The sequence below is a fragment of the Pseudomonadota bacterium genome (assembly GCA_037200975.1).
In the GTDB taxonomy this organism is placed as follows: domain Bacteria; phylum Pseudomonadota; class Gammaproteobacteria; order Steroidobacterales; family Steroidobacteraceae; genus CADEED01.
The window spans coordinates 572,377-687,719 of sequence record JBBCGI010000001.1 but is presented as its reverse complement, the minus strand read 5'-3'; the positions used below and the strand labels follow the sequence as shown (position 1 = coordinate 687,719).

Annotated in this window: 88 protein-coding genes, 3 tRNA genes and 1 riboswitch (2 of these 92 only partly in view); of the genes, 50 read left to right on the top strand and 41 right to left on the bottom strand. The window is 65.1% G+C overall.

Translation table 11 applies throughout. The annotated features are described in order from the left end of the window. Both WDO72_03020 and WDO72_03015 read left to right on the top strand, forming a co-directional pair. Positions 1–1,194 carry the 3' portion of a response regulator gene (locus WDO72_03020; GenBank protein MEJ0084630.1) on the top strand. The gene continues 204 nt to the left of window position 1, outside the view, so only the last 1,194 of its 1,398 coding nucleotides appear in the window; the start codon falls outside the window, past its left edge; it ends in the stop codon at positions 1,192–1,194. Then, on the top strand, positions 1,191–1,547 hold the full coding sequence (locus WDO72_03015; GenBank protein MEJ0084629.1) for an Hpt domain-containing protein: 357 nt from the start codon (positions 1,191–1,193) through the stop codon (positions 1,545–1,547). Before WDO72_03020 ends, WDO72_03015 begins: the two co-directional genes overlap by 4 nt. A gap of 32 nt (positions 1,548–1,579) precedes the next feature. Here the strand turns inward: WDO72_03015 and WDO72_03010 are convergent, their stop codons facing one another. Together WDO72_03010 and WDO72_03005 are read right to left on the bottom strand one after the other, a co-directional pair. Further along, positions 1,580–2,032, bottom strand: a complete 453-nt coding sequence (locus WDO72_03010; protein ID MEJ0084628.1) for a hypothetical protein — start codon at positions 2,030–2,032, stop codon at positions 1,580–1,582. Between the two features lie 9 nt (positions 2,033–2,041). Beyond that, a tRNA-Val gene (locus WDO72_03005) sits at positions 2,042–2,116 on the bottom strand. Positions 2,117–2,220: 104 nt separating this feature from the next. Between WDO72_03005 and gltX the strand changes: the two genes are divergently transcribed. Continuing rightward, positions 2,221–3,621 carry a glutamate--tRNA ligase gene (gene gltX, locus WDO72_03000; GenBank protein MEJ0084627.1) on the top strand — a complete coding sequence of 467 codons (1,401 nt, stop codon included), beginning with the start codon at positions 2,221–2,223 and terminating at the stop codon, positions 3,619–3,621. Positions 3,622–3,635: 14 nt separating this feature from the next. On the opposite strand, the gene WDO72_02995 is transcribed toward gltX, so the two are convergent. After that, the gene (locus tag WDO72_02995; protein MEJ0084626.1) at positions 3,636–5,144 is read right to left on the bottom strand and encodes a putative Ig domain-containing protein; all 1,509 of its coding nucleotides are present in this window, start codon (positions 5,142–5,144) and stop codon (positions 3,636–3,638) included. Between the two features lie 96 nt (positions 5,145–5,240). Beyond that, positions 5,241–5,328, bottom strand: a riboswitch (cyclic di-GMP riboswitch). Between the two features lie 181 nt (positions 5,329–5,509). Between WDO72_02995 and WDO72_02990 the strand changes: the two genes are divergently transcribed. From WDO72_02990 to WDO72_02935, 12 genes are all read left to right on the top strand, one after another. After that, positions 5,510–5,585: transfer RNA gene (locus WDO72_02990), tRNA-Ala, on the top strand. A gap of 9 nt (positions 5,586–5,594) precedes the next feature. Beyond that, positions 5,595–5,670: transfer RNA gene (locus WDO72_02985), tRNA-Glu, on the top strand. 128 nt (positions 5,671–5,798) lie between these two features. Then, positions 5,799–7,142, top strand: coding sequence for a TIGR03013 family XrtA/PEP-CTERM system glycosyltransferase (locus tag WDO72_02980; GenBank protein ID MEJ0084625.1), 1,344 nt, complete (start codon positions 5,799–5,801; stop codon positions 7,140–7,142). 31 nt (positions 7,143–7,173) lie between these two features. Further along, entirely contained in the window at positions 7,174–9,213 is a 2,040-nt protein-coding gene (prsK, locus tag WDO72_02975; GenBank protein ID MEJ0084624.1) for an XrtA/PEP-CTERM system histidine kinase PrsK, read from the top strand. Continuing rightward, the gene (gene prsR, locus WDO72_02970) at positions 9,186–10,547 is read left to right on the top strand and encodes a PEP-CTERM-box response regulator transcription factor (protein ID MEJ0084623.1); all 1,362 of its coding nucleotides are present in this window, start codon (positions 9,186–9,188) and stop codon (positions 10,545–10,547) included. The genes prsK and prsR overlap by 28 nt, the downstream gene beginning before the upstream one ends. Next, entirely contained in the window at positions 10,544–12,112 is a 1,569-nt protein-coding gene (locus tag WDO72_02965; GenBank protein ID MEJ0084622.1) for an exosortase C-terminal domain/associated protein EpsI, read from the top strand. The genes prsR and WDO72_02965 overlap by 4 nt, the downstream gene beginning before the upstream one ends. Before the next feature lie 23 nt (positions 12,113–12,135). After that, positions 12,136–14,898, top strand: a complete 2,763-nt coding sequence (gene prsT, locus WDO72_02960; GenBank protein ID MEJ0084621.1) for an XrtA/PEP-CTERM system TPR-repeat protein PrsT — start codon at positions 12,136–12,138, stop codon at positions 14,896–14,898. Between the two features lie 168 nt (positions 14,899–15,066). Continuing rightward, complete coding sequence (locus WDO72_02955) at positions 15,067–15,732, top strand: XrtA/PEP-CTERM system exopolysaccharide export protein (GenBank protein MEJ0084620.1); 666 nt, start codon at positions 15,067–15,069, stop codon at positions 15,730–15,732. A 9-nt stretch (positions 15,733–15,741) separates the two neighbouring features. Next, positions 15,742–17,295 (top strand): XrtA system polysaccharide chain length determinant, encoded by a 1,554-nt coding sequence (locus tag WDO72_02950; protein MEJ0084619.1) that lies wholly within the window; start codon positions 15,742–15,744, stop codon positions 17,293–17,295. 22 nt (positions 17,296–17,317) lie between these two features. After that, on the top strand, positions 17,318–18,229 hold the full coding sequence (locus WDO72_02945; GenBank protein MEJ0084618.1) for an AAA family ATPase: 912 nt from the start codon (positions 17,318–17,320) through the stop codon (positions 18,227–18,229). A gap of 47 nt (positions 18,230–18,276) precedes the next feature. Next, entirely contained in the window at positions 18,277–19,572 is a 1,296-nt protein-coding gene (locus WDO72_02940) for an outer membrane beta-barrel protein (GenBank protein ID MEJ0084617.1), read from the top strand. Positions 19,573–19,578: 6 nt separating this feature from the next. Then, the gene (locus tag WDO72_02935) at positions 19,579–20,610 is read left to right on the top strand and encodes a FemAB family XrtA/PEP-CTERM system-associated protein (GenBank protein MEJ0084616.1); all 1,032 of its coding nucleotides are present in this window, start codon (positions 19,579–19,581) and stop codon (positions 20,608–20,610) included. A gap of 2 nt (positions 20,611–20,612) precedes the next feature. Here the strand turns inward: WDO72_02935 and WDO72_02930 are convergent, their stop codons facing one another. Beyond that, positions 20,613–21,686, bottom strand: coding sequence for a polysaccharide deacetylase family protein (locus WDO72_02930; protein MEJ0084615.1), 1,074 nt, complete (start codon positions 21,684–21,686; stop codon positions 20,613–20,615). Positions 21,687–21,792: 106 nt separating this feature from the next. Here WDO72_02930 and WDO72_02925 point away from each other — a divergent pair, with 106 nt between their 5' ends. The 11 genes from WDO72_02925 (at position 21,793) to asnB (ending at position 36,836) form a co-directional block, all read left to right on the top strand. After that, on the top strand, positions 21,793–23,253 hold the full coding sequence (locus WDO72_02925; GenBank protein ID MEJ0084614.1) for an oligosaccharide flippase family protein: 1,461 nt from the start codon (positions 21,793–21,795) through the stop codon (positions 23,251–23,253). An 11-nt stretch (positions 23,254–23,264) separates the two neighbouring features. After that, on the top strand, positions 23,265–24,377 hold the full coding sequence (locus tag WDO72_02920) for a GNAT family N-acetyltransferase (GenBank protein MEJ0084613.1): 1,113 nt from the start codon (positions 23,265–23,267) through the stop codon (positions 24,375–24,377). A gap of 93 nt (positions 24,378–24,470) precedes the next feature. After that, on the top strand, positions 24,471–25,709 hold the full coding sequence (locus WDO72_02915) for a TIGR03087 family PEP-CTERM/XrtA system glycosyltransferase (protein MEJ0084612.1): 1,239 nt from the start codon (positions 24,471–24,473) through the stop codon (positions 25,707–25,709). After that, on the top strand, positions 25,706–28,297 hold the full coding sequence (locus tag WDO72_02910; GenBank protein MEJ0084611.1) for a hypothetical protein: 2,592 nt from the start codon (positions 25,706–25,708) through the stop codon (positions 28,295–28,297). The genes WDO72_02915 and WDO72_02910 overlap by 4 nt, the downstream gene beginning before the upstream one ends. A 16-nt stretch (positions 28,298–28,313) precedes the next feature. After that, a complete protein-coding gene (locus WDO72_02905) occupies positions 28,314–28,955 on the top strand; it encodes an acyltransferase (GenBank protein ID MEJ0084610.1) in 642 nt (213 codons plus the stop codon). Positions 28,956–29,227: 272 nt separating this feature from the next. Then, complete coding sequence (locus WDO72_02900) at positions 29,228–30,397, top strand: glycosyltransferase (GenBank protein MEJ0084609.1); 1,170 nt, start codon at positions 29,228–29,230, stop codon at positions 30,395–30,397. 4 nt (positions 30,398–30,401) lie between these two features. After that, positions 30,402–31,484 (top strand): Gfo/Idh/MocA family oxidoreductase, encoded by a 1,083-nt coding sequence (locus WDO72_02895; GenBank protein MEJ0084608.1) that lies wholly within the window; start codon positions 30,402–30,404, stop codon positions 31,482–31,484. Next, positions 31,481–32,605 carry an NAD(P)-dependent oxidoreductase gene (locus tag WDO72_02890; protein ID MEJ0084607.1) on the top strand — a complete coding sequence of 375 codons (1,125 nt, stop codon included), beginning with the start codon at positions 31,481–31,483 and terminating at the stop codon, positions 32,603–32,605. Before WDO72_02895 ends, WDO72_02890 begins: the two co-directional genes overlap by 4 nt. After that, the gene (locus WDO72_02885) at positions 32,602–33,771 is read left to right on the top strand and encodes a glycosyltransferase (GenBank protein MEJ0084606.1); all 1,170 of its coding nucleotides are present in this window, start codon (positions 32,602–32,604) and stop codon (positions 33,769–33,771) included. The genes WDO72_02890 and WDO72_02885 overlap by 4 nt, the downstream gene beginning before the upstream one ends. A gap of 5 nt (positions 33,772–33,776) precedes the next feature. Then, the gene (locus WDO72_02880) at positions 33,777–34,898 is read left to right on the top strand and encodes a glycosyltransferase (protein MEJ0084605.1); all 1,122 of its coding nucleotides are present in this window, start codon (positions 33,777–33,779) and stop codon (positions 34,896–34,898) included. A 15-nt stretch (positions 34,899–34,913) separates the two neighbouring features. Then, positions 34,914–36,836, top strand: a complete 1,923-nt coding sequence (gene asnB, locus WDO72_02875) for an asparagine synthase (glutamine-hydrolyzing) (protein ID MEJ0084604.1) — start codon at positions 34,914–34,916, stop codon at positions 36,834–36,836. Here the strand turns inward: asnB and WDO72_02870 are convergent. The 15 genes from WDO72_02870 to WDO72_02800 form a co-directional block, all read right to left on the bottom strand. Further along, positions 36,823–37,908: an acyltransferase gene (locus WDO72_02870; GenBank protein MEJ0084603.1), complete on the bottom strand. Its 1,086-nt coding sequence runs from the start codon at positions 37,906–37,908 to the stop codon at positions 36,823–36,825. The two genes, asnB and WDO72_02870, sit on opposite strands and share 14 nt — an antisense overlap. Beyond that, a complete protein-coding gene (locus WDO72_02865) occupies positions 37,905–39,272 on the bottom strand; it encodes a putative O-glycosylation ligase, exosortase A system-associated (GenBank protein MEJ0084602.1) in 1,368 nt (455 codons plus the stop codon). The genes WDO72_02870 and WDO72_02865 overlap by 4 nt, the downstream gene beginning before the upstream one ends. Before the next feature lie 490 nt (positions 39,273–39,762). Further along, the gene (locus WDO72_02860) at positions 39,763–41,061 is read right to left on the bottom strand and encodes a hypothetical protein (protein MEJ0084601.1); all 1,299 of its coding nucleotides are present in this window, start codon (positions 41,059–41,061) and stop codon (positions 39,763–39,765) included. Between the two features lie 266 nt (positions 41,062–41,327). Further along, complete coding sequence (locus WDO72_02855; GenBank protein MEJ0084600.1) at positions 41,328–42,629, bottom strand: glycosyltransferase; 1,302 nt, start codon at positions 42,627–42,629, stop codon at positions 41,328–41,330. A 150-nt stretch (positions 42,630–42,779) separates the two neighbouring features. Then, on the bottom strand, positions 42,780–44,018 hold the full coding sequence (locus tag WDO72_02850) for a right-handed parallel beta-helix repeat-containing protein (GenBank protein ID MEJ0084599.1): 1,239 nt from the start codon (positions 44,016–44,018) through the stop codon (positions 42,780–42,782). A gap of 252 nt (positions 44,019–44,270) precedes the next feature. After that, the gene (locus WDO72_02845) at positions 44,271–45,314 is read right to left on the bottom strand and encodes a glycosyltransferase family 4 protein (protein ID MEJ0084598.1); all 1,044 of its coding nucleotides are present in this window, start codon (positions 45,312–45,314) and stop codon (positions 44,271–44,273) included. A 2-nt stretch (positions 45,315–45,316) separates the two neighbouring features. Continuing rightward, complete coding sequence (locus tag WDO72_02840) at positions 45,317–46,207, bottom strand: glycosyltransferase (GenBank protein ID MEJ0084597.1); 891 nt, start codon at positions 46,205–46,207, stop codon at positions 45,317–45,319. After that, positions 46,204–47,904 carry a hypothetical protein gene (locus WDO72_02835; GenBank protein MEJ0084596.1) on the bottom strand — a complete coding sequence of 567 codons (1,701 nt, stop codon included), beginning with the start codon at positions 47,902–47,904 and terminating at the stop codon, positions 46,204–46,206. The genes WDO72_02840 and WDO72_02835 overlap by 4 nt, the downstream gene beginning before the upstream one ends. Continuing rightward, the gene (locus WDO72_02830) at positions 47,901–49,436 is read right to left on the bottom strand and encodes an oligosaccharide flippase family protein (GenBank protein MEJ0084595.1); all 1,536 of its coding nucleotides are present in this window, start codon (positions 49,434–49,436) and stop codon (positions 47,901–47,903) included. Before WDO72_02830 ends, WDO72_02835 begins: the two co-directional genes overlap by 4 nt. A 45-nt stretch (positions 49,437–49,481) precedes the next feature. Beyond that, positions 49,482–50,651, bottom strand: a complete 1,170-nt coding sequence (locus WDO72_02825; GenBank protein ID MEJ0084594.1) for a DegT/DnrJ/EryC1/StrS family aminotransferase — start codon at positions 50,649–50,651, stop codon at positions 49,482–49,484. Continuing rightward, complete coding sequence (locus WDO72_02820; GenBank protein MEJ0084593.1) at positions 50,651–51,625, bottom strand: NAD-dependent epimerase/dehydratase family protein; 975 nt, start codon at positions 51,623–51,625, stop codon at positions 50,651–50,653. The genes WDO72_02825 and WDO72_02820 overlap by 1 nt, the downstream gene beginning before the upstream one ends. Before the next feature lie 25 nt (positions 51,626–51,650). Continuing rightward, on the bottom strand, positions 51,651–52,289 hold the full coding sequence (locus tag WDO72_02815) for a NeuD/PglB/VioB family sugar acetyltransferase (GenBank protein ID MEJ0084592.1): 639 nt from the start codon (positions 52,287–52,289) through the stop codon (positions 51,651–51,653). A 25-nt stretch (positions 52,290–52,314) separates the two neighbouring features. Further along, positions 52,315–53,430, bottom strand: coding sequence for a DegT/DnrJ/EryC1/StrS family aminotransferase (locus WDO72_02810; GenBank protein ID MEJ0084591.1), 1,116 nt, complete (start codon positions 53,428–53,430; stop codon positions 52,315–52,317). Then, complete coding sequence (locus WDO72_02805) at positions 53,427–54,467, bottom strand: Gfo/Idh/MocA family oxidoreductase (GenBank protein MEJ0084590.1); 1,041 nt, start codon at positions 54,465–54,467, stop codon at positions 53,427–53,429. The genes WDO72_02810 and WDO72_02805 overlap by 4 nt, the downstream gene beginning before the upstream one ends. Before the next feature lie 46 nt (positions 54,468–54,513). Further along, positions 54,514–54,990, bottom strand: coding sequence for an acyltransferase (locus WDO72_02800; protein MEJ0084589.1), 477 nt, complete (start codon positions 54,988–54,990; stop codon positions 54,514–54,516). 398 nt (positions 54,991–55,388) lie between these two features. Between WDO72_02800 and WDO72_02795 the strand changes: the two genes are divergently transcribed. After that, on the top strand, positions 55,389–63,836 hold the full coding sequence (locus WDO72_02795; protein ID MEJ0084588.1) for a DUF4082 domain-containing protein: 8,448 nt from the start codon (positions 55,389–55,391) through the stop codon (positions 63,834–63,836). A 54-nt stretch (positions 63,837–63,890) separates the two neighbouring features. Here WDO72_02795 and WDO72_02790 read toward each other — a convergent pair whose 3' ends face one another. Beyond that, positions 63,891–65,030, bottom strand: a complete 1,140-nt coding sequence (locus WDO72_02790) for a hypothetical protein (protein ID MEJ0084587.1) — start codon at positions 65,028–65,030, stop codon at positions 63,891–63,893. Beyond that, complete coding sequence (locus WDO72_02785) at positions 65,020–66,279, bottom strand: MFS transporter (protein MEJ0084586.1); 1,260 nt, start codon at positions 66,277–66,279, stop codon at positions 65,020–65,022. The genes WDO72_02790 and WDO72_02785 overlap by 11 nt, the downstream gene beginning before the upstream one ends. Positions 66,280–66,558: 279 nt before the next feature. Between WDO72_02785 and WDO72_02780 the strand changes: the two genes are divergently transcribed. Together WDO72_02780 and WDO72_02775 are read left to right on the top strand one after the other, a co-directional pair. Beyond that, the gene (locus tag WDO72_02780; GenBank protein MEJ0084585.1) at positions 66,559–67,509 is read left to right on the top strand and encodes an XrtA system polysaccharide deacetylase; all 951 of its coding nucleotides are present in this window, start codon (positions 66,559–66,561) and stop codon (positions 67,507–67,509) included. A 154-nt stretch (positions 67,510–67,663) separates the two neighbouring features. Continuing rightward, complete coding sequence (locus WDO72_02775) at positions 67,664–68,332, top strand: PEP-CTERM sorting domain-containing protein (GenBank protein ID MEJ0084584.1); 669 nt, start codon at positions 67,664–67,666, stop codon at positions 68,330–68,332. A gap of 109 nt (positions 68,333–68,441) precedes the next feature. Here the strand turns inward: WDO72_02775 and WDO72_02770 are convergent, their stop codons facing one another. The 4 genes from WDO72_02770 to galE are packed head-to-tail and all read right to left on the bottom strand — an operon-like array spanning position 68,442 to position 72,925. Beyond that, positions 68,442–69,800, bottom strand: a complete 1,359-nt coding sequence (locus WDO72_02770; GenBank protein ID MEJ0084583.1) for a sigma 54-interacting transcriptional regulator — start codon at positions 69,798–69,800, stop codon at positions 68,442–68,444. A 21-nt stretch (positions 69,801–69,821) separates the two neighbouring features. Next, positions 69,822–70,457: a hypothetical protein gene (locus WDO72_02765; protein ID MEJ0084582.1), complete on the bottom strand. Its 636-nt coding sequence runs from the start codon at positions 70,455–70,457 to the stop codon at positions 69,822–69,824. After that, on the bottom strand, positions 70,447–71,913 hold the full coding sequence (locus tag WDO72_02760) for a HAMP domain-containing sensor histidine kinase (GenBank protein MEJ0084581.1): 1,467 nt from the start codon (positions 71,911–71,913) through the stop codon (positions 70,447–70,449). Before WDO72_02760 ends, WDO72_02765 begins: the two co-directional genes overlap by 11 nt. A gap of 16 nt (positions 71,914–71,929) precedes the next feature. Next, positions 71,930–72,925, bottom strand: a complete 996-nt coding sequence (gene galE, locus WDO72_02755) for a UDP-glucose 4-epimerase GalE (protein MEJ0084580.1) — start codon at positions 72,923–72,925, stop codon at positions 71,930–71,932. Between the two features lie 57 nt (positions 72,926–72,982). Here galE and WDO72_02750 point away from each other — a divergent pair, with 57 nt between their 5' ends. The 4 genes from WDO72_02750 to WDO72_02735 all read left to right on the top strand — a co-directional run bounded on the left by WDO72_02750 (position 72,983) and on the right by WDO72_02735 (position 79,572). After that, complete coding sequence (locus WDO72_02750) at positions 72,983–73,978, top strand: serine/threonine protein kinase (protein ID MEJ0084579.1); 996 nt, start codon at positions 72,983–72,985, stop codon at positions 73,976–73,978. 62 nt (positions 73,979–74,040) lie between these two features. Continuing rightward, the gene (locus tag WDO72_02745; protein MEJ0084578.1) at positions 74,041–74,619 is read left to right on the top strand and encodes a hypothetical protein; all 579 of its coding nucleotides are present in this window, start codon (positions 74,041–74,043) and stop codon (positions 74,617–74,619) included. Positions 74,620–74,702: 83 nt separating this feature from the next. After that, a complete protein-coding gene (locus tag WDO72_02740) occupies positions 74,703–78,350 on the top strand; it encodes a PAS domain S-box protein (GenBank protein ID MEJ0084577.1) in 3,648 nt (1,215 codons plus the stop codon). Between the two features lie 34 nt (positions 78,351–78,384). Next, a complete protein-coding gene (locus WDO72_02735; protein MEJ0084576.1) occupies positions 78,385–79,572 on the top strand; it encodes a carboxylate-amine ligase in 1,188 nt (395 codons plus the stop codon). Between the two features lies 1 nt (position 79,573). Here the strand turns inward: WDO72_02735 and WDO72_02730 are convergent, their stop codons facing one another. The 4 genes from WDO72_02730 to WDO72_02715 are packed head-to-tail and all read right to left on the bottom strand — an operon-like array spanning position 79,574 to position 82,958. After that, a complete protein-coding gene (locus WDO72_02730; protein ID MEJ0084575.1) occupies positions 79,574–80,908 on the bottom strand; it encodes a S8 family serine peptidase in 1,335 nt (444 codons plus the stop codon). Next, positions 80,877–81,560, bottom strand: a complete 684-nt coding sequence (locus WDO72_02725) for a zf-HC2 domain-containing protein (GenBank protein MEJ0084574.1) — start codon at positions 81,558–81,560, stop codon at positions 80,877–80,879. Before WDO72_02725 ends, WDO72_02730 begins: the two co-directional genes overlap by 32 nt. After that, positions 81,557–82,192 (bottom strand): RNA polymerase sigma factor, encoded by a 636-nt coding sequence (locus tag WDO72_02720; GenBank protein ID MEJ0084573.1) that lies wholly within the window; start codon positions 82,190–82,192, stop codon positions 81,557–81,559. The genes WDO72_02725 and WDO72_02720 overlap by 4 nt, the downstream gene beginning before the upstream one ends. Positions 82,193–82,226: 34 nt before the next feature. Beyond that, complete coding sequence (locus WDO72_02715; GenBank protein ID MEJ0084572.1) at positions 82,227–82,958, bottom strand: TorF family putative porin; 732 nt, start codon at positions 82,956–82,958, stop codon at positions 82,227–82,229. 125 nt (positions 82,959–83,083) lie between these two features. On the opposite strand from WDO72_02715, the gene WDO72_02710 reads away from it, so the two are divergent. The 3 genes from WDO72_02710 (at position 83,084) to WDO72_02700 (ending at position 89,283) form a co-directional block, all read left to right on the top strand. Further along, positions 83,084–85,897, top strand: coding sequence for an EAL domain-containing protein (locus WDO72_02710; protein ID MEJ0084571.1), 2,814 nt, complete (start codon positions 83,084–83,086; stop codon positions 85,895–85,897). A gap of 179 nt (positions 85,898–86,076) precedes the next feature. Continuing rightward, the gene (locus WDO72_02705) at positions 86,077–87,879 is read left to right on the top strand and encodes an EAL domain-containing protein (GenBank protein ID MEJ0084570.1); all 1,803 of its coding nucleotides are present in this window, start codon (positions 86,077–86,079) and stop codon (positions 87,877–87,879) included. A 93-nt stretch (positions 87,880–87,972) separates the two neighbouring features. Further along, entirely contained in the window at positions 87,973–89,283 is a 1,311-nt protein-coding gene (locus tag WDO72_02700) for an MFS transporter (GenBank protein ID MEJ0084569.1), read from the top strand. Positions 89,284–89,337: 54 nt separating this feature from the next. On the opposite strand, the gene WDO72_02695 is transcribed toward WDO72_02700, so the two are convergent. The 4 genes from WDO72_02695 to WDO72_02680 form a co-directional block, all read right to left on the bottom strand. Next, positions 89,338–91,989, bottom strand: coding sequence for a TonB-dependent receptor (locus tag WDO72_02695; protein ID MEJ0084568.1), 2,652 nt, complete (start codon positions 91,987–91,989; stop codon positions 89,338–89,340). 87 nt (positions 91,990–92,076) lie between these two features. Continuing rightward, positions 92,077–92,433: a hypothetical protein gene (locus tag WDO72_02690; GenBank protein MEJ0084567.1), complete on the bottom strand. Its 357-nt coding sequence runs from the start codon at positions 92,431–92,433 to the stop codon at positions 92,077–92,079. Between the two features lie 10 nt (positions 92,434–92,443). After that, positions 92,444–93,862 carry a deoxyribodipyrimidine photo-lyase gene (locus WDO72_02685; GenBank protein ID MEJ0084566.1) on the bottom strand — a complete coding sequence of 473 codons (1,419 nt, stop codon included), beginning with the start codon at positions 93,860–93,862 and terminating at the stop codon, positions 92,444–92,446. Between the two features lie 21 nt (positions 93,863–93,883). Beyond that, positions 93,884–94,747 (bottom strand): MotA/TolQ/ExbB proton channel family protein, encoded by an 864-nt coding sequence (locus WDO72_02680; GenBank protein MEJ0084565.1) that lies wholly within the window; start codon positions 94,745–94,747, stop codon positions 93,884–93,886. A 176-nt stretch (positions 94,748–94,923) separates the two neighbouring features. Between WDO72_02680 and WDO72_02675 the strand changes: the two genes are divergently transcribed. The 5 genes from WDO72_02675 to WDO72_02655 all read left to right on the top strand — a co-directional run bounded on the left by WDO72_02675 (position 94,924) and on the right by WDO72_02655 (position 101,179). Beyond that, positions 94,924–96,690 carry an ABC transporter ATP-binding protein gene (locus tag WDO72_02675; protein MEJ0084564.1) on the top strand — a complete coding sequence of 589 codons (1,767 nt, stop codon included), beginning with the start codon at positions 94,924–94,926 and terminating at the stop codon, positions 96,688–96,690. Further along, positions 96,687–97,529 (top strand): sulfate ABC transporter permease subunit CysT, encoded by an 843-nt coding sequence (gene cysT / locus WDO72_02670; GenBank protein ID MEJ0084563.1) that lies wholly within the window; start codon positions 96,687–96,689, stop codon positions 97,527–97,529. Before WDO72_02675 ends, cysT begins: the two co-directional genes overlap by 4 nt. A gap of 118 nt (positions 97,530–97,647) precedes the next feature. Next, the gene (gene cysW, locus WDO72_02665; GenBank protein MEJ0084562.1) at positions 97,648–98,430 is read left to right on the top strand and encodes a sulfate ABC transporter permease subunit CysW; all 783 of its coding nucleotides are present in this window, start codon (positions 97,648–97,650) and stop codon (positions 98,428–98,430) included. After that, entirely contained in the window at positions 98,427–100,505 is a 2,079-nt protein-coding gene (locus tag WDO72_02660; GenBank protein MEJ0084561.1) for an ATP-binding protein, read from the top strand. Before cysW ends, WDO72_02660 begins: the two co-directional genes overlap by 4 nt. After that, positions 100,502–101,179, top strand: a complete 678-nt coding sequence (locus tag WDO72_02655) for a response regulator transcription factor (protein MEJ0084560.1) — start codon at positions 100,502–100,504, stop codon at positions 101,177–101,179. The genes WDO72_02660 and WDO72_02655 overlap by 4 nt, the downstream gene beginning before the upstream one ends. Before the next feature lie 16 nt (positions 101,180–101,195). Here the strand turns inward: WDO72_02655 and WDO72_02650 are convergent, their stop codons facing one another. Both WDO72_02650 and WDO72_02645 read right to left on the bottom strand, forming a co-directional pair. Beyond that, positions 101,196–102,227, bottom strand: a complete 1,032-nt coding sequence (locus WDO72_02650) for a sulfate ABC transporter substrate-binding protein (protein ID MEJ0084559.1) — start codon at positions 102,225–102,227, stop codon at positions 101,196–101,198. Between the two features lie 42 nt (positions 102,228–102,269). After that, complete coding sequence (locus WDO72_02645) at positions 102,270–103,727, bottom strand: FAD/NAD(P)-binding protein (protein MEJ0084558.1); 1,458 nt, start codon at positions 103,725–103,727, stop codon at positions 102,270–102,272. Between the two features lie 267 nt (positions 103,728–103,994). Between WDO72_02645 and WDO72_02640 the strand changes: the two genes are divergently transcribed. Further along, positions 103,995–105,437: an MBL fold metallo-hydrolase gene (locus WDO72_02640; GenBank protein MEJ0084557.1), complete on the top strand. Its 1,443-nt coding sequence runs from the start codon at positions 103,995–103,997 to the stop codon at positions 105,435–105,437. Here WDO72_02640 and WDO72_02635 read toward each other — a convergent pair. After that, a complete protein-coding gene (locus WDO72_02635) occupies positions 105,434–105,580 on the bottom strand; it encodes a hypothetical protein (protein MEJ0084556.1) in 147 nt (48 codons plus the stop codon). The genes WDO72_02640 and WDO72_02635 overlap by 4 nt on opposite strands. 325 nt (positions 105,581–105,905) lie before the next feature. On the opposite strand from WDO72_02635, the gene WDO72_02630 reads away from it, so the two are divergent. Together WDO72_02630 and WDO72_02625 are read left to right on the top strand one after the other, a co-directional pair. Next, entirely contained in the window at positions 105,906–106,391 is a 486-nt protein-coding gene (locus tag WDO72_02630; protein MEJ0084555.1) for a cytochrome c, read from the top strand. A gap of 35 nt (positions 106,392–106,426) precedes the next feature. Then, entirely contained in the window at positions 106,427–107,128 is a 702-nt protein-coding gene (locus WDO72_02625) for a cytochrome b/b6 domain-containing protein (GenBank protein MEJ0084554.1), read from the top strand. A 74-nt stretch (positions 107,129–107,202) separates the two neighbouring features. Here the strand turns inward: WDO72_02625 and WDO72_02620 are convergent, their stop codons facing one another. The 5 genes from WDO72_02620 to WDO72_02600 form a co-directional block, all read right to left on the bottom strand. Then, positions 107,203–108,537: a TlpA disulfide reductase family protein gene (locus WDO72_02620; GenBank protein MEJ0084553.1), complete on the bottom strand. Its 1,335-nt coding sequence runs from the start codon at positions 108,535–108,537 to the stop codon at positions 107,203–107,205. A 189-nt stretch (positions 108,538–108,726) separates the two neighbouring features. Next, positions 108,727–110,076 carry a TlpA disulfide reductase family protein gene (locus WDO72_02615; GenBank protein ID MEJ0084552.1) on the bottom strand — a complete coding sequence of 450 codons (1,350 nt, stop codon included), beginning with the start codon at positions 110,074–110,076 and terminating at the stop codon, positions 108,727–108,729. Further along, the gene (locus tag WDO72_02610; protein ID MEJ0084551.1) at positions 110,073–111,473 is read right to left on the bottom strand and encodes a hypothetical protein; all 1,401 of its coding nucleotides are present in this window, start codon (positions 111,471–111,473) and stop codon (positions 110,073–110,075) included. The genes WDO72_02615 and WDO72_02610 overlap by 4 nt, the downstream gene beginning before the upstream one ends. A 26-nt stretch (positions 111,474–111,499) precedes the next feature. Further along, positions 111,500–111,940, bottom strand: a complete 441-nt coding sequence (locus WDO72_02605) for a c-type cytochrome (protein MEJ0084550.1) — start codon at positions 111,938–111,940, stop codon at positions 111,500–111,502. Between the two features lie 160 nt (positions 111,941–112,100). Then, entirely contained in the window at positions 112,101–112,547 is a 447-nt protein-coding gene (locus tag WDO72_02600; GenBank protein MEJ0084549.1) for a disulfide bond formation protein DsbD, read from the bottom strand. Between the two features lie 57 nt (positions 112,548–112,604). Between WDO72_02600 and WDO72_02595 the strand changes: the two genes are divergently transcribed. The 6 genes from WDO72_02595 to WDO72_02570 form a co-directional block, all read left to right on the top strand. Beyond that, on the top strand, positions 112,605–112,928 hold the full coding sequence (locus WDO72_02595) for a hypothetical protein (protein MEJ0084548.1): 324 nt from the start codon (positions 112,605–112,607) through the stop codon (positions 112,926–112,928). Positions 112,929–112,984: 56 nt separating this feature from the next. Next, positions 112,985–113,179 (top strand): hypothetical protein, encoded by a 195-nt coding sequence (locus WDO72_02590; protein MEJ0084547.1) that lies wholly within the window; start codon positions 112,985–112,987, stop codon positions 113,177–113,179. A 10-nt stretch (positions 113,180–113,189) separates the two neighbouring features. Further along, the gene (locus WDO72_02585) at positions 113,190–113,396 is read left to right on the top strand and encodes a hypothetical protein (protein MEJ0084546.1); all 207 of its coding nucleotides are present in this window, start codon (positions 113,190–113,192) and stop codon (positions 113,394–113,396) included. 12 nt (positions 113,397–113,408) lie between these two features. Further along, entirely contained in the window at positions 113,409–113,543 is a 135-nt protein-coding gene (locus tag WDO72_02580) for a hypothetical protein (protein ID MEJ0084545.1), read from the top strand. 466 nt (positions 113,544–114,009) lie between these two features. After that, positions 114,010–115,272 (top strand): membrane dipeptidase, encoded by a 1,263-nt coding sequence (locus tag WDO72_02575; GenBank protein MEJ0084544.1) that lies wholly within the window; start codon positions 114,010–114,012, stop codon positions 115,270–115,272. Positions 115,273–115,296: 24 nt separating this feature from the next. Beyond that, positions 115,297–115,343: the 5' end (the start) of a 2-oxoglutarate and iron-dependent oxygenase domain-containing protein gene (locus tag WDO72_02570; GenBank protein MEJ0084543.1), read on the top strand. It continues 979 nt past the right edge of the window; only the first 47 of its 1,026 coding nucleotides appear in the window; the start codon lies at positions 115,297–115,299; the stop codon falls past the right edge of the window.

The following is a 115,343-nucleotide window of genomic DNA, read 5'->3' as shown; positions in this document are numbered from 1 at the left end:
CGCCGCCAGTTCGCGCCGATCGTGATCCTCGACCGCAACATGCCGGGCATGGACGGGCTCGAGTTGACGCGGGCGATCCGCGCCGGGACTCACTACCCGGGTTACGTCTACATCATGTTGTGCACGGCGCACGATTCCGAGGACGAGATCCTCACCGGCCTCAAAGCCGGCGCCGACGACTACCTGAGCAAACGCGCCAGCGGCACGCAGCTGATCGCGCGGCTGGCCACCGCGCGCCGCATCCTCACGCTCGAGCATTCGCTCAAGCAGGCGATCGAAGAGCGGCGCCGCCTGGCGATGACGGACGCGCTCACCGGCGCGCACAACCGCCGCTACTTCATGAACCACTTGCGCCGCGAGCTCAAACGCACGCGGCGTTTTGGCGGCGAGTTGTCGCTGCTGGTATTCGACATCGACCATTTCAAGCACATCAACGACCGCCACGGGCACGCGGCCGGCGATGGCGTGCTGATGGAGTTCGTGCGGCGCATTCAGAACGCGCTGCCGCGCGAATTCGACTGGTGCGCGCGGCTCGGTGGCGAGGAGTTCGCGGTGGTGCTGCCGCAGACCGATCTGCCCGGTGCCGGCGTGGTGGCGGATAAGATCCGCCGCGCCGTCGCGGCCGGGCCCATCGCGACCGTCGGCGGAAGCATCGAGATCACCGTCAGCGTCGGCGTCACGGGCGTCTCGGTGTTTGCGGATCGAAATGCCGCGACCGTCGAACAACTGCTGCGCCGCGCCGACGACTGTCTCTATTCCAGCAAACGTCATGGACGCGATCGCGTTACCGTCGATGGTGAAGTGACGACCAGCGACAAGGCGCTCAAAACACTTCTCTATGTCGACGACGACGCCGACATCCGCGAAATAGTGCAGATGTCGCTCAGCCTCGACGGCGACATCAACGTGATCGTCAGCGACGGCGGCGAACGCGCGCTGCTCAAGATGCAGGTCGAGCAGCCGGACCTCGTGGTGCTCGACGTGATGATGCCCGGCATGGATGGCCCGTCGCTGCTCAAGCGCATGCGCGCCGAACCCGCGCTGGCGCACATCCCCGTGATCTTTCTGACGGCCAAGGCCAACCAGGACGAAGTCGCGCGTTTCCGCGCCCTGTCGGTGATCGGCGTGATCGCCAAGCCGTTCGATCCCATGACGCTGGGTGGGCAGGTCAAGGCGCTGTGGCGATCGCAGTGAGCGGGACGCGCGACGAAAAGATCGCCGCCGCCAGGGCTCGCATGGCCGAACTCGCGGCGAAGTTCGTCGACCGCAGCGGGCGCGAATTCGAATCGTTGCGCGCCGGTCTTGCGAGGTTCGCCGCCGGCGACGCCACTGCGCTCGACGATATTCGCCACCTCGCCCACCGCATGTGCGGCACGGGGGCGACGCTCGGATTTGGCGTACTGAGCGACTGCGCGGCGCGCATCGAACATCTCGCCGACGCGCAGACGCCGGGCAAGAAGCCCGATGAATCCGCGCTGACGCGGTTCGCCGCCGGCCTCGAAGCGCTGGGCGCGGAATTGATGCGCCTGCGAGCCGATCCATCCTGACCCGAACAGGGCCGCGCGAACCGTGGCCCTAGCTACTCAGCATCGTCCGGCAGCAGCGCTGCAACTTCGTCGTAAGAAAGGTTGCCGCCGGCTTCGAGTGCATCGGCGATCTTTTCGATGAGGGCCCAGTCGCGCTCTACGAGGTCGAGCGCATCGCGGCTCGCGCTGACAAACTGCGCTTCGGTCAGGCCGAGCTGCGCCACCGATTCGCGATCGTCGAGGGCGGCCACACCCGAGAACACCCGATCCGGGCGCAACCGGCGCAGCCGGGCTTCGGCGCACGGCCCCGCCAGCGACACCAGGGCCAGCGCCTCGACGGGCATCTCGAGGCCGACTTCATCGTGCAGCAGGGTCCAGTTCAGCGCGCCGTCGAGCTCGAGTTCCTCGTCGGGCACGGCGGTGACGTTCTCGAATACGAGTCCGCAACGGATGGCTGCGACGGCGTGCGCCGCTTCGTGGATGGCCGTGATTCGCGAGATGTTCATGAATTGGAGTGGTGGACGGTACAGGGCTTGAACCTGTGACCCCTGCCGTGTGAAAGCAGTGCTCTACCGCTGAGCTAACCGTCCGCCGGGGACACGCGGTCCCGAGAGGGTGCGCAGTCTAAAGAGCGGCCGAAGCCGAATCAAATGCTACGATTCGCGCCCTCAAAACGGCCGGAATCGCACGCTCCATGACCTCTCCCGTCATCACCCGCTTCGCCCCCAGCCCCACCGGCATGCTGCACATCGGCGGGGTACGCACGGCGCTGTTCAGCTGGCTGTACGCGCGCCGCATGGGCGGCCAGTTCATCCTGCGCGTCGAGGACACCGACCTCGAGCGTTCGAAGCCGGAGCACGTGCAGGTCATCCTGGAAGGGATGAAATGGCTGGGTCTCGAGCACGATCTCGGGCCTTACTACCAGACGCAGCGTTTCGACCGCTACAAGCAGGTCATCGCGGAGATGGTCGCCGCCGGCACGGCTTATCACTGCTACTGCAGCAAGGAAGAGCTCGACGCCATGCGCGCCGCGCAGCAGCTCGCGAAGGAGAAGCCGCGGTACGACGGCCGCTGCCGGCACGGCAAGGGCCCGGGGCCGCAGTCGGGCCGCTCTCCGGTGGTGCGTTTCGCGAATCCGGAGGAGGGCGCGACGGTCGTGGACGACGTGGTGCACGGCCAGGTGACCTTTCAGAACAAGGAGCTGGACGACCTCATCATCGCGCGCTCGGACGGCACGCCGACTTACAACTTCTGCGTGGTCGTGGACGACGCCGACATGGGCGTCACCCACGTGATCCGCGGCGACGACCATCTGAACAACACCCCGCGGCAGCTCAACATGCTGCTCGCGCTCGGCAGGAAGCCACCGGTGTACGCGCACGTGCCGATGATCCTCGGGCCGGACGGCGCGAAGCTCTCCAAGCGTCACGGCGCGGTCAGCGTGCTGCAGTACCAGGAGGAGGGCTATCTACCGGATGCGTTGTTGAACTACCTGGTGCGGCTCGGCTGGTCGCACGGTGACCAGGAATTCTTCACGCGCGCGGAGATGATCGCGGTCTTCGACGTGCGCGACATCAACAAGGCCGCCTCGGCGATGAACCTGGAGAAGCTGCTGTGGCTGAACCAGCAGCACCTGGTGCGCACGGATCCGAAAGAGATCGTGCCGTACCTGCAGTGGCACCTGGCGCGGCTCGGCATCCAGTCGGATGACCAGGCATTGCTCGAGGGAATCATCGTGGCGCAACGCGAGCGTGCGAAGACGCTCAAGGAGATGGCCGAGAACAGCCGCTTCTTCTTCGGCGACCACGTGTTGCTCGATCCGAAGGCCGCCGAAAAACATCTGACGGCCGAGGCGCGTGTGTTGCTGGCCGAGCTGCGGATGCGATTGGAGATTGTGACGGACTGGCGGGCGCCGGCGATTCACGCCGTGCTCGAGGGGCTCGCCACGGAAAAATCGCTCGGTCTCGGCAAGATCGCGCAGCCGCTGCGCGTGGCCGTGTCGGGCGGGACAGTCTCGCCGCCCATCGACGCCACGCTCGTGCTGCTGACGAAAAAGCGCGCGCTCGAGCGGATCGAGCGCGCGCTGGCGGGTTGAAGCGGCCTTGCGGGCTACTGGATCGTCTTGGTCGCGACGTTCGAGGTCTCGCTCTCGGTCCCGGCGGTGTTGACGGCATAGACCGCGAAGAACCACTGGCCCGTGGAGAGGCTTTCGACCGTGTAGCTACTCAGGCTGGCGTTGGTTACCGAGGCCGACAGGTCGAGATTCGTTGAACTGCGCCCATAGGCGATGCGATACCCGGCCAGATCCGTCAGCGGGCTGCCGTCGGTGTTCTGGGTCGGCGCCGTCCAGCTCACCACGGCGGACCCGGTCGCGATCTGATTTACCGCGATCGAGAACGATGCCAATGAGGTCTGGGCCGTGCCATCGCTCACCGTGATGACAATGCCCGCATAGCTGGCAACGTCGGCGGCCGTCGGTGTTCCCGACAGGCGGCCGGTGGTGGTGCTGAACGTAGCCCAGGAAGGCCGGTTCGCGATGCTGAAGCTCAAGCTATTGCCGTCGGGATCCGCGGCGCTCGGCTGGAAGCTGTAGGCCTGCCCGGCGGTCACGGAGGTCGGTGGGACGCCGGTGATCGTAGGTGCCCGATTGGCAACGGCGGTGACCTGAATCGTGAACGAAGGCAGCGAAACCGTGGCGACGCTGTCGCTCACGGAGATGGTGATTCGCGCCGACGTGCCCACATTCGCCGCCGTCGGCGTACCGGTGAGTCGGCCGGTCGTCGTGCTGAAGGTCGCCCACGCCGGCAGGTTCTGGATCGACCAGATGAGCGTATTGCCATCCGGATCGTTGCCCACCGGACGGAAGCTGTAGGCCGCGCCAGCGGTCACGGTCGCGGCGGGGGCGCCGGAGATCGTCGGCGGGCGATTTGCCGGTGCGCTCGCGTTCACCGTGAGATTGAAGGCCGGCAGGGAAGCGTTGGCGCCGCGCACATCGGTCACGGTTATGACGATGTTGGTGGTGGTGCCGACGTTTGCGCTGATGGGTGTGCCAGTCAGTTGCCCGGTCGCGGGCGTAAAGGTGGCCCAGGCCGGCTTGTTCTGGATCGAGAAGAACAGCGTGTCGTCGTCTTCGTCGTCACCAACTGGCGTGAACGAGTAGACGCTGCCGACCGTGGCGGTGGTCGCGGGCGCTCCGGCGATGGTCGGGTCGTGATTGACGATGGGTGGCGGCACGTTGACAGCGCTGCTCACCTGGATTCGGAACTCCGGCAGCTCCGAAATCGCCTTCGAGTCGCTGACCATTACCGTGATCATTCCCGACATGCCGACATCGGCTTCGGCGGGCGTTCCGGAGACCACACCGGTCTTGGAATTGATGCTGGCCCAATGCGGCAGGTTGTCGGCCGAGAATGACAGCGGATCGCCGTCCGGATCGGAGGCCTGCGGCTGGAAGCTGTAAGGCGAGCCGGCGTTCAACGTCGTGATGGGAGTACCCGAGATGAGCGGGGGCAGATTGCCGGCGCCTCCCGAAGCGCCCGACTCCTCGCCGCCGCCGCAACCGGCTAGCGCGAGCGTGGTCATGGCTGCCAACACCCATTGTTTGCCGCAAATTCGCATTTTCAGATCCTTCAGATTCCAGATTGTCTGCAAGACCGAAGCGATGCGGCTGACAACGAAATGGCGGTATGTGAGACCCACGAGGCGTCTCCCGATACCGGCAACCCCGCTGTCTGAATCCGCTGTGCGCTTCAGACCGGAAGCTTTGCGTCCCCGCCTCGCGACGGGTATGCCTTTGCTCTGGGAATGAGTAGAACGTGGAAAAACACTTATTACAACGTGTCACCACTGGCAGACACGGGGGGACTCGGAACCGGAAAATACGGTGAACGAGTGCCATACCACTGAAACATCGCGATGTGATGCAGTCGCTTTTGTTTACTTGACATACCTGAGGCTGAACCGTAACTTGCCGCGCCTCGCGTGGGGCCATAGCTCAGCTGGGAGAGCGCTTGCATGGCATGCAAGAGGTCGACGGTTCGATCCCGTCTGGCTCCACCAAACATCTGCGTCCCCATCGTCTAGAGGCCCAGGACATCGCCCTTTCACGGCGGTAACGGGGGTTCGAATCCCCCTGGGGACGCCACCTTTGCGACAGAGCCCACAGTTGCGAACGCCGATCGGCGTTCGCACGCTCTGACCTCCTAGGTTCTTGCCTAGACTCGCGGCCACATGCGAGTAGGACTATTTGGCATAACTTGGCACCCGGCCCTGGTGCTCCTGTGGTTGGCGGAATCAGCGGTGGTGCTGATCGCGAGCCAGTTCGCGTGCCGCCTGGTTGGCGGCCCTTCCTTCAACTCGGCGATCGATTGGACGCAGGCCGCCGTGTTCGGTGGCAGCGTCATCCTCGCCATGGTTGCGATGGGATTGTTCACCCGCCGCATGCGCGACCGCATGGCGGGAGTCATTCTGCGGATCACGTTGAGCGTGGTGGCTGGTGGCGTGCTGAGCGGCTTGATCCTCGGTTTCTGGCCCGAATACAAATACACGTGGCCGGAACTCGTGTCCTCGATGGTGTGTTCGTGGCTGCTGCTGGTACTGGTGCGTGCCATCGCGCAACGCCTCATCGACGAAGACATTTTCAAGCGGCGCGTGCTCGTGTACGGCGCCGGCAACAATGCCATGAGGATTGCGAAGCTGCGTCGGCGCGCGGATCAACGCGGTTTCAAACTGCTCGGCTTCATCCCGGCCGAGGGCGAGGCCGTCGAGGTCTCCGAAGACCGGCTGGTGCGGGTCGACATTCCGCTGCATGAATACGCTCGTGAGAACGCCATCGAAGAAATCGTGGTGGCGATGGACGACCGGCGCCGCAGCTTTCCGCTCAAGGAACTGCTCGAGTGCCGCCTGGCAGGCATCGTGATCTCCGAACAGGTCGGCTTTCTCGAGCGCGAAACCGGCAAGGTGCATCTCGAACTGCTGACGCCGAGCTGGATCATTTTTGGCGGCGGCTTTCGCCGCAACGGAATGCGGGTTCGTTCCGAACGGATCTTCGATCTGCTCGCCAGCTCCGGCCTGCTGTTGCTCGCATCTCCGATCATGTTGCTGACCGCGCTCGCCATCAAACTGGAGGACGGTTTCTCGGCGCCGGTGTTCTACGGTCAGGATCGGGTGGGCTTCGCCGGGCGCATCTTCCGCGTGCTCAAGTTCCGCAGCATGCGCGTCGACGCCGAGCGCGACGGCAAGGCGCAGTGGGCCACCACCAACGACAACCGCGTGACCTTCCTCGGCAAATACCTGCGCAAGCTGCGCATCGACGAACTGCCGCAGCTGCTCAATGTGTTGCGCGGCGAGATGAGCTTCGTGGGACCGAGACCGGAACGTCCGCAGTTCGTCGACAAGCTGGCCGATACGATTCCGTATTACCGCGAACGTCACAGCGTGAAACCGGGTATCACCGGCTGGGCGCAGCTCTGTTATCCGTACGGCGCATCCGAACAGGATGCAGTCGAGAAGCTTCAGTACGACCTGTTCTACGTGAAAAATCACGACCTGGTGTTCGACATGCTCATACTGCTGCAGACCGTGGAAGTGATCCTGCTGGGCAAGGGTGCGCGTTAGCGCCTGACAACCTGCGCGGGCGCGAGGCGACATGATCGGGCTCATTTACTTCTTGACCGCAATCCTGTTGCTGGTCGTAGGCGCGGTGCTGCTGATCCGCCGCGGCCAGAGCGAGCCTGCGCGCAACGTGGCGGTGGCGGCCATCGTCGGCGCGGGTTGGGCCGCGCTCATGTGGAGCCAGACTCCCGCGCACGCCTGGCCGACCTGGAACGCGATGATGGCCGACGGCTTTCGTTTCGGTGCCTGGCTGATCGCCCTGCAGGCGCTGGCCGCCAGCGAAATCCCCGCCTGGCTGCGCCGCATGAGTCTCGGCTCCTGCGCGGCACTGATCGTCTACACCGCCTTCGGTGCGATCGCGCAAGGCGCCACGCCGCTCCATCTCTATCCACTGGCGGGCTTCATCACGGCGCTGGCCGCGCTCGCGGCGACGCTGCACGTATGGCGGCAGGCTTTTCACGGCGCCGCGCGCAAGGTGAAGTGGTGTGCGGCGGCCGTTGCCGGTCAATTCTCGATCGACGTGCTCACGTATGCGCAGGCCCAATGGCAGGGCGACGTGGAGCCATCACTCAGCATGTTGCGGGTCGCCGCCGTCGCTGCGTCGCTGCTGCCGCTGGTGTATGGCGCGTGGCGCGTGCCGGTCGCCGAACCGCGCGTGTTCGTGTCGCGGCAGGTGATGTTCTACACCTCGAGCTTCGTTTTTCTCGGTTTGTATTTTTGCGCCACTGCCGCGGCCGCGTACTTCGTGCGCGCGCTGAGCGCCGAGTGGGGCGGTCTGCTGCAGACACTGGTGATCGCGGCGGCGGCCACGGTGCTCCTCGTCTTCCTGCTGGCCGACTGGCCGACGCGGCGCCTGCGCGTCTTCATCTCGACGCATTTCTATCGCAACAAGTACGACTACCGCATTGCGTGGCTGCGATTCGTGCAGACGCTGTCGGCCGGCGAGGAGCCCGACATCCGGCGTAACGCCATCCGCGCGGTGGCCGAGATCTTCGACAGCGCGAGCGGGCTGCTGCTGCTGCGCGACCGGGATGCCGGCCGCTTCTATCTACAGGCGGCGTGGCCGCAGAAGAGCAGCGATTTCCCCCAAGTTCTCTCGATCGCGGAAGACGACGATCTGCCGCGCTTTCTCATGGATCGCCAATGGGTCGTGGACCTGCGCGAATACCAGCGCGACCCGCAGCGTTACGGTGGCCTCAAGCTGCCGGCCTGGCTCGATCCAGCCGGTCCATGGCGCCTCGTGACGCCGCTGCTGGTGGGCAATCACCTGCTCGGATTCCTGGTACTGCGCGCGCCGCCCGAGCCGTTCAACATCACCTTCGAAGATCTCGATCTGCTCAAGACCGTGGGCCGCAATGTCGCCGTGCAGCTCGCGCAGCGGCGGGCGGACGAACAACTGGCCGAGGGCCGGCAGTTCGATGCGTACAATCGCTTCGCTGCGTTCGTCATGCACGATCTCAAGAATTCCGTCGCGCAGCTGCAGCTGCTGGTCGCGAACGCGGCGCGCCACCGGCACAACCCGGTGTTCGTCGACGACGCGATCGACACGATCCGCAACACCTCGGAGCGCATGACGCGGCTCATCGAGCAGCTGCAGGGGCGGGACATGCAGGGCACCGCGCGCATGGTGGAGTTCGGGCAAATCGTGGGTGCGGCCGTGGCGCGCAGCCAGTCCCGCCAGCCCGCGATCACCGTGCAGGGTGAGTTCGCGAAGGCGGCAGTGAAGGCTGATCCCGACCGGCTGACCGCGGTGCTCGAGCACGTGATGCGTAATGCGCAGGAGGCGACCAGCGCGGCCGGCCGGGTGGATGTAGAGCTCGCCGTCGATGCGCGGGAAGCGCGCCTGACCGTAACCGACGATGGCGCAGGCATGGACGAGGACTTTCTGCGCCAGCGCCTGTTCCGCCCGTTCGACAGCACCAAGGGCTCGAAGGGCATGGGGATCGGCGCATACCAGGTGCGAGAATACGCGCGTTCCGTGGGAGGGGATGTCGAGGTGTGGAGTGCGCCCGGGCGGGGCACAAGGTTCTGTATTAGGCTGCCGTTATGTCCGACGAAAAACCCAGACTCCTGATCGTCGAGGACGATCTGGGCCTGCAAAGGCAATTGAAGTGGTGCTTCGAAGAGTACGAAGTGCTCATGGCCGCGTCGCGTGAAGAAGCGCTGACGATGGCGCGCCGCTTCGAGCCGCCCGTCGTGCTGCAGGATCTCGGGCTGCCGCCGGACGCGGAAGGCGTCACCGAAGGCATGCAGACGCTGCGCGACATCCTGAGCCTTGCGCCGCAGACCAAGGTCATCGTCGTCACGGGCAACGCCGACCGCGACAATGCCGTGCGCGCGGTTTCACTCGGTGCCTACGATTTCTACCAGAAGCCGGTCGACACCGACGTGCTGCGCCTGCTGGTCGGGCGTGCGTTTCACATCCACAGGCTCGAGGAGCAGAACCGCCAGCTGCGCGAGTCGCAACTGACCTCGCCGATGGAGGGCTTCATCGCCACCGACGATGCGATGTTCAAAGTCTGCCGCATGGTGGAGAAAGTCGCGCCCACCGATGCCTCGGTGCTGATCCTCGGCGAGAGCGGCACCGGCAAGGAACTGGTCGCGCGTTCGTTGCATGCGCAAAGCGGGCGTCAGGGCGGCCGCTTCATCGCCATCAATTGCGCGGCGATTCCGGAGCAGCTGCTCGAGAGCGAGCTATTCGGTTACGAGAAGGGCGCCTTCACCGGCGCCGTGAAGACCACCCTCGGCAAGATCGAGACCGCGAGCGGCGGCACCCTGTTCCTCGACGAGATCGGCGACATGCCGCTGGCGCTGCAGGCCAAACTACTGCGCTTCCTGCAGGATCGTGTCATCGAGCGGGTCGGCGGCCGCCAGGAGATCGCGGTCGACGTGCGTATCGTGTGCGCGACCAATCGCGATCTGCAGCAGTTCATCGTCGAGCAGAAATTCCGCCAGGATCTGTACTTCCGCATCGGCGAGGTCACGATCAATGTGCCGCCGCTGCGTGATCGGCTCGGCGGCGCCACCGTGCTCGCGCACGCGATGCTGCGCAAGTTCAGCAACGTGGGCGGGCGGCCCAGACGCGGTTTCACCGAAGAGGCGACTGCGGCGCTGGAGGCCTACGCGTGGCCGGGCAACGTGCGCGAGCTCGAGAACCGCGTGAAGACCGCGATGATCATGGCGGAGACCCCGATGCTCACGGCCGAGGATCTCGGCTTGAAGGAAAGCACCGACAGCGCGTTGCTGTTCAACCTCAAGGAAGTCCGTACCCGCGCGGAACGCCAGGCGATCAGGCAGGCGATGTCGATCACCGAAGGCAACGTGTCGAAATCCGCCGAGTTGTTAGGCGTCAGCCGTCCGACGCTTTACGACCTCATGGAAAAGTACGGAATCCGGGCGCCGGCGTGAACTCGCCGGGGATTCCCGAAGCCGCCTCGCCGCGGGCGGGGATCGCGGCGCGGCTGGAGTGGCGCGCGTGGGTCATGCCGGCGGCATTGGTCGCAGTGGTGCTTGCGACCGGCGTCCTCTACTTCCCTTCCACGCAGTCGCTGCTCACCGAGTGGTTCGACGTACCGTCCAGCGCCTATCGGCACGGCTCGCTCATCGTGCTCGGCGCCTTGTGGCTGCTGGTGCGGGGCGCGCGGGAAGGCGACGGTGCGGCGGCGGCGAGTTCGGCGTCGTTGCCGCGGGTCGCTGCCTTTCTTCCTCTCATGGCATTGGCCGCAACGAGCCTGGCATGGCTGATAGCGCTGCGGGCGGGTGTGCAGGTGGCGCACCAGGCGCTGTTGCCCATCCTCTTCTGGCTCAACATCCGCGTGGTCTTCGGGCCGCGTATCGCGTTGCGCGCGCTGGTGCCGGTTGGGCTGCTGTATTCCGCGGTGCCGGTCTGGCACGTATTCGTACCCGCGTTGCAGTCGCTGACCGTCTCGGTAGTTAGCTTGCTTTTGCGGGTCATCGCGGTCCCGGCATACGTCGCGGGCGATTTCGTCTACATCCGCAGCGGCGTGTTTCACGTCGAGGATGGATGCGCCGGACTGCATTATTTCATCGTCGCTGCGACCATCGCGATCCTGCAGGGCGAACTGCGCGGCGACCGCCTGGTGACGCGCTGCAAGCTGCTGGCACTGGCGGTGGGGCTGGCACTGCTCGGGAACTGGCTGCGCGTGTTGATCATCATCGTCGCCGGCGATCTGACCGACATGCAGAGTTACCTGGTGCGCGTCGATCACTCGGTGTTCGGCTGGGTCGTCTTCGCGGTGGCGATGGTCGTGTTTCTGCTGATCAGCCGCCGGATGCCGCTCGAGCTCGAGGCCGGTCGCGGTAGTGAGACCGCATCGCCAACGGCGGCGGCCTTTCCGGCGCCGCGCCGCGCGCTGCGAGCCGCCGGATACGCATTGCTTGCTTCGGGTCTCGGACCTGGCTGGTCGTGGCTGCTGCCGGTGGAGGCCGCAGTGGCGCCAAATGTTTCCGTTCCCTCTGTGATCGCCGGCTGGGATGGTCCCGTCGAGCCCTGTCATGGCCGCTGGCGGCCCCAGTACCGCACGGCGGACCTCCACTCACAGCGCGAATTCTCGCGCGCGGGCGCGGCGGTGTGTGTCTACACCGCAACCTACCTGTCGCAGCAACAGGACAAGGAGCTGATCGGCTTCTCGACGTCGGCGTATGGTCCCGAAGCCAATCTGGTTTCGGCGGCGACGCGGGAAGTCGGCGGTAGAAACCTCAATGAAGTGCAGCTCGGCAATGAAGCCGGCTCGGACAGGATCGTGTGGTATGCGTACGTCGTAGGGGAACGCGAGGTGCGGCGCGGCTCCGCGGCGCAGTTGCGTTACGCGCTCGGCACCCTGCGGGGTGCGCCCGCAGCCAGCGTCTTCGCCATCAGCGCCTCGTGCCTGCCGGATTGCGCGTCCGCACGCCAGTTGCTGACCGATTTCCTGCCGCATGTCACAGTGGGCGCGGAAGCACGGGCAAACTAGAAAGGTTCGCGGAAGGAGTGGTCATGAGATCTGCAAGGTTGCTGGGGTTGGGGTTGCTGGTCACGGTCGTACTGTGCGGCTGCGACTTCTTCGTCTCCGCCGATGGCCGCGTCGAGCGGGCCCGCGCCGAGATCGCCAAGGGCGACTATCAGGCCGCGGTGATCGACCTCAAGAACGCACTCGAGAGTGAGCCCAACCACCTGCAGGCGCGGCTGCTGCTTGCCCGGGCGTCGCTGCAGCTCGGCGACGTCCGCGATGCCGAAAAGGAAATCCGCCGCGCGCGCGACGCAGGCGCGAGTCCGCAAGACGTCGCCGACCTCACCGCCGAAACCCGGCTGGCGCTCGGCCAGGGACGCGAACTTCTGGCGGCTATCGATTCGAACCAGATAGTGGTCGGCGAACCGATGCGGTCCATCTACCGTGGCGATGCCTACCTGGCGATGGGCAAACCGGTCGAAGCCGGCGAAGCCTACGAGGCCGCGCGGCGCGGCGGCGCTACGCAGCCGCGCGCGCTCATCGGGCTGGCGCGGGCCCGCGCGGGTCAGCGGCAGGCCGACGAGGCGCTGAAGCTGCTCGATGGAGTGCCCGAGAATTCCCCGGATCACGCCGCGGCGCTGTTGTGCCGGGGCGAGATCCTTGCGGCGCAGGGCCGCTTCGTCGATGCCCGCCAGGTGCTCAAGGCCGCATTCGCCGCGGGCCGGCAGCTGACTATCTACCAGAAGGCGAGTCTGCTCGCGATCCTCACCGAGGCGGACCTGGCCGCGGGCGACATCCCGGCGGCGCGCGCAAGTCTCGCCTCGCTGGCGAAGCTGGCGCCCACCGCGCCGGTCACGTTGATCCTCGGCGCGCGTATCGCAATGGCCGCGCAGGATTACGCGACCGCCACCGCCGGGCTGCAGCGCGTCGTGGCCGGCATGCCGGATTTCGTGCCGGCACGATTCCTGTTGGGCGCCGCGTTGATCGCGCAGGGCAACGTCAACCAGGCCGAGTCCCACCTCAGCCGGGTCGTGCAGATGGCGCCGGACAATCTCGAGGCGCGCAAATTGCTCGCGCGGGTGCGGTTGCGCATGGGCCAGGCGGACGCCGCGCTCGAACTGTTGTCGCCGTTGCAGGCGGACGCGGATTCGGACGTGAACTCGCTGATCGGTCTCGCGCACCTGCAGCTCGGTGAAGCCGACAAGGCGGTGTCGGTGCTCGAGCGCGCGGCGAACGCCGCGGGGTCGAGCCGCGCGCAGCAGATCGAGCTGGCGACTACCTACCTGCGCGTGCAGGCGTATCGCAAGGCCGTGCTGCTGCTGCGCCAGATCCCGCACGTCGATGGGGACGCGCAGCGCGACATGTTGCTGATCGGCGCCGTAGCCGCCGCGGACGGCATCGACAAGAGCGATGCGGAGATGAAGAGCCTGGTCGACCAGCATCCGAAGGATCTGGCGCTGCTCAACGGCGCTGGCCTCATCCTCGCGCAGCGCGGTGAATTCGAACGCTCGCGTGCCTTGCTGGGTCGCGCGCTCGCGGTGCAGCCGGGCGATGTCACGACATTGCTGAATTCCGCGCGAATCGAAGCCGCAGCGGGCGATGCCTCGACCGCCGCCGCGCGCTTGCAGGGCATCCTGACCGATCATCCCGAACACGTGGCCGCGCGCATGGGCCTCGCGCAACTAGCACTGCAGGCGAATGACCCGCGCCGGGCGGCAACCGTGCTCGAGCCGTTGCGTACCGATCCGAAGGCGGTCGTGCCGCGCCTGGCGCTGGCCCGCGTCTACATGCTCGATAACCGAGTCGCCGATGCCGCCGGCGTGATCGCGGAACTCGAAAAACTCACCTCGGAAAACGCCGCCGTCACGAATGCGATCGGATTGCTGTATCTCGATTCGGCGCGTTACGACGAGGCGGCTGCACGCTTCAAACGCGCCATCGACATCGACGGAAAAAACCCGCAGTACTGGATGAACCATGCGCGCGCATTGCTGGCGCTCGACCGGCGCGCGCTGGCGCGTGAGTCGCTGGAAAAGGCGCGCGCCGTGAGTCCGGATTCGATCATGGCAGTAGCGGCGCTGGCGATGCTGGACGTGCGCGACGGTAAACCCGCGGCCGGCGCCCAGCGGATCGCCGAGATGCGCAAGGCGCATCCACACGATCCTGCACTGCTCGCGCTCGAAGGCGATTTTTATTCCGCCAATCACGACTACGAGGCGGCCAGCCGTGCGTTCGATGCCGCTCTCGCCATGCGGCCGAGTGCCGCGATCAGCGTGCGTGCCTACAACGCGCGCCGCAGCGGCAATTTGCGCGACGCAGCAGCACCGCTCGAGAGCTGGGTGGCGAAGAAGCCCGACGACTTTCCGGTCCAGGCGGTGCTTGCCGAGGCGTACATGCAAGGCGGGCAGGTGGGCCGCGCACAGGCCAAATACGAATTCCTGGTCGACAACGCGACGCCCAACGCCGTGATTCTCAACAACCTGGCATGGCTGTATTACGAGTCGAACGACGCGCGCGCCGAAGCGACCGCGGCCAAGGCTTACCGGATGAACCCGACGAATCCTTCGATCATGGACACGTATGGCTGGATCCTCACCGAGCGCGGCAAGGTCAGCGACGGGCTCAAGATCCTGAAGGATGCGCAGGTCAACGGCGACCCGGACGTGAAGTATCACTACGCCGCGGCTCTGGCGCGTAGCGGTAACAAGGATGAAGCGCGACGCCTGCTCAAGACACTGGTTGAGGGGACCGAGGCATCCACTACGCAAGCGGATGCGCGGCGCCTGCTGCAGGAACTCTCTACCAAGTAACAATCCGGCTCTGTCGGAGATTTTTACAGGCCGCCATACCCTGAACCAACTTGAGCGAATGCGAAGCAAGTCACAGTCGCAGCGACGGCCCGGAAGGACCCGCTCTGTTACCCTTCGTCCCGTCATAAAAGCCGCCCGGGTCCGAGCCTGCCAGTGCTCAATAAGTCCATGAATTTTTACACGAACCTGCTCGCCAGAATCGCATTGGTCCTCGTCGTGACCACGGCGCCCGTGGCGCTCGCCGACGCGCTCCCGTCGCCGGAGCAGGCCTCGGCGCCGGCAGACGCGAAGGCCGCTCCCATGCCGGCCGTTCCCGAGGCCGGCCAGGCTGACTCGACCTACATCATCGGACCGGGCGATACGCTGCAGATTTTCGTCTGGCGCCAGCCCGAATTGTCGGTGTCGGTGCCGGTCCGTCCCGACGGCAAAGTCTCCACGCCGCTGGTCGAAGACATCGTCGCCGTGGGCAAGACGCCCTCGCAACTCGCGCGCGAGATGGAAAAGGTGTTGTCCGAGTACGTGCGTTCGCCGCAGGTCAATGTGATCGTGAGCCAGCCGGTCAGCACGTACAGCCAGGTGAAGATCATCGGGCAGGTCGCGAAGCCGTCGGCGCTGCCGTTCCGCCAGGGAATCACCGCGCTCGATGCCGTGCTCGCGGTCGGCGGGCTCGCGCCGTTCGCCGCCGGCAATCGCGCCAAGGTCGTGCGCACCGAGAAAGGCAAGCAGCGCGAGATCAAGATCAAGCTAGACGACATCATCAACAAGGGCGACATGAAGCAGAACATCCTGCTGCAACCCGGCGACGTGCTCGTCGTTCCCGAGTCCCGTTTCTAAGTTCGCCGCATGCACGATTTCTTCAAACGGTTTCTGGACGATTTTCGCGGCGCCTGGCGTTTCCGCCGGTATGCGTTGGCCGCGGCGTGGGCCGTGTGTCTCACGTGCTGGGGAATCGTGTTCGTCATGCCGGATGAATACAGCGCGAGCGCGCGTGTGTTCGTCGATACGCGCACGGCGCTCAACCAGTACGTAAACGGCCTCGCCATCCAGCAGGACGTGAGTGCGCAAATCAACTTCGTGCGCCAGTCCCTGCTCAGCCGTCCGGCGCTCGAAAAAGTGGTGCGCGAGACGGATCTCGATCTGCGTGCGAAGACCCCGCAGGCGCGGGTCGCGCTGGTCGACAGACTGCTCAAGGAAATCAAGATCACGGCGACCGACGCCGGCACGGGCGGCCTCGTGTTCACGCTCACCTACAACGATCGCGACCGGTCGACGAGCCTGCGCGTGGTTGAAATGCTCATGAATACCTTCGTCGAAGACGTGCTCGGCGGCAAACAATCAGGCTCGCAGGTCGGCCAGAAATTCCTGCGCGAGCAGATCGAAGAATACGAAACGCGTTTGCGCGAGGCCGAAGCGCGCCTCGCCGAGTTCAAGCGGCGCAATGTGGGCTTGATGCCCGGCGCGCAGGGCGACTACTTCTCGCGCCTGCAAAATGAATTGTCGGGAATCGAAAAAAACCGCGCGGACTTGTCGATTGCGATGTCCGGCCGTGGCGAACTCGAACGGCAACTGCGCGGGGAAGCGACTTCCGCCGCGCATTCGACGGCGAGCGGTGGTTCCGCGACCAGCGAGACCGCGGTGCGCATCCAGGAGGCGCAGGGGAAACTCGACAACCTGCTGCTGCAGTACACCGACAAACATCCGGACGTGATCGCGCTGCGCCAGACCATCGCGCAGCTCGAGGAGCGTCGCAAGGCGGAGATCGCCGCATTACGCGGCGGCAGTGGCCTGCCGGCCGGCGCATCGTCCAATCCGGTGGTTCAGAGCATCCAGTTGTCGATCAACCGCGCCGATGTCGACATCGCGGCGCTGCGCACCCGCATCGCGGAAGGGGAGCGCAACGTCGCCGAACTCAAGAAGTTGGTCGACACCGCGCCGGAAGTCGAAGCCGAATACACCCGGCTCAACCGTGACTACGACGGAATGAAAGAACGTTACGCCGCGTTCGTCGATCGCGCCGAACGCGCGAAGATCGGTGACCAGGCCGAAGAAACCGACGCCGTGCGTTTCGAAGTGCTCGATCCGCCGGCCGCGAAGATCGAACCGGTCGCGCCGAATCGCCCGCTTCTGCTGGCCGGCGGATTGTTGTTCGGCCTCGCGTGCGGCGCGGCGCTGGCCGTGTTGTTGCACCAGCTGCGGCCGGTGTTCACGAGTAGCCGCCTTCTCAGTGAAGTGACCAACTTGCCGGTGCTGGGCGTCGTCAGCGAAACCTGGCTCGACAAACACCGCTCGAGCCGGCGTGCCGAACTCATCCGGTACTCGATCGCCTCGGGCGCGTTGCTGGTCGTCTTCCTGTTCATCCTGCGGTTCGGCAATACCATGATCCGCATGGTGCAGTGACCATGGTCAGTCTGGAGACGGCATGAGCCTCGTAGAAACGGCCCTCAAGAAATTGCAGCAGTCCGCGCGCGACGCAAAGTCGGCGGATGCCGCGCAAGCCGTGCGGGCGCCGGTCACTCAAGAGCGCGTCGTGCCGCCTGCGGCGGCGAAACCCGTTGCGCCGGCTGCGCCGCCGCTGCGCCGGCTGGCGCAACACGCGCCAGTCCACGTTGACCGCGCGCAGCTGCGCAGCGCCGGCTTCATCGCGCCCGAAGACCAGGAACGCCAGATCGCCGATCAGTTCCGCCAGATCAAGAGACCGCTGATCTTGAACGCTTCCGGACGTGGCGCGAAAAAGATTCCGAACGGCCACCTCATCATGACCGCGAGCGCGTTGCCGAATGAGGGCAAGACCTTCACCAGCATCAATCTGGCGCTGAGTCTCGCGCTCGAAAAAGACATCACGGTGCTGCTGGTGGATGCCGATGTCTCCAAGCGCCACATCAGCAGGATTTTCGGCGTGGACAAGGAAGCGGGCCTGCTCGACGCACTCAAGGACGACACCCTCGACCTCGAGTCACTGATCATCCCGACCGACATCGCGGGCCTGAGCCTGCTGCCGGCCGGCAATCGCACCAGCATCGCGACCGAACTGTTGTCGAGCGCGCACATGGACAACACCGTGGCGCGTCTCGGCGCGCACAGCCCAAACCGTATCGTGTTGCTCGATTCGCCGCCGTTGCTGCTGACCAGTGAATCGCGCGCGCTCGCGGCCATCGTTGGACAGGTGGTGATCGTGGTTAATGCTCGCACGACGCCCCAACAGGCGGTGCTCGATGCGGTCAGCCACATTCCGGCGGACAAGTCGGTCGGCTTCATTCTCAACCAGTGCAACGTGCGCACCTCGGAAGGTTATTACTACGGCGACGGTACGTACGGCGAAACGCACGGCTGACGCGTGAAGGGAGTACCAGAGCGATGAAATCAGGGAGCCAACGGTTAATGGCCGCGTGGAGCGCCGTCGCCGCCGGACTGTTCGCGAGTGCGGCAGCATCTGCAGCGGAGCTCACTTACGGAGTCGACGTGGGCGTTGGGCACAGCGACAACATCACGCGCGTATCCGAGAACGAGCAGGACGAAACCATTGCCACCGTGGGCGGGCAACTCGGCCTCGATCACGATTCGAGAAAGTTGCGAGCGAATGTCGCGACACGCTTCGAATATCTCGACTATCTGGACGACACCTACGACGGCGAGCTGGTCGGCAGTCTCGTGGGCAACGCCACGCTCGACATCGTCGAGGAGCGGTTCAGCTGGGCGCTCACCGATACCTTTGGCCAGGTGACGCAGAACCAGTTTGCGGCGTCGACACCCGACAACCGCGAAAACGTTAACTATCTATCGACCGGTCCGGATCTCACCCTGTCGCTGGGCTCGCGCAACAAACTGCTGCTGAACGGCCGCTATTCGGATGTCCACTACGAGACGAGCGCACTAGGCAACCAGCGTGTCAGCGCCGCGCTGGCCGTACGCCGCGACTTGTCCGACGCCACGAATGTTTCGGTCAACGTCACGACCGAACAGGTCAGTTACGACACTGCGGCCGAAACGGCCGACTACGACAACCACGAAGGTTTCCTGAACTATTCGCTCGATGCGGCCCGCACCAACCTCTCGATCGACGCGGGCGCCACCGAGATCGAAACGGACGATCAGAAGAACAGCAGCTGGCTCGGCAGGATCTCCCTGACGCGGCGCGCCTCGCCGGCGCTGACGGTCGGCCTGGAACTGGGCCACGATTTTTCCGATGCCGGAAATTCATTCGTGGACCAGCAGGCGACTCAGCCCGGCTCGGTGGAGCCGCTACCGGTGCAGCAGACCGCGATGCCCTTCGAAAACGCGTACGTCACCGCCTTCGGCCGGTTTTCCCGAAATCGGACCGGCCTGCAGCTGCGCGTCGGCTACTACGACGAGAGTTACGATGCGCTGCCGCTGTTCGATCGCAAGCGCATCACGCTCAACCTTTCCGTGGACCGGGATCTGACTTCTGCCCTCAACGCGCACGTCGGCGCCAACTACTCGCAGCAGAAATACGAGTCGCTCGACCTCGAGTTCCGCGACTTGATCGCGACGTTCGGCGTGCGCTGGAAGCTGGGCCGGCTGGTCATGATGAACATCGATTACGAATACCTGAAGCGCAGCGACGACTCGGGCGGCTCCGGATATCGCGCGAACGAGGTATGGCTACGCTTCGGATACCTGATCGGCGAGGGCGCCGCTGGCGGCGCCGGTCTCTAGGTACCCGTGCGGATTTCGACCGCGTCCTCCGCGCCTCCGGAGTGGGATGAATTCGTGGCTCGTCAGCCCCAGGCAACCGCCTATCATCGCGCGGCGGCGGTGGACATCGGCCGCCGTTCCTTCGGCCTCGAAACCTTCTATCTATCGGCGATGGACAACACGGGCAACCTCGTGGGCGTGTTGCCGCTGGTCGAGCAGTCGAGCCTGCTGTTCGGGCGGTTCCTGAGTTCCGTGCCGTTCTTCACCTACGGTGGAATCCTCGCCAACGATGTGCAGATCGCCGCGGCGCTGGCCGATGCCGCCGGTGCGCTCGGCCGCGAGCGGCGCGCCAAACACGTGGAGTTGCGCCACAGCGCGCCACTCGAACGGCTGCCGCTGGCCGATCGTACCGACAAGGTTTCCATGGTGCTGCCGCTGCCGGCCGACGAGGCGGCGTTGTCCAGACAACTCGGCTCGAAGCTGCGTTCGCAGATCAAACGCGCGGAGCGCGAGGAACCGACCGTCCACTGGGGCGGCGCCGAGCTCCTGGCGGAGTTCTACCAGGTGTTCTCGCGCGCGATGCACGACCTCGGCACGCCAGTGTATCCGCCGCATTTCTTCTCACGCACGCTCGAAGCCCTGCAGGGCGTGGTCGACGTGCTGGTCATCCGCGTGAAGGGTAAGGCCGAAGCCGCGGCCATTCTCGTGCGACATGGCGAACGGATCGAGGTGCCGTGGGCAGCCTGTTCGCCGGCCGGAAAACGCGGCGCGCTCAACATGCGCATGTACTGGGAGATGCTCAAGCTGTCGGTGGCGCGTGGCGCCAGGGCATTCGACTTCGGCCGCTCGACGGTAGATAGCGGCACCTACAAGTTCAAGGCGCAGTGGGGCGCGCAGCCGTTGCAGCTGCACTGGTATTACTGGCTGCCGGAAGGCGCGGAGATCCCCCGGCTCAATCAGTCCAATCCTAAATACGAATTCGCGGCGAAAGTCTGGCAACGCATGCCGCTGTGGACGGCGAACCTGGTCGGGCCGTGGCTGGTGCGCAATCTGCCCTGAACTCAAGTGTGGTCGCCGCGCAGTTTGGGATGCAACCAGGCGGGCAACGCGAGCATCACGCGGAATTGCGCCGCACTGACCCCGGGGCCGATGCCGATGCGCTTGAGCTCCATCGCGTCGAGCGCGCCTAACCAGTTGACGCCCTGCCGGAACGAGACCGCCAGTTCATAACCGCAGGCGCGCGCGGATTTCAGCACGCGCGCGTCGTACGTGTCGGGAGTGCCGAAGGGATAAGCAAGGGCGCGCACGGGCCGCGCCAGCAGGTCTTCGAGGTAGGACTTCGAGCCGGACAGTTCGCGCTCGATGACGTCGTCGGACGCGAGGGCGAGATTGGGATGCGAAACCGTATGCGAACCGAACGCGACCCCGGCGTGGGACATCGCGAGGATCTGCTGCTTCGTCACCGGGCGGCTGAGTTCGACCGCGTCCGCGTCGAGCAGGCTTGCGAACCGCGCGCGCCATTCTTCGACCAGCACCCGCCGGCGCGTGTTCGCGCAGGTCTTGAGGATCCGGTGCAGGGTTGCGATCGCCGCGCGCCGCGCCGCCGGATCGCCGGCCGCCGGCAATCCTTCCGGACACTCGTCGAAGACGACGGCGCGCGGCGCAACCCGCAGCATCAGGTGTGCGGTGATCTCGAACCAGAACGGTTCGCCGCTCTCGACGAGGTCGGTGGAAACGAAAACGGTCGCGGGAATTCCGTGCCGTTCGAGCACCGGGAATGCCACTTCGAAGGTGTCACGAAAGCCGTCGTCGAACGTGACCGCGACGGCCCGTTCCGGCAGAGTACGGTGGTGAGTCACGGCATCAGCAATCGTGTCGAGCGATACTGGATTCGCGAACTCGCGCAGCGCGCGCATCTGGCCGTCGAATTCGTCGCGGGTCGCGCTGATGAGCCCGAGATCGAGCGGATAGTCCTGGGGATCTTCGACGGTCGCGATCCGGTGATAGGCGAGGATCAATGCCGGCGTGCGGCCCCGGTCGTGGAGTCTGCGCAAACCGCCGAGCAGTCCCGAACGCATCACGAGATTCGCGAGTCTGTGCTGTTTGCTCTTGCGGGGTGTCTGTCGGGTGGGCATGGTCGCGGATGCGCGGCAAGAGCCGCGGCAGATACTAACACCCACGCCGGGCGCACCGCTGTGACCCAGCCGGTAGTCCGGTAGCCGGGAACGGGAGTCCGCACGCTTGCGCGAGATCTATCAGAAATTCCGGGCGGGCCTGCGAGCGCACACCCTCGCGAAGGTACTGGTACAGGCCGTCTCGTGGATCGGGACTGTCTACGTCCTGCGCACCCTCGATGCACATGCGGTCGGGCTGTTCGCCATCGCCTCGGTGGCGTTCGGTTATGCGTCGCTGATGTATGAGGGCGGCATGCTCGAGACATTGGTGCAGCAGCATCCCGCCACGCGCGACGAGCGGCGCTCGGTGTTCAGTCTGCTGCTCGCGATGGGAGTCGGATCCGCGGCGGTGCTCGCCGTATTGGCGCAGCCGATCGCGACTCTGGTAGACACGCCGGAAGTCGCGGCGATCATTGCTGTCCTCGCGGTGAACCTCGTCACCATCGCGCTCGGCATCCTGCCGCACGCGCGGCTCATCCACGACATGCGCTTCGCGCCGCTCGCGGTGATCTCCTCGGTGCAGGCGCTGGTATCGGCGGTCACGATGATCGCGTTGGCGAGCATGGGTGAGGGCGTGTGGTCGCTGGTGTGGAGCCAGATGGCCGGTGCGCTGGTGCGCACGGTGATGCTCAACGCCGCGGTGCCTAGTTTGCACGCGCCGACTGTGGCGCTCGCCTCGGCGCTGCGATACCTGCGCACCAGCAGCATCCTCATCGCGGACGGATTGCTGTTCCGCTGGTACACATCGGTCGACGTGTTCCTGCTCGGCCGCTGGAGTGGTGCTGCGCAGCTCGGCAATTTCAGTTTCGGTCAGCAGGTTGCAAATACGCCGCTCGAGAAGATTTCCACGGTGGTGAACGACGTGTCGCTGCCGGCTTACGCCAGCCTCGCCGCGGAACGTGGCGCGGCCGGCAGCCTGATGCTGGAAACGATGCGCACCCACGGCGCGATTGGTCTGCCGGTTTTCTGGGGCATCGCCAGCGTCGCGTTGACGGCGGTGCCGGTGATCTTCGGCGCACAATGGCTGCCCGCGGTGTTCCCGCTCGTGGCGATGGCGTTGGTCGCGCCGCTGCGCCTCATTGGCAGCGTCGAGACGCCGGCAATGACCGGCATCGGGCGCGCCTTCGTACTGTTGCAGACCAAGCTCATCATCGTGCCGGTGATGACCGTCGCGTTGGTGGCCGGTGCGTGGTGGGGCGGCGTGCGCGGTGTTTCGCTGGCGTGGATGGTGGCGTTTCCGCCGGTGTACGCCTTCGCGTTCCGGCTGGTGTTGCGCGCGATCGGCCTGCGCTACGCACAGGTGCTCGCCGCGTTGCGCGGGCCGGCGATCGCCGCCGCGATCATGGGCGTGACCGTCTCGGGATTGCAGTACTGGGCACATACACAGGCGCAGCTCCCGCCAGTCGTCCAGCTGCTCGCGCTGATCGCCTGCGGCGCGTCGCTGTATCCCGCGGCGCTGTGGATCGCCGACCGGCAGGCCTTCTCGCTGCTGCGGCAACGCGCGCAGTTGCTCGTGTCGGGCCATTGATGAAAACGTCGATGCACGCGTTGACGGTGCGCGCCGTGAGCCGCGAGGAGTTCCTCGCGAACCGCGCCGCCTGGCAGTCGTTGCTGGCGCGTTCTGGCGCGGATCCGCTGTTCATGTCCTGGGACTGGATCAGCATCTGGTGGCGGCACCATGAGCCGCTGCTCGCGGCGCAGTTGCGCGTCCTCGCGGTGCACGCGGCCGGCGGCGAACTGCTCGGCATCGCGCCTTTCTATCTACACGCCGCCCGGCAGCAGGGAATCCGGGTGCGGCGGCTCGAGCTGCTCGGCAGCACCTGGCGCGACGACAACGCCGTGTTCGGCGAATACCTCGACGTCATTGCGGCCACCGACGCGCGCGCCGCGGTGTGCGCCGCGCTGCATCGCTGGCTGGACGAGAACCGTGAATGGGACGAACTGGTGTTGTGCAACCTGCGCGCACACAGCGTGGCCGAACAACTCGCGGGTAGTTTGGCGGTCACGGCATACGTGCGCCGCGCGGAATCGATGACGGGCTGGAGTATCCGCCTGCCGGAAACCTTCGCGGCATTTCTCGCGCAGTTGTCGTCCAATACGCGCCGCAAGGTGGTCAACCAGCGCGAGAAGCTGCCGGGAGCCGCCTGCGCGACGCCCCAGGCCGAAGGCCGCGCCGCGACGCTCGAACGGCTCGCTGCTTTCACGGCGAAGCGCTTCGGTACACCCGGAAACGCCGCGGCGTTGCGGGCACGATTCCACGCCGATCTCGTCGCGGGCTGGGCGGACGCGGGCGGCGTCCGGCTGACCGAGCTGCGCAGCGGTGAACAGTGCGTTTCCGTGATGCTCAACCTGCGGGCGGGTGACGCCGAGTATTACCTGCAATCCGGTTTCGACGACGCCTACGCGCGCGGACTTTCGCCGGGTCTGTTGCATCTCGGTTTTGCCATCGAGGCGGCCTGCCGCGACGGCGTGCGGCAGTTCGACTTCCTCGCGGGCCGCGGCCTGAACCGCGACTACAAGCAGGATTTCGCGGCCGTTGGCGCAGCGTTGCACACCCTGCACCTTGTGAGGAAGCCGCTGCTGCGCGCCCTGTTTCGCACGGCCGATCTGCTGCGTGGACGCACTTCACACAAGGCGCGAATCGCGGCGTGATTGCTTGATTTACAAGCCCTAGGATCGATTAGTCTTGCCGGCCCGCGCGCGGGGGTGCACATCCCCCGGCGCCTGTTTTCAACCCTGACATCCATGCGCATCCTGCTGCTCACACATCGCCTGCCGTACCCGCCTAACAAGGGTGACAAGATCCGCACGTTCAACGTGCTCGAGCACCTGGCGAAGCGGCACGAGATTTTCCTCGCCTGCCCGGTGGACGATCCGGCGGACCTCGCCTACGTGCCCGAGCTCGAGAAGCGCTGCGCGCGCGTGTTGACCGCGCGTATCGACGGCCGCAGCAAGGCCTGGTCGGCGTTGAACGCGGTGCTCACCGGCAGCGCGATCACGGTGCGCCACTTCCACAGCGCGGAACTGCAACGCCGCGTCGACGAGTTCCTCGACACGCAGGACATCGACGCGGTCTTCTGTTTTTCCTCGCCGATGGCCGAATATTTTTTTCGCTCGCGGCATCGCGGCGGCAAGCTCGCACGCGCGTTGCGCCTGATGGATCTGATCGACGTCGATTCGTACAAGTGGCGCCAGTATGGAGAGCGCACGAGCGCGCCGAAGAGCTGGATCTATTCGTACGAAGCGGGACGGCTCGCGCACTACGAACGCCGCATTGCGGACCGTTTCGATCACCTGTTCCTGGTGAGCGCGCAGGAGCGCGAATACATGCCGCGCGGCGCGCGCCTCGATCACCTGCGGGCGTTGTCCAACGGCGTGGACCTCGAGTACTTTTCGCCGCGCGGCGTGCCGGCCGCCGACCGTCCTGCGCTGGTCTTCACCGGCGTCATGGACTACTGGCCGAACGTGCAGGGCGTGCAGTGGTTCGCCGATGCGGTGCTGCCGCTGATCCAGCAATCGGTCCCCGGCGTCCGCTTCGTCATCGTCGGTTCGAAACCGACCGAGGACGTGTTGCGTTTGAAACAGCGGCCCGGCATCGAAGTCACCGGATTCGTCGAGGACGTGCGCAGCTACGTCGCGGACGCGGCCTTGTGCGTCGTGCCGCTGAAGATCGCGCGCGGCCTGCAGAACAAGGTGCTGGAGGCGATGGCAATGGGCAAGGCGGTAATCTGCACGTCGCAGTCGCTCGAAGGCATCCGGGCGCGACTGGGCGTCGAAGTCCTGGTCGCCGACGAAGCGGCCGCGTTCGCGGCCGAGGTCGTCGGCCTGCTGGGACGGCCGGAGCGCGCCGCGCAGATCGGCCGTGACGCGCGCCGTTGCATGGAGCGCGGGTATTCGTGGGATGCGAACCTCGCGCAATTGGACCTGTTGTTGAAGCCGGGTGCGGTGGCAGAACCCACGGCCCGGGTCGGAGTGACTTCGTGAACGATCTGGCGACCCTCATCACGCGCGAAAACATCGGCGTCGCTCGACGCGACGAACCGGTCCGCATCGGCGTGCCGCTTGCGCGCGGTGTGCTCGCGGAGCCGGGCGAAGCGGCGCTGCTGGCCGGCGAAAAACTCCTGGCCGCGCAGTTCACCGCGCTCGCGCGCTGGCCCGATCGCAGCGTCAAGTGGCTGCTCGTCGACGCGCTGGTAGATAGCGAGGCGAATGCCGAGCAGCGGTTGTCGCTGCGGCGCGCGCCCGCGCGCCATGATGCCGCCCTGGGCGTCGAGGCGCTCGGTGTAGAAGAAGGCGCCGCGCACGTACGCATCGATACCGGCGCGGCGCTGTTCGAGGTACCCAAAGCGGGCGGTGATGTATTTGCCACCGTCGCGATCGGCGGCACCGCCTGCCTCGCGCAGGGCATGCGTATTCGCGCCGCGGGCGGCGCCGGCACCGCGCTGGCGGTGCGGCTGACGGCCGCAACCGTCGAGGAGCGCGGCAGTCTGCGCGCGTCCGTCGTCTGCACCGGCACGATCGATGCGGGCGCTCATGAACTGGCCCGGCTCAAGTTGCGGCTGGTCTTCGTGCGCGGCTCCGGCGCCTTGCGCATCGAATGCGAGCTCTGGAATGCGCGCGCCGCGCGCCACGTTGGCGGTCTGTGGGACCTGGGCGACGCCGGTTCCGTCGCCATCGGGGATCTATCTATCGAGCTGACACCCGCGCAGCCGCCGCAGGCGCTCGCGTGGCAGGCCACGCCGGGCGACTGGTCGCGCGCGGACGCGGCGCCCTGGGTTCTCTACCAGGATTCGAGCGGCGGAGAACGCTGGAACTCGATCAATCACGTCGACGCGAAGGGCAAACTCACGGTGTCGTTCCGCGGTTACCGCGTGCTGGGAGCCAGCGGCCAGGTGCTCGCGCAGGGCGATCGCGCCAGCCCCGCGGTCCTGCTGACGGGTGCTTCGGGCTGGATCAGCGCCGGCGTCGAACGTTTCTGGCAGAACTTCCCGAAAGCGCTGCGTTTTCGCGACGGCAACCTGAGCGTCGGCCTGCTGCCGGCGGAATGCGCCGCGGGCTTCGAGTTGCAGGGCGGCGAGAAGAAGCGCCATGCCGTGTTGCTCGAATTCGGCCGCGACGGCGAGCCGCGGCTGCCGGCGGCGTTGCACGCGCCGCTCGCGGTGTCACACGAGCCGCGCGAATCCGCGGCGACCCGGGCGGTTGCCTATCTACTGCCCGCCGCGCAGGACGCCAACGGCGAATATCTGCGTTACATCGGCACACTCGTCGACGGCGCCCATTCGGTCCTCGCCAAACGCGAGATCATCGATGAATACGGCTGGCGGAATTTCGGCGACCTCTATGCCGACCACGAGGCCGTCAATCACAAGGGCAGCGAACCGTTCATCTCGCACTACAACAACCAGTACGATTTCGTGTACGGCGCGGGCATGCAATTCCTGCGCACCGGCGAAGCGCGCTGGCGTGAACTGATGGTCGACGCCGCGCGGCACCTCATCGACATCGACATCTATCACACGGACGAGGACAAGGCCGGCTTCAGCGGCGGCCTGTTCTGGCACACCGATCACTATCAACCCGCGGCCACCTGCACACATCGCACCTACAGCCGCTCCAACGCCAACGGCCCGTATGGCGGCGGGCCCAGCAACGAACAGAACTACACGTCGGGCCTGGTCAACTACTACTACCTGACGGGTGACCGCGAAGCGGCCAGCGCCATTGTCGAAGTCGCCAACTGGGTGATCGCGATGGACGACGGCGCGCGCACCATGCTCGGCTGCATCGACGACGGCCCGACCGGCCTCGCGAGCAAGAGTCGTGATGCCGACTTCCACAAGCCCGGGCGCGGCGCGGGCAATTCCATCAATTCGTTGCTGGATGCGTATTCGATCACGCGCGAACGGCGGTATCTCAAGTTCGCCGAGAGTCTCATCGAGCGTGTCATCCATCCACGCGACGACGTCGCGTCGATCGGGCTCGATCAACCCGAGACCCGCTGGTCCTACGTCGTGTTCCTGCAGGTGCTCGGCAAATATCTCGACCAGAAGATCGAATGGGGCGAGACGGACTATCTGTTCTGGTACACCCGCGCGGGCCTGCTGACGTACGCACGCTGGATGCTCGAGCACGAGCAGCCGTACAAGGACGTGTTGCACAAGGTCGAACTACCCACCGAGACCTGGCCCGCGCACGATGTCCGCAAGAGCCACGTGTTCCACGTGGCCGCGCGCCACGCGCCGGCCGCCGAGCGCGCGGCATTCAGCGCGAAGGCCGCGTTCTACTTCGACCGTTGTCTCGCCGATCTGCTGTCGTTCCCGACCGCGTACGTGACGCGCCCGCAGGTGATCCTGTGCACGTACGGCGTGGTCCACGGCTACTACCGCGCCGATCCTCACCACGCGCAATTGCCGCCCGAACCGGACTACGATTTCGGCAGCCCCGTGCCATTCGAGACACAGGGCGCTCGACTCAAGAGCACGTTGCGCCGTAAGGTGTCGGCGACGAAGAGCGAGTTCGGAAGACTGATTCGCGACCGCATGCGCGGCATGCTGGCGCGCTTCCGGTCCTGAACGAGAGCGAACGAACATGGCCGCGAACGCCGACGAAACCAGCGTCCCCCAGAACGAGAGCAACCCCAAGCCCGCCGGCGGCCTCCTGCGCCGTGCCGTGAAGGCCGCGGTGTTCGCGCTGGCCGCGCTGGTCGTCTCGCCGCTCATCCTCATCACCTGGCTCGAATCGGTGCTCACGCGCGGTGAGGCCGTGTTCCTGACCTGCGCCCAACTACTCGCACCGATGCCCGGGCCACCCGGCGTGAAGCTGCGCGGCGCGTTCTACTGGGCGACGCTCGCGGACTGCAGCTGGGAAACGTCCATCGGCTTCGGCTCGGTGTTCACGCATCGCGGCGCCGTTCTGGCGGCCAATGTGTCGATGGGTTCCTACTGCGTGATCGGCCATGCAAACCTCGGCAGCGGCGTGATGATGGGCAGTCGCGTGAGCATCCCGAGCGGCAAGCGCCAGCATTTCGGCGAATCGGGCGGCATCGTGGCCGAGGCGCGTTATGACACCGTCACGATCGGCGCCGGTTGCTGGATCGGCGAGGCCGCCGTGATCCTGGCCGACGTGGGTGAAGGCTCCATCGTGTCGGCCGGGGCCGTGATCGTGAAGGCGATGGCGGGGCGCAGCGTGATCGGCGGCAACCCCGCACAGGTCCTTCGATCGCTTGCCTGAGGGCGCGAAAACGCGCCCCACGCGCGGGTTCCGGCGCGGCTCCCGCAACGCGCTCCCGCGCCGTCTGCCGGTCCGGCTGAAACCGTGAATCCCTCACGCAAGTCACGGAAATTTCAAGTTTTTTATGTGAACTTTTGCAGCCTGACTGGGGCCAGTTCACGAATCCGCGCATGCCCGCCCGTAAAGGGATGGCGCGCGCACGCCAGAACCGGCATTTATGCGGGCTTGTGGAAGCAGGGCACCAGCGTCCGGATGCCCGCAGGGAGTCTTACTTGGCCCGGGATGAGTTGGGATCGCCGCGCAGCGACCGGCGACTGGTGGTGTTTGCCGATGATTGGGGCCGCCATCCGTCCAGCTGTCAGCACCTGGTGCGCGAGCTGCTCGGGTCCTGCGACGTGGCCTGGATCAATACGATCGGCACCCGCGGTCTGTCCTTCGATGTCGAACTCATGCGCAGGGGCGCTCAGAAACTGATGCAGTGGGGGTCGCGTCCAGCGAAGGAATCGCAGCAACCTGCAGGTGTTGCCGCGCCCGTGGTGCACAACCCGCGCATGTATCCGGGCTTCCGCTCGCCATGGCAGCGCCGGTTGAACGCGCGCCTGCTGTCGAACTACCTGAAAACCAAGGTGGCCGGTCTGGAACACGCGGTTGTCCTGAGTGCCTTGCCGATCACCGCGGATCTGCCGGCAAGCGTCGAAGCGAAACGCTGGGTCTATTATTGCGTGGACGATTTTTCCGCCTGGCCGGGGCTCGACTCCGCGCCGCTGCAGGCGATGGAGCAGGATTTCGTGACGCGCGCGGATCGCATCGTCACGGCGGGCGACAATCTCTCCGCGCGTATCGCAAAGATGGGCCGGGAATCCCAGGTGGTGACACACGGCATCGACCTGCGCACCTGGACGGGCACGGGCGGCACGGCGAAGTTGCTCGCGGATCTGCCGCGGCCGATCGTGCTGTATTGGGGACTCGTCGACCGGCGCATGGATGTCGACGCGCTCGCGGCGCTCGACCGGCGCATGACCGCGGGCAGCATCGCGATCGTCGGGCCGCAACAGGATCCCGATCCGCGGCTGACGAAGCTGCCGCGCGTGCGTTTGCTGGGCTCGGCCGAATACGCGGATCTGCCGGCGCTGGCGCGCGAAGCGGCGGTGCTCGCGATGCCGTACGCGGACCTGCCGGTGACGCGCGCGATGCAGCCGCTCAAGCTCAAGGAATACCTCGCGACCGACCGGCCGGTGGTCGTGACCCGCCTGCCCGCGGTGGCGGGCTGGGAAGATTGCATGGATGTCGCCGACGGCGCGGAGCAGTTCGCGTCGCAGGTGCTGGCGCGCCTCGGCACGCCGCTGCCGCGCGCACAAGCCGATGCGCGCGCGCGCATCGCGAACGAAGGGTGGGATGCGAAGGCCGCGCGGTTCGCCGAAATTCTTTTTGGAGACAAGTGATCGTATGAGTGTCCGGACCATAGTCGTGGGTTGCGGCGCGGTGGCGCAGCGGTTGTATCGCAAGCCGCTGGCGCAATTGGCCAAGCAGAAGCTGATCGAAGTCGTCGGCCTGGTCGATCCGGCCGCCGGGCATGCGGCCGCGATGTTGCCGGCCTTCGCCGGCGCGCGGCATTTCACGACGCTCGAGGAGGCTTGCCGCGCAGCGCAGCCTCAGCTCACGCTCGTGCTCACGCCGCCGCACCTGCATTGCGCGCAGACCGAGATGGCCTTCGCGCACGGCAGTCACGTGTTGTGCGAAAAACCGATGGCGAGCTCGACCGCCGAATGCCAACGCATGCTCGAGTCGGCGCGGGCCGCCAACAAGATCCTCGCCATCGGCATGATCCGCCGCTATTTCCCCGCCTTCGCGAAGCTGCGCGAACTGGTGCGCACGAACGCGCTCGGCAACCTGCAGTCGTTCGAATACCGCGAAGGCCACAAGTTCGAGTGGGCCGTGACGACGCCGGCCGCGTTCAAGCCGCGCGCCAAGGGCGGCGCGGGGGTGTTGTTCGACATCGGTACGCACGCGCTCGATTTCCTGCAGTCCGTGTTCGGCGAATTGTCCGCGCAGGAATACGCGGACGACGTGGCGGGTGGCGTCGAAACGAATGTCGCGATGCGCCTCGAGTCGGCCGACTGCGGCGGCACGCTCAATCTTTCCTGGGATGTGCCGCTCGTCAACGAGCTGCGCGTCATCGGCTCGTCAGCCGAGGCGGTGCTGCGCATCGACCGATTCGACCAGCTCGCGGTCGGGCGACGCGGCGCGTTCGTGCCCCAAACCGTTGATATCTCCTTCCCGGCGGATCTCGACAAGACTTCTCCGAGGCGCATCGTGCCGCTCAGCTACGCCGATGCGATCCTGTGCCAAGTCGTGCAGATGCTGCGCGCCATCGAACTTGGCGAACAGCCCGCGGTCGACGGCGCCAGTGGAGCCGCCTGCATCCGGCTCATCGAGCAGGCGCTGTCGAAGGCCGCGCCGCTGCCGGAGCCGTGGCTGACGCCGCGTGAACGAGCCGCCGCGGCGCAGCTGCACGGGAGCGCGCGATGAACACCATCGCCATCGTGGGTGCCGGCGGGTTCGTCGGCACGAGTCTCATCGAGTCGCTGGTATTGAGCGGCAACACGGATTTCCGCGCCGTCATCCGCAGCTATCGCAACATGGCCGGGTTCTGCCGCTTCGGGGACGCGGTGGATGTCCGCATCGCCGACGCGACGCGCGAAGCTGCGCTCGTGAAGGCTTTCACGGGCGCCGCCGTGGTCGTCAATGTGACGACGGGGCCGCCGGCCGGCATCGTCGCCTCGACCGAGGCTATCTACAACGCCTGCCGCACGGCCGGTGTGCCGCGTTTCGTGCACCTGAGTTCGGCCGTGGTGTACGGCGACGTCGAAAAACCCATCGACGACGATGCGCCGCCGCTCGACAAACTCTGGATGCCGTACGCGCGCGCCAAGGCCGAATCCGAGCGCTGGCTGCGCGCGCAGAAACATACGAATCTCGAAGTCGTCGTGCTGCGCCCCGGCATCGTCTGGGGCGTGCGTTCGCCGCACACGCAGGGCTTCGCGCGCTCACTCGCGCGCAAATCGAGTTTCCTCGTCGACGGCGGCAAACACGTCTTCAACGGCGTCTACATCGCGAACCTCGTGGCGATGATCCGCGCCGCGTGTGATGCGAAGGGCGCCGTCGCCGGTTTCTACAACGCCGGTGACGCGGAGCGCGTCACCTGGCGCGAGTTCTACGACGCGCTCGGCGGTGCGCTCGGATGCGATCCCGCGCGGCTGCCGGTAATCAGCGGCGAGAAGTTTCCGTGGTCGACCGGCGCCTATATCGATGCGGTCCAGTCGCTGGGCCCCGTCAATGCGCTCTATCACAAGCTCAAGGTGCACATTCCGGACGGCCTCAAGGCTGCGATTCGCGCGCGCCTCGAAGGTGCGTACAGCTTCGACCGGCACGCGACCGCGTACGCGACGCAGGTGGGCGTCGACCGCGAGTTGTGGCACCTGCAGCGCGTCGGCCACAAACTGCCGGTGAAGAAGTTCGCCGACACTTTCCAGTTCACGACGCCGGTGAGTTTCCCCGAAGCCATCCGGCGCACCACGGCGTGGATCGAGACCCTCGGTCTCGCCGAACGTCCGTCTACCGTCGAATTCAGCAAGGCAAGCAACGCATGAGCGAGCAAAAGAAGATCAACGTTCTCGATGTCCGCAGTTGCCGCGGTGGCGGCGGCGGTCCGGAGAAGACCATCCTGTTCTCCGCGATGGAGACGGATCACGAACATTTCAACATGTCGGTCGCGTACCTCAAGAGCAAGGACGATCCGGAGTTCGACCTGCACGAGCGTGCGCAGAAGCTCGGGGTCAAATCCTTCTTCACGATCGACGAGACGTCGAAGTTCGACATCGGCGCGATCCGCAAGCTGCTCAAATTGTGCCGCGACCAGAAGATCGACATCTTCCACGCGCATTGCTACAAGTCGGACCTCTATGGCCTGATCGTCTCGCGATACCACAAGATGAAGCTGGTCACGACCGCGCACGGTCCGCTCGCGAGTTTCAAATTCTTCTGGGCGTCGAAGAACTGGCGCGTGCGTTACCTGTACGACCAGCTCGATCTGCGGCTGCTCAAGCGTTACGACCTCGTGTTGATGGTGTCGGACACGATGCGCGACATCATCAGCAAATACGGTGTCGATCCGAAGAAAATGATGTGGATCCGCAATGCCATCGACTCGAAGTATTTCCGCCGCACGGGCAGCGAAGATGCGCAGTTCCGCGCGCAGCTCGGCATCCCGCCTGGCGCGACCGTCGTCGGCGCGGTCGGCCGTCTCAACGGCGAGAAGGATTATCCGAACCTGTTGCGCGCCGCGCAGATCCTGTTGCGGAAGCAGCCCGACCTGTATTTCGTCATCGCGGGCAAGGGCGAGCTCGAAGCGGAGCTCAAGCAACTGGCGGTGGAACTCGAGGTCGACAAACGCGTGATCTTCATGGGCCACTTCCACGACGTGCGCAAGGTGTTCTCGTTGATGGACCTGTACGTGTTGTCGTCGACGCGCGAAGGGTTGCCGAACACCGTGCTCGAAGCGATGGCGATGGAAGTGCCGATCGTGTCGACCGACGTGGACGGCGTGAAGGAAGCGGTGACCGATCAGAAGGAAGCCTTGCTGGTTCCGGCGCAGGATTCGGTGGCGCTGGCCGCGGGCATCGATCGCATGCTGAACGACAAGACCCTGCGCGAACGTCTCGCGCGGCAGGCGCGCACGACGGTCGAAACGGATTTCAGCTTCGCGCATCGCACCCGCACCATCGAGAACCTGTACCGCAAGCTCATGAGCGCCTGAGCGCAATGTCGCAAGCGATCACCTATGTCGTGAATGCGTTGAACCCCGGCGGCACGGAGCGGCTGGTGGTCGACATGAGCCGCGTGTTTGCGCGCGAGTTCGACCTTTCGGTGATCTGCCTCGACGAGCCGGGTTCGTGGGGACAGGCGCTACGCGCCGAAGGTATTCCCGTGCACTGCGTGTGGCGGCGGCCGGGCATGGACCTGTCGATGCCGCGCAAACTCGCGAAGCTGTTCCGGGCCGCAGGTACGCGCCTCGTGCATGCGCACCAGTGCACCCCGTGGTTTTATTCGGCGCTGGCCCGGCTGGGCTACGGCGCGCCGCGGCTGCTGCTCGAGGAGCACGGGCGCTTCTATCCCGAAGTCCGCAACCGGAAACGCGCAGTGGTGAATCGCGCCATGATCCGTCCGCTGACGCACCGGTTCGTCGCCGTGTCGGAAGACGTGCGGCAACGGCTCGAAGTCTACGAAGGGCTCGATGCCGCGCGGATCCGCGTGATCTACAACGGCGTCACGCCGCCGGTCGAACTCGGCGCGGAAGTCCGCGCCGAACTGCGCGCGACTTTCGGCATCGCGCCAGATGAGTTCGTCGTCGGTACCGTCGGCCGTTTCGACTCGATCAAGAATCTGCCGATGCTGGTCCGCAGCCTCGCGACCGTCATGCAGCGGGATACTCGCGTGCGCGGCCTGCTGGTCGGCGACGGGCCCGAGATGGCACGCATCCGCGCCCTGGTGGCCGAGCTTGCGCTGGGGGCGCGAATGACGCTCACCGGCTATCGGGACGACGCGCGTCAGCTCGCGCAGTGCATGGACCTATTCGTGCTGTCGAGTTTCAGCGAGGGCACTTCGATGGCGTTGCTGGAGGCCATGTCCGCGGGAGTGCCGGTGGCGGTGACCGCGGTCGGTGGCAATCCCGAGATCGTCACCGCGGGTGAGACCGGATGGGTCGTGCCTTCCGATGACGCCGCGGCACTCGCTGGCGCGATCCACGAGGCCGCCCGTGACGAGACCTTGCGGCAGCGGCATGCCGCAGCCGGCCGACGCCGCTTCCACGAGCGTTTCCTGTTTTCGCGCATGCTCGATCATTACCGCGACCTGTATCGCGAAATGCTCGCGCAGCCAGTCTGAGAGCATCAACAACCCATGTGTGGAATAGCAGGATTCGTCGACTTCGCAGGCCACGCGCAAGAGGCGGCCCGCGCGCGCATCGAGCGCATGACCACCATCATTCAGCACCGCGGGCCTGACGGCGCCGGTTTCTTCGTCGACGGTCACGCGGCGCTGGGCCACCGCCGGCTTGCGATCATCGACGTGGCTGCCGGCCAGCAGCCGATCGGCGTCGCGCAGGACCAGGTGCAAATCGTCTTCAACGGCGAGATCTATAACTACCTCGAGCTGCGCCGCGAGCTCGAAGCGCGCGGTCACCAGTTCCGCACACATTCGGATACCGAGGTCATCGTCGTCGGGTATCTCGAGTGGGGCGCAGAGTGCATCGGGCAGTTGAATGGCATGTTCGCGCTCGCGATCTGGGATGCGCGCACGCAGACGTTGCTGCTGGGCCGCGATCGCGTCGGCAAAAAGCCGCTTTACTACTACCGCAAGGGCTCGTACATCGCGTTCGCCTCCGAGTTGAAGGCCCTCCGCGCCGGCGGCGGCATGCCGGATGAAACCGACCCAGAAGCGCTCGATTGTTATTTCTCGTTCGGCTACATCCCGGCGCCGAAGACTATCTACAAGGCCGTGAAGAAACTGCGGGCGGCACGGCACCTGACGGTCAGCGCCTCCGCCGAACGGGAGCACCAGTACTGGAAGCTCGCGATCGGCGAGCCGCGGTCCATGACGCTTGCCGCGGCGACCGATGAGTTCGAGGCTTTGCTGGATGAGGCGGTGCGCTGCCGGCTCATGAGCGAAGTGCCGCTCGGCGCGTTCCTGTCGGGCGGCCTCGACTCGTCGCTCGTGGTGTCATCGATGGCGAAGATCTCGGGCCGCCAGGTCGTGACGAACTCCATCGGCTTCGACGATCGCGAGTTCAACGAGTTGTCGACCGCCGGCGAGATCGCGCGGCACCTGAAGACCGACCATCACGAATTCGTGGTGCAGCCGAACGCCACCGAGGTCCTCGAGAAGATCTCCTGGCATTTCGACGAGCCGCTGGCCGACTCGAGCGCCATCCCGACCTGGTATGTGTGCGAGATGGCGCGCCGCAACGTCACGGTGGCGTTGTCCGGCGACGGCGGCGACGAGAGTTTCGGCGGCTACACCTTCCGCTACGTGCCGCACATGTTCGAGTCGCGCGTACGGAGTGTATTGCCTGCCGTGCTGCGCGGCCCGCTGTTCGGTGCGCTTGGCGCGGTATGGCCCGGGTCGGCGCGCCTGCCGCAGCCGCTGCGGCTCAAGACCATTTTCGAGAACCTCAGCGTTTCGGACGCCGAGGCTTACTACCGCGATCTGGTGTGGCTGCGCAGCGATGCGCGCAGCGCGTTGTATGCGCCGGAGTTCGCGAGGTCTCTCAAGGGTTTTACGCCGATGGAAGTGGTGCTGCCGTTCTACACCGGCAGCGACGCGCGTACGCCGCTCGCCCGCAGCCAGAACGCGGACATCCAATTCTACATGACCGACGACGTGCTGGTGAAGGCCGACCGCATGAGCATGGCCCACTCGCTCGAAGTGCGTTGCCCGTTGCTCGACTACCGGCTCATCGAGTTCGGTGTACGGCTGCCGGATAAGCTCAAGGTGCGCGGCCGCGCGGGCAAACTTCCGCTGCGCGAACTGGCCGCGCGCCGGTTGCCCGAAGAAGTGCGCAACAAGCCGAAACAGGGTTTCTCGATCCCCGCGGCGAAGTGGCTGCGCGGCGATCTGCGGCCGATGGCCGAATCATTGCTGTTCGATTCGTCACGGCCGTTCGGCGGCGTGCTCGACGACAAGGTAGTGCGAACCATGTGGCAGGAGCACCAGGGTGCGGCGCGCGACCACAGCGTGTTCCTGTGGGGACTCATGATGTTGTCATTGTGGAAGCGGACGAGCGGCGCCGAAAGCCCGAGCCGGAGCCCAACTAGTCCAACGTAGCCGCAGCGGAGGTTCGTTTGCCCGTGAGCAGGTCGTAGACACGGCGGCGTGAGGGTTTCTCGACCAGGCGGTACGTCAGCGTCGAGAACACAAGACTGGTCATCAGATAGCCGCCGATGAGCCACCAGCTCGCGACCGCCTGACCGGCCGGTACGAATACCCGGAAGAAGACCTCGGCGATCAGCAGGTGTGTGAGGTACACCGAGTAGGAAATGTCCCCGAGGAAGACCAGAGCCTTGAGCTCGAGAAAGCGGTGAACAAAGCTGCGGAACCCCAGCATGCCGTACAGCAACGCGGCAAACATCGCGGGCACATACCAGTAGTTCGGGATCGGCGACACAGCCAGAGCAACGTACACAGCAAGAGCCGCCAGCGTGAAAATGCAGAACAGGCGCGCGGTGGCGCCGCGGGTGTGGCGGTACAGCAGGTAGACGCCAACGCCTAGCGCGAACTCGATCAGGCAGCGGAACAACCCGAGTTGGCCGATGCATTGGCCGAGCGTGGGACAACCGCGGCTCTGGTAGTTGAACGCCAGCAACAGGGCTGCTCCACCTAGGATGACCGGCACGGCATGTTTGTGCAGCCGTTGAAATCCGAACATCACCAGTGGAAAAAATAGGTACGCCAGTAGTTCGGCGCTGATCGTCCAGGACGGCACGTTCCAGCTCTTCCAGCTGATCTGGTCGAACGTCCACAGGTCGATCAGTAGGAATTTGCAGAAGTACTGGTATGCGCCGAACTGATTCGGATCGATCTCGCGACCAGTGACGTACAAGGTCAGTGGGACCGACAGGTAGACAATCATCACGAAGGCGTGCAACGGGAATACGCGCGCGACGCGTTTGGCGAGGAAGTCGGCGGCGTTGGGGCAGACCGCATCGCGAAAGTTATCGTGGTACTTGAACGCCATGATGAAGCCGCTTAGTACGAGGAAGAAATCAACCGCGAGATATCCATGACTCAACATCGGCGTGATCGCACGCGTGAATGCGCTGTCCATGAAGTACAGCTTTACGTGGAACAGGACCACGAGAAGCGCCGCGATGCCGCGCAGGGACGTCAGGTAGTTCATGACGCGGGAGAAGTCGCGGATCCGCGCGCCGACGCTCGCCGGATGGGCCGCGCCGGTTTGCCCGAGGCAGGCGCTTTGCTGTCCGGCGTGAAGGGCGCGGCCACACCGGAGAGTGCCACTACGAGGCCGTACATGTAGTACAGCCACGGATAGAACGCGACACCGATGAAAAGTCCGCCGACGCAGTACACCGCCGTCGACATGAACGCACACAGTCCGAATGCGCGCAGCCACGGTTCCCGGGTCTCGTCCTTCGAAATCCGCCGGCTCAACAGCAGGGTGTGACCCACGATGATGACGAACAGGACAAGTCCGACATATCCGTGTTCACCCAATACCTCGAAGAAGATGTTGTGGAAAGCCTTGCCGGATTTGTTCTCGATCACGACTTCACCTTCTTTCGCGTATTTGCCGAGTTTCCCCGCATTCGCGAAATAGGAATTGAAGCCACCGCCCGCCACCGGGTGTTCGTTGTTGACGTAGTCCAGTGTCCAGCGCCACACCGCGACTCGGCCCTGGGCAGAGGATTCCTGCTGTGTGTTCGTAATCGTGGTCATTCGCTCGATCCATGTCTGCGGCACGAACGGCGTCGCAAACAATGGCGCGGCAATGCACATAGCGATGATGGTGCCACGCGAGCGCGAGTAGCGCAGTGCGAGCAGAACCAAGGCCAGTAACGCGACCAAGCCGGTGCGCGCTTGAGTTCCGATCAGCAGCAGCACGCCGGAAACCGCGAGTCCGAATAGGATGAACTTGAGCGTGGGAATCTTCTTTGCCAGCAAGGAATGCTGTGCTGCGTAATAGAATAGCGGGATGGCCGCGATTGCTTGCGTCGCAAGCGTACTGCCTTCGTTCCACATTACGCCTTCGTTGTCGCTGACGAGGGAGACGCCGTATCCACCGCCACCGAATAGCGATTTGACTCCCGCGACAAAAAAGAAGAATCCCATCGTCGATATGACGGTCCACAGAAACAGTTCGAGATGTTCGCGCTTAGCAAGCACGAAGGGGATGAAGTACGCGAGCAAGATCGTCTTGAACGCTGCGTCCCACTTGAACCACGCCGCAGCTGGGAATTGCGATAAGAAAGTCGTCAGCGTGATCCACGCCATGAATGCGGCGACCATGAACACGTACAACATGTGTTTCGGCCAGCGCAGATCTCGAAAGTTGATGAGCATGCTGAGCGCAAAGAGCGCAGTCATGATCATGGAAATTGGGCGGTCGAACAGGAACGACTGGGAAAGCAGCTGCGGCTTGTAAAGGTCGGCCCAGATCACGCCGCTTAGGGCCACGTACGGTTGCCGAAGGCCCAACACTGCAAATAGGACGAGCAGTAAAAGAGCCAAGACGTCGGTAATCACTCCTGCGATCTCGTGCCTGGACGGCGGGCCGCAGGTCTCCGCGCCTTGGCGGGAAGTGCGTAGTACAGGACCGATATGAGGATCAGCCCTGCGTGCAAGAGCTTGGCAATATTGTCGATGGTCATTCGCGAACCGGACGGCCATCGCAAAAAGGCTAAGGTGACCGCGGCGGGAAGTATTGCACCCGCGTCACGACAGCGCACGCGCGAAAGGCGACAAATCGGGGAAATCGATACGCAGTTCCGCCGGAATTTCCGCTTGAGCGGGCCGGGCAGGCGACCTTTCAGAAGGCTTGGGCTGAAGAGGAATGTCGCGGTCTCACTACGCTACGGGACTAATGACGGCGACGTTCATCGATCGCTTTGCGCCAAGCGCCCACTTCGCAAGCCTCGATGAATCGAGAATTACGGTGCGCAATTTCGCCTGACAAAAAACTGCCGCCGGTTGGCAGCGCGCAACCGGCGGCGTGCGGGTGGGGGACGGTTAGAGGCTATTGCGCCGTGGTGTTCGTAGGCGGCAACGGTCTCGCTTGGGCTGCTCCGACCTTATATGTCACGATCACAGGCGTATTTCCGCCGCTCTGGGTATCAGCCTTGTACACGGAGAGATAGAGAGTACCAGTCGTCTCGTCATAGCTGCCGCCGGCGACCGGATTCCACGAAGTTCCCGAAGTGAACGGGACAGCGAATTTGCCAGCGGCATAGGGCTTGATTGCGCTGGCCTGCATCTGCCCTTTGCGTACTTTGTCAAAATCGTTGACGTCAAAGAGCCAGTAGTACGGGTAGTTGTCTTTCTGGTCGAGCGCGTAATAGCCCTTATAGCCGCCGTACGGTGGATCGCCATACGCGATTCCGCTTTCATGACCACCAGATCCGCCGAGCACCATGTAAGTCCGGGTGCCCGGCATGATCATGCCGAACGACCCTTCCGAGATGAAGGTCCAAAGCTTGTTTGTGTGATCGTTGTTGTACAGCTGATCGCGGGTGACCATACCGTTGTCCAACGTGAATCGCATTAGCTGGGTGGTGGAGATGCTGCTTGCATTGTTGGCCATTGCCGCAACCGGGTTGAACGAATAGGCTGCCGGCCCTTCGCTCGAGTTGTAAGCTAGCGCGCGGTTCGTGCTGGTAGTGAACCCACACATATGAGTGCCACCGAGCATGGACTGCATTTCAGCCGGAATCGGTGAAATCCAGCCAGCGGCCGCAGAGTCGCCCGCCGTGCTGATGTACCCACCGGTTGACGACCCCTTGAGATCCGACGCGTTCGAGAGTATCAGCGCCTGCTTTGTCAGGAAGGGCCCTAGGTCGTAAAAGCGGTAGACGTTCACGAGCAACTTTCCGGCGGAATAGAAAATGCCGCTGATGCGGATGCCCTGGCCCATGTCGATGGAGGCCTTGTTCACGACGTTGGTGAAAGCCTGTAGCGGAGCGCCGGCAGTCTTGAGGTCCGCCAGCCGCGTGCTGTTCACTATTTCCGGAACGGCGAATTCGGCGATTGCGCCTTCTTTCTCGTTGCCGGCCAGGTAGATCGACTTACGAGTCGAGTTGTAACCGATCGCCGCGTACGAGTAGTTAGCACTAGAGCTGCCATAGGTGCCCGATGGGATCCGGAACGCGCCGCTGTACTGCATCTGGTCGATCGTCATGCGCGGCAGCGCCGATTGTGCCTGCGCGAGCCCACCCGCTCCCAGCAACAGCCCGGCCATCACGAGCGCGGACCCGACTGGATTCATGCGAGTGCGGACTTCGGAGTGCCGGTGCGAGTTCTGATATTGGCGATACTGCATTTCGTTAGGTCCTTTTCCATGCTGTCCGGGGCAAGCCTTCGCCGGGGAACAGTCATCCATCCAATGTGAGTCTTACTTCCTGCAAGACGCCATGGCATCACGTGGTCGTGGCATGCTTGGCGAATGTCGTGCAGTTAATAGGATGTATCTGCATGGCGCAATTGTCTGTGTTAGCGAACAGTCCGTGATTCCTGCAAAATCATTGAAGGATTCTCGCAGTGCGGCCGCACTTGTGTGATGTCCGTCACACGGAGAAGGAAGATTTTTCAAGGAATCCGGCGCGCCCTCAGGAACGCGTAGTCGGCATCGAAACGCGTGCGCTCACTTTCATCCCAATAGGCCATGGAATGCAGCGAGGTGACCTTCTGCGCAAGCTCGCCGCGCGTCCAAGGTTCCCCGTGCCGCGCGGCGTAGGCCGCGATGTGCTCGTCGATCTCGCGTGTCGCGATCTGCGGACTCATGTTGTCCACCATCCATTTGCGCGGCTCGAACTTCTCGCGCTCGCGGATCATCCGCAGCAATGTGTCGGGCAGGGTCGACTGCGAGGCGTAGGTGCCGGTCTGCGAATTGATGTACGGATACTTGTGCCCAAAATTGAAGCCTTCGCGCAGGACGCCCGGCACGCCGGCGGCGAAGCCCTCGATGATCGCGCGGTTGGAGCCTTCACGGCGCGACCAGATGAGGTTCACCTTGGCGCGATTCATTACCTCATTGACTTGGTGCGGCCGCAGTTTCTCGAATATCTCGAGCTGGTCGAAGACACCATGCTGTCGCGCCGAAGCTTCGACATCGGCACGGGTCATGTCGCCGGCATAACCGACTAACAATGCCCTGAGCTTGACGCCGCGCGCGCGCAGCCGCGCCAGCGCGTCGAAGACCTCCGCGTGCCGCTTGAAGCCTGACCACGCGGAATTCATGAACAGGTCCGCGTCCTGCGTGATCCCGGGCAGGGGACGGAACACGCGGGTATCCACCCACCAGTTCGCCGCGATCGGCACCGGGATCGTGTCGAGGTCGAGGCGATCGAGGAAGGCGATGTCACGCGGTTCGTTGGTCTGCACGAACACCGGGAATCCGCGGCCCGCGACACACATCACTTCGCGGTCGCACAGGCCGGACCAGCTCGGTTCGGTCACGAGGTGGTAGCGGCGCGCGATTGCCGGCAGATCGAAATACCGGACGAGCAGCGGAAACACGAACGAGTAGTCCATCAGCAGGACGCCTTTTTCGGCGCCGCGCGGGGACTTGATGACGAGGATGCGCTGGCCGAGGAGCCGCTCCGGGTCGTCGAAGAACACCTGTGTCGAACGTTGCGGAGCGAGGGTCTCGATGAAACCTTCGAGCGCCGGCGTCGCACGCAGCGATTTGCGGAAACGCCGCTCGATGGCCGGCTCGGCGAGCCTCGACAGCGCGTTACGGTGGATCGAGGTTTCGAGCTCGATGGCGCGTCGATTCCGCCCAAACAGACGCAGCGCGGTGGCGGCGGACAATCCGCCGAGCCCCATCAACTCCTGGCAAATGCGGGAATCGTATTTTGCATATTCGGAGAAGCGGTGGCGCAGGCTCATGGCGTCGGGTTGATCGGCGGCAGCGCGTCATGGCGCAAACGGCGGACATGCTACCCGGCTTCACATCGCAATGCGGTATCCCCAACGGCCCCGCTGACGGAAAATGAGACGCCCGCCCCGCCGCAGCAGGGCGGGCATCCCGCGGGTCTTCTACTGGGCCGAAATATTGGTCGGTGGGTTGGGTTTCTTGACGCCCGCAGCCGCGCCGAATTCATCCGCGCCGATGTCGATGCCGGCGTCGCTGCCGCGCGCCTCACCATCGAAGTCGTCGGCTAGTCCAGACACCGTCCGGCCGGCGTTCACGACCCCGCTGACGGCGCTCGCCAGGTGCAGGTCACCGTTCGCCACGGCTTTGAACCAGCTGGCCGAGGCGTTGGTGACGTTGGACTGCTGGGTGCCGCCGCCGCCGTCGCGCGCCTGGATGGGCTTGTTAGTCAGGTTGTTCGTGAACACCGCGCCGGTCGTCGCCGCGAACCGATATTCCATCGCCCACGACATGTTGTTGGCGAAGTAAACCGTATTATTGTAAACCTGCGTGTTCGTGCTGTTCTCGAGCGCGATGCCCACGTCCGCGTACGGCGCGCCGTTGTTCGAGTGATAGACCATGTTGTTGCGGATGACGCCGCCCGCGTTGGTCGTAAAGCCCTGCAGTCCGTAGCCGATGCCCCGGTCGCAATCGATGATCGTGTTGCGTTCCGTGGTGTTGTTGGCGGAGTCGTCCCAGAAATGCACGGCGAACTCGCTGACCGCTTCGCCGGGACTCGCGATGCCGCGGAACGTGTTGCCGCGGACCACCCAGCCCCTGGCCCCGTGGGCATCGATTCCGCCGGTGTAGTAGTAAGGTGCGCGGCCGGCCGTGTATTCGAACAGGCAGTTTTCGATTCGGATGTTGTCGGACACCGCCGAGGCGCTCTTGGTAGCCTTGACGATCTGTTCGTAGGTGTCCCGCAGCACGCAATTGGTGATCACCGCGCCGTCTGCATTACTTTCGCCGGCGAACTGGATGGCGTGCCAGCCGGCTCTTTGCAGCGTGACGGCATCGAGCTTGAAGTTGCTCGCCGCGACGCGAATGATGTTGCCGATGGATGCGCCGGCGGACATTGCATCACCCTGGATGACGACGCTGGCGCGATTGCCGGACTTGCCCTTGATCGTGATGTTGTTCGCGTTCACGTACAGCGTGTCGTTGAGTGTGTACGTGCCGTCGTTCACCGAAATGACGACATTGCCGCCCGCGTTGTTGGCATTGTTGAGCGCGGACTGAAGCTGCGAGGCGTTGTTGACTTCGACCGTCGACTGCGCCAGCACGATCCCAGGCAGCAGCAGCAGCGGCATGAACCGCAGCGACCATTTGCCGGCTCGCGTTCGATTCAGCGCCGAATTTTGCATGTGCATTGATCCTGTAGTGTCAAAGGAGGCCGCGTCGTGGGGTGCCGGGTGCCCGGCAGGCCAGAGCCGCGTGAGCTCGAGGCCCGCAGTATGGCAAGTGCAGTCCACGGCGACATGGAGCATTTGCCAATACTGCGCAATGCGCACTCCGTCGCAATTTTGCGTCATGGAATTTCCTACAACCCTCCAGCAGGGCGGGCGAGGTCGTGGGCCGCAATCCGCCGACGGATTGCAAAAACCAGCCACGCGTGACTAACGACCTTTCAATGCGTCGAGGAAAGGATCGACCGCCTTGTCCCAACTGAAGCTCGCGGCGTAGTCGGTGATTTGCGTCTCGTCGAAACCGCGCGTCCGCGCGGCTTCCATTGCGCGAGTTAGACCATTGGGGTCGGCCGGATCGTAAAGCACGCCACAGGGCGCGGTGATGACCTCGGGCATGCTGCCGAGCTTCGGCGCCACGACCGGTCGGCCGAAGCTCAGCGCCAGCATCGCCGATCCGGACGTGAGGATGTCGGTGAAGGGATTGACGAGCACGCTGGCCGCGCGCACGTACACCTGCAGATCGGCGTCCGCGATGAACCCGGGTTTGAAGATCACACGCGCGGGATCGAGCTTTGCCAGCAGCCGCTCGATGTGCTGACGGTAGGCGTCCGAAGAGAAACTGCCGGCGATCAGCAGCGTCGCGTCGCCGCGGCACTTCGAGAAGGCGTCTATCAACCCGTCGAGATTCTTGTACGGCTTGCACATGCCGACGAATCCGAAAACGAATGTTTCCGGCGTGATACCGAGCCGCCCCCGCGCCTCGGGCGTCCCGACGTCACGAGGGTAATAGTCGATCCAGTGACCGTGGAGGATCCGGCAGAGCTTCATCGGCGCAACGCTGAATTCCCGGCGGACGATGCGTTCCGCCTCGCCACCGTGAACCAGCACGAACTCGCTCAGCCAGACGACGAGTTTACGGATGAACCGGTGCACGCGGCTCGGCCGGCCTTCGGAGTGCGGATACAGGTTGTGGGCGGTCCAGACGATGCGCGCGCCGCGTAGCCGCATCAGTAGCACGAACGCGGTGAATTCGATGGTCGAGCGGACACCATCCCAGCCGCGGACGGCGTAATAAAAGGAGGGCCAGTGAATGTGCGCGACGTCGCCGCGACGGACGTTCGAATTGATCCAGCCGCCGGCCCATTCGCCGCGAATCACCTCGGCGCCGCGTGCCTCGGCCGCCGCGTAAAAACAGTCGACATATGCGATGCCGTCGCGCGGGAACGCGATGATGCGGGGGCCGGTTTCCGACATCGTCACGCGCGCCCTAACAAACTCTTGACGATTCCCTTGTACACCCGCAGGTTCCACGGCCAGTATGCCGCCGATCGCAGATATGAGCCGATGGTCTGCAGATGCAGGGTGCCCGCCGATTGCGACGCGGCGAGTTCCCAAAGTCCGGCGAACGCCTTGCGCACGACTTGCGGGGCGACCCGCTGGCCGCGCGGCGAGGCGAGCGCGCGGCGCAGCACCGCTTCACGATCGGCGGCGCGTTGCGACAGGTCGTTGGTCATCTGTCCATCGTGCATGCGGTACTTCGTGAGAGGCTCGCGGCACAACGCGACGCGCCCGCCCTCCGCCGAGTAACGCAGCCACATGTCCCAGTCCTGCACTCCGCGCCGCTCGACTGCGAAGCCGTCCAATTTGTCGAACCAGCTCTTGCGCATGAGTGTGCTCGACAACGTGATGAAATTGCCGAGCAACAGCGGCTCGAACACGTCACCGTCGTGCAACGTGACGCTGTCCGACTGCCGTTCCTTCACCCGCGACAGATCGCCGAAATTCAGCCGGTCGGTGTAGACGAGGCCGATGTCCGGCCCCGCCAGCGCGAGTTGTGCGGCGAGTTTGCCGGGCATCCACAGATCGTCGGCATCCAGGAACGCGAGCCACTCGCCCCGCGCGTGCTGGGCGGCGAGATTGCGGGCGCGGTACGGACCGCCGCGCTCCTGCTTGAGCGTGCGGACCCGGGAATCGAAACCCGACAGGACCTTGAGTGTGTCGTCCTGCGATCCGTCGTCTACGGCGATGACTTCCACCGCGACCGTCGATGACGCGAGCACCGAGTCGATCGCCTGCGCGATGTAAGCCGCGGCGTTGTAAGAGGGAATGATGACGCTGACCTGCGGTCCTGCGGCCGGTCCGTTCATGAAATCTCCCTGCATGTGTCGTCCTGCCGTTTCATAAATCGACGCGCCGCGTGGACCAGCCAGTGCGGTAGTAGTTTGATCGCATAACCGACCGACTCGCGGTCCCAGACCTGATTGCGGTTCGCGAAGCGCAGCAAGCGGAACGAATCCGCATGAAATCCGCGTTGGCGCATCGTGTACGAGGCGAAGCGCATGAGTCCACGCACTTCGCCGTCGACGAACGTCCGCACGTCCGCGCCGTTGGCGCGCGTGGCGTGGTATTCGCTGATCGCGAGATCGATGTGGCGCGCGGCGCCTTTCGCGTTCGGCAGGGGGAGGGCGTCGTGTCGCAGTTTTTCGAGCGCGCCATAGACCTGATCCAGCATGCCGTTCCACGATTCGAGCACGTGGAAGTGCAGCACACGTTCGCGCAGGGTCCGGGCGATCGCCACGCGTTTTTCGCGGTCGGCGGCGTATTCGCCGACCCTCGCGACGTAGCCGGGCTCGTCGGCGGGATTATCCACCGTGCCGGTCAGCGCGAAGTCGTGCGTCGCCAGCAGCGCGGTCGCGGGCGCGAAGGCGGGAACACACGCAGTTCCCGCCAGGGCAGTTTCGAGCAACGCGGTCTGCGAGCCGAACGGAAATCCTTCGAGATAGACATCGGCCGCACGCTGATACGCCGTCGGGTCGTTCAACGGCCCGAGGAAGTGCATGCGATCGTGGGCGACGAATTCCGGGCTCTGCGCATGATCGGCGGCGCGCACCCCGACCACGTAGAGGTGCGCCGCCGGATTGCGGTCGAGGATCTCGCGGCCCGTCCGGAAGAAATTGTGGCGCGCGGAAGGCGCGAATTTGATGCCGCGCCCGATGGTGAGCAGCACGATCTGCGATTCGGGAATGCCGAGTTCACGCCGCGCATCGGCCTTCGACAACTCCGCGCGCGCTTCGAACAGGGGAATTGGCAGCAGCAGATCGTTGCGAGTGAACCGGATGTCGCGACTGGTGGTGGCACCGATTTCCCGCAGGTGCACGACCGAATCGGCGACAGTGCTGCCCAGCCAGAAACATTGATCGGCGAGATTTATCAGCGCGACCGGCGGCCCGCCACTTTCGGCGAACGCCACGACCGGCACGACGTCGTACGGAACGAGATGCAGGAAAACGAGATCCGCGCTGCGGCGGCTGAATTCGCGCAGCCAGCGCGCGCGCGACAAGAGCGGGCTCTCGTCGGGCAACACATACAGTTGTCCACCGGACTCGGCGATGGCCTCCATTACCACGGGAGAAATCTGCACCCCGGCGCTCGAAGTCGTCACCAGCGAATGTTCCGACCCCGGATCTTTGCGGATCCAGTTGAGGATGGTGCGCGTATGTCCGCCGATATTGAGCATCGTCGTGGCGACGTGCAAAACGCGCCGTTTCGCCGGCGCGCTGCGGGCGCGCTGCGCGACCAGGGATTCCAGCCACAGGGGCGGTGACGCGGTGCGGTCGAGTTGCCGGCCCACCTCGAGCGCGAGATTTTCGAGGGCGCCATCCGCGAATCGCCCGGGGTGATGCATGGCGGCGAAGGCGGCGACGGTTTTCACCCAATCGAGGATCGCCTCCGGGTTGCCATGTGCGCGGATCTCGCCTGACGCCTCGAGCAACGCATCGTACTGCTGGCTGCAGGCCGACAGGAACTCGGCGACTTCGGGGCCGAACTCGCGCTGCGCGCTCATATCGGCGCCCGGCGCCGGAAGGGCGCGACGAGGAAGCGATGACGCTCGTCGCTCGTGACGCCGAACGCGAGCGCGCTTCCGATGCACGCGGCGCCAGCCAGGATGCCCTGGAGGATGAGATCTGCCCAGTTTTCCGGCCGCGGCGACAGGCGGATCAGCGACAACAGACCCACGTCCACGGCGGCGACCAGCAGCGGGCGCAGGCAGGCGTACCGGATCCATTCGAGCGCGGCGAAACCCAGCACGCGCTGAACCATGATCGGCACCACGATCAGATCGATGATCGTCGATGCGACCACCACGGCGATGGTGATGCCCAGCAGGCCGTAGAACTGCACCAGCGTCAAGCTGATGGCGAGGCTCAGCGCGGAGCCGCAGATCAATGCGATCGCCATCATGCGGATGCGGCCGGCGCCGATCAGGATCTGGATGCCGATATTCGCGGCGTAACTGGTGATGGTGCTCAAGAGCAGGACCTGCAGCAGCAGCGACACCGAGTGGAACGGCTCGCCGGTCAGATATTGCTCGCCGATCCACAGCCGATAGAAGTCCGGCGCCCAGAAGAAGGCGATGAGGACCACCGTGAACATCACCAGCATCATCATGCGCGTGCCGTCGTGGTACAGGCGTTTGAGCCCGTCGCGATCGTCCTGCGCATGCATCGCCGTTGCCGCCGGATACATGACCTGCCCGATGGGGCTCAGCAGCGAGGAGATCTGCGTAACCAGACCGGTGGCGAGCGCGTACTGGCCGACGGCGCTCACGCGCATGAACGAAGCGATGATGATGTTGGGAACGTGTTGATAGGCGTAGGCGTTGATGGAGATCAGAAAGTTCCACATGCCGAACGCGAAGATGTCCTTGAGACGCGACAACGCGATCGCGCCGCGCGAGAACTTGACCTCGCGCACCAGCCGTTTGGAGATCTGCCAGCGCAGCACGTAGTCGATGAAATTCGCCGCGAACGTGGCGGCGCTGACGCCGATGAGGCCGTAGTCGAGCTTGAGTACGATCAGCAGCAGGGCGGCAGTGACGAGCCGCGTCGAAATCCCGATGTAGTTGGCGACGTCGAAACGCTCTGCCGACGGGAAGATGGCGGCGTAGGGAAACAGCGCGTACTGCACCGAGCTGCCGAGGCCGAAAATCAGGATGCACCAGAAGGCCTCGTGGGCGATATGCGGCGGAATGTCGAATACGTGCGGCGCAACGAAGGCGCCGGCTACGCTCAGGACGGCGAGAAAACACGCCAGCCCGCCGAAGGCGGCGACGGCGCTGCTCAGGTATGCGCTCGCGGCGCGATAATCCTTGATCGCGATGTAACGCGTCAGGTGCTGCGTCAGCCCGGCGCGAAACCCCAGGTCGAGGATGCCGTAGTAGCCGACGATGCTCGAGGTCAGGACCCAGATGCCGTAACGCGTCGCGCCGAGCTCGTGCAGCACCAGCGGTGTCAGCAGCAGCGTGACCACGGAGCCGATCACGAAACCCAGCCAGTTGGCGGCTATGTTGCGCAGGATGCGCGCGGTGCGGCTCATGGCTGGGACTTCGTTGCGCGGCAGCAGGGCATACGCCCCGGGCGCCTAGGCGGACACGGCAGCGCGCGCGCCTGCACTGAGGCTGCACGCGGCGCGTAGCTCGTCCGCCACGCGGCGGATATCGGCCGTCGTCATCTGTCCGTACAACGGCAGCACGATGCAATGATCCTGAGCGGCCTCGGAATGTTCGAGCGTGCCGGTGCGGCGCGCATCGCGATACGGCTCTTCACGGTGGCTGCACATGATTCCGCGGCGCGTCGAGACGCCCGCGTCGAGCATCTGCTGCATGACGGCGCGTTGATCGAGGTTCGCGGACAGGCGCACGCAGAAACTCTGCCAGTTGCTGCGCGCCCACTCGGGTTCCTGCGGCAACGTGATCCCGGGAATGTCCTTCATGAGCTGACGATACTGAGCGGCGATCGCCCTGCGGCCCTGGACGATGTCGCCGAGACGCTTGAGCTGCTCGCGGCCCACCGCCGCCTGGATGTCGGTCATGCGGAAGTTGTACCCGACGACGGGGTACGACTCGAAGATGACCTTGGCCGAACCGTGGCGCACTGTATCCGGCACGCTCATGCCGTGCTGGCGCAGCAGGCGGCACTTGTCCGCCCATTCCTTGTTGGGCGTGGTGATCATGCCACCGTCACCGGTGCTCATCACCTTGCGCGGATGGAACGAGAAGCAGGCGATGTCGCCGTGCACCTTGCCGATCTTTTCCCACCGGCCGTTCCAGCGGATCTCCGCGCCGATCGCGCAGGCCGCGTCTTCGATGACGTACAGGCCGCGCGCGCGGGCGAGTTTCACGATGGCAGCGAGATCGCAGGGCATGCCCATCTGGTGCACGCACAGGATCGCGCGCGTCTTCGGCGTGATGGCCGCTTCTATGCGCGCCGGGTCGAGGTTGAACGTGACCGGATCGACATCGATGAACACCGGCGTGGCGCCCGTGTAAGCAATGACATTCGCGGTTGCGATGAACGAGTGACTGACCGTGATGACTTCGTCGCCCGGCTTGATGCCGAGCGCGAGCAGCGCCAGGTGCAGCGCGGTCGTGCAGTTCGAGACCGCCACCCCGTGTTCGGCACCCGTGTACGCCGCGAATTCCTTTTCGAAGGCGGCGACTTCGGGCCCCTGGGTGATCCACCCGGAGAGAATGACGCGGCGCGCGGCTTCCGCTTCGCGCTCGTCCATCATCGGCTTGATGATCGGGATCATCACGCCGCCATCCGGTCTTTGTTCGCGCGCCACCATTCGACCAGGCGCGACAGGCCGTCGTCGAGATCGATAGTCGAGCGGAAGCCCAACTTCTCCGCGGCCTTCTTCGTGCACGCCAGGCGGCGCGAAACCGGGTTGACGCTGCGCTCCGGGCCGTACTCGGGCTTGAGTTTGCTGCCCATCACGCGCAACAGCGCAGCGGCCAGGTCGTTGAGACTGGTTTCGACGCCGCTTGCGACGTTGAACACCTCATCGGAGACGTCGGATTCGAGCGCGAGGATGTTCGAGCGCGCCACGTCTTCGATGTACACGAAGTCCATCGTGGTCTTGCCGTCGCCGAGGATGAGCGGCGGCTGGCCCGCGGCGATGCGGTCCATCCAGCGGATCAGCACTTCGGTGTAACGGCCGTGCAGGTCCATGCGCGGACCGTAGACATTGAAGTAACGCAGCGCGACATACGGCAGTTTGAACATGTCGTTGTACGAACGCAGCAGGCCCTCGAGCATGATCTTGCTCGCGCCGTACCAAGTGCGGTTCGCGTACGGGTGATGATCTTCACGCGTCGGGAATTGTTCGGCGAGGCCGTAGATGGATGCCGAAGAGGCCGCGACCACTTTCTTCACGCCCGCCGCCTGCGCGGCTTCGAGCACGTTGAAACTGCCGTCGCACATGACGCCGAGCGCTTCGCGCGGCTCGGCGGCGCAGGCGGTGATACGCAACGTCGCCATGTGAATGACGGCGTCCATGCCGGCGGTGACCTTGTGCATGGTCTCGACGTCGCGGATGTCGCCGCGCACGAGCGACACGCGCGGATCCTTGAGCGCTTCGTCGACATTGTGCAGCGTGCCGCGGTTGAGGTTGTCGACGATCACGATCTGCGCCGGCGAGTAGTCGCGCAGCAGCAGGTCGATGGTCGTCGAGCCCACGAGGCCGCAGCCGCCGGTGACCAGGATTTTCGAGCCGTTGATTTTCATTCGGGATCCCTCAAGCCAATTTCATTCAGATTCTGGTGCCGAGCGGCCGTGCGGGGTTGCCCGCGACGGTCGCGCCCTCAGGCACGTCGCGCGTCACATTGCTGCCGAGCCCGATCAATGCCCGGGCGCCGATCGCCAGGCCGTTCTTCACGTTGGTGCCGCTGCCGATGTAGCAATTCTCGCCAATCCGGACGCTCCCCGCGATGGCCACGTTGGCGCCAATCAGCGAAAAGCTGCCGACCGTCACATCGTGGTGGATCACGGTGTTCGGCAGCACACACACGTGATCGCCGATCACGGCGTTACTGGTGATGACTGCGCCCGCCATGACGAGGACATTGCGGCCGAGCCGGGCAAGTTTCGCTACGTGCGCGCCCGGGTGAATGACGTTCGCGAACCGGGCGGGTTCTATCCCCAGCCCGTCGATGACCTGGCGGCGCGACCGGTAGGAGGCGGGACCGCCGGGCACCGCCAGCACCGCCGCGTCGCGCAACTCGTCGAACGCCGCGCGCGGCAATACGCGCAGGCCATGGGCGCCGGCACGTTGCTTCTCGGGCGTATCGTCGACGAATCCGATGCACTCGAACTCGTCGCCCAGGCAATCGAGCGCTTCGAGCCCATTGCCGTTGCACGGAAAAATCAGCAACGGCCGACGGGCACTCACGCGATGGGCTTCCTGCCGGGTGCGATCAGGCGGCCGCGGCGTTCGTTTCCGCCAGCGCCTTCACCGCGTTGCCCACGGTCTGGCACTGCTGCGCGGTCATCTCCGGAAACATCGGCAGCGAGAGCGTCTCGTTGGCCGCGCGTTCGGAGTGCGGGAACTGTCCGGCCTTGTAGCCGAGGTCGGCGTACGCAGGCAGCAGGTGCACCGGGATCGGATAGTGGATGCCGGTCGAAATTCCCTGCGCCTGCAGTTTCTCCTGCCATTTGGCGCGCTCCGTCGTGCGCACGGCATAGATGTGATAGACGTGCCGGTTGTGTGCCAGCGCTTCAGGCGTACGTACGTTGCTGCTCGAGAAGCACTGCGCGTAGTTAGCCGCGGCAGCGCGGCGCGCCTCGGTCCAGCCTTCGAGATATTTGAGCTTCACTTTCAACACCGCGCCCTGGATGCCTTCCATGCGGTAGTTGTAACCCTTGAGCACGTGCTGGTATTTCTTCTCCGCGCCCCAGTCGCGCAGCATGCGGATGGTGCGGTTGTACTCGTCGTTGCTGGTGGAGACCAGGCCGCCTTCGCCGTACGCGCCGAGGTTCTTGCCCGGGTAGAACGAGAACGCGCCCAGGTCGCCCATGCTGCCCGCGCGACGGCCCTTGTATTCGGCGCCGTGTGCCTGGCAGGCGTCTTCGATGACGATGAGTTTGTGTTTCTTCGCGATCGCGAGGATGGCGTCCATGTCGGCGCACTGGCCGTACAGGTGCACGGGCAGGATCGCCTTGGTCTTCGGCGTGATGGCCGCTTCGATCTTGGCCGGATCCATCGTGAACGTGCGCGGGTCGATGTCGACGAACACCGGCGTGGCGCGCGAGTAGTAGATAGCCGCGACGGAGGCCACGAAGGTGAACGGCACGGTGATGACTTCGTCGCCTTCGCCGATGTTGGCGGCCAGCAGCGCCAGGTGCAGCGCGCTTGTGCCGTTGTTCACGGCGATGCCGTGTTTGACCTGCGAATAGGCGGCGAAATCCTTCTCGAATGCGGCGACTTCGCTGCCCAGTGTGAACTGGCAGGTATCGAGGATCCCGAGGATCGCAGCATCGACTTCTTTCTTGATGGAAAGGTACTGGGCTTTCAGGTCGACGAACGGAATCACGCTATTTTCTCCTGCGGTGCTTGGACTTTCTGGATGTAGACGGTTTCGCCGCGGCCCCGCATGGAGCTGGTGGCGGCTTCGATGAGCTCGACCACGCGCAGGCCCAATGAACCATCGGTCTGCGGGGTCTTCTTGTTGATGATGCAATCGATGAAATGATCGCCGGCGAGGCGCAGCGCTTCGGTGCCATCGAGCTTCGGCGCCCACATGTCGCCGGTGCGATAACCGACGCGCATTTCCTGGATTTGCTTCGGGTCTTCCGTGAAGCTGATGCCCTTGTCGTAGATCTTGACCTTCTCGGAAGGCTCGAGATCGTCATAGGTGATCATCTTCTTGCTGCCGCCGAGCAGGATCTGGCGCACCTTGACGGGCGCGAGCCAGCTCACGTTGACGTGGGCGATCGTGCCCGAATCGTAGAAGAGGGTGATGTACGCGAGATTCTCGGGTGTGCCCGGAAAATGGTTGATGCCACTCGCCGAGATCGCGACCGGATGTTCGCCGAGCAGGTAGTCGAGGATAGAGAAGTCGTGCACGGCGAGGTCGGAGATCACGTTCACGTCCCGCTGGAACAGGCCGAGGTTCACGCGGATCGAGTCGTAGTAGTAGACGCGGCCGAGATCGCCACTCTTGATCACGTCGCCCATCTTGCGCACGGCGCCGGTATAGACAAAGGTGTGATCGACGAACAGCGTGAGGTTGCGCTTCGCCGCCTCGTCCACCAGCTTGCGCGCCTGCAGCGACGTTTCCGTCATCGGTTTCTCGAGCCAGACGTGTTTGCCGGCCTTGAGCGCGGCCATCGCGAATTCGAAGTGTGTGCTGACCGGCGTGGCGATCGCGATCGCGTCGATTTCCGGATTGCGCAGCAGGTCCTGGAAGTCGTTGGTGGTCTTGACCGCGGGGTACCGCTTGTTGACCGTCGCGAGTTTCTTCGGATCCAGATCGGAGACGGCGACAATCGTGCCCTGTTGCGCTTCCGCAAAAGTCCGCACGAGGTTCGGTCCCCAGTAACCGTAGCCGATGACGCCAATCTTGATCATTTGTTGTTCCTCGAATCCCTTTTGAAGATGCCTGACTAACTACCGCTCAACGTTTACGCGTGTCGCCGATCACCTTGGCCGGCACTCCGGCCGCGACCGCGTAGGGCGGTACGTCCTTCGTGACCACCGCGCCCGCGCCGATCAGCGCGAACTCGCCGATGGTGATGCCTGCGACGATGGTGGCGTTGGAGCCGATCGAAGCGCCGCGTCTGACCACCGTCTTTTCGACCTTCCAGTCCGCTTCCGTCTGCAGCGATCCATCGGGATTCGCCGCCCTCGGAAACAAGTCGTTCGTGAACATCACGCCGTGGCCGACGAACACTTCGTTTTCGATGTCCACGCCCTCGCAGATGAAGGTGTGCGAGGAAATCTTGCAGCGCTCACCGATCGTCGCGCCTTTCTGGATCTCCACGAACGCTCCGATCTTCGAGTCCTTTCCGATGACGCATCCGTAAAGATTCACGAGCGACGGATGAAAGATCTTCACGTTCTCGCCAAGTTGCACCGAATCAGCTACAGGCATTTGAACCTCTTGGGTTATTCGTATCCAGCCATCGGAACGGCGCGAAGCTTAGGGATGTGATCGCGGTCGCACCTTGTCGCGATTGGCAGTTTGTTTGTGTCGGAAAACTTGCCACCGGGCGGTTGCACATATCGAAGGGTCGCGACGTTCACTGGCCGATTTCGCGTCGAAGAACTTTACAGCTTCGACGTCGCGCGCATTACGTCAAGCGTGCCAGCCTGCCATTGGGGCCCCGGTGGCCTCCTAAGGTTGCGATTCGGCTCACAGTTTGAGGGTCCCCAGCGGGGTCCCCGTGACGCCCGTCTCACATTGGCGCGGGTTTTGCTTGAAGGGGGCAGGGCGCCTCGTTGTGCCCCGTCGCTGTTGGCTGAATTTCCGCAATGGAATCCTTGAAAAACATGAATATCAAGAACTTCGCCCGTTCCCTGCTCATTCTCGTGGCCGCAATCGTCGCCCCGCTCGGGGTAACGCATGCGGATCCGAACCAGGGGCCTGGCGGGCCGATCCTGGTCATCACCAACGGGAATCAGAACTTCGGCAAGTTCTATGCGGAAATCCTCCGCACGGAAGGTTTCAACGAATTCGCCGTCGCCGAAATCGGCTCCGTCACGGCGACGACGCTCAACAACTACGACGTCGTCATCCTCGCCAAGGTCGCGGTGACCTCGACGCAGGCTTCGATGTTCACCACCTGGGTGACCGCGGGCGGCAACCTGATCGCGATGGATCCGGCGCCGCAGCTCGCGAGCCTGCTCGGCATCAATTCCGGGGCCTCGACTCTCGCCAACGGCTATCTACTCATCAGCAACGCCACGAAGGCGGGTGCCGGCATCATCGGCCAGACGCTGCAGTTCCATGGCACCGCGCAGCTCAGCACGGTCGCCACCGCCACTTCGATCGCCACTCTTTATTCGACCGCTACCACGCCCACCGCCAATCCGGCCGTCACGCTGCGCAGCGTCGGCTCGAATGGCGGCCAGGCCGCGGCGTTCATGTTCGATCTCGCGACCTCGGTCGTTTATACGCGCCAGGGCAATCCCCTCTGGGAAGGCACCGAGCGTGACGGCCGCACGCCGATCCGTTCGGACGACATGTTCTTCGGCGATGCCGTGGGCGATGCGCAGCCGGACTGGGTCGACCGCAGCAAGATCTCCATTCCGCAGGCCGACGAACAACAGCGTTTCCTCGCGAACCTCATCACCGACATGAACGTGGACCGCAAGCCGCTGCCCCGGTTCTGGTACCTCCCGAACGCGCATCGCGCGGTAGTGCTGATGACGGGCGACGATCACGGGTTCACGTCGCCCGACGGCGGCGGTACCAATGCGCGCTTCAACCAGTTCCTCTCGCTGAGTGCGCCGGGCTGCTCGGTCGCGAACTGGGAATGTATCCGCGGCACTTCGTACGTCTTCACCAACAGCGCGCTCACGAATGCGCAGGCCTCGGCCTTCAACGCGCAGGGCTTCGAGGTCGGCTTACACGTCAACACGATGGAGGGCGGCGCCTGCCAGGACTTCACCGAGACGTCGCTCTCGGATCTGTACGATGGCCAGAAACTCGAGTTCTTCAACAAGTTCAGCTCGATCACCACGCTCAGCACGATGCGCCATCACTGCATCGTCTGGAGCGACTGGGCGACCGGTGCGAAAGTGCAGCTCGCCAACGGCATCCGCCTCGATACGTCTTACTACTACTGGCCGGGTACCTGGGTGCAGAACACGCCGGGCCATTTCACCGGCTCGGCGATGCCGATGCGTTTCGCCGATCTCGACGGCAGCCTGATCGATGTGTACCAGGCGGTCACGCAGATGACCGACGAGTCCGAACAGAGTTATCCGTTCACCCCGGACACCTTGCTCGATCGCGCCACCGGCACGGATGAGCAGTACGGCGTGTACACGGTCAATGCGCACACCGATCTCGGCGTCGAGCCCGAATCGACCACGACGGTTGCGTCGGCGGTCGAACGCGGCGTGCCCGTCGTTTCCGCTCGCCAGATGCTCACGTGGCTGGATGGCCGTGGCAATTCGTCGTTCAGCTCGATGTCGTTTGCCTCGAACGTACTCAACTTCAACGTCACGCAGGCCGCCGGCGCATCCGGCCTCAACGGCATGCTGCCGTGGCGCTCCGGCACGCGTTTCCTGAGCAGCATCGCGCGCGGTGCCACCGACGTTCCGTACGAAGTCATGGTCGTGAAAGGTATCGAATACGCGGTTTTCCCGGCGACCTCGGGTGCCTACCGCGCCACGTACACGGTCGACACCGTCGGACCCACCGTCACGACGCGCACGCCGGCCGCAGGCGCCACCAGCGTCTCTCCGTCGACGCCGATCCGCGCTTTGTTCAGCGAATCGGTCGACCCTGCCACCGTCACGAGCAGCACGTTCGAAGTGCGCGACGCGACCAACGCGCTGGTTGCCGGGACCCTCAGCTACAGCGCCAGCGCGCTGACGGCGACGTTCACGCCGTCCACAGCCCTCAACAACGCCACCACTTACACCGTGACGGTGCGCGGTGGCGCCTCCGACCCGCGCATCAAGGATGTCGCCGGCAATGCCATGGCCGCCACCGCCAGCTGGTCGTTCACGACCGCCGCGGGTCCGGTCTGCCCCTGCTCGATCTGGAGCGGCTCCGCCACGCCGGCGGTCGCATCGGATTCCGACACGGGCTCGGTCGAGCTCGGCGTGAAGTTCCGCTCCGACATCAACGGCTACATCAAGGGCATCCGCTTCTACAAGGGCGCTGCCAACGGCGGCACACACACCGGCACGTTGTGGTCGGCGAGCGGCGCGGCCCTCGCGCAGGCGACCTTCGTCGATGAAACCGGCAGCGGCTGGCAGCAGGTGTTGTTCACGACGCCAGTGCCGGTCACCGCCAACACGGTCTACGTGGCCTCGTACCACGCGCCGGTCGGCGGCTATTCGTATACCGCGGCGCAGTTCGAATCCGTGGGTGTCGACAACGGCATCCTGCACGCGCTGAGCAGCCCGGTCGCCAGCGGCAACGGCCTCTATAACTATTCGTCCGAAGTGTCCTTCCCGGCGTCGAGCTTCAACGCGACCAACTACTGGGTCGACGTGGTGTTCGACACGACCTCGGGTGGCGCAACCGATACCACGGCTCCGGTCGTCGCGATCGCGACGCCGGTCGACACGCCTACCTACGCTTCCACCGCCACGCCGCTGTCGATCGGCGGCACGGCCTCCGACAATCTCGGTGTCGCCCAGGTTTCCTGGTCGAACGACCGCGGCGGCTCGGGTGTTGCCGTCGGCACGACCGCCTGGACGGTGTCGGGCATCGCCCTGCAGACCGGCGCGAACGTGATCACGGTGACGGCGCGCGACGCCGCCAACAACACGTCGACCGACACGCTGACCGTGACCTACACGATTCCGCCGGACACGACCCCGCCGGCCGTCAGCACGCGCACGCCGGCCTCCGGCGCCACGCAGATCGCGCTCGACGCGACCGTTCGCGTCGGCTTCAACGAGGCCATGAGCGCCGGCACGATCAATACCTCGACCATCGAGCTGCGCAACGCCTCGAACACGCTGGTGCCCGCGACCGTGAGCTTCAATGCAACCACGAACGTCGCGACCCTCACGCCGACCGCGGCGCTGGCCGTCAACACGGTGTACACCGTGACGGTCCGCGGCGGCACGACGGATCCGCGCGTCAAGGACGTCGCGTTGAACGCACTCGCCGCGAATGACGGCTGGTCGTTCACGACCGTGACCTCGTCGGCTCCGAGCGTAAGCATCTGGGCCAACTCGGCGACGCCGGCCACCGCTTCGGACCCGGACACCGTTCCGATCGAGCTCGGCCTCAAGTTCCGCGCCGACACGACCGGCAACGTCACGGGCGTGCGCTTCTACAAGGGCCCGACCAACACCGGTGTGCACATCGGCAAGTTGTGGACCCTGAGCGGCAGCCTGCTCGGCCAGGTCACATTCGTGGACGAGACGGCGACGGGCTGGCAGCAGGCGCTGTTCAGCGCGCCGATCGCCATCGACCCCAACACCACCTACGTCGTCTCGTACTACGCCCCGAACGGCGGCTACGCCTCGAACTCCAATTTCTTCACGTCCACGGGCGTGGACAACGGCGTGTTGCACGCGCTCAGCGACCCGGTCGCGGGTGGCAACGGCCTGTACCTGTACGGCGCCGGCGGCGGATTCCCGAACAATACGTTCGCCTCGGCAAACTACTGGGTGGACGTGCTGTTCCAGGCCGTCACGGGTCCGGACACCACGCCGCCGACGATCGCGTTGCGTTCGCCCGCCACGGGCGCCACCAACGTCGCGATCAACGGCGCCGTCTCGGTGACGTTCAGCGAGGCGATGACCGCGAGCACGATCAACACCTCGACGATCGAGCTGCGTAATGCTGGCAACACGCTGATTCCCGCGACGGTTTCGTACGCGGGCAACGTCGCCACGCTCATTCCAACCAGCGCGCTGGCCAACACTTCCGTGTACACGGTCACCGTGCGCGGTGGTGTCACCGATCCGCGCGTCAAGGACGCCGCGGGCAATGCGCTCGCCGCCAACGACAGCTGGTCGTTCACCACGGCCGCCGCGGGCGGCCCGTGCGCGGCCAATGCCATCACCGCCGAGAACTGTCTCACCGGCAACCCGTCGAGCGAGTGGGACATCTCCGGCGCCGGCGACCCGAGCATCCAGGGTTATGCGACGCAGATCAGCGTGAACCGCGGTGGCACGGTGCAGTTCAAGGTCGACACCAACGCGACCAACTACCGCTTCGACATCTATCGCATGGGTTATTACGGCGGTCTCGGTGCGCGCAAGATCACGTCGGTCAACCCGACCGCGACGCTGCCGCAGAACCAGCCGAACTGCCTCACGCAGGCGGCGAGCGGCCTCATCGATTGCGGCAACTGGGCAGTATCGGGCTCCTGGACCGTGCCGGCCAACGCCACTTCGGGCGTCTACTTCGCCAAGGTTGTGCGTGCCGACACGGGCGGGGCGAGCCACATCGTGTTCATCGTCCGCAACGACGCGAGCACCTCGGACCTCGTGCTGCAGACTTCGGACACCACCTGGCAGGCGTACAACGCGTACGGCGGCAATAGCCTGTACGTCGGTTCGCCGGGCACCAACCCGGGCCGCGCCTACAAGGTGAGCTACAACCGTCCGTTCGCCACGCGTGGCGACGCGGGTGGCCAGGACTGGGTGTTCAACGCCGAATACCCGATGATCCGCTGGCTCGAGTCGAACGGTTACGACGTCACCTACATCACGGGTGTCGACACGGATCGTGCCGCGAGCCTGCTGACCAGCCATCGCGCGTTCATCTCGATCGGCCACGACGAGTACTGGTCGGGCCAGCAGCGCGCCAACGTCGAAGCCGCGCGTAACGCCGGCGTCCACATGGCGTTCTTCAGCGGCAACGAAGTGTTCTGGAAGACGCGCTGGGAAAACAGCATCGACGGTTCCAACACCGCGTACCGCACGCTGGTCTCGTACAAGGAAACTCATGCGGGCGCGAAGATCGATCCGTCCTCCGAGTGGACGGGCAGCTGGCGCGATCCGCGCTTCAGCCCGCCCGCCGATGGTGGCCGGCCGGAAAACGGCCTGACCGGCACGATCTTCACCGTGAACGCGGGCACCGCGGGCATCGTGGTCCCTGCGGCCGAAGGCAAGTTCCGCCTGTGGCGTGGAACGGCCGCCGCGTCGCTGACGGGCACGAACACCCTGGCGCTGCCGGACGGCACGCTCGGTTACGAGTGGGATTCGGATCTCGACAATGGCGCGCGCCCGGCGGGCCTGTTCCGCCTGTCGGACACCACGGTGAGTGGCGTCGACAAGCTGCAGGACTACGGTTCGACGTACGCCAGCGACACCGCCAACCACGCGTTGACGATGTACAAGCATGCAAGCGGCGCGCGCGTCTTCGGCGCGGGCACCGTGCAGTGGAGCTGGGGCCTTGACGCGAATCACGATCGCGCCGGCACGCCGGTGAGTCAGGTCATGCAGCAGGCGACGGTGAACCTGTTCGCCGACATGAACGTGCAGCCTGCGAACCTGCAGGCCGGTCTCTCGGCGCAAAGCGCGTCGAGCGACAACATCGCGCCGACGGTTGTCATCACCGCGCCGGCCGGCGGTGCCAACGTTCCGCAGAGCAGCCTGACGATCAGCGGCACCGCGAGTGACGCGGGTGGCCTCGTCGCCGGTGTCGAAGTGTCGGTCGACGGTGGCACGACGTGGCGTCCGGCCACGGGCCGTGGCACCTGGACGTTTGTCTGGACCGCTCCGACCGCGGGCGCTGCCAGCGTGCGTGTGCGCGCCGTGGACGACAGCGGCAACCTGCCGACCTCGCCCACGACCGTGTCATTCACGGTGAGCGGTGCGGCCTGCCCGTGCTCGCTCTGGCCCACGGCGACGCCCGACCTCACGGTCGATCCGGACCCGAACTCGATCGAGCTCGGCACGCGCTTCCGCAGCACCGCTCCGGGCAATGTGACGGCGCTGCGGTTCTACAAGATCCCGCAGAACACCGGCACGCACGTCGGCAGCCTGTGGAGCTCGACGGGTAACCTGCTCGCGCAGGTGACGTTCTCGGGTGAAACCGCGTCGGGCTGGCAGGTGCAGGCGCTGCCGACTCCGGTCGCGCTCACGCCAAACGCCGACTATGTCGTTTCGTATCACACGAACGCCGGCGCCTACACCGGCGACGATGGCTACTTCGCTGGGAACGGCGTTTCGTCGGGTCCGTTGCTCGCGCCGCAGGACGGCTCGGGCGGCGCCAATGGCCTGTACAAGTACGGTTCGACCAGCGTGTTCCCGACCGATACGTACAACAGCGAGAGCTACTGGGTCGACGTGGTGTTCAACACCACGACGGGCCCGGCCGACTCGACGGCGCCGGTGGTCACGATCACCACGCCGACGAGCAATGCGACCACCACGGCAACCAGCACGCCATTTTCGTTCGGTGGCACTGCTACCGACGCAGTGGGCGTGACGCAGGTCAGCTGGTCCAACAACCGCGGTGGTAGCGGCAATGCCACGGGAACCGGCAGCTGGTCGGTCTCGGGCGTCGCCCTGCAGTCAGGAGCCAACATCCTGACGGTCACGGCGCGCGATGCGGCCGGCAACACCAGCACCGACACATTGACCGTGACCTACAACGCGACGGACACGACGGCTCCGACCGTGACGATCACGTCGCCTACCAGTTCGTCCACGACCTCCGTTTCCGCGACGCCTTTCACCATCGGCGGTACGGCGGCGGACGCTGTCGGGGTCACCAGTGTCAGCTGGACGAACAGTCGCGGTGGCAGTGGCACGGCCACGGGCACCACGTCCTGGTCAGCCAGCGGAATCGTGTTGCAGACGGGTTCCAACGTGTTGACCGTGACCGCGCGGGACGCGGCGGGTAACAGCAGCACCGATACGCTGACTGTGACGTACACGGCGGATACGACGGCGCCCACGGTCACGATCACCTCGCCGACCAGCAACGCAACGCTGTCCGTGAACACCGCGTCGCTGACGCTTGGCGGTACGGCAGCGGATGCCGTCGGCGTCACGCAGGTAACCTGGTCCAACAGCCGTGGCGGCTCGGGCACGGCCACCGGGACCACTTCGTGGTCCGCGAGCGGGATCACGCTGCAGTCGGGTTCCAACGTGTTGACGGTGACCGCGCGGGACGCGGCCGGCAATTCACGCACCGACACGCTGACCGTGACCTACACGCCGGACACGACGGCGCCCACGGTCACGATCACCTCGCCGACCAGCAACGCAACGCTGTCCGTGAACGCCGCCTCGCTGAACCTCGGCGGTACGGCATCGGATTCCGTCGGCGTCACGCAGGTGACCTGGTCCAACAGCCGCGGCGGGTCGGGCACGGCCACGGGCACCACGTCATGGTCGGCGAACGGGATCACGCTGCAGACGGGTTCCAACGTGTTGACGGTGACCGCGCGCGACGCGGCCGGCAATTCACGTACTGACACGCTGACCGTGACCTACACGGCCGACACGACGCTGCCGACTGTGACTATCACGGGGCCGACGAATGCGACCACGTTGACCGTCTCCACGAGCACGATCACGTTTGCCGGCACGGCGTCCGACAATGTTGGTGTCACGCAGGTGACCTGGGTCAACAGTCGCGGCGGCAGCGGCACGGCCTCGGGAACCACGTCCTGGTCGGTGAGCAACCTTGCGTTGCAGTCCGGTGCGAACGTCCTGACGGTCACTGCCCGTGACGCTGCCGGCAACACGCGGACGGACACGCTGACCGTGACCTTGGCGGACTCGACTCAGCCTGCCGTCACGATCACTTCGCCGACCAGCAATGCGACGCTGAATGTGGCGGCGGCCACCATGTCTCTCGGCGGCACGGCTTCCGACAACGTCGGTGTCACGCAGGTCTCGTGGGTGAATAGCCGCGGCGGCAGCGGTACGGCGACTGGCACGACAAGCTGGTCGGTCGCCAGCATCACGTTGCAGTCCGGTTCCAACGTGTTGACCGTGACGGCTCGCGATGCGGCCGGCAATACGCGCACCGACACGCTGACGGTGACCTACGCGCCGGACACCACGCAGCCCTCGGTGACTATCACGTCGCCCACGTCGAACGCGACGCGCACGCAATCGGGGTCGACCATCACGCTGGGTGGAACGGCTTCCGATAACGTCGCGGTGACTCAGGTGAGCTGGGTCAACAACCGCGGCGGCAGCGGCAATGCGAGCGGCACGACCAACTGGACGACGGGCACCATCACCCTGCAGTCGGGTTCCAACGTGCTGACCGTGACCGCTCGCGATGCGGCCGGCAATACCCGCACCGATGTGCTGACGGTCACGCGTAACTGATGCGCGTCACTTCGCGAAGATGAGGAATGGGGCAGCTTCGGCTGCCCTGTTTTTTTAATGAGTGGTGCCGCGCGCTGCGGCGGGTGAGTAGGCGTTCCGCAGGAAGAGCCGCGGCGCGCTGCGGGCATCGACCGCCACCTGCCAGACGTCAGTGCTGGGGCTCGACCCGTCGTCGGCACTCGGCACCGAATACAACACGTGCCGGTTGTCGAGCCACTCGAGCTGATCGTCGATGCTGCGCTTCTCCGACAGCGCGGTTTCGCGACCCGTCGCGAGTTCGAGCACGTGCAGTTGCCACTGCACTCGATTGCCATCCATGACGCGCTTCTTGTAGGCGACGCGCCGCGCGTCGGGCGACAGCGAGGGGCACTCGACATTTTCGTGGACGACGATGGCGCTGCGCGCTGCGATATCGCCGCGCACCAGGTAGTGTTTGCCGCCGGTCGACAATGTGGCGAAGAAGTTCTTCGCGTCGGGGGTGAACGTCACGCCCCAGAAATTGAAATCCGGGTTGTCGACGACCGCGCCATCCTGCGTGACCTTGAAGGTCTCGAGGTCGGCGAGCACCGCGCCGCTCGCGAAATCGATGAGCAGCGTCTGCGTGGAGAAGTCGAGCGTGGAGTAGCCGTGTCCCGAGACGAATACCGTGAGTCCGGCGAGGGCGCCGTCGAGCGAGACGCGCGTGCGGCTCGGAATCCCTTTCAGCGCGAACGTGTTGAGTTTCGCGAAGGTTCGCGCATCGAACAACGTCGCCGCGTAGGTCGTGAAGACGCCGCGATCGGCGCTCAGGCAGATGCCGTGCCCGCCGGACACGTGCACGACTTCGCAGCGCAGCGAGTCCACGAAATGTACGTTCGCGGGTTTGTTCGTGTCGATCCAGGCGACGTTGCCGTAGTGCCCATCGACGCCGTTGTAACGGAAAAACAGGCGTTGGCCCGGGGGGTTGGCGGGTATCGGAGCTGGGGCATGGGCTGGCGACGGTTGAGCTGCGGCCGCGCCCGGCGCTGGCGGTGCGGAGGTTTCGGCGGGCGAGGCGAGGGCGGATTCCGCGGGCACCGCAGTTGCGGTCTGCGCCGGTGCGGCTGCCGTCGGTTCGGCGCGAGTGCGTTTGCTGGCGTGGGATAGATAGGCGGCGAGGCCGGCCACGGCGATGACGCAGACGATGACGAATGCGACGGCGGGTCTACGAATCATGATCAGTCGCTCTCAAAAGTGCCAGCGAACCCGCCAGCGCCGCTCCCAGGATCAATACGAAGGTGATCACCGCGCCGCGGATACCGATTCCCTGCCACAACGCGCCGAACGCGACCGAGGACAGTAGTTTGGTGATACCGATGGCCGTCCCGACGATGGCGATGCCGCTGGTGCGATGCGCGGGCGGAATCACGACACTGACGAGGGCCATCAGGATACCCTCGGTGGCGGCGTAGTAGAGCCCGAACAGCAGCAGGCATCCGACCAGCTCGACGATGCTCACCTGGTCGGCGAACAGCAGCAGGATGTACAGCACTACGAGTACCGCGTAGCCGCCGAGGAACACCCGGCTGCGGCTGGTGCGATCCGCCAGGCGCCCGGCCGGTATCGACAGCACCATGTAGGCCGCGGCGGTGATGACGTAGAACAGCGGAAAAAACCCGGCCGGAGTGGCGCTCTTCTGCTGCAGCAACAGGTACAGGAAGCCGTCGCTGATGGTGGTACCGGCCAGCAGCGCACCACAGGCCGTGAGCGCCAGAAAGCGGCGCGACTTCCACGGCGACCAGGCAGGCCGCGTCGCTTCGGCGGCGGCGGCCGCGGCGACGGTTGCCGTTGCCTTCGGGACGAACAGCCACAACACCGCGACACCGATGACGGCGAAGAAAAAACTCGTCACCCACACCGCGTCATATGCGCCCGGAAGGAATGCGAGCAGCGCGAACGCCGTGATCGGGCCTAACAACGAGCCGCAGGCATCCATCGCACGATGGACCGAGAACGCCATGGCATAGGCCGAGGCTGGCGTGTTGAGGGAAATGAGCGCGTCGCGCGGTGCGGTGCGAATGCCTTTGCCGGCACGGTCGAGGCTCACCACGAGCAGGATCCAGCCCCAGGTTGCGGCGACTCCGAGCAGCAGCAGTTTGCACAGACCCGACAGCGAATAGCCGGCCAGCGCGACTCCCTTCTGGCGCGAGCTGCGGTCGGCGAGATATCCCGCCGCGAGGCTCAGGAGCGCGATCGCGAATCCGTTGTAAAGGCCGTCGATGACACCGAACTGCATCGGGCTCATATGCAGGTGCAGGACCAGCCAGGCGGGCAGCAGGCTGTTGACCATCTCGGAGGAGATGTCGGTGAACAGGCTGGTGAACCCGAGGCTCAGGACCACCGGGCTCACGGGCAGCGGGTTCGTGCCCGGGGTACGCGGTGCGTCTCCGAGCTTCAGTCGTTCAATCCACTCGATCCGGTACATGGGTCAGAAGCCGTGGCCGATGTCACATATTGCAGTGCGGAACCCGTGTTTACCGTGCGCCGTTCGACATCCCCATTTGCCGCCGGCACGTGGGCTCCAGCTCACCCTGGCATGGCGTCCTGTCGGTGCCATTTACAGCAACTGGTGTATTAATGGAGGCATGAGCCTTAAGCTACTGAAAAAACTGGCATAAATAAAGTTGGTACGAACAGTGCTTTATGCAGATTGAATCCAAAATGCGAGATCGATCGATCCATGAATTCAAAGGCGACTTTATCCATGCCGCGAACTGAACTGCGCGGTGCGGACGACGATGTGAACGCAGGCGTTTCGATGCGTTCCGGCACCCGGGGCCCTTCAGCCGTTGAATCGAAGGCGATCATCAGCAATGCCTTCACGATCGATGTCGAAGACTATTACCACGTGTCCGCGCTGGCCTCGGCGATTCCGCGCGCCACCTGGGGCGAGCGGGAGTCACGCGTCGCCGCAAGCACCGACCGCATCCTCGCCATGCTCGACGAGAAGCGCATCAAGGGCACGTTTTTCGTTCTTGGCTGGGTGGCCGACAAGGTGCCGCAGCTGGTCAAACGCATAGCGTCGCTGGGCCATGAAGTCGCCTGCCACGGCTATTCGCACGAACTCATCTACCGGCAGACGCCGGCCGTGTTCGCCGAGGAGACCCACCGCTCGAAAACACTTCTCGAGGATCTGACCGGCGTGCCGGTGATCGGCTACCGCGCCGCGAGTTTTTCGATCACGCCGCGCTCGCGCTGGGCGCTCGACACGCTGATCGAGCAGGGCTTCGTGTACGACTCTTCGATTTTCCCGGTGCGCCACGACCGGTATGGCATGCCGGGCGCCGAGCGCGCCCCGGGCTTCGTCCATGCGCCGTCTGGGGGCCGCATCGCCGAATTCCCGATGTCGACCGCGGCGTTCGGTCCCGTGCGCGTGCCCGTTTCCGGAGGCGGCTATTTCCGTCTGCTGCCGTACTGGTTCACCCGCGCAGGCCTGCGCAGCATCAATGAGCAGGAAGGCCTGCCGTTCACCTTCTACCTGCACCCATGGGAAATCGATTTCGACCAGCCGCGGGTCAAGACCAGCCTGGTATCGCGTTTCCGTCACTACACGAATCTGTCGAAATGCGAGGGGCGCCTGCGCCGGTTGCTCGGCGACTTCCGGTTCACGACGATGCGGAACGTGTTGCGGGCCCGGGGGTTATTGTCACCTTGAGGCCCTTAATGCTGTCGAGCGGCTTGACACCTGGCCGCAACTAGTTAGGCTGATTTGTAGATAAGTATTTGATAAATATGATTTTTTCTGCACTGGCACATGGAGTGCATCTCTTGAAGCAACAGAAGTGCAATATCCTTCTGAGGAACGAGAAATGACCGTGAACAAATTCAAGTTAGTCGCCGCCACCACCCTGCTGCTGGGTTCTGTCTCGGCCGCGCACGCAGGATTCGTCCTGAGCAACACCAAGGCGCCGGGGCCGAGCGAGATCGACATCGTCCCGTCGAATGATTTCAAGAAGACTTTCAACGACATGGGAATCTTCAAGTACACCGGCGGCACTTCGCTCGGTGTCGATGTCGCGGGCGACATCACGTTTTACTACTACGGCAAAGAAGCCGGCTACGCGAACGTCTTCGAGACAGGCGATCTGAGTTACGACACGGGCTTTACGCCCACCGCGCAGAATTACTTCGCGAAGCCGAAGACGATCGGCACGGTTTCCGTGGGTGCAGGCGTGCTCGACTTCGATTTCTGCGCATACAGCTCACCCGGTGTGCTGCAGGGTTGCGTGGACAACAAGACGAACGACCGTTACAGCTGGGGATCGCTTCAGTCGATCGCGTTCAGCCTGGTGGGCAGCGACACGGCGTGGCTGTTCTGGGACGACTCGGGCGCCGGCCCGGATGACAACCACGACGACATGCTGATCAAGGCGGTGTTCAGCCCGACGGCCGTGCCGGAACCCGCCACGCTTGGTCTGCTCGGGCTTGGTTTGCTCGGCACCTGGGTCGGTTCGAAGCGCCGTCAGCGCAAGGCCTGATCCCTCTCGATAGCGGGTGCACTTTCCGGTGCATCCAGACAAACAAGCCCCGCATTGCGGGGCTTGTTTGTTTGTGGCGGCTGAAAAGCCGCGCGATTGGCAGGATTTTTCAGCGGCCCTTGAAGTCCTCGGGCGTCAGCTGATGGCGCGAAAGCAGCTTGTAAAAATCGGTACGGTTGCGTTTGGCCAGCCGTGCCGCCTGGCTCACGTTGCCGCCCGTGATCTGCAGGATCTGCGAAAGGTACGAGCGCGTGAACTCATCCCGCGCCTCGTCGAACGAGGGCAGCTTGCTTTGCGTGCCGCCGAGCGACTGCTGCACCAGTTCCACCGGAATGATGGGCGTCTGTGACAGCGCCACGTTCTGGCGTACCACGTTCGCCAGCTGCCGGATGTTGCCCGGCCAATCCGCCGTCGCCAGCAGCTCGACCGCTTCCGGCGCGTAGATCTTGCGCACGCCGCTCTCATTGCTGATCTGTGCGAGGAAGTGGGAAACCAGCAGCGGGATATCCTCGCGGCGGCGATTGAGCGGCGGCATCTCGATGTGCACGACGTTCAACCGGTAATAGAGGTCTTCGCGGAACTGGCCGCTCATCATCAACTGCTGCAGGTCGCGATGGGTGGCCGAGATGACGCGTACGTTGACCGCAATCGGGTCGGTGGCGCCGATCGGGCGGATGTTGTTCTCCTGCAGCACCCGCAGCAGCTTGACCTGCAGACGCATCGGCATGTCGCCGATCTCGTCGAGCAGCAGTGTGCCGCCGTCGGCCGCCTGGAAGAGGCCGGCGTGGTCGCGTACCGCGCCCGTGAACGAACCCTTGATGTGACCGAACAGCTCCGACTCGAGCAGGTTCTCGGCCATGGCCGAACAATTGATGGCGACGAACGGTTTGGCGCGGCGCGGGCTCGCATTGTGAATGGCGCGGGCCAGCAGTTCCTTGCCGGTGCCGCTTTCACCCGTAATGAGCACCCGGGCGTCCGTGCCGGCCACCATGTGGGCCTGCGACAATTTTTCTTCGACCAGAGAGCTGCGCGTGATGATTTCCGCGCGCCAGTCTTCGTCGTTGTCCGCAAAGCCCGAGATGCGCAGAGCCTTCTGCACCTGGTCCAACAACTCTTGTTTGTCGACCGGCTTGGTAAGGAAGCCGAACGCGCCGAGCTGCGTGGCATGCACGGCGTCGGGAATGGTGCCGTGAGCGGTGAGGATGATCACCTTGAGCCCCGGATAACGCGACTGCAGCTCCTTCAACAGGCCGATGCCGTCCATCTGGTCCATGCGCAGGTCCGTGATGACCAGCTCGGGCCGGAAGCGGCTGGTGGCGGCGAGGGCGAGCGCGGCGCTCTCGACGGCTTCCACCTCGTAGTTCTCGGCACGCAGGCGGATGGTCAGGAGCCGCAGCAGGCCCGGGTCGTCGTCGACGACCAGGATGCGGGCTTTGCGCTTGGTGGAGTGCGGGGGGGCGAGTTGCATGGCTGCGTGCATCAGAAACCTCTACGGTTTCCGTCCCTCAGGCGGCGTCGGGCGTCCGTTGTTAGACGAGCGCTCGATGTTTGCGATGGCGTCCAGTTTTGCCTGGGCGTCCGCAAGTGCCTTCTTGAGACGGGTATTTTCCTCGCTCTCGGTGCTCAGGCGCTTGGTGAGCTGTGAAATTCGATCGTTCGTGGACCGCTCGGCGCCTGCCTGCAGGCGCCGCACATCCGCTTGTAAGGATTGCTGGCGCTCGACCTGCTGCAGCTGCAGGAACGCGAGAGCGCGCTCCGCAGGAAGCAGAGTCTCGGGGCTTGCTAGGACTTCATGCAAAAGTCGCTGTGCGACGACAGGGTCGGAGCCCGCGTGCCCGGGCGTCGACAGGACCATGGCGTAGCGCAGAACCCTGCTAGGAGTCGGCGCGGCGCGGTAGTCAGTATTGGTGGTAGCCAGGATTTCGGCCTGTTCGGCCGGCGTGCCGCGCGCCAGCCGCAGGCAGGTATCCAGATAGGACGTAATCACCGTCGTTTCGGTCGAATTGCGGTCGATCGACGGCAACTCCTTGGCCGGACGCTTGATCGGCAAGCCGAGGCCCGTACCGCAGCCCACCAGCAGGGCGGCCAGGTTCGCGACGCTGACGACGATGAGTTTATGCCGCATTCGCCTGCGACCGGACGGGGTGGGTGACCGACAACACGGGCATACGGATACGGAAATGCGCGCCTGGATAGACGCCGTCGACGATTTCGATCGTGCCGCCATGCGCGTTGACGAATTCGAGGACAACCGACAGACCGATGCCGGTGCCCTTGACCTGCACGCCAGCGGGCGGGCGGCCGGTGTAGAAAGCTTCGAACACCCGCGCGCGTTCTTCGGCGGGGATGCCCGCGCCTGTATCGGCGACGTCGATCACGAGCTGTGTGTCCTGTTTCGCGGCATGTAGATAGACGGTGCCGCCCTTCGGCGAGTACTTGATGGCATTCGAGAGCAGGTTTTCGATGATGAGGCGAACCTTGCCGCGATCCGCGCGCAGCATCAAGTCGTCCACCTTCACCTCGAGCCGGACGCGTTGTGAGACTACCGTGAGTTGCTGGGCTTCGAGAACCTGTTTGACGAGCGGACGCAGCCGGAACTCCGAAAGGTCGAGTCCGACGCTCTCTTTCTGCCAGGCGCTGAAGGAAAGCAGGTTTTCTATTAGCCGGTGCAGCTTGATGCCGTTGTCACGCAGGATGGCGACCACTTCGCGTTGGGCGTTGTCCAGGGGTCCGACCGCGCCGTCCATGAGCAGTTCCGCACCTTCGCGGATGTTGGCCAATGGCGTCTTGAGCTCATGCGACATGTGCCGCAGGAAGCGGTTGCGTTCCTGCGCCAGGTCGAGCAGGCGCAGCCGCAGCCATTCGAGCTGCGCGCCGAGCCGCTCCAGGTCGCGCGGTCCGGACACTTCGATGGAGCGCGAGAACGTGCCGCGGCCGAGCTCGCTGATCGCGCGATCGATCGCGCGCAGCGGGCGGCCTATCGAGAGCGTCAGAGCCAGGATGGCGACCAGCGTCAGCGGCGCGAGCAGCGCGGATTGCCAGAACAGCCGTTTCTGCGTCGTCGCGGTCTGTTGTTTGAGCTCGTCGAGCCGCGCGTCGATCTGGGCGTTGCCGCTCTTGACGATGGCATCGGCGATTTCGTTGAGCCGGTCGATGCGCGCCAGGATGGTCGTGAAAGTCGCGCTGCCCGCGGGTGTGGAGCTCACCGCCCGGGAAATCTCGTTGTGCGTCGCCTGGAAGTCCTCGAGGCTGCGGCGCGTGGGTTCACCGTCGAGCAGGCGCGCCAGCTGCGAACGGGTCGAGGCCAGGCGCTGATCGGTATCGCGGTACGAGTCGAGCATCTTCACGTTGCCGAGCACGTTGTAGAGCCGCACGGTCCGTTGCAGGGAATTGATGTCGGCGTACATGAGCTGCGACAGGCGCGCCGATTGAACACCTTCCTGCACCAGCTCTTCGCTGGTCTTCGCCAGCTTGCTGATCTGGATCGCGGCGTCGATCACCGCCACCAGCAGCGGGCCGGCGATCAATGCCAGCCCGAGCAGCATCAATCCGGTCAACGATTTTGGACGAGCCCACCGCATGTCGCTGCGCGTCTAGCTACCAGGGATCCCGCTGCAGACGTTTTTCCCAATCGAGAGACGTCCGCACGATGATGTCGATGTCGTCGAGTTTCGGCTGCCAGCCGAGCACCTGGCGCGCCTTGTCCGCCTTGGCGATCAACGCGGGCGGGTCACCCGCGCGCCGCGGTTCTTCGCGGATGTCGAGTTTGACGCCGGCGATCTTTTCGACGCTGGAGAGCACCTCGCGCACGCTGTAGCCGTGGCCGTAGCCGCAGTTCGCGGTCAACGACTCACCGCCGCCGCGCAGGTAATCGAGCGCATTCAAGTGCGCGGTGGCCAGGTCCTCGACGTGGATGTAGTCGCGTACGCCGGTGCCGTCGGGGGTCGGGAAATCGGTGCCGAAGATCGACAGGTACGGGCGCTTGCCCACGGCCGCCTCGACGGCGGCCTTCACCAGCAGCGTGGCCTTGCGCGTCGATTGGCCTATGCGGCCCTGGGTATCGGACCCCGCGACATTGAAGTAACGCAGCACCACGGAACGCAGCGGCGTGACTGCGCACAGGTCGCGCAACATCCATTCGGACATCAGCTTCGACGTGCCGTAGGGATTGATGGGCGCGGTCGGCGTTTCTTCGGCGGCGACGCCGGCCGTGGGAATGCCGTACACGGCCGCGGTCGACGAGAACACGAAATGTTTCACGCCCGCGTGACTTGCCGCCTCGAGCAGCGAACGCGTGGCGGCGGTGTTGTTGCCGTAATACTTGAGCGGATCGGAAACCGATTCGGGGACGATCGTGTGCGCGGCGAAATGCACGATCGTGTCGACATTGTGTTCGGCAAGCAGCCGATCGACGACTTCGCGCTTCCCGACATTGCCGTTGACCAGCGGTACGTCGCGCACCGCCTGGCGAAATCCGGTGGATAGATCGTCGAGCACGACGACGCGCTCGCCGCGCGCCACGAGTTGCAGAACCGTGTGGCTGCCGATGTAGCCGGCGCCACCGGTCACGAGAACACTTGGAGCAGAACTCATGCGAATAAAGATCCCACAGGGTTTTGAAGCTGCAGGATTTTACATTAATGTGCCGCCGTGGCTGTGACGCATTCTGCACCCGCGCCGTTCGATTCCCTGCATCCGGGTGCGGTATTCGATGCGGCTGAGAGCATCGGGCTGGTGCCGTCCGGCCGCCTGTTCGCACTCAACAGTTACGAGAATCGCGTCTATCAACTGGGCGATGAAGACGGCGCCTTGTGGGTCCTCAAGTTCTATCGCCCGGCGCGCTGGAGCGACGCGCAGATCGACGAAGAGCACTCCTTCACGCTGGAACTGGCCGCCGCCGAGCTGCCGGTCGCCGCACCGATCACGCGCGACGGCTTCAGTTTGTTTGAGCACCAGGGACTGCGTTTCGCGGCCTTTCCCTATCTCGCCGGCCGTGCACCCGAGCTCGATGACCGCGCGACGCTCACGCTGCTCGGTCGCACGCTGGCGCGCATCCACGCGCTCGGCGGCCGCCAGCAATTCCAGCATCGCGTGTCGCTCGACCTGAACCGCATGGGAGTGAAGGCGCGCGAACTGGTCGCCGCGAGCGGCTTCGTGCCGGAGGCGCTCGAGGAGCAGTACGACCGCGTCAGCGACCAGGTGCTCGGACGAGTCCGACAGAGCTTCGAGAATTTCGGCCCGCTGCCGCGGCTGCGAATCCACGGCGACTGTCACGCCGGCAACATCCTGTGGCGGGAGAGCGGTCCGCTGTTCGTCGATCTCGACGATTGCATGTCGGGACCGCGCGTGCAGGATCTGTGGATGTTCCTGTCCGGCGACCCGGCCAGCCAGCAGGAATCGTGGGCGGCGATCATGGAAGGTTACGAGTTGTTTGGTGAGTTCGATTACGCCGAGCTCACGCTGGTCGAGCCGCTGCGGTCGTTGCGCATCCTGCATCACGCGTCGTGGATCGCGAGCCGCTGGCACGATCCGGCCTTTCCAAAGGCATTTCCCTGGTTCGGAGACGCGCGTTTCTGGGAGCGGCACATCGCGGACCTGTTCGAGCAGCTGTCGGCGATGGACGATCCGCCCATTCTCGCGCGGTAGTGTGAGGTGTTGAGCAGCCGCGGGAAGGTGGCCTGTTAGTATGCGATTTGGAGGGTTTCAGGATGATCACGACTGGCGCACGCGCATTCCTGTTCGCCGCAGTAATCTGCAGCGGCATGTTGGCCGCGTGTGATGACTCTCCCGAGCAGGCCGAAGGCCCGGCTACCGCGGCGAAACCGGCTGGTGCTGCGAAAATCGCCGGTCTCGAACCAGACATGGTTGCCGCCGTCTCGGCCGCCAAGACCGCCACCATGCTCGGTGTCCACTTCGCCTTGCGGGCCGTGCCGACCGTCAACCAGCCCCTGCCCATCGACATTGCCATCGTCCCGCATCGCGATTTCACCTCGCTGCGGGCACATTTCGAGAGTCGCGACGGTTTGCCGATGACTTCCGGAGACACCTTCGCGCAGAAAGCCGATGCGCCGAAGGAGAAGGTCCTGACACACGAGCTGATGCTGCAGCCTGCGAAGGACGGCCTGTTCATGATCACGGCGATCGTCGAAACCGAGGGCGCAGACGGCACGGTCACCCGGGTGTTCTCCATTCCCGTAGTGGTCAGCCCGCCGGAACCCGCCTCGGCGCCGACTTCCGCGGCCACACCGGCACCTGCCGCTGCCGACTCCGCACCCGCCACCAACTAGCCCGCCTCCAAAACCGGGAGCCCGTTCACGCGGCCGCGCAAAGGCCGGACATATCATGCAATTTGGTCTGTGCCTGCATAGTTATGTCAAAACCGGCCGAGGGATCGTCTTCGCAAGAAAGTGAGTCCACCGCGTCAAGCGCGGGGGGCGGCGCCGTCACGTCGACCGGTCAGCGCCTGGGACTCGAGGACTTGTCGACGCGGCGCCTGCATCCGCTGCTGCAGGCGCAGCTGCGCGAGTTGCGTGCCCGCGTGACGGGCTCGCGGGTCAGTGCCCACGAACTGCTCGAAATGCTCAGCCGCTACTACGACACCGTCGACGATGAGCGCCGGGCGATCGTGCGTTCGATGCAGCTCATGTCCGATGAAGCCCGCTCGCTCGGCGTCGAAATCGCGGAGCAGGGGGCGGCGCAGCTGCAGGTGATCCTCGACCACATCAAGGATGTGGTGATCACCGCCAATGCCGGCGGCATCATCGACCGCGCCAACCCGATGACCGAACGCGTGTTCGGCTATCCGGCCGCGGAGTTGTTAGGAATCGGGGTCGACACGCTGGTGCCGGACATTGCCGTCGACGGCTCGGTGCCCGCCGGGCTCGAGAAACTCGCCGGTTCCAGCGACACGTTTCTCGGCACGCGCATCAGCCCGGAAGTGATGGCGCGTCGCCATGACGGCACCATGTTCCCGGCGGAGATCGCGGTCAGCCGCGCGCGCAACGGCCGTACCGAAGTTTTCGTCATCTGCCTGCGCGACATCTCCGAACGTCACACCGCGCAGGAAGCGTTGCGCGACAGCGAGGCGCGTTACCGCTCGCTGGTGGACAACGCGCCCGAGGCGATCGCGGTACTCGAAGCGGAGTCGGGACGCTTCGTCGAGGCCAATGAGCCGGCGCTGCGCCTCTTCAAGATGACGCGCGAGCAGCTGGTCAATTCGAATCTCGTCGCGCTCAGCGCCGAGATGCAGCCGGACGGCCAGCCGGCGAATTCCCCGCATCGGCAATCGCTGCGCAAGGCCGGGGCGGGAGAGCCGCAGGCCTACGAGTGGGTGCATCGCGATTCGACCGGCCGCGACATTCCCTGCGACGTACGGCTGGTGCGTCTGTCGGGCGGCGCCTCGCCCCTGGTGCGCGCCAGCATCACCGACATCTCCGAGCGCAAACGCGCCGAGATCATCATGGAGAACGAACGCGCGTTCTTCGCGCTGTTGGCCTCGAATGCCGGATTGCCCGCGGTGCTCGACGTGATCTCCGCACTGGTGCAGGCCGTCTATCCACGCGCGCGTTGCACGATCTCCGTGCTCGCGCCCGATGCCAGCTGTTTCGCGCTGACCATCGCGCGGCAATTGCCGCCGATGCTCGCGGCGGTGCTCGAACGCACGCCGATCGAGCCGCGGCGCGGTTCGTGCGCGGCGGCCGTGTACTCGGCCCGCGACGTGTTCGTGCCCGACGTGGCCAACGATCCGCACTGGGCGGACCGGCGCCAGGTGGTGCTCGATTCCGGCTTCCGCGCCGTCTGGTCGATGCCGATCAAGGGCGCCAGCGGCAAGTTGTTAGGTGCCGTGGCTATCTACCACCCCGAGCCGGGCATGCCGGATTCGCGCGAGCTGGTGTTGCAGTCGCACGCCACGCGGCTCGCGGCGCTCGCGATCGAGCGCAATCTCGCCGAGGACGCGCTTCGCAACAGCGAAGCCAAGTTCCGCGGTTTGTTCGAGGGCGTCATCGAAGGCGTCTACCAGAGCACGCGGGATGGCCGGCTGGTCTCGGTCAATACGGCCTTCGTCAAGATGCTCGGCTACAGCTCGGCCGAGGAGATGTACGCGCTGCCAAGCTCCGTGATGTTGTACTGGAGCCCGACCGACCGCGCCGACTTCGTGCGGCGGGTAGACGCCGACGGCGAGGTGCGTTCGATGGAAGTCGTGCTGCGGCGGCGCGATGGCACGCAGGTCGTTGCGCTCGAGAATTCGCGCGGAGTGCGCGACGGCGGCGGCCGCATCGTGGGCTTCGAGGGCACGGTGTCCGACATCACCGAGCGCAAACGCGTCGAACAGGCTATCTACGCGGAGAAGGATCGCGCGCACGTCACCTTGCAGTCCATCGGTGACGCCGTGATCACCACGGACGCGAACGCGCACATCGACTATCTCAATCCCGTGGCAGAAAGGCTCACCGGCTGGCCGGTCGACGAGGCGCGCGGCCGCCCGATCGGCGAGGTGCTGCAACTCATCGACGAATCCACGCGCAAACCGGTCGCGTATACGCTCGATCGCGTGCTCACCGCCGGTGAGACCGCCGTGCCTTCCGACCACAACGTGCTGGTCAATCGTCGCGGCGAGGAAATCGCGATTCAGGAAACCGCTTCGCCGATCCGCAATCGCGAAGGTATCGCCATCGGCGCGGTCATCGTATTCGGCGACGTGACCAAGGAGCGCCGCCTCAAACGCGCACTTTCTTATCAGGCCAGCCACGACGCGCTGACCGGGCTCATCAACCGGCGCGAGTTCGACACTCGCCTCGAAACCGCCGTGACCGCGGCGCAGCGCGGCGACGGCGAGTACGTCTTGCTGTACGTCGACCTCGACCAGTTCAAGGTGGTCAACGACACCTGCGGCCACAGCGCCGGCGACCGGCTGCTGCGCGACATCACGAGCCTGCTGCAGACGCGCGTACGCGCCTCGGACACGATCGCGCGACTGGGTGGCGACGAATTCGGAATGTTGCTGGAGCGTTGCTCGCTCGAACAGGCAGAGCGCGTGGCCGACAGCATTCGACAGGCCATCCATGGTTATCGCTTCCTGTGGGGCGCCAACAGTCTTTCCGTCGGCGCCAGCATCGGTGTCGTGCGCATCGCGAAGGAAACGACCAGTGCCGCGTCGGTGCTTTCGGCGGCCGACATCGCCTGTTATGCGGCCAAGGACGGCGGCCGGAATCGCGTGCAGATCTACGAGCGGGACCACGGCACCAATCGTCATCGGGAGATGCAGTGGGTCGGGCGCATCGCACGCGCCGTCGAAGACGCGCGGCTCGAGTTGTACGCACAACGCATCGTCGGCATCGGCCCGTCCGCCAGCGACACCCCGTTCTACGAGCTGATGGTCCGCCTGCGCGACGAGGACGGGACGCTGGTGCCGCCCAATGAGTTCATCCCGGCGGCCGAACGCTACAACGTCATGGTCATGGTCGATCGGTGGGTCGTGAACAAGGCCGTCGAGTTGCTGGAGCGCTGCTCGCAGCGCACCGATCGTCTGCCGCTGCTGGCCGTCAATCTTTCGGGGACCTCCATCAACGACGAGGATTTCCTCGAATTCATCATGGCGCGCTTGGGAAACGAGCAGGTTGCGCGAGCTCTGTGTTTCGAGATCACCGAGACGGCCGCAGTCGCCAGCCTCTCGAAGGCCACGTTTTTCATGCGCGAATTGAAGGCACGCGGTTGCCGGTTCTCGCTCGACGACTTCGGCAGTGGGGTGTCCTCGTTCGTGTATCTGAAGAATCTGCCGGTGGACTTTCTCAAGATCGACGGACACTTTGCCGCCCAGGTGGCCAGCGATCCGGTCGATCGCAGCATGGTCGAAGCCATCGCCAAGATCGGCCGCGCCATGCGCGTGGCCACGATCGCCGAAAAGGTCGAGAGCGCCGAAGTGCTCGAAGCGCTCAAGGAGATCGGCATCGACTACATCCAGGGTTTTCATCTCGCCGAGCCCTGCGCCATCGAGGAAATTTTCGACTGCGGGAAGTGACGGTGGCGTCACTTGTAGGGCTACAATCGGCCGCATGCCGGCGTCCAAGAACGTTGAGCCCCCGTTTTCACTGGGCATAGAAGAAGAATATCTGCTCGTGGACCTCGCCACGCGCGACCTCGTTTCCGATCCGCCCGCCGAACTCCTGCAACGTTGCATCACCGAAACGGAAGGGCGCGTGAGCCCGGAATTCCTGCGCTCGCAACTCGAAGTGAAGACTTCGGTGTGTGCCTCGGTGAGCTCGATGCGGCGCGAGCTGGCGCTGCTGCGCCGCAAGGTTTGTGAGGTGGCCGCCGAATACGGCATCGCGCCGATCGCCGCGTCGACGCATCCGTTCGCGCGCCCCGTCAGCCGGCCGCCGCATACCGACCACGAACGTTACGCCGACATCGCCCGCGAAGTGCAGGGCGGCGCGCGCCGCATGATCATCTGCGGCATGCACGTGCACGTCGGGCTCGACGACGACGAGCTGCGCATCGACGTGATGAACCAGCTCACGTATTTCATACCGCACCTGCTCGCGTTGTCGTGTTCCTCGCCGTTCTGGGAGGGAGACGACATGGGCATGCAGTCGTTCCGGCTCATGTTGCTGTCGTCGCTGCCGCGCACCGGTCTGCCGGAGCGGTTCGACAGCTACGGCGAATACCGCCGCCATCTCGATGCGCTGGTGAGCAATGGGTTGATCGAGGATTCGACCAAGATCTGGTGGGACATCCGCCCGAGCGCGCGATATCCCACGCTCGAGACGCGCGTGTTCGACTGCTGCACGCACCTCGACGACGCGGTCTCGCTCGCCGCGCTCAACCTCTCGCTGGCGCGCATGCTCTATCGCCTGCGCCGCGACAACAAGACCTGGCGCCGCTACCCGCGCATGCTGATCGCCGAGAATCGCTGGCGCGCCATGCGGTTCGGCTCGGATGCCAGCCTGCTCGATCTGGCGCGCGGTGAACTGGTGCCGTTCGCCGACCTGATCGAAGAGTTGTTGGCCCTGGTGCGCGAAGATGCCGCGGCGCTCGATTGCCTGGCCGAGACGGAACACGCGCGTGTCATCCTCAAGCGCGGCACCAGCGCGCACCAGCAGATGGATTGTTACCAGACCGCCCGCTCGCAGGGCGCCACCGACAGCGAGGCGTTGTCCGCGGTCGTCGGCTGGCTCGCCACCACGACCAGCGCACCACCCGCCTTGCTCAAGTTCCCCACCGCGCAGTCGCAGCGGGCCTGAATCATTTCCGCGCGCAGACCGCGCCGCTAACTACCTGCGCGAGCGCCGCGCAGGCATTCACCGACAGGAACGGGCCGCGCGTGGTGTCGTGTTTCTCGGTCGACTGCGCGAGCAGGGTGCGTATGCGCACGATCCCGAGTTTCTGGTTGCGCGCCAGCAGCAGCGCGACCACACCGCTGACCTGCGCTGCGGCCAGTGAACTGCCGGACGCGAAATCGTAGTGACCATGGGGCACCAGCGTGAGGATGTCGCGCGCCGGGGCGCGCAGGAATTCGCCGCCGTCCTGCTGGGAACTCTCGGCCTCGGTGACCGCCAGCACACCCGGTAGTTTGGCCGGAAAGCCGAAGCGCGGGTCGGCGGACGCTGCGCCGACGACGATGATGCCGGCCTGGACGGCCTTCGCCACCAGCGTCGCGAGCAGCGGATCGCTCGGCCCGACCAGGCTCAGGTTGATCACCTGCGCCTTCGCCGTGAAGGCATCGGCCAGCGCCTGCGCCAGGGTGAAAGAGTTGCAGCGTCCGGCGCTGGCGGCGGAAAGCTGCCAGCAGGCCTTGAATGCCAGCAGCCGCACGTCGGGAGCTACGCCCACGATGCCGATCCCGTTGTTGGCCGACGCCGCGATCAACCCCGCGACCTGCGTGCCGTGCCGGTCGTTGCGGAATTCGACGGCGTCATCGTCGATGTAGTTGCGCGTGAGCTGGGTGCGGCCAGCGAGATCCGGATGCTGCGTGTCGACGCCCGTGTCGATGATGGCAACGCGGATGCCCGTGCCGCGGCTGAATACGTGCGCTTCGACCACGTCGAGCGTGTTCACGTTGGATTGCAGCTTCGCGTAGGGGTCGTCGAATCCGCCCGAGGTCGCCGACTCGAACTCGTTGAGCGGCTGGGCGACCAGTACGCGTTTGTCGAGCAGCAGCTTCTCGATGACGGCCTCGCGCGTCGTGCCGGGCGGAATCCGGAACAACACGCAGTGCATCTGCAGCGGTTCGATCGGCCACTCGGACACCGGTGTGAGCGAATACCGGCGGGCGAGCTCGCGCATCACCGCCGCCGCGGACGCGCTGACCCGGTAGTTGGTGCTGGAACCGTAGCCGTGCGCGGTGCCGCCGACGGCGGAGGGCCGGCCGGTCACCGGGTTGGCGACCGCGACCACGATGAACTGCGTTGGCGCGCTGCGCACTTCCGGAGGTGTGCGCACTTCCGGCGCCGCCGCGATGGCCGCACCGCTACCCATGAATACACATGCGGTCAGCGCCAGCGCGGCACACAGCTGCCACGCGTGGCGCGCCGGATCAATCTGCCATTCAGGGCGCGACGGGTTCGGCAAGGCTGACATTCGGATCCTTCGACATCACCGCCGCGACGGAATCGGCCGATGCGCCCGAGGCTACCGCGTCCGCCGACAGCTGCGCGGTGAAATTTCCCTCGCGCCCCGGTCCGGCGACGATCTTAAGCCCCTGGTGCGTCAGCAGCGTATTGATAGTCGCGATCGATGTCTGCGGCGCGAACACCAGGCGCACCGCGGGTGCGTTCACACGCGCATCGACATCGGTGACGGTGCTGAACTGATCCGACTGGCTGTCGGCGCCGGCATCTGTGCCGCGCAGGGCGAGTCCGAGGGCACCGAGCCCGATGGCCTGCACGATCACGGCCGCCGCGAGCCAACGCACAGTGCGCGAAGAGCGGCGCGACCCGTGCATGCTGCGTACATCGGCCACCGGTGTCGCGGCGGACTCGGATGCCTCGATGCGTGCCCAAAGCTTGTTGAAAGAGCGCTGTTCGTCGGAAGCGGCAGGCGCGGGCGAGACGCCGCCGCGCTGTATCCGCGTCGCAATCATGCGCTGCGCGGCGAGCTCGGCGCGGCATTCCGCGCAGGCCGACACGTGCGTCTCGACCCATTCCCGATCCTCGGGCGCGATGCGTCCATTGGCCAGCCACGGCAGCAGCGACCAGGCTTCGGCGTGGGTATCGGGGATGCGGGGACTCATGCTCTTTCTCCGGTCGTGCCCGCGAGTTCGGGCAGGACTTGTTTGAGGGTTTCGCGCGCGCGGAACAGCCGCGTCTTCACGGTGTTCACGGGGCAATCGAGGATGGCGGCCACTTCTTCGCAGGAGTGGCCGAGTGTGTAGGTGAGCTCGAGCGCCATGCGTTGTTCGACCGGCAGGCGGGTCAGGCCCAACGCGAGCCATCGGCCGTCGGTTTCCGCATCGTCGGTGGATGCGACGCTGATCGACTCCTCATCGAACGGCTGGTCCGAGACCGGACGGATCTTCGCGCGGCGCAGCGCATTCAGCGCGCGCCGGTAGGCGATGCCGATGATCCAGGTAGATAGCTGCGACGCGCCGCGGAATTCGGACGCCTTGGTCCACACCACCCAGAAGGTGTCGTTGATGACTTCCTCGATGTCTTCGCGCCGCACCGACATGCGCGACAACAGCCGCGACAGGCGCTGGTAGTAGTTTCCATAAAGCGTCCGGAACGCCGCCTGATCGCGGTTCCTGGCGATGCGTTCGAGGAGCTCGCGCTCCGCGGCCTCGTTTCCCGGGGTCTGGACCCTGATGGCGGGGGTTTCAACACGCTTCAATGCCACGGCAGCAACCTTGCGGGACCAACTGCTCATGAGTACCGGGGCGCAAGTTTTCGGTTCCCGGCCGTTAGCGCGTCGACGAGAAACGCCACAGGGCGGTCAGGGCGACCCGATCGCCCACCGTCCGGCCGTTGAAGTGGTCGACGGCATTGCCGCTGATCCCCAGGTAGGCCAGCTGGACCTCGAATGGCGCGATGGCGGCGGTCAGCGTGGCGTTCCAGTAGTTGTAGCTGTCGTGGTAGACCTCGTCGAGGCCGTAGTGACCGAACCCGCCGGATACCGAGAACCGGTCGTTCAGCGCCTTGCGTCCCGAAATCTCGAGCGCCCAGGCGTTGCCTTCTTCGTAACCCGCCGATGAACCCACTGCGTTGGTGTTGGGCGAATAGATAGCCGCGAAGAACAACAGGTTGCGGTAGCCCAGCGTCCCGGTGATCTCGCTGCGGTTGTAGCTGACGCGGCGCGGATCATCGGGGTAGGTGTACTGCGAGAGCCGCAGATCGGCGGAAAAATTCTCCGACACAGTCCAGTAGCGTCCGGCCCAGACATCCATCTCGAGATTCGGGCTGGGGCCCGGGTTCGGATCGGCGGTGGCGACGAAAGCACCGACGTAGAACTCCCGCGGGAATTCGACGTCGAGGGAGGCCTGCACGGCCGGTTTGCCGCGGGTCAACGAGACGCCACGAAAGACGAAATCCGAGGTCCCGCCGATGCTGCCCGTGAAGATACGCACCGAATCCGCCTGGGCCACCGTGCATCCCGCACAGACGATCAAGAACAGCGTTCGAAGCGGGCGCGTCACGTCAGGGATTCTCTGAGGGCTTCGGGAGCCGGCTGGAGTCTGACGAGTCGATTAGGGGCTGGCAAGCGGCGGCGGCTGCCGCTCTGTGACCGTGATCAGGTCACGAATTTCGCGGCTTTGCCATCATGAGCAATCTCGTTTTTCCGCCGCTGGCCGATATCAATTCAATGGGTTTCTCCCTAGGGACATTTGTCGACCGCTGGTCACGCACGGCCATCGTCGCCGGCGTGCTCTACAGCTGCAGCTGCGTGATCGTGATGCTGACCGGCATCGGCGGCAGCAAGGTGGCCGACGTGATCGGCGCCTGGGGCGCGTTCCCGCTCATTTTCCTGTTCACGTTGATGTTGTGGCCGGTGATCCACGACCGGTCGCTGTCGCGCGAGCGGCGGCTGGCGTTTCGACTGATCTTCGCCGCCGAAGTCCTCGACGTGGTGGCGACCCTCGGCTGGGGGTACAGCGCGCTCACCGCGCACGTCACCTTCGGTTCCTGGCCCGACGTGTTGTGGCTCTTCTACTATCCACTCACGGCAGTCGCCGCCGGATTGTTCTACTACGACCTCGGTGGCCGGCTCAATACCACGCGTCTGATCGTCGATTTCGCGACGCTCACCATCGGCTTCGGCGCGTTGCTCTGGTTCACCGCGCTCGCCCCGCTCGCGACGATGACCGGCGCGCAGCTGGCGGAGAACTGGTCGGCGGCGAGTTACGGCATCGGCAACGGCGTTGCGCTGATCGCCGGCGCGATGATCGCCATGCAGGTCACCGACTGGCGCGCCGAGCGCGCGGTGATGTGGTGGCTGATCGCATTGCCGGCCACGTTGATCGCGGACCTGTTGTGGGTCAACGCCGAGCTCAGCAAGGCCTACGAACTCGGCAAGCCGATGGATCTCGTCTACCACCTGTTCTACATCAGCCTGCTGCTGTGCGCGCGTGCGCAGCGCACGCAACGCAAGCTGACTCCGAACACGCAAGGCATGCCGGGTGTCCTGCGCGGCTCATTGCCGATCGTCGCATTGATGGTGGGCATGGTCGCGTTGCTGACCAATCAGCTGCACCTCGCGAAGTTCCAGTCCCCGCTGCTGATATTCGTCGTGTTGTGTGCCACCGCGCTCGTGATGATCGGCCAGGCGCTGGCGACACGCGAAGTCGTGGATCTGCAGCGCGAACTCGCGACGCGGCGCTTCGACGAACGGCTGACCGAGCTGGTGCGCCGCTCGAGCGACATGATCGCCATCTGCGACAGTGGCGGCGTCATCCGTTATGCGAGCCCGTCCGCCGAGGATTTGTTAGGCGTGCCGGCCGGAGAGCTCGGCGGCAAGCGGCTGGACGACGTCCTCGGGCCGGAGGCGGTCACAGTGCGCAGCGCGTTCGACGAGGTGCTGCGCAACGCGAACTCCGAGCAGGTGGTCAACTTCGCGATTCCGCAATCCAACGACGAGAAACGGTCGTTCAAGATGGTCATCGCGAATCTGTGCCACGTGGAGTCGATCCGCGGCGTGACGCTCAACATCCGCGACGTGTCCGACGCCACGCGCCTGCACGACCAGCTGCGTACGCTGGCCTTCCACGACCCGCTGACGCTGCTGGCGAATCGCTCCCTGTTCGCCGATCGCGTGCACCAGGCGATCCGCCACATTCCCGATGGCATGACACCGGCCGTGTTGTTCATCGACCTCGACAACTTCAAGACCGTCAACGACAGCCTCGGTCACAGCGCCGGCGACCAGCTGCTGCGCAGCTTCGCCCATCGGCTGGTCCAGTGCACGCGCGCCGGCGATACGGTCGCGCGGCTGGGCGGCGATGAATTCGCGGTGCTGATCGATCACGCCGCGGACATCGACGCGGCCCGCGCCGTGGCGAACCAGATCATCGAGTCCTGCCGCGAACCGGTGGAAATCGACGGCCGCTCGCTGCGGATCGGCGCCAGCATCGGGATCGCGATTTCCGATCGCGTCAGCAACGTGGAGCGCCTGCTGCGCAATGCCGATGCCGCGATGTATTCGGCCAAGGCGCGCGGCAAAGGGCACGCCCAGGTGTTCCAGCCCGAGATGTTGCGCGCCGCCCGCCGCCGCATCCGCATCGAAAACGAGCTGGTCGAAGCGCTCGCCCGGGACGAGCTCGAGGCTCACTACCAGCCCATCGTCGACCTGTCGTCGCGGCACCTCGTGGGAGTCGAGGCGCTGATGCGCTGGCGGCATCCGACGCGCGGCTTCGTCATGCCGGCATCGTTCATCCCGCTGGCCGAGGAAACGGGCCAGATCATCCCCATGACGCAATGGATGCTGGATCGCGCCTGCCGGGACGCGGCGCGGCTGCAGCGCGAGCTCGATCATGGCGAGGGCCTGCGCATCTCGGTCAACATGTCGAGCCGCTATCTCAACGAGGCGGACGTGGTGGCGGAGGTGCGCGCGGCGCTCGACAAACATGGCATCAGACCCGAATGCCTGATTCTCGAAGTCACCGAAAGTCTGCTGCTCGAGAATTCCGTGCGCCTGGCGGAGACGTTCCGCAATCTCAAGCTGACCGGCGTACGCCTCGCGCTCGATGACTTCGGCACCGGTTATTCCTCGCTGGCCTATCTACATAGATTTCCGATCGACATCCTCAAGATCGACCGCTCGTTCGTACAGCGCCTGGATCGGGACAGCGATGCCGCCGAGGGCGTCGATGCCGTGGCGCTGGCCCGCGCGATCCTCTCGCTGGCCGACGCGCTCGGCCTCGACACGGTGGCGGAAGGCATCGAAACCGACGCGCAAAGGAACACCCTGCTGGCCCTGGGGTGCAAGACCGGGCAGGGTTATGCCTTCGGCAAGCCCATGCCGGTCGAGGAAATCCTCGAGGCCGCGGTCACGCGGCGGCGCGGGGTGCTGGCGGGGAATCTGCCCGGCCGGATCGACTTCTCGCCCACCGGACGGTTCCGCATCGCCTCCGAGCAGTGAGCGCTCACATCCGGCGTTACATAAGTCGCGGGACCGCTTCTCATAATGTCCCGGCCGTCGAATCAGCGGCCCGAATGGCCGAAAAGATGCGAAGTGCGTGGGATTTCGTCCTAAGGCACTCGTCTACTCTGCCTACTCGCAACGGACGGCATAACCAGAACAAAGCAGCGGAGAAGTCGGTGAAGTCGGTAGAAACGAAATCGCTCGAAGCAGGCGGCGCACCCGAGCGCAGCACTGAAAGCGTTTTGCGTGCGGTTTGCCTGCGGCTCGGCTGCACGGCGGCCACCGCCATTTTTCCGCGCGAGGAGTCGCGCGCTGTCTGGGGACGGTCGGAAGCGGACTTCGCCTTTGCGCGCGAACAACTTTCCATCGTCGGCGATCAGCTCGCGCGCCGCGCCATCGAGACCCGCAAACCCGTCGCCACCAACAAGCTCAAACACGTGAGCGGCGGCCAGATCGCCTGCAAACTGGTTGCGGTCCCGTTGATCGCGCGCGGTGGACCGGCCGGTGCACTCATCGTCTTCAACCGCCCCGAAGAGCCGAGCTTCGACGAATTCACCGTGCGCCGGCTGGGCCGCTTCGCGCGGCTGCTGGCGCGCAGCGCCACGCAGGATCTCGATTCGCTGACCGGCCTCTTGTCCTGGGATGGTTTCAAGACCCGCGTCGATTCCTGGCAACGTTCGAGCCCGCCCGAGGCGATGGTCTCGATGTTGTACGGCGACATCGATGTGCTGCACCTGATCAACGATCTGGTCGGGTTCTCCGAAGGCGACAAGGTGATCGCGCGCTGCGGCGTCGCGATCCGCCGTTCGCTGGCCGGCGCCGAGAGTTTCGCCTGCCGCCTGTCGGGCGACCGCTTCACGGTCTTCCTGCCGCACATGAATCTCGCGCAGACGCGCCAGCTCGCCGAGAGCATCTGCCGCGAAGTGAGCACCGGCGAGAACCACACGCAGGGCGGGCCTAACCACGCCGTGTCGATGTCCTGGGGCGCGGTGTCGACCCAGGCCGGCGACCTGCATCTCGATCACCGCATTGCCGAGGCCGAGATCGCCTGCAAGACCGCCAAGGATCGCGGCCGCGGCCGCGTCGAGTGTTACCAGGATACGGATCAGAGCATGATCCGCCGGCACGACGAGATCGGCGTGATCGGCAGCGTGCGCGAGGCGTTGCGTCTCGAACGCATCGTGGTGTTCGCCCAGCCCATCACGCCGCTCATCAATCACAATCTGCCGACCACCTACGAATTGCTGGTGCGGATCATCGACGCGAAAGGCAACATCGTCGAAGCGGCGGATTTCATGTCGGCCGCGACGCGTTACCAGATCCTTCCCGAGATCGACCGCGCGGTGTGCGAGCGCGCTTTCCAGCAGCTGTCGGAAAGCCAGAAGAAACATGCGCCGCTGCGCGTATCCATCAATCTGTCGGGTCCGACGCTTTCGGATCCGGAGTTCATGGAGTGGCTGCTGTCGGCCATGGCGAAGTACGGCATCGACGGCACCAGCCTCGTGTTCGAGATCACCGAGGCGGCCGCGGCCGCGAACATGAGCCAGGTCCAGGCATTCATGCGCCGGCTCACGAGCCACGGCGTGAAATTCGCGCTGGATGATTTCGGCACCGGCGTGAGTTCGCTGGCCTATCTCAAGAATCTGGACATCAACACCATCAAGCTCGATGGATCGTATGTGCGCGACGTGTTGACCAACCCGCGCTCGCAGGCGCTGGTCAGCGCGATCGTGCAGCTGGCCAATGCGATGGGCATCACCACCGTGGCGGAGTACGTGGAATCGAACGGCGTGCGCGATCGGCTCGCCTCGCTCGGCATCCAGTTCGGCCAGGGTTTCGCGCTCGGTCGTCCTGGCCCGCTCGACGATGTGCTGGCCGCGGTCGCGGAGCGCGCGTCCGACGGCTGCGATCGTCCGTTCACCGCGCCGAAGACGTATACGACGCCCTCCGGCATCCCGATCATGTTCAAACACGCGTAACGGGATCATTTGCCGTTTGCCGGGAAACGAGGAATCGCTTCCGATGGCGCAGGCAAATCGACCACCCGACTCCAACCCATTACACTGCGCCGCGTGATCAAACTCACGCGTTACCAGTGGACTGTCTTCGCCGCCGCCTGGCTGGGATGGGGCTTCGATATCTTCGACGGGTTGCTCTTCAACTTCGTCGCGCCCAACGCCATTCCGACGTTGTTAGGCATCCCGATCGGCGGCGAGGCCGCCAAGGCCGCGTTGCCCTACTGGACCGGCATCCTGAACTCGCTGTTCCTGCTCGGCTGGGCCGCGGGCGGCGTGATCTTCGGCCCGATCAGCGACCGGTTCGGCCGCAAGCGCGTGTTGCTGATCACCATGTTGCTGTACGCGCTCGGCACCGCCGGCTGCGCCTTCGTCACCGACATGTGGCAGCTGATCGCTTTTCGCCTCATCGCCAGCCTCGGCATCGGCGGTGAATGGGCGGCGGGCTCCGCGATGGTCGCGGAAGTGGTGCCGGAAGAGTCGCGCGTCGAGGCGGGTGCTTTGCTCTATACGTCCGCGCCGTTCGGACTGTTTCTCGCCACCTTCGTCAACGCGGAAGTCGCGGGCAGCTGGTTCGCGCACGATCCGTCGAAGTCGTGGCGCTACGTGCTCATGTTCGGCCTGGCTCCGGCGGCGGTGGCGTTCGCGGTGCGCATGTTCGTCAAGGAGCCCGAACGCTGGGCCAAGGTCGCCGCATCCGCGGCGCCCGCGCGGCTGCGCGAGATCTTCGCGCCCGACATCCTGCCGCGCACGGTCAGCGCGTTGGTGGTCGCCATCGTCGCACTCATCACCTGGTGGAGCTGTAACGCGTTCATTCAGGCGGTTGCGAACGGCCTGGCCGGAGCCGAGGCGGTCGTGCGCGGGCTCGATCCGCAGGCCACCGCCGCGCTCAAGCAGGCGTGGATCAAGCTTGCGACCAACTGGTTCAATCTCGGCGGCCTCATCGGCACCTTGCTGACGATCCCGATCGCGAAGCGCCTGGGCCGCCGCACGATGTACCGGATCTATTTCAGCGCCAGCGCCTTGTCGCTGCTGGCGACGTTCGGTCTCGACATGCCATCCGAGACGCGGCTGTACATGTATTTCTTCATCGGCCTGTCGGTGTTCGGCATCTTCGGCAGCTTCACGTTCTATCTACCGGAGCTGTTCCCGACCCGGCTGCGTTCGACCGGCGCGGGCTTCTGCTACAACGTCGGCCGGGTGATCGCCGCCTTCGGCGTGTTCGCGGTGGGCGCGGTGGCGACCGCAGGCAAGGGCGATCCGGCCATCGTGCTGCGCGCGCTGTTCATGATCGGATTCGTGCCGATCGTAGGTCTGCTTTGCATGAAGTGGGTGCTCGAGACGCGCGGCCAGCGCATGCCCGACTAGGTTGACGGGCGAGGGCAGGCGCGGCGTCATCCGCGTGCCCACCGGAACCCCGGCCTACAGGCTGGCGGCGATCTCGGCGTTGACGGTGCGGCGCGAGTAGGGATGAAACGCCCAGTAACGCTCGTTCCCGAGGTTGTCGATGCCCAGCGCCGCGTTCCAGTGCGCGCCGAATTCGTAGCGCAGCCGCACATCGGCGACGAAAAATCGGCTGGTGCCCGTGTACGCCGTGCCATGTGGATCGGAATTGTCGAGCTGGTTGAATTGCCGGCCGCTGAAACGCGCGCCCAGCGTGCAGCTCAGACGCTCGACCGGACGCCACGCGGCCAGCGCGGTGGCGCGCCACTCTGGCACGCGCGGCTGCTGCTTGCCGACGCTGTCGGGAAACGCGTCGTTCCGGGCGATGCGCGAATGCGCGTACGTGACACTGCCCGACAATTCCAGCGCATCCAGCGCGCGCCAGTTGCCGGCCAGCTCGAGGCCGCGTGTCTTCATGCGGCCGACGTTCTGGATCGTGGTCACCGTCGCGCCTGCAACTACGTTGAGCTGCGAATACAACGCATCGCGCGTGTCCTCGATAAAAACGGTGGAACGGAAGCTGCCGTGATCGAAGTCGAAGAGCGCGGAGATCTCCTGCGTCCACGAACGTTCGGGTGCCAGATCGGGATCGTTGTCGACGATCTCGTTCGACGCGATCGAACCCTGGTAGAGCTCGGATACCGTGGGAACGCGCACGGCGCGTCCGATCGAAGCCTTCAACGTGAAATCCCGCGCTGCGGCAAACGAGAGCGCCGCCTTGGGAGATATATAAGTGTCGGCGCGGGACGGGAACGACAGCGTTTGCGTGGCATTCGAGATGGCGCCATCTTCCGCCTGCCAGTGTTCGAGGCGCGCGCCGAACGTCGCGGACCAGGCGGGCGAGAGCTTCCAGCTGTCCTGTGCGAAGGCGCTGGTCAGCCTGGCATTGCCGCGGAACGCGGAGATACGCGCGCCGGCTGCGCCGCGCAACCAGTCCGTCGTGGCGGAAACCCGGGTGCGCAGACGGTATTCGTCGCGTTGCAGTCCCAGCTCGACGAAATGCGCGTCGTCGTCGGGATGCCAGTCCGCCCGCAAGGCGAGCGTCGACCAGCCCGTGCCGGACGCGTCGACGAGGCGTCCGCCGCCGCCGCTCAGCGCCGCCGGGGGCGGGTTGTTCGGCGAGCGCGCTTCATCGCGGCGGTAGTCATACAGGCTCGCGTTCAGCTCCAGGTCCCACGCACCCACGCGTCGTTTGCGCAGCGACAGTCCGTGCATGAGGTGGGTCAGCGCGGATTCGGCCGGCCCCATCTCGGTGGGGCCCACGGTGTAGGCGCGACCCTCGATATTGACCGCGCCGCTCCACACGGGCGCGCCCGACGCGTCGCGCAGCCAGCTCACGGATTCGCGCGTCGCATCGTTGTGCCAGGCGCCGAGCGTATACGACAGGCGCAGCGTGTCGCTGAAATCATGCGCGAACTTGAGCTTGGCATGATCCTGGACGGTATGGATGGCGTTGGTCGCGCCTAACAACCACCAGTCCTGGTTACGCGGATTGCGCGCCGGGAGCGCGCCGCTGACCGGAGTGCCACCACCGCCGGGTGTCCCGGCCGAAAGCAGCTTGGTCGCATAGGCGATCGGGTGGCCGTCGCTGTCGAGCCTGCTGAAGTTGAGCCACCACGAGGAGTCGCCGCGCGTATCGCCGTAGGAGGTGCTGGCCTGCCAGCCCGAGTACGACTGGTCGGTGCCGTAAACGTGGAAGTCTTCACTGAACGACGACAGACGCGCCCGCAACTCGAGCTGCTCCGGCATGCGCGTGACGTAGTCCACGACGGCGCCGACCGAATTGCCGGCGTACGCCGCGGAGAACGGGCCGTACAACACATCGACACGTTCGATCTCCTCCGGCGTGACCAGGCCCCAGCGCGGCGTGAAAGTGGCGCCATTGCCCAGCAAGTTCGACAGCAGGATGCCGTCCGCGTACACCAGCGAGCGCGCGCTGTTCTGCGTGCCCGACGCGCGGCTCGCGAGCACCGCGTGGTCGAAATCGCCGGTGTAGCGCTTGCGCACGTTGAGGCTGGGGAAGTACTTGAGCGCGTCTTCGCTGTCGGTGGCGTTGATGCTGCGCGCGACCGTCTCGCCGGTGATTCCCTCGATGGTGGTCGGAATCTGGGTCGGCAACGAGCTCGGCCGCCGCGCCACCACGGTGACCACGCCCATCGACTGGCTCAGCGTATTTTCCGCGGCGGGCGGCGCGTCGCGTTCTTCGACGTTGAGCTGCACCGTGACGCGGCCGGCATTCCGGAATTCCAGCGTCAACGGCACCGTCGTGCCCGCGACCAGCGGCCCGTTCAGGCCCATGAGCATCAGGTGGATGCCGCCAGGTTCTATCTTCACGGTCTTGCCCGGCGCGATCGTGAGCTCGGTCAGCGGGCGCATGCGGGCCATCCCTTCGGACGTGGTGGTCTGGTGCATCTGCACGCTGGCGGCGAACGGCGAGCTCACGCCGGTCAAGGTGTCGGCGGCAGTTCCGTTGTTGGTGATGGATAGATAGGCCACGCCCACCGGCCGGCCGGCCGGCGTGGGCGGCGACCAGGGATGTCCGATGACGAGATGACCGATTTCGTAACTGTGCGCGCCGGCCGTGCCGGCGATGAGGCCGGCGGCGAGCAACGCCAGGAGGCGATGAAACATGTGTATTCCCCAAGACAATGCGGCGCGTCCACGCAACGGCGTGACCGCGAGGAACGATCGGTGAGGTTCCCGGAGGAACCGGTTCGATCAGGCGCTGGGGGGAGCGCGCGCGGATTGCGCACGCAGGATCGTGGCGCCGGCGAGCTGCGCGACCACGGATTTGAAAGGTGGAGAAAATGCCCGCAGCGGCGGATCGATGCGACCGGCGGCGAACGGCGCGCCGAGCGGCGGCGCCACGCAGTATTCGCAATGGGGCGCCGCGCGGCCCGGCAGCTCGATCGTTTCGCTCTTGCCCGGCGTGGTGGTGCACATCGCCACCTGCAGGCTGGTCGATCCTGCGCCGCCCATCATGAAACCCGGCGGAACGAGCACACGGAACACCAGTGCCGCCAGCAGCAATGGCATTACATACGACCGGAAACGCAGTGCGCGCAGGCGATTCACGGCGCGCATCTTAGCCGAGATGCCGTTTCGCCGTGTCGAGGAATCGCCGCCGCGCGAACGCGTGATCGACGATCGGATGCGGGTAGTTCGTGCCGAGGCGCACGCCCGCGGCGGCCAGCACCGCGGCCGGCGCCAGCCAGGGTGAGTGAATGTACTTCGCCGGCAGCAACGCGAGCTCGGGCACCCATTCGCGCACGTAGTCGCCCGCCGGATCGAACCGTTCGCCCTGCGTGACCGCGTTGAAGATCCGGAACCACGGTTGCGCATCGCAACCGCAACCCGCGGACCATTGCCAGCCCGCGTCGTTGTTGGCCCAGTCGCCGTCGGTGAGCAGGTCGAAGTAATGGCGCTCGCCCCGGCGGAAATCGATCAGCAGGTGTTTGGCGAGAAAACTGGCGGCGATCATGCGCGCGCGGTTGTGCACGAAACCCGATGCCGAAAGCTCGCGCGCGGCCGCGTCGACCACCGGATAACCGGTGCTGCCCTCCACCCAGGCGAGCCAGCCGTCGGCGTCGTCGCGCCACGGGAAATTCCGCCATTCGGCGCGAAACGTGTCCGTCAGCAGCTGCGGCCGGTCGAACAACGTGGAGTGCGCGAACTCGCGCCACAACAATTCGTTCTGATAGACACGCAATGCGTCGGGCGACACTTCGCGCAGCGCCCTATCTACCGCGTTCCATGCCGTGCGCACCGACAAGGTGCCGAACTTCAGATCCGCCGACAGGCGGCTGGTGCCCGGCAGATCCATGCGATCGCGCAGCTCGTCGTAGTCGCGGGCGGCTTTCGCTAGCCAGCTCCTGAGGCGCAGCCGCGCATGGCGTTCGCCGCCCGGTTGAACGCGCGGATTGTGTGTGATGCCCAGCGACGCCGGTGTCGGTAGCGCGGCGCCGCGGGTTTTCACATCGGCGGGGATGGGTGGCAGCGCGCGCGGCGCGGCCAATGTGCCTTCGACACGCATGTCGCGAGCGAAGGCGCGCGCGAATGCGGTGAATACCGAAAAGGGGTCGCCGCCGCCGGTGCGCAGCGTACCGGGCGGGCACAGAGTTTCGGTGTCGAACAACTCGAGCGGCACGGTCAGCGATTTCGCAATCTTGCGATCGCGCTCACGGCCGACCGGCGCGACCCAGCTCTGGGCCACGACCCGATCGACTCGCCACGATTTCGCGAGCCGCGGGATAACCTCGACGCTGCGGCCGCCGACCAGGATCAGCCGTGAGCCGAGATGTTCGAGATTGGCGGCCAGCGACGCGATGGATTCCAGCAGGAACTGGATGCGAAACGGCGTGCGTTGCGCCGCCGCGGGCCTGAAGAAATGTTCGTCGAGCACGAACAGCGGAATGACCTCGCCACCGTCTTGGGCGGCGGCGCGCAGCGGCGCATGATCCGCGATGCGCAGATCCTTGCCGCGATACCAGACGAGGGTGCGCAAGCGCCTTGCGCGCGCGCCGGACTACTTCGAGACGACGCGCATCTTGCGCAGCAGCTGGCGATCCACGTAGGTGCGTGAATCGAGCACCAGGCGGTCCTGGAACTGCTGCAGCTGGTGCATCCAGAACATCACCACGATGCAACAGACCAGCGCGGTCAGCGTGGCATTGAACGTGACGCCGAGACCCATCGTGACGCCGGAGATGTCGCCACCCATGGCGCCCTGCGCTTCCTGCAGCGCGGCGCCGATGCCGCGCACCGTGCCCACGAAGCCCACGGCCGGAATGGCCCAGGCAGTAAAACGGACCATCGACAATTTCGTGTCGAGGCTCGCGGTTTCGAATTCGCATTCGTCGCGCACCGCTTCCGCGGCGTCCTGCACGCTGCGCGTGGCGCCGAAGCGGTTGTACGCCACCATCAGCAGGCGTGGCAGGAAGCCATCCTGTTCCTCGCGCGGCAGCGCCTCGATCGGCCGGGAATACACGCGGGAATCTTCGGGCAACACCACCTGCGCCTCGCCGATGCGGACGTAGTCGCGGTCGAGCAGGGCGCGACTCTTGCGCGTCTCGTAGAACTGGCGGCCGAGCAACGCGAGCGACCAGAACATCAGGATGACGCAGCCTTCCTGCTCGTGATCCTTGAGGATCACGTACACCGAGCGCAGCTGGAGCACCTGGGCTTTGACGTTGCTGGTGTTGGTGATCGTGACCTTCTGCGACAGCACGGCTTCGGCGCGCGGGCGGATGATCAGGGTCCAGAAGCTGTGGATGACGATGACGGACAGGAGCAGCGCGCTGATGCTGTAGACCGCGTCGTCGAGCACCCAGTGGGGACGCTCCTGGCGGGTGGCGGCCACGGACACGGGAGCGTTGCTTTCGGTTGCCATCTTGATGATTCTCGCGGCCGTAACAGGCCAAAAAGTGTACCGGTTAGTCGGGAAGAGGGAGGTTTAAGTTCCGCCGTCAAATACCTTGTTGTGACCGGATTGTAACTAGACCGTTACTCGGGTCACTACCTGCCAGCTGATAGCATGACCGCCGGTTTTTACCCCCAAGTCAAACCATGTCCATCGCGCTCGATCAAGTCACCAAGCGGTATCAGGACCAGCCCGTCGTCAACGATGTGTCCATCGAAGTCGGGGAAGGCGAGTTCTTCGTCCTGTTGGGCCCCTCCGGCAGTGGCAAATCGACGCTGTTGCGCGCCGTCGCGGGCCTGACCGGCATCGATCACGGGCGCATCTCCCTGCACGGCAAGGACGTCACGCACGTGCGCGCGCGCGATCGCGGCGTCGGCCTCGTGTTCCAGAACTACGCCCTGTTCCGCCACATGACCGTGGCGGACAACATCGAATTCGCGCTGCGTGTCCGCCGCATGAAGGCTGCCGACCGGCGCGCGCGCCGCCAGGAATTGCTCAAGCTGGTCGCGCTCGAAGGCATGGACGAGCGTCTGCCCGGCCAGCTGTCGGGCGGTCAGCAGCAGCGCGTCGCCGTGGCGCGCGCCCTGGCGCACAAGCCGCAAGTTCTGCTGCTGGACGAACCGTTCGGCGCGCTGGATGCAAAGATCCGTGAAGAACTCCGGCGCACCATCCGCGCCGTGCAACGCGAGCTCGGCATCACCACCGTGCTGGTCACGCACGACCAGGAAGAAGCGTTTGCGCTGGCCGACACCATCGGCGTCATGAACCACGGCCGCCTGCTCGAAGTGGGACAGCCGACCGATCTGTACGCGCAGCCGGCGACGCGCTTCGTCGCCACCTTTCTCGGCGCCGCCAACCTGTTGCTCGCCAACCAGGGTGTCGACGGGGTCCGGTTCGGCGCGACTCCGGTGAGCGCCGTGGGCAGTGAAGTATCACACGCGGGCCGCGACACCGAAGTGGTGGCGGTGCTGCGGCCCGAGGAAGTGGAGCTGGCGCTGGCGCGCGAATCACTGACCTCCAACTACATCGCGCGCGCGTCGGTGGAAGAGATCATTTTCACCGGCGCCCTGGAGCGGCTGCGCGTGCGTATCCTCGACGCGCCCTGCGCGGCGCAGTTGTTAGGCGGCACGGCGGGGGAGGTGCTGGTCGAAGTCACACGCACGCAGCCCGAACGGCGAGATCTGCCGCTGCGCGCCGGCGCGCACGTGGTGATCGGCGCGCGGCGGCTGCATGTGTTGCCGACGCCGCTGTCGAGTTTTCTGGCCTGCGCGCCGACCGAGGCGATCGCCGCGCAACTGGCGCACGAGCCGTTGCTCGAGAGCCTGTCGACGCGTATGAAAACCCGCGTCGGCTTGCGCGCCATCGATCTCTCAGCGGCCGCGCCGCCGCTGGCCGGTGTTGCCGCGATCTACGCGGGCACCGAAGCCGCGGATACCGTGGACTGGCTGCTGCGGCACGGCGCAGGCGAGGTGCTGGTGCTGCCGCGTAATGCGCCGAGCCCGACTCGGGTATTCATCCACTGGACCGAGGAAGCGGCACGCCGCGCGACGCTCGCGGTCTCCGCCAGCCTGTTGCGGCATGTGTCCGCCGAGGCGGTGTATCTCGGCATCGTGCCGGAAGGTCCCGCCGGTACCGGCCGCGCCGCACCGATGCGGGCGCTGCTCGACGCGCGGTCCGAGGCGCAGAGCGATCACCGGCTCGAGATGCGCACTGAGCTGGCGGTCGGTGAAACGGTCGCCGAGCTCACGCGCAATCTTTCGGCCGGCACTGCGCAGATGCTGGTGCTGGGCATCACCAACATCACCCAGGCCGCCAGCGCCTACCGCTCCCTGCTGGCGGCGCAGCCGGGCTGGCCAGTGCTCATCGTCTACCGCCCGACGGAAACCCGCGCCGCGCCCGAGATCGCGGCATGAAGAACGCCAGGCAAAGCGAGCCCAACGTCATCCCCGGCTTCGGGATCACGCTGGGATTCACGACCTTTTTCCTGTGCGCCATCGTGCTGATCCCGCTCGCCGCGCTGGTGCTCAAGGCCGCCGGCATGGATTGGGAACGGTTCGTCGCCGTGATCACCTCGCCGCGCGCGCTGGCCTCGTACCGGCTGTCATTCGGCGCCTCGTTGCTCGCCGCCAGCATGAACATGGTGTTCGGCTTCGTGATCGCCTGGACGCTGGTGCGCTACGAGTTCCCCGGCCGCAAGATCATCGATGCCATCATCGACATGCCGTTCGCACTGCCGACCGCGGTGTCGGGTATCGCGCTAACTACCGTGTTCGCGGCCAACGGCTGGATCGGCCAGTACCTCGAACCGATGGGCATCAAGGTGGCGTACACCTGGATCGGCATCACCGTGGCGCTCACGTTGATCGGCATGCCGTTCGTGGTGCGTACGGTGCAGCCCGCGCTGCAGGAAGTGCAGCGCGATCTCGAAGACGCCGCGGAAACGCTCGGCGCCGGCCGCTTTTACGTGTTCCGCCGCATCATCGTGCCGACGGTGCTGCCGGCGCTGCTGACCGGTTTCACGCTGGCGTTCGCGCGCGCGGTCGGCGAATACGGCTCGGTGATCTTCATCGCCGGCAACATGCCGATGAAAACCGAGATCACGCCGCTCTTGATCGTGATCCGTCTCGAGGAATTCGACTATGCCGGCGCCGCGGCGCTCGGCTGCGTGATGCTGGCGATTTCGTTCGTGATGCTGCTGGCCATCAACCTGCTGCAGGTGTGGGGCCGCAAACGCATGATGGTGTCGCGATGAAGATCGCGCGCGCAGGAGACAGATAGTGGCCGGCCCGTCCTCATCCGCCGAAGCCGCGGCCGAGCTCGCGAGCCGCCCAGGGCAGACCAACCTGCGCTCGACACTGGTGCGCTGGCTGATGATCACGATTTCGCTCACGTTTCTCGGGGCGCTGCTGGCGGCGCCGCTGGCGGCCGTATTGGCGACGGCGCTCGAGAAAGGCTGGTCGGCGTATTTCCAGACCTTTGGCGACCCCGACACGCGCGCCGCGATCCGCCTGACGCTGATGACCGCGGCGATCGTCGTGCCGCTGAATACGGTGTTCGGCATCACGGCCGCCTGGTGTATCGCCAAGTTCGAATTTCGCGGCAAGAGTTTCCTGATCACGCTGATCGATCTGCCGCTGGCGGTCTCGCCGGTGGTGTCCGGCCTCGTCTACGTGCTGCTGTTCGGCCTGAACGGGTGGTTCGGCGCGTGGCTGCAGGAACACGAGATCAGCATCGTCTACGCGCTGCCCGGCATCGTGCTGGCCACCATGTTCGTGACGTTCCCGTACGTGGCGCGCGAGCTCATCCCGCTGATGCAGCAGTTGGGCAACGACGAGGAAGAGGCGGCGATCACGCTCGGCGCCGGCGGCTGGCTGACGTTCTTCCGTGTTACGCTGCCGCGCATCCGCTGGGGCCTCGTCTACGGCGTCATCCTCTGCAATGCGCGGGCGATGGGCGAATTCGGCGCCGTCTCGGTGGTCTCCGGAAACATCCGGGGCATGACCACCACGATGCCGCTGCACATCGAAATCCTCTACAACGAATACAACTTCGTCGGCGCCTTCGCGGTGGCCTCGATGTTGTCGCTGCTCGCGGTCGTCACGCTGATCATCAAGACGCTGGTCGAGCGCGGCGCGGGATATCGCCGCCGATGAAGCGCAACAGCCTCGGCTGGTGGCTCGCGGCCAGCAACGTGGTCATCGTGTTGCTGGTGGCGGCCGGCATCTCCTATGTAGCGATCGACATGCTGCGCGGCCTCGCCGACAGCCAGCAGAAAGTCCACGTGCAGCTCGCGGGCGCCAACGCGCGCGAGGAAATCACGCGTATGGCGGAGGACACGTTGACCTACGCACGCGTGCTGGCGGAACGCCCGCCGTTGCGCCGATTGTTGGCGGAGCCCGGCCGCGAAGGCCTGGCGCCGTTCCTGCGGCGCTTCTGCGAAACCTCCGAGCTCGACGCCTGCGCGGTCTTCGATGGGGCGCAGGTCGTGGCTTCGAGCGGTGTCGCGTTGCCGTGGCCGCAGCTGTACGCGGTGGCGGCAGAGCAGGGCGAGCGTTTCATGGCGGTTCCGCCCGGCACCCAGTATTCGGTGGTGGGCGCGAGCTCGAAGTTGCCGGCGCAGTACGCCTCGTTCAGCGTGCTGGTAGTCCATCTACTCGACGCGACGCTGGCCGCGAAGCTCACCGAACACAGCGGTCTGCCAGTGCGGCTCATCAACTATCGCGCCTTCAATGCCATGCCGGAGAACGCATTCACCTCGTTGCATTCGCAGGCGCTGGCGGACGGCCGCTTTGCCGTGCAACGGATCGACCCGCTGGGCTTGTACGCGTCGAGTTTCCCGATCTTCTCCTCCAGCGGCGAGGGCATCGCGCTGATCGAGACCAGTTCGTCATCCACCGAGACCGACCGCGCGGTGAGTTCGCTGGTATGGCGCCTGGTCATCGCGGCGATCCTGCTGGCCGTGCTCGCGGTGATCGCCGGCGTGTTGCTGGGCTGGCGCGTGACGCGGCCCACCGAGGCGCTCACCGACGCCGCGGTGCGCCTGGGGCAGGGAGATTTCGCGACGTCGATTCCCACCGCCGGGCCCGCCGAGATCGGTCAGCTGGCGCGCACCATGGACGACATGCGCCGCAACCTGGTCGACCTCAATGCCGAGCTGCGGCATCGCGAAGCCGAAGCGCAGGTCGTGCTGGAAGCGGTGGTCGAGGGTGTGTACGCCGTCGACCAGGAACGCAACATCCGTTACCTCAACCCGCAGGCCGCGCGGTTGTTAGGCGTCGAGCTGCGCGAGGCGATCGGCAAATTCTGTGGCGACGTGCTCAAGCCCTGCGGACCGCCCGGATCGCCGGCCGGAGCGCGGCCCTGCACGACCACCGCGTGCCCCATCCTGCGTGCGCGCCAGTCGGGCAGTGCGCAGTCGGTGGAGCAGCTGCAGACGCGTGCCGGCATTCGCCAGACCGTCATCACCAGCTCGCGCATCGTGAACGGCCTGCAGGTGCAGGTGTTGCGCGACGAGACCGAGCTCGAAGGCGTGCGGCGCGCGCGCGATACCGTGCTGGCGAACGTGAGCCATGAATTCCGCACGCCGCTCGCGGCGCAGCTCGCCTCGATCGAATTGCTGCGCGAGGGGTTGAAGTCCAGCCCGCCCGAGAAACTCGAAGAACTGGTGTTGTCGCTCGAGCGCGGCACGCTGCGGCTCACGCGGCTCATCGACAACCTGCTCGAGAGCGTGCGCATCGAAGCCGGCCAGCTCGACGTCCGGCGCCAGAGCATCGAACTGGCCGATGTGGTCGACGATGCGCGCGGCCTGGTCGAGGCGTTGCTGCTGCAGCGCGACCAGTTGCTGGAGATCGACGTGCCCGCCGATCTTTCGCTGCTGGGCGATGCCACGCGGCTCACGCAGGTGTTCGTCAACCTGATCGCCAATGCCAGCAAGTTCGCGCCCGAGGGCACCTCGGTGCGTGTCGGCGCGCAGCGCGATGGCGCCACGGTCAGCGCCTGGGTCGAGGACTCCGGACCCGGACTTCCCGCGGGAGATGCCTCCAACATCTTCGAGCGTTTCAAACGAGGCGGTACCCAGGAGCCTGAGCCCGGTGGGCTGGGGCTTGGGCTGTGGATCTCGCGTTCCATAGTGGAGCGCCACGGAGGCCACATCACGGCCGCTCGCACACCGCAGGGGCTCACGCGTTTCACGTTGACGCTGCCGGTGGAGCAAACGGAAACACGATGAAAATTCTCGTTGCCGACGACGATCTCGATTTGCTGGGCCTGGTGGCGTACTCGCTGTCGAACGCGGGTTATCTCGTGGTCAAGGCCAGCGACGGCCCCGGCGCGCTGGCTTCCTACGAAGCGGAATCGCCGGACCTCGTGATCCTCGACATCAACATGCCCGGCACCTCGGGGTTCGACGTATGCACGGCGATCCGCGCGCGTGGCGACACGCCCGTCATGATGCTGACGGCGCGTGGCGAGGAGCAGGACCTGGTGAAGGCGCTCGACCTCGGCGCCGACGACTACCTCACCAAGCCGTTCAGCCCCAAGACTTTGTTAGCCCGCGTCAAGGCGTTGCTGCGGCGGGCCAGCACCGATCGCAGCCACGCGCCGCTCGCGGCCGGGCGCGTCACGCTCGATCTCGAGGCGTACACGGTGAGGATCGGCAATGGCGAGCCGATCACGCTCACCAAGCTCGAGCTGCGGCTGATGCAGATGTTGCTGGCGCAGGCCGGCCGCGCGGTCAATTCCGACCGGTTGCTGGTCCAGGTGTGGGGGCATCGCGGCTCCGGCGACCGGCAGCTGCTCAAGCAGCTGGTGCACCGGCTGCGCCACAAGATCGAAGCGAATCCGTCGGTGCCGCAGCTGCTGCAGACCGCGGCGCCTTCCGGCTACAAGCTGGTCGTCGAGTAACGCCACTCGCTGCCGGCTACTTGCCGGCTGCCGCCCGCGACGAGGTGATCTGATCGAAGATCCCGCCGGTCGCGAAGTGGGTTTTCTGCGCCAGCTTCCACCCGCCGAAGTGGTCGATCCCCACGAGCTCGACTCTGGCAAATTGCCCGGCGAACTTTGCGGCGACCGCCGGGTCGCGCGGCCGGTAGTAGTGCCGGGCGGCGATCTCCTGGCCTTGCGGTGTATAGAGAAATTCCAGGTAGGCCTGCGCGACCGCACGGGTGCCGCGCCGCAGGACCACCTTGTCCACCACCGCGACGGACGGTTCTGCCAGCACGCTGACCGACGGCACGACGATCTCGAACTCACCGTGCGACAGTTCGAGCATCGCCAGGTGTGCTTCGTTTTCCCAGGCGATCGCCACGTCGCCGATGTCGCGCTGGGCGAAGGTCGTCAGCGAGCCGCGCGCGCCGGTGTCGAGCACCGGCACGTTTGCGTAGAGTTTCTGCACGAAGGCTTGCGCGCTCGCTTCGCTGCCACCAAGCTGGCGCTCGGCCCAGGCCCAGGCCGCGAGGTAATTCCACCGTGCGCCGCCCGAGGTTTTTGGATTTGGCGTGATGACCGACACGTCGGGACGCACCAGGTCGCCCCAATCGCGGATCTTCTTCGGGTTGCCGGCACGCACCAGGAACACGATGGTCGAGTAGTAAGGAGTGCTGTTGTCGGGCAGGCGTTCCTGCCAGTTCAGCGGCAGTAGTTTGGCCTGGTCGGCGATCGCGTCGATGTCTCCCGCCAGCGCCAGCGTGACCACGTCGGCCGGCAGGCCGTCGATGACGGCGCGCGCCTGGCGGCCGGAACCGCCGTGCGACTGGCTGATGTGCACGGTCTGGCCGGTGGTCTCGAGCCAACGCTCAGCGAATGCGACGTTGACATCCTCGTACAGCTCGCGCGTCGGATCATAGGAGACGTTGAGCAGGGTGACTTCGGTTTCCGGACCCTTGCCGCAGCCGCCGATTGCGAGCACCGCCAGCAACGCACCCAGGCCGAATGCGGCCGCGATTCTCGACATGAATGTTCTTCCGGCGCGGTGGGGGCCGGAAGATTAGCAGGATCAGCGCGAAACGGGCAGCGCCGCGGTTTCACGCGCCGCCAGGCGTTTTGCCAGCGACGTGGCATGTTCGCGCAGCTCCGGCACCGCGGTCGCTTCCCAGTCGCGCGCCCGCAGCCACGGGCCGATGTAATACAGACTATCTACCGGCGCGCCGTCGCGGCCGAGCACACGGCCATCGGCGGCGACGTCGATGCCGAGGGAACGGGAGTCGCAGCGGATCAGGCCGTTGGCGAGCAGCGACTGCACCAGCGGATCGCCGCTGCGTTCGGCGCAGCTGTCGGGCCCGGTGCAATTGACGACGCGGTCCACCAGCCATGCGCGGGTGCGCGTCGCGCCGCGCGGGCGCCAGAGAACTTCCACGGCGTCGTCCACGACGGCCGCCGAATCGAGCCGGCCGGCGTGCACCTTGAGAACGCCGAGCCGCGCCAGCGTCTGCACCGCACCGAGCGGGCCCGCGGGTACGCGGTGGCGGTGCACATCCCAGAGCGAGCGGACATGACGCAGGAAGCGGCCACGCTGGGTCTGGTCGAGTTCGCGCCACGCCTCGGGCAATTGCGCGCGCGCGAGTGCCAGTACCTCGCGCCAGTCGCCGCCGGCCTGCGTTACTTTCACGGCCTCCGAACGCAGGGAATTCACCAGGCCGCGAATCGACCCCTGCGCCGTGCTCAGCGCCTGCTGCACATCGGGTTTGATCGCGGGTGCGGCGTGCGACGCCTGCGATTGCGGCAGCCAGCCGTGGCGCGACAACACATATATATGTCGCAGGCGCGGACGGATGGCCGCCAGCCGCAATGCGGCGTCGATCATCGTGAGGCCGCTGCCGAGCAGCAATACACTGCTCACGTCCTGGTGGGTCAGCGCGCCCAGACTCCAGGGGTCGCGAATGTAACGATCGGTACCCGCGATCCCGGCCAGCTCGCGTGGCGTGGCCGGCGGCGGATTGCCCAGCGCCAGCACGACCTGGTCGGCGCGTAATGCGGTGCCATCATCGAGCCACAGGTCGAAACGGCCGTCCTGCGCGCGCCGCAGCTGCAGGACGCTGGCGCGGTGGTGAACGCAGTGAATTCCCGGGGCGGCTGACCGGGCCGCTTCGAATCGCGCGCGCAGGTACTCGCCGAACACCTGCCTCGGTAGATAGTCACCCGGCGCCGCGTGGATGCCGGCGCCGCGTACATACGCCAGGAAATCCTGCGGCTGGGCGGCATCGAGGGACATCTGTGCCGCGGCGACGTTGAGTGGATAGGGATAGTCGCGCGTGGCGTAGGCGACGCCCGCGCCGATCTCCTCGCGCGGATCCACCAGCACGATGCGCAGCTTGCCGCGCGGTGCCTGGCGCAGCAGGTGTATGGCGACCGCTGTGCCGGAGAACCCCGCGCCGACGATTGCGATGATCCGCTCTTCCGTTGCTCCCTCTGCCGCCGTGACCGCTCCACGTTCGATTGCGCTCGATGCCTGCATGCGGCCAGTATCGAAACCAGCGGTCACAGCGTCGATTCCCAAGCGGTTTGAATTCGGTTACGTATTCTTGGGGCGACATAAACAGGCACGGGAGCGACAAATGCGCGGGATCACTTTCGTATTTCCGGGGTTCGCCCGGACTCTGGCCCTGGCAGCGCTGCCTGTCCTGCGGGCAGGCAAGGACGAGCCGTGGCGATCACGCGCGCGTCAAACTCATCAACCGGGTGTCGGCCGGGCCGGCGATGAAACTCCCGTGAGGAGTGCACGTTGAAGACCTGGATTTCGATGCTGTCGATCGCATTCGCCCTCACGCCCGTGTTTGGAACGGCCGGGGCGTCCAGCCTCGATGCCGCGGCCGCGGCGTTGCGCCTCGACGAGATCCGCAGCCTGGAATTCGACGCCAGCGGCAGGTACTACCAGTTCGGCCAGGCGCCCGCGCCGGAGCTCGGCTGGCCGGCTTTCGAGGTAGATAGTTACGTCGCCACGCTCGATTACGAACGCGCCGCGGTCCATGCGAAGTATCACCGCGTGCAGGTGCAGGAGCCCGGCCGGTTGCGCCCGTTCTCCCAGCAGACCATGGATCAGTTCGCGGTGAACGGCGTGACCTGGAACATGACCCCGGCGCCGAGCGCCATCCCCACCAACCTGGCCGAACGCAATGCGGAGATCTGGGCGTCGCCGCAGGGCTTCATCAAGGCTGCACGCGCACATGAGGCAACGCTGCGCCGCGTGCCTGGCGGCATCTCCGTCGCGTTCACGCTCGCGGGCGGTTTTCGATACGAAGGGCTGGTCAACGCGGCGGGTGAGGTGGTGCGCGTGCGGACGTTCATGGATTCGAACGTGCTCGGCGATACACCCATCGAATGGCGGTATTCGGAATATCGCGATTTCGGCGGCGTGAAATTTCCCGCTCGCATCGAACGACGCGTCGCGGGACTGCCGTGGTACGAGCTCACGGTGAGCGCGGTCCGCATCAACCAGGCGGCGGCGTTCGAGGTTCCGGCCGCCCTCGCTGCGGATCCCGCGCCGCTCGCGAACCCCGTCGAGGTAACGGAGCTCGCGCCGGGCGTGTGGCTGTTCGGTGGAGGCACACACAACAGCGTGGTCGTCGAGCAGCAATCCGGCGTCCTGATCATCGAAGCGCCGCTCAACGAGCAGCGCGCGGACGCGGTGTTGGCCAAGGCGCGCGAGCTGGTGCCTGCGAAGCCCATCGTCTACGTGATCAACACGCACGCGCATTTCGACCACGCCGGCGGGCTGCGCACGATTGCTGCGGCGGGCATTCCGATCATCACGCATGCGCGCAATGTCAGTTTTTACGAACGCGCCTGGGCGCAGCCTCGTACGCTGGGTCCGGATCGCCTGGCCACGACGCCGCGCACGCCGAAATTTCGCAGGTTCTCCGGGCGACTGGACTTGCCCGACGGCAAACATCCCGTGGAGATCCATGAAATCATCGGCAGCGGGCACAACGATGCGTTCGCGATGGTCTTTCTGCCGGCCGACAAGCTGCTGGTGGAGGCGGATGCCTGGACGCCAACCTTGCCGGGAGCGGCGCCGCCGGCCGAGATCAATCCGCTGTGGCTCAATCTGGATGAGAACATCGCGCGGCTGAAGCTCGATGTGCGGGAGTTCGCGCCGCTGCATGGGCTGCCGCAACGCGCGGCTGCATTCCGTGCCGCGATCGGCCGGCCGCAGGCAAGCAACTAGACGACTGGAGCGCCGTCCAGCGCGGCCAGCAACGCCAGGATGGCGATCGCGGCGGCGATACGCAGGAGATCCGCGCACCACTCGCGTGCGACGTTCCATTGCTCGGGTCTGCCCCAGCGGGCTGAGATGTTGCTGCGTTTCATCACGCCTCCGTTCGATGCCGCGACGACGTTAGCCGTCGCCTGCGCGTGCGTACAATCGCCGGTTCGAATTCGCTTATGACGATCGGATGTTTCCCAACCAAGCTGCGGCCATGTTTTTCTACGCACCGCAGTTGTTAGCTGGCCGGAACAGGGTACCAATGTCGAATAGCGCAGCGCGGTTCCAAAGCTGTAACCGCGCGCTCACGTGCCCGAAGCCGATGGCGGCGTTCGAATCCCACTGCCACCAATTTCACCGGGCCGGCTGAACGCCGTTCCGGAGCCACGCCGCACCCTGCGGCCGGGCCCACTCAAGGGAGACAGTTCGATGTCCAAGCGCGAATCCGGTTTGTTGGGAGTCCTGCTGGTCAGCGCCACCTGTGGACTGGCGCTCGCGCAGACACCTCCAGCCGCGGCACCACCCGGACCTACACCGGCCGAACGCGCCATCGAATATCGCCAGGCGGTCTACAAGATCGTTGCCGGCAACTTTGGTCCACTCGCGCAGGTGGCGCAGGGCAAAGCCGACTTCAGACCCGATGTCGCGCGCCGCCAGGCGACGCGACTGGCGCAGATCGCGACCTTCGTCGGCGATTCGTATCCCGACATATCGAAGGAGGGCAAGACACGCGCGTTGCCCGTCATCTGGACCGATCGCGCGGAGTTCGATCGACTGGTCGCCGACTTCGGCGCGCACACCAGAAAATTGGCCGAGGTCGTCGAGAAAGGCGAAGCCGGCGCGGATTTCCAGGCGGCGGTGACCGCCGTGGGCGGCGACTGCAAGAGCTGCCACGAAAAGTTCCGCTCGAAGTAGCTCACTCGAAACCAGGCGATAGATAACCGCGCGGGATGAGCGAGCCACCGGAGGGCAGGCGCGTTTGGGATCTGCCGGTGCGCATCGTGCACTGGCTGCTGGTCGTCGGGGTGGCGGGTTCGTACGCCACGAACCGGGCTGGCGTGGCGTATTTCAAGTATCACCGGTGGTTTGGCTACCTGGTGCTCGTGCTGGCGGCCTTCCGGATCCTGTGGGGACTCGTCGGGACACGCCACGCGCGTTTCGCGAATTTCGTGCGCGGCCCGCGGGCCACGCTCGGCTATCTACTGGCGCTGGGTCGCGGCGCCGCACCCGCGACGCCCGGGCACAATCCACTGGGGGCGTGGATGGTGGTGTTCCTGCTGTCGGCGCTGCTGGCGCAGGCGATGACTGGCCTGTTCGCGAACGATGAGATCTTCAACACGGGGCCGCTCGCCGGCGCCGTCTCTTACGACACCAGCCTGCGGCTCACGTCCTGGCACCGCCGGCTGTTCGACTGGATCCTGGCGGCGATCGGGGCGCACCTGCTGGCCGTTGCCGCGCATCGAGTGTTCGGCGGTCACGATCTCATTCGCCCCATGATCGTCGGCCGCAAGCCGGCGAGTGTCGTCAGCGAGCGCGACGCGATCGCCACGTCCCGACTTTGGATCGCGGTGTTGCTGATCGCGTTGGTTGTGGGAGCGCTTATGTGGGCGATACGCGCGGCACCGGTATCCCCTGTCGATGACTACGGTTGATCCATCGTTTGAAGCAACGCGCGTGAGCACGCAGAAGTTCGCGAACTGAATCCTGCTGCGGCTGGCGCCGTCCTTCAGGGCCCGAACTTCAGCGGCGATGCGACGGCCACCTGCGTGTTCCGGGATTCCTTTTCTGCCAGCAGTTGTTCGATCCGGGCGGTGAAGTCCTGCTCGAGTTGCTTGTGGAACTCGCCGCTGGCCTGGGATGCGAAACCCGCGTGTACGGCGCGGACGGTGCCGTCGCGGCCGACGAAAACCGTCGCGGGCCAGGTATTCAAGTTGACGAGCTGCGGTACTTTTTCCCACATCTCCTCCGGCGCGCCGGCGATGAGGTAGGGATATTTCACGCCATATTGGTTGATGAATGCGTGCACGCGCTTGAGCGATTCCTGCTGCTCCACTTCCTCGAAGTTGAGAGCAACGATGGCGAGGCCGCGGTCGCGGTACTTCTTGTCGAGCTGGATCAGGTACTGCGCCTCATCGTGGCAATTCGGGCACCAGGTACCGGTCACGACGGCGAGGACGACCTTGCCCTTGAAGTCTTCGTTCGACACGAGCTTGCCGCTGACATCCGGGAAACTGAACTTGAACGTCTCATTCGGATCGCGAGCCTTGGTGTGAGTCAGGTAGTTTGCCGGCTCGGGCAGTCCCTTCGCGCGTGCGATGTCCGGCCGGTATGCCGTGTATTTCGGCGTCGGGTCTCCGTAACGCTCTTCGCGGTACCTGTCGCTGTCGTTGCCCTGCAGCGCGCGGATGATCGCCTCGTTGTGGGCGACGACCGCCAGCGTGCCGTCGGCATTCGCCGCGACTTCGATGACGCCCGGCCGATGCCCGTCGAAGTGGCTGAGTACCCATTTGCCGTCCTTGAAGACTCCGCTGTAGGCACCCGTGTCGCCGTCGACCCTGAGGATCGAGGCTTCCGCTTCAGCGCCGCGTTGCTCGACGATGAAGCGGAAGGCCTGTTCGCCTTTCGATGACGGTTGATCCAGCGGAATGACCCACGAACCGGCGATGGCCGGGACCTTCGTGGCGGTGGCTTTCACCGGCACATAGCGCGCCGCGCGAAAGCCGAATTTTGCGTCGTATCCTGGGCCGTGCAAGGTCGTGTCGCCGATCAGCGCGCCATCAACCAATGTCGCCGTGATGGTCGTCAGGTAGTGATCTGCCTTGAGGACGAGTTTGCCGTCCTGGAAGGTGGCGGAAGTCGTGTGCTCATAGGCGCGCGATCCGTCGAAAAACGTTGCCTTGAGCGTCGGCCCGGTGCCCGAGATGTCGAGGCGGAACGGGATATCCGGCCCGTTGTCGACGAGGGTGGCATCCCATCGTCCGGCGAGTATTTCCGCGCCGGCCTTCGGCGCAGCCGCCGCATGAATTCCGAATGCCAGGAAGAAGGTGAGACCTGCGCTCATGATCCGGGATTTCATAATCGTGTTCTGCCTCAATGGCGGCGTCTTGCCGCAGCCCGAAACTACGCCCGGCGCAGAAGTTAGGCTCATCACCATTTTTCCCACGCTCATTCCCGAAACGCATCCGCAAAAGCAAAGGGTCCGCTTCCTGCGAAGCGGACCCCGGGCGTTGCGGTGCAACGGGCTGAGTTGTCAGAGTCGGTGTGCGGTGGCGCCGCTCGCGACCGGCGTCGCCGTCACGCGTACGTCAGACGGCGCCTTCTCGGCGAGCAACTGCTCGATGCGCTGCGTGAATTCCTTCTGCTGGTTCACATAGAAGTCGCCGGTGGACGGCGATGCAAAGCCGGCATGCACGGCGCGAACCGTTCCGTCGCGTCCGACGAACACCGTCGCGGGCCAAGTATTGAGATTGGTGAGCTGCGGCACCTTCTCCCACATTTCCTCGGGCGCACCCGCCTGCAAGTACGGATATTTGACGCCGTACTGCTTGATGAATGCACGCGCGCGCTCGAGCGACTCCTGCTGCTCGACCTCTTCGAAATTGAGCGCGACGATGGAGAGGCCCTTGTCGCGATATTTCTTGTCGAGCTGGATCAGGTACTGCGCCTCGTCGTGGCAGTTCGGGCACCAGGTTCCCGTGACGATGGCGAGCACGACCTTGCCCTTGAAGAACGGGTCTTCATTGGAAACCGGCTTTCCCTCCACGTCCGGGAAACTAAACGTGAACTTCTCGTTCGGATCGCGCGCCGTCGTGTGTGTCAGGTGGTTGGCGGGTTCGGGCAAGCCTTTCGCGCGCGCGACTTCCGGGCGGTACGCGACGAGATTGGAATCGTAGCGTCCATCGGGTGCCGTTTCGTAGTTGCCGGCGGCCGCCGCTCGAGGACGCTGCACGTTCTGCTGGACCGCGAGGGTGCCATCCGGGTTTGGCGTCACGACGATGACCCCGGGCCGTGAGCCGTCGAAATGGCTCAGCACCCATTTGCCATCTTTGTATACGCCGCTGTACGCGCCCGTGTCACCGTCGACGCGCAGGATCGACGCGGCGACTTCGGCGCCGCGCTGATCGACGATGAAGCGGAACGCGTTCTCTCCCTTGGACGAGGGCGTCTTGAGCGGTATCTCCCAGGCGCCGGCGATCGACGGTGCATGCACGTTTTTCGCGAGCGCGTCCGATGCGGTGTCGTGACGCGTCGCTGTGAAGCCGTATTCGGAACGGTTGCCGCGATTCTGCGCGACGACGTCGCCGACCAGTTTGCCGTTCTCCAGATGCGCGGTGATCGTCGTCAGGTAGTGAGCGATCTCGAGTACCAGTTTGCCGTCGTCGTAACTCGCGCTCGTGGTGTATTCATACGCGCGGAAGCCGTCGTACAGCGTGCCTTTGAGCTTGGGGCCGGAGCCCGAGATATCGAGCCGGAACGGAATCACCGTTTGATCGCGGACGAGCTGCGCGTCCCAACGGCCTTCGAGCTTGGCGCCTGCGAGCGCGCCGGCGCTCGAGGCAAACAAGGCCGCGAGGCCCGCAGCTTTCACTAAGACATTCATTTCGTTTCTCTCCATGTTCCCGAAGGGTTGATGTTTGCGACTCGCAAGCGGTTGGTGCGCGCGTATTCGTGCCAGTCCGCCGGAAGTCCGGCCTTGGTCTCCAGCAGGATCTCCAGGATCGCGCGCCGATCCTCCGCAGACAGCGTCTTGAAGTCGGGGCTTTGATCTTGGCCGCTCAGGATCTCGAGCAGGCGGCCGTAGACGTACGTCCGCGAAGGTTCCGGCAGCGCATCGAACGCGTCCGAATAGATGAGGTAGCTGCACGGATGTTGAAAGGTGCGTGTTCGCAGATCGAAATCCCGCAGCGACCGGCCTTTCGAATCGCGTGGCCCGCGGGCGGCGAACTCGCGCGCGAATGCCGACTCCGCGGCGATCTGCTTGCGATCGAGCCCGGGCAGCTGCGCTTCATTGGTGAACAGCAGGTAACGCAGCAGCTGTTCCGCCGGCCGCTCGAACTGCTGGCGGGTGGCGTCGGGCAGTGCGGCGTCCGCGTCGAGGGTTCCGGATTTCTTTTCCAGATCGTGCAGCGCGATACGCGTCTTGTAGTTGGTGAGCGTGATGAGGTTGTGCATCTGTGTCTGGTGCGCGAGCACCAGCAAGGCCACTTCATCGCTCGTGGGTTCCAGGTAGGCGGAAGGTGCGAAGGATTGCTGCAGCGGCGCGAGCGATACGGTCTTGGCGGTCGCGCCCGGTTGAGCGGAGAGGTTCGCGAGCGTCCTGGTTGCGATCGATCCGGTCGCGTACCAGCCGCCCCAGCGTTCTTCGATGGGACTGTCCTGGTCCGTGATGTAAGAGCGCGCGCCCGGCACCGGACTGCCGGTGTTGCTGGATTGAACCGAGCGCAACAACACGCCGGGTACGCCGCGCGTGCCCGCCGCGATGTGACACTGCGTGCAGTCCAGTTCGGCGCGCTCGAAGCGCGGCTTGTCCGCCTGCTGCTCGTGCAGGATGAAGAAGATGGCGCCCTGCTGTTTGTCGAAGGACACCACCTCGATTTCCCTGCCTTCGTGAACGGCGCCGATATAGACGTCGTCGTTGAAGTAGAGCGCGCGGGGATGCTCCGGCGAGATTTTCGGGTACTGGAAGCTGGTCTTCGAAAACACCAGCGTTTGCGAGCTCAACGGAATGTCGAGCAGCTTGAGCACGGATTTCAGATAGCCGTGATCTTTTGCGTCGTATTCGAGCTGAACCTTTCCCGAGTCGATGCGCTGCTGCAACAACGTGACGGCATCGTCGATGTTTTCGGAGCGGTAGTAGATGGGCGCGTCGCTGTAGGGAATGTAGCCCTGGTTGCGCACGGCGATCTGCGCCAGGCCCGGCACCGACAGGCAGATGGCAAGCGCGGCGAACCAAAACCAGCGTACCTTCGATCGCCGATCGTTTGCCTGCGCGGTCACGCGTGGATTCAGGGCACTCCGCATGGTCACCTGGGCTCGAACGCGAGCGGGCTGCTGTGGCCCTGGTGGCAGCTGCCGCAGGTCACGGGTACCGCATAACGCCGGTCCGTGCTGAGCTGCGCGAGGTACTTTTCGTTGATGTCGTCGAGCATGGTGATCATCACGCGAGCGGTTTGTTTCGCGGGGTTTTCATCCGATGCATAGTCGATGGCGCCACTGTCGCGGTCCTCCACATGGCAATAACTGCAGGTGACTCCGAGCTCGCGTTCGAACTGTTCCATGATCCTGCGGACGCCGGCGCGCGACAGATCCCTCGGCAGCACTTGCACGTTCGTCGGCTGATCGGCTTGACGAACGGGTGATGAAACCGCGGCGACCAGCCGTTCGTCCTGTGAATACGCAATCGCCGCTCCCAGCAGGCCGAAGGAAATGAGTGCCGTGATCGTCCGGCCTGGCAAATTCAACAAGTGCTGTGCTCGATCCCGGGGCGATGACGTTGGGAAAGAATGTAGATGGGCGGCCGCGCCGCGGAAAATCGCCGAATCGTATGAGCTCATGCCGGTTCACCGGCGGGTTCCACCGCGCGGTGTGCCGCAGCTCAGGACACCGGGCGCACGCGCGCGGTAGTCAGAGTGCCGCGACGCGGACGGGCTGGCGCAGCAGGTGGCAGGTGCCGTCGGTCTCGTGGCACGCCTGGCCGCGCAAGGTCGCGACCAACGCGCTGCCTGCCGGCGGCACACGCACGCGCTGCCGCAGTTCGGCGCGGCCGGAGAAATAGCCGTATTCGACGTCGAGGGCAGTGCCGCGTTTGCGCCTGGCGTCGATCGATCGCAGCGGCCCTAACAAGTCTTGCCGGCTTTCGGCGGCGGCGACGAGTCGCGCGGGCTGCGGACCGATTTCGACCTTGAAATCGGACGAGTACACCACCCAACCGGGGGCAATTTGCGCGACGAGTACCAGGTCCGCCTCAGTGCCGGGGGCGGCGTTCACCGGCTCCAGCTGCCAGCTCCAGCGCACCGCGCTCGACGGGTCTTCTTCCGCGGCGGCCACGCCGTGCAGGCAAACCGCGAGCACCGATGCGAAGAGGGCGCAGAGCGCGGCGGCTGCTCGCCGCGGCTGGTGTAATGCTCGATGGCGCATGTCTGCTTCGTCCTGATAATCGGCACGGCACCGTATGGCGGAAAAGTTGCCGCCGGAAATCGCCGAATTGCATTCGCTTATTCCGGCGGCGAGCAGATAGACGCGTGCGCAGGAATTCGCCGCGGCCGATTACGAAAGTTTCCGGCGACGTACCAGCGGTTTTCGACCAGCGGGTGGCATTACGTCAGCCAGTCGGATTATGTGGACTCAATCGAGGCGGCCATCCGCTTCCCGCGCGCGCGAGGAAGCCGCATGGCGCGCCAGGCGAAGGTCGATTTCGGACCCGAATACGGGAGCCTGTCCGCGCGGGAATAAGGCTATAGAGAACGGATAGTTCTGGCGGCGCAGGCCCGGGCGTAGGCTGCCAACCCATGACGCCGAAGCCCGCAAATTCCGCCCGCATATACGATTTCGCCGCGCATCGCATGGCGCGCATCGCGCGCCAACGCAGGCTGCTGGGTACGAGCCGCCGATTTCTCTGGAGCTGGCCTGAGACAGGCCAGACCTTGGCCGTGGACTTCCCGTTGTCCGCGGCCGTTCTTTCTTCGCAGGTCGCCCGCGCCTGAGTCCTAGCTCATGCAGACCATGCACGGCGTGTTGCCGCACATCATGGTCATCGGCATGCCGCAATCCATCATGCGATTCATGGTGTTACAGCACATCTTGAGCATTTCCATGGTCATCATGCCGGTCGGCATCATCATGCAGGTCATGCCGGTGGCGGTCATTTCGCAGGTCATCTTCGGCATCATCGCCATGCCGCAGCAGCTCATCATCGGCTGACCGGCGCACATCATGCCGGCGGGGGTGCCGCAGGCCATCATCTCGGTGAGCATGGTGCACATGCTCTTCATCATCTCCATGCTCGTGCCTTCGGCCGGCATCAGCGTGCACTGCATGCCCTGGCTGGTCATGGAGCAGCTCATCTGACACATCATCGGCATCATCGATGCGACGGGCATGCCGCCGGACATCATCGAAGACATCGTGGGCATATTCATCGGCATCTGCATCGCGGGCTTCATGGGTATTTCCTGGTTAGACCAAACCGTGATTTCACTATAACCGCTCGGTCTGACGATTCAATAGAAAAGCCGCCCTCATTCCAAACTGGAATGAGCGGGCATTTCGCGCACTAACAGGGTGCGGCTGCTGGCGAGCTAACTAGTCCGCGTCGAGCGGTCGAACACGACGATCCGATCCTGTGTTCACACGCCGACGAGCATGAGGACAGAACGAAACATCCGTTCACTCACTCCGGCCTCTCCTCTAGCTTCGTGTCCGGCGCCTCGGTGACCGTGCCTCACAATGAAGCTTCCACTCATTGCGTCGGGCATTCACACGGCATCGGGGATGCCACCACTTCAAACAATGGCGATCGCAAAGGAGCCGCGCGATGAAAACTGAGTATTCACGGGCTACACATTCCGCGCGGCTGGTTTCGATCGCCGTCTCCGCGCTGCTCGGCGTGGCGTCAGCGGATTCCGACACGCTCGATGTACAGGCGCTGGCGCTCAACAAGAAGCTGCTGAATGTCGACGCGCACACGGATGTTCTGATCGCCAGCACGCCGGAACGGTATTGGGCGCCGGGGCACGGTTCGCGGACCTCGGTCGACAAGCTTGATCGCGGCAGTATCGATGTGCTGACCATCGCCGTCGCCGTGGGGCCCGGTCCGCGCACACCTGCGGGGATCGCCGCAGCGCGCGCGGAGGCAAATGAAAAACTCGCCACGATTCGAAAGTTCGTCAGTGACCATCCGGACCGGTTGGCCATTGCGCTGAGTGCCGACGACATCGAGCGTATCCACAAGCACGGCAAGATCGCCGTCGTCGAGAGTTTTCTCAATGCGCGTTCGCTCGGCAACGATGTGAACGGCATCGACGAGTTCGCCAAGGCGGGCGTCCGCGTCTTTGCGCTCACCCACGCCGGCAACAACGATTTTGCCGATTCCTCGCGACCGACGAACGGCGAAGGGCAGGAGCACCACGGGCTTTCGCCGCTCGGCAAGCGGGCGATTACGCGCCTCAATCAGCTTGGCGTCATCGTCGACGTCTCCCAGCTCACGCCGGACGGCGTATTCCAGGCGCTGAAGATCACCAAGGCACCGATCATTGCCAGCCACTCCAACGTACGCACGCTGATAGACAACACCCGCAATCTCAGCGACCCGGAACTCGATGCGATCAAGGCGAATGGGGGTGTGGTGAGTGTGACGCCGTTCAACGCCTACCTGGCGAAATTGCCGGCCGACTTCGGCTCCCGCGTGAGCGCCGTGCGTACGCGCAACGGTCTCAAGGCCGCGTTTCCTGGTAGCGCCTACACGGATGGCTACGATGCATTGCCCGAAAAGCAGCAGTCCGCCTTCATCGATGAAATCCAGGCCATCTATCCGAAGGCGACCGTGAAGGAGTACGTCGATCACATCGACTACCTGGTCAAACGCATCGGCGTCGAGCATGTCGGTATCGGCACGGACTTCAATCACGGCTCCGGCGTGACCGGTTTCAACGACGAGGGGGACGCTAACAATGTCACCCGCGAGTTCCTGAGCCGTGGATACACGGAGGATCAGATTGCGAAGATCTGGGGCGAAAACTTCCTGCGCGTATTCCGGCAGGTGGAAGTGGTGGCCAGAAACTCCCAGCGCGCCGGTTGACCGGATCCATGCGGAGCTCTCGCGATGACAATCTCGTCCGACGCTGCACAGTTGCCCGTCATCGACCTGTC

Excerpts from the sequence above, each read along its gene's own strand:
- WDO72_02675 (MEJ0084564.1), top strand. The coding sequence starts at position 94,924 with ATGTCCATCGCGCTCGATCAAGTCACCAAGCGGTATCAGGACCAGCCC.
- asnB (MEJ0084604.1), top strand. The coding sequence starts at position 34,914 with ATGTGTGGAATAGCAGGATTCGTCGACTTCGCAGGCCACGCGCAAGAG.
- WDO72_02945 (MEJ0084618.1), top strand. The coding sequence starts at position 17,318 with ATGAGCCTCGTAGAAACGGCCCTCAAGAAATTGCAGCAGTCCGCGCGC.
- WDO72_02625 (MEJ0084554.1), top strand. The coding sequence starts at position 106,427 with ATGAGCGAGCCACCGGAGGGCAGGCGCGTTTGGGATCTGCCGGTGCGC.
- prsK (MEJ0084624.1), top strand. The coding sequence starts at position 7,174 with ATGATCGGGCTCATTTACTTCTTGACCGCAATCCTGTTGCTGGTCGTA.
- galE (MEJ0084580.1), bottom strand. The coding sequence starts at position 72,925 with ATGAGTTCTGCTCCAAGTGTTCTCGTGACCGGTGGCGCCGGCTACATC.
- WDO72_02765 (MEJ0084582.1), bottom strand. The coding sequence starts at position 70,457 with ATGCGGCATAAACTCATCGTCGTCAGCGTCGCGAACCTGGCCGCCCTG.
- WDO72_02930 (MEJ0084615.1), bottom strand. The coding sequence starts at position 21,686 with ATGCCCACCCGACAGACACCCCGCAAGAGCAAACAGCACAGACTCGCG.
- WDO72_02615 (MEJ0084552.1), bottom strand. The coding sequence starts at position 110,076 with ATGAATGTCTTAGTGAAAGCTGCGGGCCTCGCGGCCTTGTTTGCCTCG.
- WDO72_02860 (MEJ0084601.1), bottom strand. The coding sequence starts at position 41,061 with ATGCAGTATCGCCAATATCAGAACTCGCACCGGCACTCCGAAGTCCGC.
- WDO72_02785 (MEJ0084586.1), bottom strand. The coding sequence starts at position 66,279 with ATGTACCGGATCGAGTGGATTGAACGACTGAAGCTCGGAGACGCACCG.
- WDO72_02650 (MEJ0084559.1), bottom strand. The coding sequence starts at position 102,227 with ATGTCGAGAATCGCGGCCGCATTCGGCCTGGGTGCGTTGCTGGCGGTG.
- WDO72_02630 (MEJ0084555.1), top strand. The coding sequence starts at position 105,906 with ATGTCCAAGCGCGAATCCGGTTTGTTGGGAGTCCTGCTGGTCAGCGCC.
- WDO72_02655 (MEJ0084560.1), top strand. The coding sequence starts at position 100,502 with ATGAAAATTCTCGTTGCCGACGACGATCTCGATTTGCTGGGCCTGGTG.
- WDO72_02580 (MEJ0084545.1), top strand. The coding sequence starts at position 113,409 with ATGCCGGCGGGGGTGCCGCAGGCCATCATCTCGGTGAGCATGGTGCAC.
- WDO72_02915 (MEJ0084612.1), top strand. The coding sequence starts at position 24,471 with ATGCGCATCCTGCTGCTCACACATCGCCTGCCGTACCCGCCTAACAAG.
- WDO72_02895 (MEJ0084608.1), top strand. The coding sequence starts at position 30,402 with ATGAGTGTCCGGACCATAGTCGTGGGTTGCGGCGCGGTGGCGCAGCGG.
- WDO72_02735 (MEJ0084576.1), top strand. The coding sequence starts at position 78,385 with ATGCCGGCGTCCAAGAACGTTGAGCCCCCGTTTTCACTGGGCATAGAA.
- WDO72_02585 (MEJ0084546.1), top strand. The coding sequence starts at position 113,190 with ATGCAGACCATGCACGGCGTGTTGCCGCACATCATGGTCATCGGCATG.
- WDO72_03010 (MEJ0084628.1), bottom strand. The coding sequence starts at position 2,032 with ATGAACATCTCGCGAATCACGGCCATCCACGAAGCGGCGCACGCCGTC.
- cysW (MEJ0084562.1), top strand. The coding sequence starts at position 97,648 with ATGATCACGATTTCGCTCACGTTTCTCGGGGCGCTGCTGGCGGCGCCG.
- WDO72_02680 (MEJ0084565.1), bottom strand. The coding sequence starts at position 94,747 with ATGGCAACCGAAAGCAACGCTCCCGTGTCCGTGGCCGCCACCCGCCAG.
- WDO72_02595 (MEJ0084548.1), top strand. The coding sequence starts at position 112,605 with ATGGCGCATGTCTGCTTCGTCCTGATAATCGGCACGGCACCGTATGGC.
- WDO72_02855 (MEJ0084600.1), bottom strand. The coding sequence starts at position 42,629 with ATGAGCCTGCGCCACCGCTTCTCCGAATATGCAAAATACGATTCCCGC.
- WDO72_02725 (MEJ0084574.1), bottom strand. The coding sequence starts at position 81,560 with ATGAGTCCCCGCATCCCCGATACCCACGCCGAAGCCTGGTCGCTGCTG.
- WDO72_02820 (MEJ0084593.1), bottom strand. The coding sequence starts at position 51,625 with ATGAAAATCAACGGCTCGAAAATCCTGGTCACCGGCGGCTGCGGCCTC.
- WDO72_02720 (MEJ0084573.1), bottom strand. The coding sequence starts at position 82,192 with ATGAGCAGTTGGTCCCGCAAGGTTGCTGCCGTGGCATTGAAGCGTGTT.
- WDO72_02880 (MEJ0084605.1), top strand. The coding sequence starts at position 33,777 with ATGTCGCAAGCGATCACCTATGTCGTGAATGCGTTGAACCCCGGCGGC.
- WDO72_02835 (MEJ0084596.1), bottom strand. The coding sequence starts at position 47,904 with ATGAGCGCGCAGCGCGAGTTCGGCCCCGAAGTCGCCGAGTTCCTGTCG.
- WDO72_02635 (MEJ0084556.1), bottom strand. The coding sequence starts at position 105,580 with ATGAAACGCAGCAACATCTCAGCCCGCTGGGGCAGACCCGAGCAATGG.
- prsT (MEJ0084621.1), top strand. The coding sequence starts at position 12,136 with ATGAGATCTGCAAGGTTGCTGGGGTTGGGGTTGCTGGTCACGGTCGTA.
- WDO72_02590 (MEJ0084547.1), top strand. The coding sequence starts at position 112,985 with ATGACGCCGAAGCCCGCAAATTCCGCCCGCATATACGATTTCGCCGCG.
- gltX (MEJ0084627.1), top strand. The coding sequence starts at position 2,221 with ATGACCTCTCCCGTCATCACCCGCTTCGCCCCCAGCCCCACCGGCATG.
- WDO72_02790 (MEJ0084587.1), bottom strand. The coding sequence starts at position 65,030 with ATGATTCGTAGACCCGCCGTCGCATTCGTCATCGTCTGCGTCATCGCC.
- WDO72_02760 (MEJ0084581.1), bottom strand. The coding sequence starts at position 71,913 with ATGCGGTGGGCTCGTCCAAAATCGTTGACCGGATTGATGCTGCTCGGG.
- WDO72_02620 (MEJ0084553.1), bottom strand. The coding sequence starts at position 108,537 with ATGAGCGCAGGTCTCACCTTCTTCCTGGCATTCGGAATTCATGCGGCG.
- WDO72_02905 (MEJ0084610.1), top strand. The coding sequence starts at position 28,314 with ATGGCCGCGAACGCCGACGAAACCAGCGTCCCCCAGAACGAGAGCAAC.
- WDO72_02890 (MEJ0084607.1), top strand. The coding sequence starts at position 31,481 with ATGAACACCATCGCCATCGTGGGTGCCGGCGGGTTCGTCGGCACGAGT.
- WDO72_02950 (MEJ0084619.1), top strand. The coding sequence starts at position 15,742 with ATGCACGATTTCTTCAAACGGTTTCTGGACGATTTTCGCGGCGCCTGG.
- WDO72_02770 (MEJ0084583.1), bottom strand. The coding sequence starts at position 69,800 with ATGCAACTCGCCCCCCCGCACTCCACCAAGCGCAAAGCCCGCATCCTG.
- WDO72_02740 (MEJ0084577.1), top strand. The coding sequence starts at position 74,703 with ATGTCAAAACCGGCCGAGGGATCGTCTTCGCAAGAAAGTGAGTCCACC.
- WDO72_02645 (MEJ0084558.1), bottom strand. The coding sequence starts at position 103,727 with ATGCAGGCATCGAGCGCAATCGAACGTGGAGCGGTCACGGCGGCAGAG.
- WDO72_02575 (MEJ0084544.1), top strand. The coding sequence starts at position 114,010 with ATGAAAACTGAGTATTCACGGGCTACACATTCCGCGCGGCTGGTTTCG.
- WDO72_02825 (MEJ0084594.1), bottom strand. The coding sequence starts at position 50,651 with ATGATCCCGATCATCAAGCCGATGATGGACGAGCGCGAAGCGGAAGCC.
- WDO72_02745 (MEJ0084578.1), top strand. The coding sequence starts at position 74,041 with ATGATCACGACTGGCGCACGCGCATTCCTGTTCGCCGCAGTAATCTGC.
- WDO72_02955 (MEJ0084620.1), top strand. The coding sequence starts at position 15,067 with ATGAATTTTTACACGAACCTGCTCGCCAGAATCGCATTGGTCCTCGTC.
- WDO72_02795 (MEJ0084588.1), top strand. The coding sequence starts at position 55,389 with ATGAATATCAAGAACTTCGCCCGTTCCCTGCTCATTCTCGTGGCCGCA.
- WDO72_02710 (MEJ0084571.1), top strand. The coding sequence starts at position 83,084 with ATGAGCAATCTCGTTTTTCCGCCGCTGGCCGATATCAATTCAATGGGT.
- prsR (MEJ0084623.1), top strand. The coding sequence starts at position 9,186 with ATGTCCGACGAAAAACCCAGACTCCTGATCGTCGAGGACGATCTGGGC.
- WDO72_02800 (MEJ0084589.1), bottom strand. The coding sequence starts at position 54,990 with ATGCCTGTAGCTGATTCGGTGCAACTTGGCGAGAACGTGAAGATCTTT.
- WDO72_02775 (MEJ0084584.1), top strand. The coding sequence starts at position 67,664 with ATGACCGTGAACAAATTCAAGTTAGTCGCCGCCACCACCCTGCTGCTG.
- WDO72_02660 (MEJ0084561.1), top strand. The coding sequence starts at position 98,427 with ATGAAGCGCAACAGCCTCGGCTGGTGGCTCGCGGCCAGCAACGTGGTC.
- WDO72_02870 (MEJ0084603.1), bottom strand. The coding sequence starts at position 37,908 with ATGAACTACCTGACGTCCCTGCGCGGCATCGCGGCGCTTCTCGTGGTC.
- WDO72_02805 (MEJ0084590.1), bottom strand. The coding sequence starts at position 54,467 with ATGATCAAGATTGGCGTCATCGGCTACGGTTACTGGGGACCGAACCTC.
- WDO72_02780 (MEJ0084585.1), top strand. The coding sequence starts at position 66,559 with ATGCCGCGAACTGAACTGCGCGGTGCGGACGACGATGTGAACGCAGGC.
- WDO72_02850 (MEJ0084599.1), bottom strand. The coding sequence starts at position 44,018 with ATGCAAAATTCGGCGCTGAATCGAACGCGAGCCGGCAAATGGTCGCTG.
- WDO72_02730 (MEJ0084575.1), bottom strand. The coding sequence starts at position 80,908 with ATGTCAGCCTTGCCGAACCCGTCGCGCCCTGAATGGCAGATTGATCCG.
- WDO72_02995 (MEJ0084626.1), bottom strand. The coding sequence starts at position 5,144 with ATGCGAATTTGCGGCAAACAATGGGTGTTGGCAGCCATGACCACGCTC.
- WDO72_02840 (MEJ0084597.1), bottom strand. The coding sequence starts at position 46,207 with ATGAACGGACCGGCCGCAGGACCGCAGGTCAGCGTCATCATTCCCTCT.
- WDO72_02920 (MEJ0084613.1), top strand. The coding sequence starts at position 23,265 with ATGCACGCGTTGACGGTGCGCGCCGTGAGCCGCGAGGAGTTCCTCGCG.
- WDO72_02830 (MEJ0084595.1), bottom strand. The coding sequence starts at position 49,436 with ATGAGCCGCACCGCGCGCATCCTGCGCAACATAGCCGCCAACTGGCTG.
- WDO72_02845 (MEJ0084598.1), bottom strand. The coding sequence starts at position 45,314 with ATGTCGGAAACCGGCCCCCGCATCATCGCGTTCCCGCGCGACGGCATC.
- WDO72_02885 (MEJ0084606.1), top strand. The coding sequence starts at position 32,602 with ATGAGCGAGCAAAAGAAGATCAACGTTCTCGATGTCCGCAGTTGCCGC.
- WDO72_02695 (MEJ0084568.1), bottom strand. The coding sequence starts at position 91,989 with ATGTTTCATCGCCTCCTGGCGTTGCTCGCCGCCGGCCTCATCGCCGGC.
- cysT (MEJ0084563.1), top strand. The coding sequence starts at position 96,687 with ATGAAGAACGCCAGGCAAAGCGAGCCCAACGTCATCCCCGGCTTCGGG.
- WDO72_02940 (MEJ0084617.1), top strand. The coding sequence starts at position 18,277 with ATGGCCGCGTGGAGCGCCGTCGCCGCCGGACTGTTCGCGAGTGCGGCA.